This window comes from Isoptericola sp. S6320L, assembly GCF_023015685.1.
GTDB lineage: Bacteria > Actinomycetota > Actinomycetes > Actinomycetales > Cellulomonadaceae > Isoptericola > Isoptericola halotolerans_A.
Map to the genome: position 1 here is coordinate 1 of NZ_JALKAT010000006.1, position 113332 is coordinate 113332.

Genomic DNA, 113332 nt, shown 5'->3' on the forward strand with positions numbered 1-113332 from the left:
GGCGTGTCGTGCACCCACAGCGAGGAGGGGGTGGGCGGGATCAGACCCAGCCCTTGGCGCGCGCCACCCGTTCGGCACTTTGCGCTCCGTTCGGCAGCTTGAACTGCCGAACGGAACCGAAACTGCCGAACGCCGCATCTTTCGCACGCCATGCGCACGCCAGACAGGATGCACAGCATGGATCACGACCCCGGCGCGGAGCTCGTCGCGCTGTACGACGACGGTCGTCCGGTCGGCGTCGCGCCACGCCACCGCGTGCGAGCCCGGAACCTCCCGCACGCGGCGACAGCCGTCGTCGTGCGGAACACGGCGGGCGACGTCTACGTGCACCGGCGCACCAACGGCAAGGACGTCTACCCCGGTCGCTACGACTTCTGCGCGGGCGGTGTGGTCCGCGCCGGGGAACTGCCCGCAGACTCCGCCGCACGCGAGGTCGCCGAGGAGCTCGGCGTGACCGGCGTCCAGTTGCTGTCGTTGGGCGAGTCCGACTACGCCGATGTCAGCGCCCGCTACCACGCCTTCCTGTTCACCTGCACCTACGACGGCACCATCACGTGGCAACCGGACGAGGTCGCCTGGGGAGCATGGGTCGCACCTCGCCGGCTCGCGACCATGATCGACGAGCTCGACTTCGTCCCCGACTCGGTCGCACTGCTGCATCGCTGGCTCGACGCCCTGCGCGCGTAGCCCCTGGTGCCCGCACGCTGCCGAGCCGCGGGATCAGACCCAGCCCTTGGCGCGCGCCACCCGGACCGCCTCGTGCCGGTTGGTCACGCCGAGCTTCGCCACGGCGGAGGACAGGTAGTTGCGCACGGTGCCGGGCGCGAGCGCGGCGCGGTCGGCGATCTCCTCCACCGGTGCGCCGTCGGCGGCCAGCTCCAGCACGTCCGCCTCGCGCGCCGTGAGCGGCGAGTCGCCCGCGGCGATGGCGTCCGCCGCCAGCTCCGGGTCGACGTACCGTCCGCCGGACGCGACCTGCCGGATCGCGGCGGCCAGCACCGTGGCCGACACGGTCTTGGGCAGGAACCCCCGCACCCCGGCCCCGAGCGCCTTCTTGAGGTGCCCGGGTCGCCCGTGCCCCGTGACGATGACGATGCCGCAGTCCGGCACCTCCGTCCGGACGGCCTCGGCCACCTCGATCCCGTCGGCGCCCGGCATCTGCAGGTCGAGCACCGCGACGTCCGGCCGGAGGTGCCGCACGACGGCGACGGCCTCGGTCCCAGAACCCGCCACGGCGATCACGTCCAGGTCGTCCTCCAGGTCCAGGAGCTGGGCGACGGCGTCGCGGATGAGAGTCTCGTCGTCGGCGAGGACGATGCGGATCATGCGGCAGCTCCGGGAGCGTTCGGGACGCGCGCCACCACGGTGAACCGATCACCGTGGGCCGCCACGTCGAGGGTGCCGCCCGCGGCGGCCAGTCGTTCGCGCAGGCCGGCCAGCCCGGTCCCGCCGGGCACACGGGGCTCACCGAGTCCCGCGGCGTCGGGCCCGCCGGACACGACGCCGTCGTTGACGATGCGCAGCTCGGTCGTCGCGCCGTCGTCGTCGAGCTCCAGCCGGCACTCGGTCGCCCGCGAGTGCCGCACCACGTTGGTCACGGCCTCGCGCACCACCCAGGCCAGGGCCTCCTGCTGCGGCGTGCCCAGCGGCGGCACCGCACCGATGACGCGGACCGCGATCCCGGCGGCCCGCAGCACGGACCGCGCCCCGGCCAGCTCGGTGGCCAGGTCGGTCGAGCGATACCCGGCGACGACGCCGCGCACCTCGCGCAGCGACTCCTGCGCGAGGGTGCGGACCTCGTCCATCTCCTCGGCGGCACGGGGGTCGCCGCGCCGGGCCAGCGCGGCGGACAGGTCGCTCTTGACGGCGACGGCGGACAGCGCGCGCCCGACGACGTCGTGCATGTCGCGGGAGATCCGCAGCCGCTCCTCGGCGACGGCGAGCCGGCCGGCCACCTCGCGCGACGCCTCGAGCTCGCGCACCACCTCGACGATCCACATCGAGATGCGCACGGTTCCCGTCCAGAACAGCACCAGGGCGTAGAGGAACACGGCACCCACGACCGCGCCGCCGCTGAACGAGCCGTCGAGGACCCAGGTGACCAGGACGACCACCGGCACCCACAGCGCGACCACGGTCAGCGTCCGCATCGCGAACCCGGTCGCCAACGCTCCGCAGGTCGCGGCGCCGCAGACCGCGATCGTCAGGGCCCGCGCGTCGCGGCCCAGGGCGTCGTCCGGCGCCCCGGGCAGCACCACCAGCGCGAGGACGACGACGGCGGCGGTCGCGACGAGCAGGGCGATCACGACCGGGTGCAGCCTGCCGCCCGCGACCAACGGCCGGTCGAAGCCGACGTGCACCGTCGCGAACGCCGTCCCGATGTGGACCAGGGCGGCGACGGCGAGCGCTCCGAGCGCGACGGCCGACGGCAGCGGGTCGTGCTCCGCCAGCGCGACGACCGCGTACAGGTAGAAGAAACCCTCCAGCGGCACGAACAGGTACAGGCTGATCCGCGTGTAGATCTCCACGCCCCGGGCACCACCGGCCAGCGAGGCGGCCGGCCGGTGCGACGCCGTGCGAGGTGCGGTGGTGGGCTCGGAGGTCACGTCGTCAGCCTGCCACGTCTCGGGTGCCGTGGGGGTCAACGTCGCGGCGCCCAACGCATCCCACGCCGTGCGGCCAGGATCCCGAGGGCCGTCCACCCGACGAGCACCGCCGTCGGCAGGGCTGCCGCGCCGAACGTCTCGACGAACGACAGCGTCCGCCCGGCGGCGTCGGTCCCGTTCAGTCCGAGCAGGACGAGCTCGGAGACGGGGTGCAGCGGCGTGAACCGCGCGACGGTGCTGAGCGGGCCGATGTCCGGGGTCGGGAACATCCCGGCGAAGGGCAGCACGAGGACGATGACCGGCAGCGTCGTGAGCTGGACCGACTCCACCGTCCGGGAGAATCCGGCGGTCGCGGCGGCGAGCGCCCCGAGCACCGCCGCCCCGCCCAGCACGGCGACGAGCAGCAGCACCGGGTTGGTCATGCCCGGCGGCCCGATCACCACGGCCACCGCCACGTACCCGAGCACGAGCTGGGCGAGGGTGACGACGACGGCGGGCAGCGCGGGTGCGAGCAGCGCCTCGACGCGGGTGGTCGAGCCGGTGAGGAGCCGTTGGAGCACCCGGTCCTCCCGGCGCGCCACGTACGCGGTGGTGAGGTTGTAGTAGACGACGAAGATCAGCGCGACGACGAGCAGCATGACGAGCACCGCCGCCGCGACGTCGGCACCGGAGGCCCCGTCGCCGCCCACCCCGCCGAGCAGGCCGAACAGGCCGACGAACCCCACGGGGAGCAGCAGCGCGTTGGTGAGTGCAGCACGGTTGCGGACCAGGAGCAGGGTCTCGGCACGGGCGAGGGCCAGCAGCCGTCGGGTGCGCGACGCCGTGGGTCGCGGGGTCCGGCCACCCGCGGTCAGGGTGGTGCTGGTGGTGGTCATGCCGCGACCTCCTCGTCGACGTCGGCGCTCTGCGCCAGGGACAGGAAGGCCTGCTCGAGGGAGGCCGACCGCGCCTCGAGCTCCTCCAGCCGCAGGCCGCGCTCGCGGGCCCAGGCCAGCAGGACCTCCAGGTCCCCCTGCAGGCTGGTGGTCCGCAACCGGACCCGGCCCCGCTCGACGTCGGCGGCCACCAGACCCGGGAGCACCGGCAGGTCCGTCGTCGCGAGGGTCAGCGCGGCACCCGGGCCGTCGTGCGGGAGGAACTCGATCCGTGCCGGTTCGGCGGAGACGGCCTCGGCCACGGTGCCCTCGCGTACCACCCGACCGGCACGCATGATCGCGACGCGGTCGGCGAGCTCCTCCGCCTCCTCGAGGTAGTGCGTGGTCAGCAGGACGGTGACCCCGTCCTCCAGCAGCCCGCGCACGAGCCGCCACACCGCACGGCGGCTCTCGGGGTCCAGGCCGGTGGTGGGCTCGTCGAGCACCAGCAGCTCCGGGCGGCCGAGGATCGCGAGCGCCAGGTCGAGCCGCCGGCGTTCACCGCCGGAGAGGCTGCCCACCCGCACGTCGGTGCGGGAGGTGAGCGCCAGGTCGTCGAGCACCTCCTCCACGGGGCGTGGGCGGGCGAGAGTGCCGGCCCACAGGCGCATCGTCTCGACGGTGGTCAGGTCGGAGGAGAAGCCGGCCTCCTGGAGCATCACACCCAGGCCGCCGACGATCCGCGCGCGCTCGCGGTACGGGTCGTGCCCGAGCACCCGGATCTCGCCGGCGTCGGCGGGGGCCAGACCCTCGACCAGCTCGACCAGCGACGTCTTGCCGGCGCCGTTGGTGCCGAGCAGGGCCAGCAGCTCGCCGCGCCGGACGTCGAGGTCGACGCCGCGCACGGCCTCGAACAGGCCGTACCGACGCCGGGCCCCGCGGACGGAGACGATCGGTTCGTAGGTCATGCCTCGAGCCTGCCGCCCCGACGTCACCGCAGGTAGTGCCCCGTCTCACCGGTGGCGATGAAGTTCCCACCGGACAGGCATGACATCTGTCAGGCGGGTACCTCGCCGCCCGGCACCGACGGCGCGGGCGGGCTCAGCGTGCGGCGCCGATCCCGGTGGCGCGGAGCAACGCCGTCGGGCCGAACGACACGTTCTGGTCGACGGCCACCTCGACCCGGCGCCCCTCGCCGTCCCCGCCGAAGGTCAGGCGGACGTCGAGGGCGAACGGCGTGCCTCGACCCAGCAGGCGGCACGTCAGCTCGTCCGGGGCGGTCCAGGCGGCGGCGCCGGCGCCGGGCAGGTCCTCCCCGTCGATCTCTGCCCTGCCGAGCACCCACCGGCCGACGCCGCAGCGCACCACGTGCTGCTCGGCGCGGTCCTCGACGGTCCAGGACAGCACGATCTCGTCGCCGTCCCGGTCGACGGCGACGGTGCGCCACCGCAGGAACGACGCCGCGTGGTCCGACGGCGATCCCGGCGCCGGACCGTCCGCCGCGGCCGGGGCTGCGTCGTCGGGCGGGCCGAGCGTGAAGGCGGAGCCGCGCACGAAGTCCTCGAGCGGCACGTGCGACGCTCCGCGGGGCAACGCGACGGTCCGGTCGCCGAGCGAGTGCGGCGCGCCGTCGTCGTCGGGTCGTGAGGCGCCGGCCGGGGCGCCGTCCGGGGCGCTGCCGGCGGTCTCGCGCAAGCACTCGAGGACCGCCTCGAGCTCGGTGGCGGTCGCGGTCGTGCCGGACGTCAGCACCGCCACGGCGTCGCGCTCGGGCCACACCACGCAGAACTGCCCGAACGCGCCGTCGGCACGGTACGCGCCACCGCGGCAGCGCCAGAACTGGTAGCCATAGCCCTGCTCCCAGTCGGCGTTCTGGTCGGGGCCGTTGGGCACCTGGGCGGCTGTCATCTCGTCGACCCACGCGGCCGGGACGAGCTGTTCGCCGCGCCAGGTGCCCCGTTGCAGCAGCAGCTGGCCGAACACGGCGAGGTCCTCGGTGGTCAGCCGCAGGCCGTAGCCGCCGACGTCGATCCCCTGCGGGCACTGCTCCCAGGTGGCGCCCGCGATGCCCAGCGGGGCGAGCAGGCGCGGCGTGAGGTAGTCGAGCAGCCGCTCGCCGGTGAGCCGGTGCAGGATCGCCGAGAGGAGGTACGTGGCGCCCGTGTTGTAGACGAAGCGCGTCCCCGGCTCGTGGGTCACCGGCGCGGCGAGGATCGCCTGCGCCCAGCTCGGCCCGGGGACGTGCAGGTTCGTCAGGGTGAAGTTCATCGTGTCGGTGCCGTGGCCGGACGTCATCGTCAGCAGGTCACGGACAGTCATGGCGGCCAGGTTGTCGCCCGGGTCTGCGGGGGCGTCGTCGGGCAGCAGGTCGATCACGCGGTCGTCGGTGCGGAGCAGGCCCTCGTCGACGGCGAGGCCCACGGCGGTGGCCGTGAACGACTTGGACACCGAGAACATCGTGTGCGGCTCGTCGGGGGCGTAGGGGTGCCACCACTCCTCGGCGACGACGACGCCGTGGCGCAGCACCATGAGGCTGTGCACGTCACGGATGCCGTCGAGCGTCTCGGCGAGCCGCGCCAGCGCGGCGCGGTCCACCCCCTGCGACTCGGGGGTGGCGCGGGGCAGTCGGGCTGTGGTCGGTGTCGTCGTCGGCACGGGCCCAGTGTGCCGCACGGCTGCGGCGAGCGTCAGGTGCGGGCGTGGGCGAGCAGGTCGACCGAGAGCGCCGCGACCGGGTGCGTGGTGACGGGGTCGGCGGGGTCCACCCAGACGAGCTCGGCCAGCTCGGCGCGAGGCTCGGGCTCGAACCCGGCCGGGAGCTCGACGGCGAACGCGTCGGCGACGACGACGTGGTCCGGCTCGTTCGCGGCCGACGCGCTGAAGCTGCCCAGCGGGACGGCGGCGTCCGGGTCGACGACGAGGCCGATCTCCTCGGCGCACTCGCGCACGAGCGCCTGCACCGGCGACTCACCGGGCTCCGGTTTGCCGCCCACCTGCATGAAAGCGCTGGTGCCCCGCTTGCGGACCAGCAGGAACCGGCCGTCGCGCACGATCACCGCGGCCACGACGTGGATGGTCCTCACGGCTGGTCCGCGACCTCCTCCAGGATCGTGCCGTCGAGCGCCTTCACGACGAGCGGCACCCCGACCAACCCCGTCGCCGCGATGTCGGGGTCGTCGTCGGAGGCGTCGTCGTACCCGCTCGGTGCGGACGGCGGCGGGGCGGTCTGCTCCCGCGCCCGGGAGGCTGCCGCGGCCTGCTCGGCCGCCTGGCGCGGCGTCTGCGCGGGGGCCGACGGCGGCACGTCGGGGCGCTGCGGCGCCACGGTGGGAGGTGCCCCGGCGCCCGGGGCGGGCGTGGCGGCCGACGCACCGTCCGAGGGCGACGCCGACGACCCGGCGAGCCAGGCGGCGTCGGCGGCGTCGGCCGCCGACTGCACGCTCTGGGCCGACTGGGCCGACTGCACGCTCTGGGCCGACTGGGGTTCGTCGGCCGGCAGCTCCCGGGGAGGTGGATCGTCCGCGCGTTCGGCGACGGAGACCCCGCCACGCGGGGAGCCGGCTGGCGCGACGGCGGCTCCTCGGGAGCCGCCGTCCTGTTCCTCGTCGGCCGCGCTCGGCCGCGGCGGGGTCGGCGGCTGGGCAGGTCCGGGCGCGCCGACGGTGGTCTCGAGGCGGACCTGCACCCCGAGGGTCTGGAACACGGCGTCGACCACCGCATCGACGTGGCGCGGCTGGGCCGAGAACGTGCGCGCCATGCCCTCGGCGTCGAAGGCGATCCGGAGCACGCCCCCGGACAGCGAGGCCACCTGCGCGTTGGGGCCCACCAGGGCGCGGGTGACCGGGCTGGACAGGTTCGCGACCACCTCGTCCCACCGACGGCGGACGAGCTCGGCCGTCACCTCGGGCGTACCCGGGGACGGCTCCGCCGCCGCTGCGGGGGTGTGCACCGCCGCGGTGTCGGGCTCCGGCTCGGCCGCGGGCGTGGCCGGCGGCTCGTCCTGCGGCGCAGGCGCTGGCGCTGCAGCCTGGACCTCGGCGACCGGCTCGGCGGCCGACCCAACGACCGCCTCGTCGGCCGACCCAGCGACCGCCTCGTCGGCCGAGGGCTCGTCGGCGACGGGTTCCCCCGCCGGCTCGTCGACGTCCGGTGCCGAAGGTTCGCCCAGCGGGCCGGCATCGGCGGTGGCGTCCTCGGCCGGCGGGTCGGCGGCGACATCCTCGGTCGGCGCCTCGCCGGCCGATGCGGACGCTGCGTCGTCGGCCTCCGGTGCGGGGGCAGCCTCGGGTGCGGAAGCAGCCTCCGGTGCTGGTGCCGACTCCGGTGCCGGTGCGGGCTCGGCCGGCGCCGCCGGAGCAGCCGAAGCAGCAGGCGCCGCCGAGGCGGCCGACCCGGCGTCCCGGGCCACGGGTCGCCGGCTCTGCTGCAGCGCAGCCCGCGCGGCCGCCGCGCCGGACAGGCCTGCCGTGGCGACGCCCTGCGCAGCACCGGCGGACGTCCCCGCCGGCTCTGGCTCCGCGCCGGACATGCCTGCCGTGCCGACGTCCTGCCCGGCACCGGCGGCGACGGGGACGCCCGTGGGCGCGGCGACGATCGCTCCCCGCTCCAGCCGGTCGATGCGCGCGGCGAGGCCGTCGGCACCGTCGTCCGCGCCGGGCAGCAGCAGCCGGGCGCAGAGCAGCTCGAGGTGCAGGCGCGGCGACGTGGCGCCGGTCATCTCGGTGAGGGCGGAGTTGACCAGGTCGGCCGCGCGCGAGAGCTCGGCCAGGCCGAGGTGCGACGCCTGCTCGGTCATCCGCTCGAGCTGGTCCGAGGGCAGGTCGCGCAGCACCGCGCCGGCGGCGTCCCCCGAGACGGCGATCACGACCAGGTCCCGCAGCCGCTCCAGGACGTCCTCGACGAACCGGCGCGGCTCGTGCCCCGTCGCGATGATCTGGTCGACCACGCGGAAGATCGAGGCGCCGTCGCGCGCCGCGAGCGCGTCCACGACGTCGTCCAGCAGGGTCGCGTGCGTGAAGCCGAGCAGGCCGACGGCCGTGTCGTACTCGACCGAACCACCGGTCGCGCCGGCGATGAGCTGGTCCATGACCGACAGCGAGTCGCGCACGGACCCCCCGCCCGCGCGGGTCACCAGCGGCACCACCCCCGCGCCGATCTGGACGCCCTCGGCGGCGCACAGCTGGTCCAGGTACGGGCCCAGGACGTCCGGCGGCACGAGCCGGAACGGGTAGTGGTGGGTGCGCGAGCGGATGGTGCCGATCACCTTGTCGGGCTCCGTCGTCGCGAACACGAACTTGATGTGCGGCGGTGGCTCCTCGACGATCTTCAGCAGCGCGTTGAAGCCCTGCTGGGTGACCATGTGGGCCTCGTCGAGGATGAAGATCTTGTACCGGTCGCGTGCGGGGGCGAACGTCGCCCGCTCGCGCAGGTCGCGGGCGTCGTCCACGCCGTTGTGCGACGCCGCGTCGATCTCGACGACGTCGAGCGACCCCGAGCCGCCGCGGGCCAGCTCCACGCACGAGGGGCACTCCCCGCAGGGGGTGTCGAGCGGCTTCTCGGGGGTGTTGCGCGCGCAGTTGAGCGTGCGCGCGAGGATGCGTGCCGACGTCGTCTTGCCGCAGCCGCGAGGCCCGGAGAAGAGGTAGGCGTGGTTGACGCGCCCGCTGCGCAGCGCCTGCATGAGCGGCGCGGTGACGTGCTCCTGGCCGATCACCTCGGCGAAGGTCTCGGGCCGGTAGCGGCGGTACAGAGCGGTGGACACGCACGCAACGATAGACGCCGGGGCCGACACGGACACCTCCCGGCCTCCCGCCGCTCGCCACCACGAATGTTAGTGACTAACATTGTGTCGTGGCCACCCTCACCCCACGGTCCCTGCGCACCCGGGCACGCATCCTCGACGCCGCCCTGGACCTGTTCGAGCGCCAGGGCTACGACGCGACGACGGTCGCCCAGGTCGCGGCGGCGGCCGGCGTCACGCAGATGACGTTCTTCCGCCACTTCCCGACCAAGGACTCCGTCCTCGTCTCCGACCCCTACGACCCGCTGCTCGCCCGCGCCGTCGCCGCCCAGCCCCGCGACCTCGGCCCCGTCGAGCGCGTCCGGCGCGGCCTGCTCGCCGCCCTCGGCACCATCGAGCCGGTCGAGGACGCCACGGCCGAGCGTCGCGTCCGGCTCGTCGCCGCGCACCCGGCCCTGCGCGCCGCCGTCGCGGCGGCCACCGCCGACACCGAGCGGGCGATCACCGACGCCCTCGTCGCCGACGGCGTCCCCCGCTTCGACGCCGCCGTCGCCGCCGCGGCCTGCCTCGGCGCCTGCACCGCCGCCCTCCTCGCCATGCCGGACCTGCTCGACCGGCCCGACCCGACCGACCGAGGAGCCGACCCGACCGACGGCGGACGCCACCTCGGCGCGGTCGTCACCCGCGCGCTCGCGCTCCTCGGGGAGTCCTCATGACCGTGCTCGCCCTGCACGACCTGCACCACCGGTTCGGCGAGCGCACGGCGCTCGCCGGCCTGTCCGTCGCCGTCGGCCCCGGGGAGGTCGTCGCGTTGGTCGGCCTCAACGGCGCCGGCAAGACGACGGCGCTGCGTGTCCTGACCGGCCGGCTCCGCCCGGCGGGGGGCACCGCACGGGTGCTCAGCGCGGACCCCGCCACGCTGGGCCCGACGGCGGCACGCCGGTTCGGCCACGTCGTCGGCGCCGCGCTGGTCTCGCCGGACCTCACGGTCACCGAGAACGTCCGCACCGCGGCGCTGCTGCACGGCGTCCCGCGAGCGGAGGTCGCGACCGTGGGCTCCGCCGTCGTGCAGCGCCTGGACCTGGAGGTGTGGGCCCACGCCCGGGCCCGCACGTTGTCCGCCGGCAACGCTCAGCGTCTCGGGATCGCCTGTGCGGTGGTGCACGGCCCGTCGGCGCTGGTGCTCGACGAACCGACCTCCGCCCTGGACCCGCGGGGCGTGGTCCTCGTGCGCGAGCTGGTGCGCTCCCTGGCCGACGCCGGCGCCGGCGTGCTGGTCTCCAGCCACCACCTGGACGAGGTGGCGCGCGTGGCGGACCGCGTCGTCGTCGTGCACGGCGGTCGCGACGTCGGGGAGCTCGCGCCCGGACCCGAGATGGAACGACGGTTCTTCGCTCGCGTGCTCGAGGCGGACGCCGCCGTGCCCGCGCCCGGTGGTGCGGCATGACCGGGCTCGGCACCGCGGTGCGGGTGGAGACGCTCGCGTGGCGCCGTTCGGCGGTGCAGCGGATCGCGACGCCGCTGCTGGTCCTCCTGGTCCCGGTCGCCGCGGTGGGCCTGGTGGCGCTGGCCCGGTCGGGCGCCGTCGTGGGTGCCGGGGCGGCCAAGCTGGCGCCGTACGCGACGGGCGACGCGGCGACCACGCAGCTGGTGGCGGCCGGGCAGGTGCTCTCGGTCGCGGCCCTCCTCGCGACCGGCTTCGCCGCGGCGGCGGCGTTCGCCCAGCCGTTGGCCGACGGCCGCGCCGGGGCGTACTTCGGGCTGGCGACGCCGCGCTCGACGGTGGCGCTGGCCCGCTGCCTGGTGCTGCTCGGCTGGGCCGCGGCGTGTGCGGCAGGGGCGGTCCTGCTGGCGGTGGCGGCGTCCGCCGTGGCATCGGCCGGGCTGGGCGCCGAGGCGTGGGCCGCGGGGGGCCGGGCCCTGGTGGCCGGCCTGCTCGCCGCGGGGCTCGCGCTGCCCTTCGGCGCGGTGGCGACGGCGACCCGGAGCCCGCTGGCGACGGTGGGCGCGCTGATCGGCGTCGTGGCGGTGACCCAGATGGTGGTGCTGGTGGGCGGCGGCGCCTGGTTCCCGTACGCGGTGCCGTCGCTGTGGACGGGCATGGGCGGTCCGGCCGCCGCGTCCGCCGTCGGGCCGGTCGGGCTGTTGCTGGCGGCGGCGGCGGTGCCGGTCGGCCTCGCTGTCGTCGCCTGGCAGTGGCGCCGGCTCACCGACGTCTGAGCGTTGACGCAGCGGCCCCTCACGCCTAGTGTTTAATCGATTCAACCCGCCACCCGGAGGACCGATGACGATCCACCTCGCGGGCGACTCCACCGTCGCCCCCACCGACCACGGCGCCACCTCGGGCCACCCGGAGGTCCCGCTGCTGGGCTGGGGGGACGAGCTCGCCGCGCTGCTGGACGACGACGTCCGGAACCTGGCGATCGGCGGCGCCACCACCAGGTCGTTCCGCGACGAGGGCCACTGGGATCGCGTGACCGAGGCGTTGCGGCCGGGCGACACCGTGATCATCCAGTTCGGTCACAACGACCAGAAGGACCCGGCCGAGCTGGCCGCCGAGGGCGGGTACCGCCGTCGGCTCACGGAGTTCGTCACCGAGGTGCGCGACGCCGGAGCCCGCCCCGTCCTGGCCACCAGCGTCGAGCGCCGCTGGTTCGCCGACGACGGGTCGCTGCGCTGGTCGCACGGGTCCTACCCCGCCACCGTGCGCGCCCTGGGCAAGGAGCTCGACGTCCCGGTCGTCGACCTGACCGTCTTCACCCGGTGGCTGTACGCCTGGCTCGGTGAGGCGGCGTCGGCCGCGCTGTTCCCGCACGGCGCCGCCGCGCAGGCGGGGCTGGCCGTCGACGACGCCCTGGCGAGCGACAACACCCACTTCACCACCGCGGGCGCCCGGTACGTGGCCCGGTACGTCGCCGAGGCGCTCGTCTCGATCGACGGCGTGCACGACGGCACGGAGCCGATGGGCGCGGCGATCATGGCGGCGCAGCAGGGCTGACCGCGGCCGGTCCGCCCGCGTCACCCACCAGGTCCACGAACGCCAGGGCGGCCGGGCTCGGGTTCAGGTCGCTCCACGCGAGGTGCTGCACCCGCGACGGGCCGCGCGACACCCGCAGCACGACCACGCCCTCGGCGCCGGCGACCACCCGTTCGGGCAGCATGACCACCGCGAGACCTTCCCGGACGAGCCCCAGCAGCAGGTCCGTCGTCGGCGCCTCGAAGGCGACCTCGCGCCGCAGCCCGGCCGCGGTGAAGGCGCGGTCGCTCTGCGCCCTGCCCGGCGACCCGGCCGGGAAGTCGGCGAACGTCTCGTCCGCGAGCGCCGCGAGATCGACGCGCACCCTCCCGGCCAGCGCGTGCCCGGCACCGACCACGGCCACCAGCCGCTCCCGCGCCAGCTCCCGGTGCCGGACGCCCGACGGCGGCACGTCGGCCGGCAGCCCGAGCACCGCGACGTCGAGCTCCCCCGCGCGCACCGCCGTCACGAGCGCGTCGCTGGCCGCGACGCGCAGCGACACCGCGACCTGGGGGTGCGCGGACCGGAACGCACGGAGCGTGGCCGGCAAGTCGAGGGCCGTCACCGTCGGGATGACGCCGAGCCGGAGGGTCCCGCGCACCTGACCGGCGGCGGCGGCCGCGTCCACCGCGGCGCGCTCGGCGGCGCCCAGCGCGAGCCGCGCCGAGGCCAGGAACGCCTCCCCTGCGGCCGTGATCTCGACCCGCCGGCTCGTGCGGGCGAACAGCCGGACCCCCAGCTCCCGCTCGAGCGCCGCCACCTGGTGGCTGAGCGCCGACTGCACGACGTAGCACCGCTCGGCGGCCCGGGTGAAGCTCCCCGTCTCCGCGACCGCGACGACGTACCGCAGCTGCTGCAGCTCCATCCATCTATCGTCTCTCACGATCGAAGCAGTGACAAGCATGTGTTGGACTCATGGCTGGTGCCGGGAGCACGGTGGGTCCATGACCACCACCACCTCGCCGTCGGGCACGGCCGCTCCCCTCCCGGCGCCGGCATCGCCTGCCGCGGCGCGCCTCGGCACCACGGCGCTCACCGCCCTCACGCCGGTCGTGTGGGGCACCACCTACCTCGTCACCACCGAGCTGCTCCCCGCGGGCCACCCGCTGTTCGCCGCCGCGGCGCGCGCGCTGCCCGCCGGGCTGCTCGCCCTGGCGCTGACGCGGGTGCTGCCCCGCGGTGCGTGGTGGTGGCGGGCCGCGGTCCTCGGGGTGCTCAACATCGGCGCGTTCTTCCCGCTGCTCTTCGTGGCCGCGCAACGGCTGCCCGGCGGCGTGGCGGCCACCATGGGGGCCGCCACCCCGTTCGTCGTCGCGGTCCTCTCCGTCGTCGTGCTCGGGGAACGGTGGTCGCGGTGGCGACTCGCCTGGGGCGGGGTCGGCGTCGTCGGCGTCGGGTTCGTCGTGCTCGGCCCCGACGCCGGCCTCGACGTGGTCGGGGTCCTCGCCGGCCTGGGCGGTGCCGCCGTCATGGCGCTCGGCGTCACGCTCACCAAGAGGTGGGGTCGCCCGCCGGGCGTCGGCCCGATGGCGTTCGCGGGGTGGCTGCTCACCGCGGGCGGGCTCGCCCTGCTCCCGCTCGCGCTGCTCGACGGTGTCCCCGCGCAGGTCGACGCCCCGGCGCTGGGCGGCTACCTGTGGCTCGGGATCGTCGGCGGGCTCGTGGCCTACACCCTCTGGTTCGCCGGCATCCGTCGGCTGTCCGTGACCGCGGTGGCGTTCCTCGGCCTGCTGTCGCCCCTGACGGCGGCCGCCCTGGGGGCCGTGGTGCTCGGGCAGTCGCTGGACCCGCTGCAGGTCCACGGGTTCGCCCTGGCGCTGCTGGCGATGGCCGCGGGGCAGGTCGTGCCGCGGCGGCGGGCCAGGGCGTCGGTCACCCGCGCGGACGAGCCGTGCCGGCTCACTCCCGGGCGCGCAGCCTGACGGTCGGCAGGGGTGGGGCGGGCAGCGCTGGCGGCTGGTCCGGTGGGAAGGGCCCGAACAGTGCCGGCGCTCCCGCGTCCCGAGGGTCGGCGGGCTCGAACCCGAGCTCCGCCTGGTAGCGGCGGCGGAACTCGACGATCTCGTCGTGATCACGCCCGACGAAGTTCCACCACATCACGATCTGCTCGTCCAGCGGCACACCGCCCAGGAGGACGACCCGCCCACCCGCGGCTCCCGCGGCGATGGTCAACGACTCCGACCCCGGTGGGACGTACGCCAGGGACCGGTGCTCGACGGTGGTCGAGTCCACCACGACGTCGTCGCTCTCGGCGAGCACGGCGTGCTCGAGGTCGGCGCGGACGTCCAGCCGCACGGAGGCGCCGGGATCGAGCACCAGCTCGGCGCCGAGCAGGTCAGGTGTGCGGGTCTCGACCGGCGACACCGAGCCCAGGAGCTCACCGAGGAACACCCGTGCCGTCGCCCCGGGCAGCGCGACGGGCTCCGGGGTGTAGCGCACGAACGCGTTCTCGCCGTGACGGGTCTCCTCGGGCAGGGCGTACCAGAGCTGCACGCCGTGCAGCACGCTGGTCCCCGGGTCGCTGATCTCCTGGTGGGTGATGCCGCGCCCCGCGATCATCAGGTTGAGCGAGCCCGGGACGATCGACGCCGCGTTCCCGCCGGAGTCCAGATGGTTCACGCTCCCCGTGAACAGCCAGGACACCGTGGCCAGCCCGGTGTGCGGGTGTCGTGGCACCAGCATGCCGCCGGTGTCCGCGACGTCGTCAGGACCGAAGTGGTCCAGGAAGCACCACGCCCCCACCAACGACCGCTTCCGCTGGGGCAGCGTGCGGTACACGTTCATCGCGCGGGGTCCGCCGAGGGCCACGGGGCGGGCCTCGAGGACCTGGACGGCGGCGTGCGATCCGCCGGGACCGAGGAGCTCCAGCTCGGGGCGGCTGTCGAGGTTGGTCATCGGACGAGCGCTCCCTCGTGGTCGCGCGGCCGCACCGGGTGCCCGCTGAGGACGGAGATCGTGTTGAACGCGTTGATCGCGACGGCCACCCACTCGGCGGCCGCGAACGTCGCGTCGCCGAGGACGGCCCGGGCACCGGACAGCTCGGCAGCGGCCCCGTCGTCGAGCGGGAGGACCGTCGCGGCCTCGGCCACGGCGAGCACGGCCCGTTCGCGGTCGCCGAGCACGCCCGTCTCTCGCCAGGCCGGCAGGAGGTCGAGCTGCTGCTGCGGGACGCCGGCCTCCCTCGCTTCCCGTGAGTGGAGGTCCAGGCAGAACGAGCAGCCGTTGAGCTGCGACGCACGCACCTTGATGAGCTCGGACTCCTGCGCGAGGAGCCCTCGCTCCTCGGCTGCCGCACGGACAACCGCCGAGAAGGCCACCACGGCGCGCCACGCCTCGGGCACGGCTTTGTCCAGGAACGGGCGCCTGGACGGTTCGGCGAGCTCACTCATGGCACGACTCAAGACCGTGTTCCCGGCACAGGGTCAAGCCCGCGCCTCGCAGTGGCGCACCCGTCCGTTGGTAACGTCTGACTGAGCCCCCGTGCTCGGCATCGGTGGGGACGGCGTCACCGTCCCTCGGGCAGCCCGCCCGATGCCGCATGACCGAGGAGAAGAACCGGTGCACCTCGTCGGAAGAACGTCGGAGCTCGAGACGGTCGAGCAGGTCCTGGGCGAGGCTCTCTCCGGGCGGAGCCGAGCGCTCGTCGTCCTGGGAGAGGCGGGCATCGGCAAGACGGCCCTGCTCGACCATGCCGCCGACGTGGCCGCACCGGCCGGGTTCACCGTGGTGCGCGTCGTCGGGCACGAGTCCGAGCAGCAGCTCGCGTTCGCAGGGCTCCACCAGCTGTGCGCGCCGCTGATGGAGCATGCGCACGTCCTGCCCGCCCCCCAGCGGACCGCCCTGGACGTCGCGCTGGGCAGAGGGTCGGGCCCGCCCCCGGACCTCTTCCTCGTCGGGCTCGCCACGCTCTCGCTGCTCGCCGAGAGCGCCGAGCACGGGCCGCTGCTCTGTCTCGTGGACGACGGGTCGCTGCTCGACGTCGCCTCGGCGCAGGTCATCGCGTTCGTCGCACGGCGGCTCGCCGCCGAGAGACTGGCACTGATCATCGCCACCCGACAGCTCACCGACGAGCGGGGATCGCACTTCGCAGGTCTCCGTTCCCACACGATCCACCCCCTCGGAGACTCCGACGCCCGAGCCCTGCTGGCATCGACCGTCCGCACGCCGATCGGCGACGTCCTGAGAGACCGGGTGGTCGCCGAGGCTCGGGGCAACCCGCTCGCGCTGCTCGAGCTGCCCCGGACCGCCAGAGCGAGTCAGCTGGCGAGCGAGCTGGCGGTGCCCGTGCCCCTGACGGCGCCTCGCCGTGTCGAGGAGGCCTATCGCCAGCGTGCTGCAGCGCTACCGCAGGACACCCGACGACTGCTGCTCGTCGCCACGGCGGAGCCGACGGGCGACCCGGTGGTGCTCTGGGCGGCCGCCGCGCACCTCGGCATCCGGCCCGACGCCGCCGCTGCGGCGGAGGATGCCGGCCTGCTCGAGATCGGGTCCAGGGTGAGCTTTCCGCACCCCCTCGCTCGGTCAGCCGTCTACGGCGGGGCCCACCCGGCCGACCGCCGCCAGGCGCACGACGCGCTCGCGCACGCCGTCGACACCCGGACCGACCCCGATCGTCGCGCCTGGCATCGCGCGAACGCGATCCTCGGGACCGACGAGACGGTCGCGGCCGAGTCGGTCGCCGCGGCCGAACGAGCGATCGCCCGCGGCGGTTTCGCGGACGCGGCGGCGCTGCTGGAGAGGGCCACGGAGCTCACCCCCGACCCCGGCGTGCGGGCAGGGCGGGCGATCCTCGCCGCGCAGGCCATGCACGAGGCAGGCGCGCCGGACCAGGCGCTGCGCCTGCTGGCCGTCGCGGAGGAAGGCTCGCTGGACGACCTCGATCGCGCGCGGGTCTCCCTGTACCGGGCGATGATCGACTTCGACACGACGTCCGGGGACGGGGCACCCGCTCGTCTCCTGGAGGCGGCCGAGACGCTCGCACCTCTCGACCCCGCCCGGTCGCGGGAGGCCTACCTGCTCGCCCTGAACAGCGCAGTCGTCGTCGGTGGCGCGCCCGGCCACGTCAGCGCCGAGGACGTCGCCGCGGCCGCGAGGCACGCCCCGGCCCCGCTCAGCCCGCCCGAGCCGGCCGACCTCCTCCTCGACGCGCTGGTCAGCGCCTACACGAACGGTCTCGCGGACGCCGTCACCGAGATCGGCCACGCGTTGTCGGCGTTCGAGCCGTACGACCCGGCCGGCGAGGGCCCGCTGCACGAACGCACCGGCCGGTGGCTCGTGCTCGCGGCCCGCACCGCCGGCGCGGTGCTCGACGACCAGACGACCCATCGCCTCCTGCGCCGCAACGTCGAACGGGTCCGTGGCGCCGGCTCCCTGACGGCCCTTCCCCCGGCGCTCATCCATCTCGCGTGCGTGCTGGTCCTCAGGGGCGACTTCGCGAAGGCCGCGGACCTCGCCGCCGAGAGCAGGGCCGTCGCCCGGGCCACCGGCGTCGTCCCCCTCGCCTCCGCGGACCTGCTCCTCGCCGCGTGGCGCGGGCGTGAGGACGACGCGAGCCGGCTCTCGGCGACGTCCGTCGCCGACGACGCCGGCGCGGCCGGCGGTGTCGCGCAGTACGCCCTGGCCGTGTCCCGCAACGCGAGCGGTGACTACGCCGGAGCCGCCGACGCCGCGGTGCGCGCGAGCCGGTCGCCCGAGCTCTTCGTCCGCAGCCTCGCGCTCCACGAGCTGGCCGAAGGGGCCGTCCGTGGGGCGCGACGCGACGACGCCCTCCCTGCGTTGCACGAGCTCACCGTCCTGTCCTCCGCGTGCGGGACGCCCATGGCACGTGGCCTCGCCGCCCTGGCTCGGGCGCTCCTCGTCGACGACAGCGCTGCCGACGCCGGCACTGCCGAGGACCACTACCGCGAGGCGATCGACCAACTCGGCGCCACCCGCATGGCCGCGCACCTCGCCCGCGCTCACCTCCTGCACGGCGAGTGGCTGCGCCGCCGCGGCCAGCGCCAGGCTGCGCGCAAGGAGCTCCGCATCGCGCACGAGTCCTTCGTCGCCATGGGAGCCGCGGTGTTCGCCGAGCGAGCTGCGCGTGAGCTCCGGGCGACCGGGGAGCACCCGCGAGCACACGGCGCAGGGCCGTCCACGGCGCTGACGGACCACGAACGTCATATCGCACGGCTCGTGGCGGCCGGAGCGACCTCCCGAGAGGTCGCCGCCGAGCTCTTCCTGAGCCCTCGCACGATCGAGGCCCACCTGCGCAACATCTACCGCAAGCTCGGCATCACCTCGCGTCGCCAGCTCCGTGAGCTGCTCTGAGGCGGCGCCCGGCCCTCGACCGACGCCCCGGCCTTGACCCTGTGGTCGGCACACACCGTTGGCTGGGGTGTGAGGTGCACCACACCCCCGGTGCGCCGCGGACCGAAGGAGCATCGTGCCCACACCGACCGTCGTGCTGGTCCACGGAGCGTTCGCCGACTCGTCGAGCTGGAACGAGGTCATCGCCCGGCTGGACGAGGACGACGTGCCGGTCGTCGCCGTGGCGAACCCGTTGCGTGGCCTCGCCGACGACGCGCGCTACCTCTCGGACGTCCTGGACGCGGTTCCCGGAGAGGTCGTCCTCGTCGGGCACTGCTACGGCGGGATGGTGATCACCGAGGCGGGATCGCGCGACGCCGTCGCCGCGCTGGTCTACGTCTCGGCCTTCGCTCCCGACCACGGCGAGAGCGCCGACGAGCTCGCGCGCCGGTTTCCGGGGAGCACGCTCCACGACGTGGTCTCGGGATACCCGGTCGCCGCGAGCGGGAGGGAGCTCGTCGTCCGGCGCGAGGCGTTCGCCGACCAGCTCGCGGCCGACGTGCCGGAGGTGCTCGCCGCCGCGATGAGCGCCACGCAGCGCCCGGTGGCGGAGGGCGCGCTGACGGACGTCGTCGTGAGCGCGGTCCCCGCCTGGCGGACACGTCCGAGCTGGTTCGTCTACGGCGACGCGGACCGGAACATCCCCACGGCCGCGCTGCGATTCATGGCCGACCGGGCCGGCGCCGTCGTGCGCCGGGTGATCTGGGACGGGTCGCACGCGCTGGAGGTCTCGCGGCCGGACTCCGTCGCGGACGTCATCCTCGACGCCGTGGCCGCCGTCGCGCGCAGGCCGTTGTAGCGTCACGACCATGCACACCGTCGAGAAGGCCGAAGCGCTGAAGGCGCTCCACGAAGCCCCCGAGATCCTCCGCGTCGTGAACGTCTGGGACGCGATCAGCACCCGGACGGTCGCCGACCTGCCCGGGACGCGCGCGATCGCCACCGCCGGGCACTCCATCGCCGCGAGCCACGGTTTCGCGGACGGGGAGATCCCCTTCGACGTCGCGCTGTCCGCCGTGGCGCGGATCGTGGCGGCGACCGACCTGCCGGTGACCGCCGACCTCGACGCGGGGTTCGGCGACCCCAGCGAGTCGGTCCGTCGCGCGATCGGCGTCGGCGTCGTCGGCGCGAACGTCGAGGACCGCCTCGTGCCGCTGACCGAGGCGGTGGCGAACGTCGAGGCCATCGTGCGCGTCGCCGAGCAGGAGGGCGTCCCGTTCCAGCTCAACGCACGCACCGACGCGCTGGTGCGTGGTGGCGACCGTCCGCTGTCCGCAAGCCTGGACGACGCCGTCGAACGGGGTCGGGCGTTCCTCGACGCCGGCGCGAGCCTCGTCTTCGTGCCGGGCGTCCTGGACCGCGAGTCGACCCAGCGCCTCGTCGCCGGGCTCGGCGAACGCAGGCTCAGCGTCATCGGCCTGCCCGGAGCGCTGACCGCGGCCGAGTACGAGTCGCTGGGCGTCGCCCGCGTCTCCTACGGCCCGCTCACGCAGCGCGTCGCCCTGCGTGCGCTGCGAGACCTGGCCACGGACCTCTACGGCGACGGCGTCATCCCGGAGGACACGCCCGCGCTCAACTGAGGCGTCCCGCACCTGATGGCCGAGGGCGCGGTCAGCGCGGCAGCGCGGCGGTGGCGGCGACGACGCTGTTGACGACGACCGCGGTGACAGTGCGGGTGACCGCCTGGGCGGAGGCCTCCGCTCCCCAGCTGCCCTCCTGGAGCTCCTCGGCGCGCGCGATCACCGGCGAGGTCCACGGGATGTCGCGGTCGAGCTGGGGCATGGTGCCGCTGCCGTAGAGCAGGGCTGCGAGCGCGGCGGTGCGCGGGGACGGTTCGACCCGGTCGACGAGCACCGCGCGCACCTCCCCGAGCACCCGCGCCCTGCGGCCGCTGTCGCCCTCCTCGAGGACCCACGACGTGAACAGGCCGAGCGTCTTGCGGGTGCGCCGACGCAGGTCGCCCCGGTCGACGAGCCTGTCCAGCAGCGGCTGGCGCAGCGACGGGCCCGTGGCCGCCAGGACGGTCTGCACCCCGCGGGGCTTGCTCTCGACGTACTCCCAGCTCGTCCGCAGGAGCGGGTCCGCGGGCGGCCGGTCGCCGACGGCTCCGACGACCAGCGACCCCACCCGGCCCGTCGAGGTCTGCACCTGCTCGCTGAGGCTCAGGTCGGCGAGGACCGCGCCGGCCAGGACGTAGTACAGGGTCCCCTCGCCGGCGATGGTGCCCGAGCCGGGTTGGAACAGCAGCAGCAGGAGGTCTTCCGCCAGGGTCGGCTCGCCGGGGGCGCTCGCGCCGTCGGTGGTCCGCGGTGCGGTCTCCGGCGCGGGCCGCGCGTCGTCCGGATGGTCAGTCGTCATGTGGTGTCCTTCACCTCGTGCTCGGGCCGTCGTGCCCGCGACAGGCGGGACCGGCGGTGGAGGGCAGCCGGCGGGCCACCCTCCACCGGGTGGCGTCAGGCGCCCAGAAAGGACTTCAGGGCGTCGTTGACCTGGTCGCCGTGCGTCCAGAGCAGCCCGTGCGGGGCGCCCTCGACCTCCACGTAGGTGGCGTCCGGCAGCGCCTGACGGAACCGACGCGCGGTGGCGTCGATCGGCAGGATGTTGTCCTTCGTGCCGTGCAGGATCATCGTCGGCTTGCCGGCGGCGCGCACGGCCTCGACGTCGGTCCGGAAGTCCTCGATCCAGGCCGGGACGACGGCGTAGGCAGCGACCGGGGCACTGCGGACGGCGACGCCCCAGCTGGCCTGGACGGCCTCGGGGCTGATGAGCGAGCCGAGCGTCTCGTCGAGGTTGTAGAAGTTCTTGAAGAACTCGGTGTACCAGGCGTAGCGGTCGCCCCGGGCGGCCTCGGCGATGCCGTCGAAGACGGACTGCGGCACACCCTCGGGGTTGTCGTCACGCTGGACGAGGAACGGCTCGAGCGAGGCGAGGAACGCGAGCTTCGCGACGCGCTCGTGCCCGTGGTTGCGCACGTAGCGGGCCAGCTCGCCGGTACCCATCGAGAAGCCCACGAGCACGACGTCACGCAGGTCGAGGGTCTCGAGCACGGTGTTCAGGTCGGCGGCGAAGGTGTCGTAGTCGTAGCCGTGGTGCACCTTCGAGGACTGGCCGAAGCCGCGCCGGTCATAGGTGATCACCCGGTAGCCCTGGTCCAGCAGCTCCCGGGTCTGACGCTCCCAGCTGTGCCCGTTGAGGGGATAGCCGTGGATCAGCACCACCGGCTGCCCGGCGCCCTGGTCCTCGTAGTACAGCTCGACGGGCGTGCTGTTCTCGTTCCCTACGGTGATGTAGCCCATGCTCCTGGTCCTTTCGGTTCCGGGCCGGCGGGGGAGACGGCCGCTGCTCCCCAGTAGACGCTGTGTGGTGAGAACACGGTCAACGCCTGGGGCCGACCGGGTGGCGCGCTCACCAGGCTCGCTCGGCGGCGCGCACCTCTCCGCTCCCGACGACGGCGACCAGCTCGGCGTGATCGGTGTGCGTCTGGATCTCGCCGACGGTGTCCACGACCGTCAGCCGACCGCCCTCGCCCGGGTCCGGGTCGGGGACGATCCCCTCCGGGTCGACGAGGTAGACCTCGCGTCCCTCCAACGTCAGGCGGCGGACGACCTCGAGCAGCATCCGGCGCGACACGTCGTCGATGGAGTACACCGCGGAGACGTCGATGACGACCCGCGGTTCGGCCGGCGGCCGGTCCGTGACCTCCCGGACGACCCGTTCGGCCCCGGCGAACCGGATCCCGCCCTGCAGCCGGAGGACCCGGACCGCGCCCTCCGCGTCGCCGTGGACGCGGTTGGACCGCACGACCGCACGCGCGGCGGGCGGCACCTCCATGACGTGCAGCCCCATGTCGGAGGAGAACCGCTCGAACAACGACACGCCACGGACGCTGTTGCCGTGGGCGTCCAACCGGGGGGAGAAGGTCGCGATGCCGAGCTGACCCGGGAGAGCGCCGATGAGCCCACCGGCGACCCCGCTCTTGGCGGGGATGCCGACCTGCGTCGCCCAGTCCCCCGCGGCGTCGTACATCCCGCAGGTGGCCATGACGCTCAGCACCTGCCGCACCACCCGCTCGCCGACCACACGCTCACCGGAGAGCGGGTTGACACCGCGGTTGGCCAGCGTGGCAGCCATCAGGGCCAGGTCCCGCGCGGTGACGAGCACCGAGCACTGGCGGAGGTAGCCCTCCACCACGCCCCGGGGGGTCCTCCGTGAGGATCTCGTGGCTGCGCAGCATGTGCGCGATCGCCAGGTTGCGGTGCGCATGCTCCATCTCGGAGGCGCACGTCGCCTCGTCGACCCGCAGCCGACGGCCCGCGAACGCCGAGAGACCGTCGATCACGCGTTCCACCCGCGCGGCAGGACCGGATCCCTCCGGGCCGGTGAGCGCGTGGGCGGTCATGGCGCCGGCGTTGATCATGGGGTTGAGCGGGCGTCCGGTCCTGTCCTCGAGGGAGATCTCGTTGAACGCCTCGCCGGACGGTTCGACCCCGACCTTGGCGAGGACGGGCTCGAAACCACGGTCGAGCAGTGCCAGCGCGTACGCGAACGGCTTCGAGATCGACTGGATGGTGAACTCCACCTCGACGTCGCCGGCGCCGTAGACCTGGCCGTCGACCGTGGCGAAGACGGCGCCGAGGCGGTCGGGGTCCGCAGCCGCGAGCTCGGGGATGTAGCGAGCGGTCTCCCCGGAGTCGTCCGCCGCGACGTCGGACAGCGCCCCGTCCAGGTAGTCGGGGATCATCGACCGCACGTGCTCTCCTCCCCGGCTGCGCGATCCCGCGCGACGTCCGAGCTCACGCCGTGCCGCGGCACGGCGTCTCGCAGAGCAGGGAGCCGCTCACGGCCGGTGCCTGACGGCGAGGGTCACCGCGGACAGGTCCGCGCGCGTCGGGGTGCGGAACGCACCGCCCGCGGCGACGAACTCGTCACCGTGCCGGGCGAGGTGGCGACCGAACAGCGGGCAGACGGGCACGATCGTGATGCCGCGACGGATGCTGTCCGCGAGTGCTTCCTCCAGCAGGATCTTGGCCAGACCGCGTCCGGAGAAGTCCTGGTCCACCTCGGTGTGGAAGATGATGCGCTCATCCTCCGTCTTGGGATGGTCGATGAACTCCGCTCTGCCGACGACAGGTCCGTCGTCGACCGTGATCGTGTAGGAGCTGACCGGGTCGGCCCGTTCGACCCCGACGGCGACCCGGGCGCCGGTCCTGTCCGTCACTGCGTCAGTCATACGACAACCTCTCCTTGGCGTGCTCCGCCGGGGGCATGCCCGGCGCGGCCCTGGTGCCGCACCGTGCGAGCATCACCGCCGACCGTCGCCCCCAGTGGACACCGTGTGGCCGGAACACGGTCAACCGGGCCTGGAGACCTCCGCCTCCCGCGTCCGGTCCTCGTCGACCGTCGCGGCGGGCACCGGGCCGGTGGTGAGGGCGCGCAGGTCTCCGGCGTCGACGTTCGCCCCGAAGGCAGGGGCGCCTGGTTCGAGCCGGGCACCTGCCGCGAGGTCGCCGATGGCCAGCGGGTCGAACCCGAGGGCGTCGACCAGCTCCGACACCACGGCGACGTCCGCCGGTGCGTCACCGGCGACGGCGATCGCCTTGCGTCCCGGCCCTGCGGGTCGGGCCCCGTCCTCCAGGTCGTGGTAGCCCATGTGGTTGAACGCCTTGACCACCCGCGCGCCCGTCAGGAACTGCTGGACGAGCTCGCTGGAGGAGAGCCCGGGCGGGACGACCGCCTCGCGGGGACCGTCGATCTCCCACCAGTGGTTCATCGCGTCGACGACCAGCTTGCCCTCCAGCTCCCGGACAGGGAGGTGGCGGTGCTTGCTGAGCGGCAGCGCGAGGACGACCAGGTCCGCGGCCGCCGCCGCCTCGGCGGACCGGACCGGCCGGGCGCCCGGGGTGAGGACCTCGGTGGTCAGGGCGATCTTCTCGGGGTCGCCAGATCCTGATATCAGGACCTGGAAGCCCGCGGCCACGGCCAGCCGGGCCAGGACGGTACCGACCTTTCCCGCCCCGAGGATCGCGATCGTCGTGGTGGCGGGGCTCATCGCGCGGCTCCCGCCACGACCGCCGGGGTCTCGGCCAGGAGCTCGCGGACCCGCGGGATGACCTGGGTGCCGTAGAGCTCGACCGAGCGCATCCGCGCGGTGGCGGAGACGGTGCCGGCGGCAGAGTAGATCATGTCGAACCGGCCCGCGCCCAGCACCCGGATGGCGTGGGCGATCTTGGCCGCGACCGTCTCGACCGAACCCACGTACAGCGACCCGCCGTCCACCTCGGCGTCGAACTCCGCCCTGCGCAGCGGCGCCCATCCGCGCAGCGCACCGATCCGGTCGCGGATCTCCCGGTAGCCGGGGTAGAACAGCGCCTTGGCCTCCTCGTCGGTCTCGGCGACGAAGCCCGGGGAGTGCATCCCGACCGGCTGCGGGCTCGTGCCGAGCTGCTCGTGGGCTCGCCGGTACAGGTCCACGTAGGGCGCGAAGCGGTCCGGGGCCCCACCGATGATCGCGAGCATGAGCCGGAACCCGTAGGTGGCGGTGCGCAGCACCGACTGGGGTGTCCCGCCGACGCCCACCCACGTCTCGAGCCGACCCGACTCGGTCTTCGGGAACACGTCGGCCTCGTGCAGCGGCGCGCGGGTCGTGCCCTCCCAGGTGACCGGCCGCTCGTCCAGGAGCTGGCGGAAGAGGTTGATCTTCTCCTCGAACAAGAGGTCGTAGTCCTTGAGGTCGTACCCGAACAGCGGGAAGGACTCGGTGAAGGACCCACGCCCGAGGATCACCTCAGCACGACCGTGGGACAGCGCGTCCACCGTGGCGAACCGCTGGAACACGCGCACCGGGTCGTCCGACGACAGCACCGTGACCCCGGAGGCGAGCCGGATGCGCTGGGTGGCGGTCGCGATGCCGGCCAGCACGGTCTCCGGGCTGGAGATCGCGTACTCCGGCCGGTGGTGCTCACCGAGAGCGACCACGTCGATGCCCGCCTGGTCGGCGAGCACGGCCTCGGCCACCGCCGCACGGATCGCCTCGGCGTGCGAGACGATCTCGCCCCGGTCGTCCCGCGGCCGGTCCCCGAAGCTGTCGATGCCGAACTCGATCTGCGAGACGTCCATGGTCTGCCACTCCTTCTCGGTGAGGTCGCGCCGGGGGCGCGTGTGATTCACATGTCAACAACCGAGGAGGGGCCGTGGATCATCCCGGGCACCGGCAGGTCCCTCCAGCCGCTCAGAGCTCCTCGGGTGACGCCATCCGGTAGACGAACGGGCCGAGGCCCGACTGCATGATCGAGAACAGGGGGCCGGCCAAGGCCTCCTGCGTGGCGGCCATACCGAGGTCACCCAGCCGGACGGCCTCGTAGCCGGCGTCGAGACTGAGCCGCTCGACGACCTCGGCGGCGTCGTCGTCGCCCGCCCACAGGTTGCTCGGCCGAGCGCGCGCGCCGGCGACGCGCTCGAACAGCGAGGCGAAGTTGGTGCTGAACGCCTTGGCCGTCGGCCCGCCCGTCACCGACCGGACGAACTCGGCGTTGGAGGACGCCCCCTGCGGCGGCCGGCTGCCACCGTAGAGGTTCGTCGCATCGAGCACCGTCCTGCCCTCGAGGCCGGCGACCGACGACAACGCGTCCGCCACGACGCCGCCCGGCACGGCCAGGAGCACCGCGTCGGCGTCCCCGACGTCCCCGCCCCCTCGACCCAGCCGCGTCACCTGGTGCCCTGCCTGCTCCCACAGGTCTCCGAGCCCGCCGCCGATACCGCCCCGACCGATCACCGTGATGTCCATGCCTGCCCCTCGATCCGCGGAAGCCCGGCGAGCCGCCGGTCTCGTCGTCCGGGACCGGGTCGGCCGCGCTCGAGGCCGACACTACGCCCGCCGCTCGGCGCAGCCCGGCCTCAACCAGCTCCGGAATAGTTGAAGATTCAAGCAGGTTGTCGCGGTCATGAGCACACGACCACTCCTTGCGGCGGACACGGCCATGGGCGCCGTCACCCTCAACGTCGCCGACCTGGACGCCATGACCGCCTACTACCGCGACGGGGTGGGCTTGACCGTGCTGGAGCAGGCCGGGCCCGTGGTGACGCTCGGCCGGGCCGGCCGCGCCGTCGTCGTCCTGGCGCACACCCCAGAGCTCCGGCACGCCTCTCCCCACCAGGCCGGGCTGTTCCACACCGCGATCCTCTTCGACACGGAGGCGGCGCTCGCCGCCTCGGTCAGCTCGGTCGCGCGACGGCTCCCCGGCTCCTTCACCGGGTCGGCCGACCACCTGGTCAGCAAGGCGTTCTACTTCGACGACCCCGAGGGCAACGGCGTCGAGCTCTACTGGGACCGCGACCGCACGCAGTGGAGCTGGACGCACGGGCAGGTCGAGATGGGCGTGATAGGCCTGGACCCGAGCGCGTACCTGCGCGAGCACCTCGACGAGCGCGGGCTCGCCGGCGAGCCGGTCGGCAGCGCCCGGGTGGGACACATCCACCTGTCGGTCGGCGACGTGGCGACGGCCCGCGACTTCTACGCCACGCGCCTGGGGTTCGACGTCACGATGACACTGGGCGACCAGGCCGTGTTCGTGAGCGCGGGCGGCTACCACCACCACATGGCGATGAACGTGTGGAGGAGCCGCGGCGCGGGCCCGCGCCAGCAGACCCTCGGGCTCGGCCGGGTGGACATCGAGGTGCCCACGGCCGACGACGTCGCCGAGCTGGTCGACCGCATGCAGCACCACCGCGTCCCGGTCCGCGACGACGGCCGGACGGTCAGCGTCGAGGACCCCTGGGCGAACGCGGTCAGCATCACCGCCACCCAGGGCCGGGAATAGCGGCAGAACTTGAGCGTTCAACTCACTATCGATCACTCTCGAGAGGAATCCCCATCATGACCGAACAACCGGTCGGCAACAGCTACCGCTTCGACCTGGGACCCCTGAAGGTGCGGTTCACCTTCGACTCGTCGTCCCAGGGCACCTTCGTCGTCGAGGAGGGGGGCGGCCTCGCCCCCGACGGTCACACCGAGACCGTCACGCTCGACCTGCGCAAGATCCGCGACGGCCTCTACCTGAACTCCTGGACCGAGGCGAGCGGTGCCACCGTCACTCACGTCGAGGACTTCGCCAACGCGACGCTGTACTCCCACGTCACCGTCGACAGCACCCTGTACACCTTCACCGGAACCATCACGGAGGCATGACCATGAGCACGAGCACCACCACCGAGCACGCCACTACCGCGCACACCACGACCCCGGACGCCGGGGCCGAGCACCACCAGGCCGCGCGCAACACCGAGATCGTCCTCACGGCGATGCGGGAGCTCTTCGTCGACAAGGACCTCACCGCCCTGGACCGCTACTGGGCCGAGCCGTACGTGCAGCACAGCCCACAGATGCCGAACGGCCTCGACACGCTCCGCGCCGCGGTCCCGGGCCTCCAGGGGTTCTCCTGGGAACCTCAGCGCACCGCAGCCCAGGGCGACCTCGTCTTCACCCACAGCATCGTGACCGGATGGGCTCCCGGCCCGGTGGTGATCGTCGACGTCTTCCGGCTGGAGGAGGGCCGGATCGTCGAGCACTGGGACGTCGTGCAGGAGCTGACCCCGCAGGAGTCCACCGCCCACGGCAACCCCATGGTGTGAGGATGGGAGCGTGACACGACCACGGGACGCCGAGCACGACACGCACGCGCGGGTGGATCCTGACGACGACCTCGGCAGGGCATCGGTGTGGCAGGACCTCGTCCTCGCCACCCACCTCCTCGAGACCGCGCTGGACCGGCAGTCACAGCGGGACGGCGGGGTCTCGCACGGCCACTTCAAGATCCTGGTGCTCCTCCACGCCGCCGAGAGTCACACCCTGGGGCTCAAGAGCCTTGCCGAGACGCTGCGCTTCTCCCCGAGCCGTATCAGCCATGCCGTGACCGCCCTGGAGCACCAGGGGCTCGTCGTGCGCCGCCCGGCGACGGGGGGACGCCGGGCCTACGACGCCGTCCTGACCGCCGACGGACGCCGCGTGGTCGGCCGGGTGCTCCGCTCCCAGCGCCGCGAGATCCGCGACCCGCTCCTGGAGGAGCTCGGCGGGCTCGGCACCGCCGCGCTCGGCGACCTCAGCGCACGCATCATCGGTCTCCTCGACGGCGGCGCCCGCCCGCCGCAGGGGTGACGTCCACCAGGTCGAGGATCACGCCCCGCACGCTCAGGTGCCGATCGGCGCGCCGATCAGTGGGTCGTGATCGGGCGCAGGTACAGCCCGGGGGCGCAGCCCAGCTCGCCCGGCTCGAGCTGGATCCGGTCGAAGGCCGAGTACCGCCAGGCGGGCTCGCCGTCGGGCCGGACGCCGACGACGCAGTCGCGGGAGCGCATGACGCCGACCGCGGCGACCAGCTCGTCGTCCTCGCGCTCGGCCCGCACGTCGACGAACTCGGGGAAGGCGCTGCGCAAGGACGACTCCGCGTCGGCCGGGGTCGCGTCCGGCGGCAGCTCGTCCAGGGCGGCGAGGACCGTCGCCTCCGCGTCCGGGCCCAGGGACGGCAACGGGGTGGGGTCGGGCGCGGGCGCCCGGTCCAGGTCGTCCGGGCAGCCGATCTCCTCGTACGTCGCTGCACCGTCGTGCTCCCCTGCGTGCACCGTGAACCGCCAGCAGGTCAGCGATCTCCCGGCCGTGCTCCCGGCGTCGAACCACCCGCTCTGCGAGCCCTCGACCTGCGCCCGGATCGCCACCTCCACGACCGCCCCCTCGTCAGTCCCGGAGCTGCCCTCCCAGCCGAGCACCGTGACACCACTCGCGGACTCGTCGACGACGCGCTGCGCCAGGTTCTCCGCGTCGAGAGGCTCGGCGTATCCCGGTTCCAGGTCGGCGGCGAGCTCCTGCACCGTCTGACGGCCCACGTCGGCGGCACGGCGGTCGCCGTCGTCGGGCGTGAGCACGTCGTGCACCGCCAGGACGACCAGCAGCACGAGCAGTCCGAGCACCATCAGCAGCACGAGTCCCACGGCTCGCAGGCCGTCGGTCATGGACGATCCTGTCGAGGGCATGCGGTGACAGTGCCAGCACCCCCGCCCAGGATCAAGCACCATGCGCCCGTCAGCGCCGCAGTGCGCGCCTCGCGAGCGAGTTCCCCAGCCACTGCACGAGCTGGACGATCACGATGATGATCACCACGACGATCGCCGTCACGGCCCAGTCGTACTGCCGGTAACCGTTGACGATGGCGAAGTCGCCCAGTCCGCCGCCGCCCAGGTAGCCCGCGATCGCGGACATGTCGAGCACGCCCACGAACAGGAACGTGTAGCCGAGGATCAGGGGCGACAGGGCCTCGGGCACGACGACGGTGCGCACGATCCGCAGCGGCGAGGCACCCATCGCGCGGGCCGCCTCGATGACACCGGGGTCGATGGACACCAGGTTCTGCTCCACGAGCCGGGCGAACACGAACGCCGCCATGATGCACATCGCGAACGTGAACGCCTCGATGCCGATCGTCGTCCCCACGGCCGCCCGCGTCAGCGGACCGATGGCGACCAGGAAGATGAGGAACGGCACGGGCCGCACGATGTTGACGGCCACGTTGAGCACGGCGAACACCGGGCGGTTCGCCAGCAGGTTGCCGGGGCGGGTGAGGTACAGGCCGAGCCCGAGCACCAGTCCGCAGAACCCGCCGACGGCCAGCGTGATCAGGACCATGTACAGGGTCTCGCCGAACGCCTCCCACAGCAGGGGCACCAGGTCGGGTCTCATCGGTCGCTCCCTTCCGCGACGGGCAGGGCCGCGGTGCCGTGGTCGACGACGGAGGTCACCGCGCGCAGGCCGGCGAGCGCGGCGTGCACCGCGGCGTCGTCCCCGGAGAGCTCGAGGGTGAGCGAGCCGTAGGGGCGCTCGGCCACCTCGGTGATGCCGCCGTAGACGATGGTGCCGTGCACGCCGCGGTCCGCCAGGACCTCCATGACCTGCGCGGAGGAGCCGGAGACCTCGTCGATGCGGACGGTCACGATGCGGCCGGAGTGCCGTTCGCGGAGGCGGTCGAGGACGGCCGCCGAGGGCTGGTCGCGCAGCGCGGAGGCCACGAACCGCCGGGTCACGGGCTGCTGCGGCGCGCTGAACACCCGGTAGGCGTCGCCGAGCTCCACGACGCGGCCGCGCTCCATGACCGCGACACGGTGGCAGATCGAGCGGACCACCTCCATCTCGTGGGTGATGACCACCACGGTGATGCCGAGCTCACGGTTGACGCGCTGCAGCAGGGCGAGCACGTCCGCCGTCGTCTCCGGGTCCAGCGCGCTCGTCGCCTCGTCCGCCAGCAGGATCTTCGGGTTCGTGGCGAGCGCCCGGGCGATCCCGACGCGCTGCTTCTGCCCACCGGACAGCGCCGAGGGGTAGGCCGCGGCCTTGTCGGCGATGCCGACGAACGCGAGCAGCTCGGCGACGCGGGCGTCCCGGTCGGTCCGCGACCAGCCGGCGACCTCCAGCGGGTAGGCCACGTTCCCGGCGACCGTGCGCGACCGCAGCAGGTTGAACTGCTGGAAGATCATGCCGATCCCGGCGCGCACCGGGCGCAGGCGTGCCTCGCTCAACCCCGTCAGGTCGGTGCCGTCCACGACGACGGAACCGGCCGTCGTCGTCTCCAACGCGTTGACGAGCCGCACGAGCGTGGACTTGCCGGCGCCGGAGTAGCCGATCACGCCGAAGATCTCTCCGGCGGCGATGTCGAGGGTGACGCCGTCGACGGCGCGGACGGCGGGAGCCGAGCGGCGGGCGCGACGGCGTCCTCCGAGGCCCGGGAACTCCTTGACCGCGTCGCGGAAGCTGATGATGGGCTGGCTCACGGCTCTCCTTCCAGAACCTCGTGCCGAGGTAGTAGCGCTCACCGCGAGGTAGTAGCGCTCGCCGCGAGGTAGTAGCGCTCGCCGCGAGGTAGTAGCGCTCGCCGCGAGGTAGTAGCGGCCCGGCCGAGGTAGCACCGCTACCTCGCGGCGAGCGCTACTACCTCGGCAAGCGGGGCACTACCTCGGCGACGGCGGCACTACCTCGGCGAGCGGGGCACTACTTCGCGGCGAGGTTGGTCTCGATCTCGGTGAGGATGGCCGCCAGGTCCGCGGCGTCGTTGTCCTTGATGACGCCCGTCCCGCCGGAGGCGTCGATGACGCCCTGCTCGATCTCCTCGGTGTGGAAGATGTCGACGAGCCGGTTCAGCGTCTCGTCGTCGGCGTCCTCGGCGCGCGACACCCACACGTTGATGTACGGCTCGGCGGCCGAGGCGTCGGGGTCGTCGGAGTAGATGGCGTCCTCGGCGGTCAGGCCGGCGTCGCCCACGAAGTCGTTGTTGACGATCGAGGCGTCGACGTCCTGCAGGGCGAGCGCCGTCTGGGCGGCGTCGACCGGGGTGACGGTCACGCGGGACTCGTCCGGCAGGACGTCGGCGGGCGTCGAGAACGAGCTGCCGCCGTCGCGCAGGGCGATCAGGCCCGCCTCCTGCAGCACGAGGAGCGCGCGGGCCTGGTTGGTGTCGTCGTTGGGGATGGCGACCTCGCCGCCGGCCGGGATCTCCTCGACGCTCGCGTGCGCCGTCGAGTACAGGCCCAGGGGGTAGACGGCGGTCGCGCCGATCGGCGTGAGTTCTTCCCCGCGCGCGTCGTTGTAGCCCGCGAGGAACTGGATGTGCTGGAACTGGTTGAGGTCCAGGTCGCCGTCGCTCAGACCCTGGTTGGGGAGCTGGTAGTCGGAGAAGTTCACGATCTCGACCGTGATGCCATCCTCCGCGGCGGCGTCGGCGAACGTGTCCCAGTAGGCCTCGCCGGAGGAGACGACGCCGATGCGGATCGGGTCCTCGGCGGTGCCGGCCGAGACGGCGGCCTCGGCACCGCCGGAGCAGGCGGCGAGAGCGAGGACGGAGGCGGCGGCACCGGCCGCGAGCAGGGTGGAGCGCACAGACATGGGTGGGTCCTTCCACGGGCACGACGGCAGGGGGCGCCGTCGGCGGTTCATGAACAGAGGAGAAGCAGGCAGGCCGCGGCCATCAGCGCGCGGCGGGCGCAGGAAGAGGGGGTGCCGTCACGGCCGGACGGCGGTGCGGGGCGCTGTCAGCGCACGCACATTCGGGTGCTCCGCATCGCGGCACGGCACATCTGCCCGCGCGGCGAGGTGCGCGCGGTGCGGGGTGCGGTGACGTGGGAGCGGTGCATGGCTCAACCTGAACACCGCAGGGGCCACTTCTCCAACTCGGAAGGCCGAAAATCCCGCTCTGCGGACATCGACCGTCTCACTGAATGAGAACTCGCTGGTCAGCGGGACGCAAAGGACCCCTCGCGCACCCACCAGAGCTCACGTACCCTTGCTGCCTTCCGGCCCTGGGGGAGTTCGGCGAGATGGTGCCGCACGAGGGGTCTGCCCCCAGCCTAGCGGAGGGGAGCGCCGGATCCGAAACCGGATCCAGGCCCCCGCACCGACCGAGACGAGGGTCACCCGGGCGCGATTCGGAGAAGACCGCACCCGTCCGCTATTCTGCTGGGGTTGCCTGCGCCGTCGTGCGTGGGTGGCACCAGAGGAGGATTCGCCTAGCGGCCTATGGCGCACGCTTGGAAAGCGTGTTGGGTTCACGCCCTCGGGGGTTCGAATCCCCCATCCTCCGCCGGACCCGAGGGCCCGTCACCGTCACGGTGACGGGCCCTCGTCCGTTCCTGGACCGCACTGCACAGCCCCTGCGTCGACACGTGATTAGATCGGTTCATGCCTCGCTTCGACATCGGTGACCAGGACTTTCTCCTCGACGGCCGGCCCCACCAGATCGTCAGCGGCGCCCTGCACTTCTTCCGCGTCCACCCCGACCAGTGGGCCGACCGGATCCACAAGGCCCGGCTCATGGGCCTGAACACGATCGAGACCTACGTCGCCTGGAACCTCCACTTCCCCGACCGCGGCGAGTTCCGCACCGACGGCCGCCGCGACCTCGGCCGGTTCCTCGACCTGGTCGCCGCCGAGGGCCTGCACGCCATCGTGCGGCCCGGCCCGTACATCTGCGCCGAGTGGACCGGGGGCGGGCTGCCGGGCTGGCTGTTCACCGACCCCTCCGTGGGCGTGCGCCGCGCCGAGCCGCAGTTCCTGGCCGCGATCGACGAGTACTACGCCGCCGTCGCCGAGGTCGTCGCCCCGCGGCAGGTCACCGCCGGCGGCCCCGTGCTCATGGTGCAGGTCGAGAACGAGTACGGCGCCTACGGCACCGACCCCGAGGACGAGCGCCGCCACTACCTGCGCACCCTCGCCGCGATGCTGCGCGGCCACGGCATCGAGGTCCCCCTCTTCACCAGCGACCAGGCGAACGACGAGCACCTCGCCCGGGGCGGTCTGCCCGAGCTGCTCCGGACGGCGAACTTCGGCTCCCGGAGCACCGAGCGCCTCGCGACGCTGCGGCGCCACCAGCCCACGGGCCCGCTGATGTGCACGGAGTTCTGGGACGGCTGGTTCGACTCCTGGGGACTGCACCACCACGTCACCGCCCCGGAGGCCAACGCCGGCGACCTCGACGATCTGCTCGCCGCCGGAGCGTCGGTCAACCTCTACATGTTCCACGGCGGGACCAACTTCGGGTTCACCGCCGGAGCCAACGACAAGGGCACCTACCGCCCCCTCACCACGTCCTACGACTACGACGCCCCGCTGGCCGAGCACGGCGCCCCGACGGCGACGTTCCGCGCGCTGCGCGCGGTGATCGCCCGGCATCGTCCCGTCCCCGACGAGATGCCGGCCGAGGCACCACCCGCCCCCGAGCACACCGTCGCGCTGGATCGCCAGGTCCCGCTGGCCGACCTGGTCGACGCGCTCGGCGAGACCCACCGCTCCGAGCACCCGCCCACGCACGACGACGTCGCCGCCTGGGACGGGTTCGTCCGGTACAGCACGCGGATCGCCGCCGACGACGCGGTCCTGGTGGTGGGCGAGGTCCGGGACCGCGCGCTCGTCGCTCTCGACGGCGAGCCGCTCGGCCTGCTGGACCGCACGACGCACACCACCAGCCTCCCGCTGCCCGCCCGCACGGGCGAGCTGACCCTGCTCGTCGAGGACCAGGGCCGCGTCAACTACGGCCCGCGCATCGGCGAGCCGAAGGGCCTGATCGGCCCGGTGCGCACCGCGGCGCGCGAGCTCACCGGTTGGGACGTCACCCCGCTCCGGTTCGCCGACGACGGCGGCAGCCTGCGCCGGGAGGTCACGGACGCGCTGCGTACCGCCTCCCCGACAGGCACGGACGTGCCGCTCGCCGGACCGGTGCTGGCGCGCGGGACCTTTGCCAGCACGGCCGGCGCCGACCACTTCCTGCGGCTGGACGGCTGGACCAAGGGCGTGGTGTGGGTCAACGGGTTCTGCCTCGGCCGCTACTGGAGCGCGGGCCCGACGCGCACGCTGTACGTGCCGGGCCCGCTCGTGCGCGCCACGGGCAACGAGGTCGTGGTGCTCGAGCTGCACGGCGCGCGGGTGCGCACCGTGCAGCTCGTCGCCCGCCCCGATCTCGGGGGCACCGAGGAGTGACGGTCTGGGCCGCTGCTCCTACGGCGCGGTCAGCGCGGGGTCGGCGAGGGCGATCAGCTCGTCCGCCTGCTCCACGAACCACGCGCCGGCCGGCGGGTCGACCATGCCCCGCTCCGGGTCGAGCGGTCCGCCAGTGCCCCGGTAGCACTGCCCGTCCGACTCGCCGGGCACCTTGATCCACAGGTAGGCGTCGATCAGCGGGTCCGCGACGTCCAGGGTCGGCCGCTCGCCGAGACCGCGCCCGGGCGGGTTGCACCAGTCCTCCGGGTCGGCGTAGGTGTTCGACGACGTCGCCGGGTCCCACGGTCCCTGACCGTTGCGCGAGGTGTCGATCACGAAGTGGGTGCTCGGCTCGGTGTCACCGAGTGCCGCCGCGTAGCGGGAGTCGATCCCGATGGTGTTCTGCTCGAGCGGGACCTCGTCGAGCGGGCCGGACGACCACTCGGTGAAGGGTGTCAGCTCGGCGCCGGCCCAGTCGGTGGCCGGACCGCCGTTCCAGTACTGGTTGCCGCAGTCGCCCGGCGCGGCACCCAGCTCGGTGACCATCGTGAGGCACGAGCTGATCCACCGCCCGTACGCCTCGAGGTTGGTCGTGTACTGGTAGTTCGAGGCGTTGAGGTAGAACCCGTCGGCGCGCTCCACGCCGGCCTGCAGGAGCCGGTCGGTGTTGTCCCCGACGTTGAGCCACCCGCTGTGCCCGGCGTCGAGGTAGACGCGCGTGCCGGGGAGCTCGCCGAGGGCGTCCACGGCGTAGTTCAGCATCGCGAACCGTTCGGCCGCGGCCGTGGCGGGATCGGCCTCCGCGGGCTGGCACCACTCCTGCGTGCCCTCGAAGGTCGTGTACCAGGGGATGATGCCGAGCCCGTCCGGCTCGAGGACGACGACGGCCTGCTTGTTGCCGATGCCACGGGCGAAGCCGTCGATCCAGGCCTCGTACTCGGCGACGGAGGTGGCACCGCCGGCGGAGTACTGGGCGCAGTCGCGGAACGGCAGGTTGTAGGCGACGAGCACCGGCACCTGGCGGGCCGCGTGCGCGTGGACCACCACCTTCTTGACGTCCTGCTTCACCGACCGCGGCGACCCCGCGGTGAACCAGGTGGCGGTGGGGATCTCGGCGAGGAGCTCGGCGTCGGCCAGGGCGTCGCCGGTGAGCCCCAGCTCGGCGATGTGGCCCCGCGTCGAGCTGTGCGGGTCGACCCACAGCTCCGGGTCGGCGGGGCGCGGCGGGTGCGCGCCGGCCGGGCCGGCCCCGACCAGGGCGGTGAGGCAGAGGGCGGCTGCTGCCGTGGCAGCGGCCAGGCGTACGCGGTGGGACATGGAGATCTCCTTCGATCCGATGTCGGTCCGAGCCGGCATGGAAGCGCTACCACACCGGGCGACAGGGTCCACCATCTCGTGTGATCCCCATCACGTCAATGCCGGTTGCCCGGACGAACCGAGCCGGAGGGCACAGGAATCCCGGGCTTCGGCCCGATCGTGACGGTATCGTGACGAACCATTGCCTGGAGCATGATTCAAAGACGAGGTGCCGCCCCTACGATGGCTGCCATGATCTTCAAATCCGTGGGCGATGGGCGTCCGTACCCCGACCACGGGCGCGAGAGCACCAACGACTGGTCGGACGTCCCGCCGCGCCAGGTCCGTCTGGACGAGCTCGTGACCACCAAGCGCACGCTCGACCTCGACGCCCTCCTCGCCGACGACTCGACGTTCTTCGGCGACCTCTTCGCCCACGTGGTGGAGTACCAAGGCACCCTGTACCTCGAGGACGGCCTGCACCGCGCCGTCCGGGCGGCGCTCCAGCAGCGACCGATCCTCCACGCTCGCGTCCTCGCCGTGGGATGACCACTCCCGGACCCGGAATCTCAGGTAGTTTCTTCGCGTGACGTCACCAGCCCAGGACCCGGCGAGGGTCGCCCGCCGCCGGCGCAAGCACGAGCGCCAGGCGGTCGTCTTCGGGCTCATCATCGCCTTCCTCGTGGTCCTCGGTCTCGGCGCGCTCGCCATCTACACCGACACCATCGACTCGCCGATCGCGGAGCCGATCTTCACCCCGAGCGCCGACGTGACGAACATGGCACCGGCGTGCCTGCCAGAGGACGAGGACTCCCCCGACGGGGTCCTGCCGATGCGGTACGACAAGGTCGGTGTGCGGGTCTTCAACGCCGCCGACCCGCGGTTCGCCCTCGCCGGAGCGGCCGAGGAGGTCCTGTCGGACCGCGGGTTCGACGTCCGCGACACGGGCGACTTCCCGGACCTGGTCGAGGGGCCCTCCGAGATCCGCTACGGCGCGGAGGGCATCGTGCAGGCCTACACCCTGGCCGCGCAGTTCGCGGACGTCGAGCTGGTCATGGACGACCGGGGCGGCAAGGTCGTCGACCTCCTCATCGGCGTCGGCTGGTCCGAGCCGCTGCCCGCCGAGGAGATCCCCCTCGCCGCCGACGAGCCGCTCGAGAACATGCCGGGTTGCGTCCCTGCGTCCGAGCTCGACCCGGTCGAGCGCGAGTACGGGCGCGGCCGGGCCCCCGACGAGGCCTGAGCGCGACGAGGCCCGAACCGCGGCGAGGCCGAAGCCCGCGCCGCTACGCCGCGCGCGCGAGCAGCCAGGCCAGCAGCCGCGACCGCGTCGACCCGTCGTCGATCCGCTCGTCCGGCAGGTCCCGGGCGACGTCGAGCGCCGACGCCGCGTCCTGCGGCCCGAGGAGCGCGGCGTACATCAGGAGCTGGTCGCCGAACAGGACGTCCCAGGTCGCGGGGTCCGCCCAGAGGTCGTCCGTGCCCAAGGCCTCCTCGAGGTTGGCCCGCACACGGGCCGGGTCCTCGCCGAGATAGGTCGAGACCTCGGTCACGGGCAGCACCACGATGCCGAGCGCGGCGCTCGGCTCGGCCGAGAACCACGTGGCTCGTTCCCGCTTGCCGTCCCACACGAGCGACGTCACGGACGCCTCCAGCCCCGCGGCCGCCGGGTCCGTGGTGTCGAAGTCCGTCCAGTAGGCGCGGGCCGACGCCGCCTCGAGCGCGAGCATCCAGCGCGCCTGCTCGCCCATCCCGGCGTCGTCCAGCCCGGCCGCCTCGCGGGCCGCGGCCCACAACGCCAGCCCGTGCCACGCCGCGACCGCCTCGGACGCCGACTCCTGGTTGTTCCCGTCGGCAAAGGGAGACTGTCCGGACGCCCACGAGTGCCCCATGACGACGTCCAGCACGCGCAGTCCGGGCACGGGGGCGCCGTCACTCACCGGCACGTCGGCACCGGCCGCGACGTCGGCCGCGAGCAGGTCCAGCACCGGCGCCAGGTCCGCGGCCAGCGCGCCGTCGTCCGCCGCCAGGACGCCCGCCGCGTACAGGAAGTAGCCGTAGTGGAAGTGGTGGTCGTTGCCCTCCTCGGAACCGAACGAGGTCGCCTGCCCGACGACGGTGCGCAGGGTCGGTTCCCACGTGAAGCACCGCTCGGGCCGGTCGGCGCAGCCGTCCGGCTCCGTCCAGGTGCGCAGGTCGGCCACGACGCTCGCCCGCAGGTCCGCGGCCACGCCGTCGAGCCCGAGGTCGCGCGCGAGCACCCACAGGTCGGCGTCGCGGGCCAGCCCCTTGCCGCCGAAGTACGTGTCCGCCGGCCGCACCTCGGCCAGCACCGTCGCGGCGTCGGCCCGCACCTGCTCGGCGAGCTCGTCGCGCGCGGCTCCGTCGAGGCCCGAGACGTCGGGGCCGGCCGCGGGCTCGCGTGCCGGCGAGCGCCAGGCCGACGTGGTGGCGAGGCACGTCTCGACGGTCCCCCGCACCGTGGCGTAGGTGCCCAGCCCGCAGGTGGTCTCAGCGTCGCCCGTGCTGTCCGGCCCGGCCACGGCGTCCTGCTGGTGCGGCCAGCGCACGACGACGGCGGGGCCCCCGCCGGCGGTCTCGTACGTCACCGACGTGGTCACCTGCTCGGCGCCGGTCTCGTAGCCGACCACGGTGCCGCGGACCGGGTCGCGCACCGCCTCGACGAGGTCCGCGAGCGCCCCCAGCTGCTCGCCCGCGTCGGGGGCGACGAGCCAGGACACCGAGGCGCCCTCGTCCAGGGCCAGGGTGGTGCCGGTCCCGTCCAGGGCGGCCGCCACGTCCAGGTCGCCCGCGCCGACGAGCACGTGCGCGCGGCCGTCCACGTCCGCGGCGGCGACGTCGTCGGGCAGGCCGTCCCCGCCGGCGGCGAACGGGACGCCGAGCCCGAGCTGCTGGTCGCCCGCCGCCGTGTACCGCAGCACCGGTGAGCCGCGGGTGAGGTGCAGGGTGCCGAGCACCCTCGCGTCGCCCGCCACCAGGTCGACGCTCACCGTCGCGGCGTCGTAGTCCGTGACGATCCCCGTGACCGGCTCGCGCAGGTCCATCTGCACCTGCGGGTCGTACGGCCCCGCCAGCACGGCGCCCTCCGCCCGCGCGGTGGGCAGCCCGTACGCGAACCCGGACGCCGTCAGGCCGACGGCGAGCGGCAGCGGGAACACCGGCTGCGGCGCCTCGCCGAACACCAGGCCGGAGAACCACCGGTTGGTCGGGGGTGCCAGCCCGTCGGCGAGGCGCATCGGTACCTCGCCGCGGTCCACCGCCGGCAGCACCGTCGGGTCCACCGCCGGCGGCGCGGCGCTCGCCACGCCGGTGCCGGACGACGGCGCCGCGGCCGGTGCGGACACCGGTGCGGACGCCGCCGTGCACCCGGAGGCCACCAGGCCCGCCGCGACGCAGACCGCGAGCGCGACGCCGCGGCGGGTCACAGCCCGATCCTCTGCAGGAACCGCTGGAAGGCGAGGTCGACGCCCGAGAACGGGCCGTCGTCGTGCAGCTCGACGCTCGCGACCACGGGCGTGCCGGGCTGCACCAGCCCGGCACCCGCCTGCTGCGAGAGCGTGGTGCTGCCGACCACGATCGTCGCCTCCGCACGGTTGCGCGTGTTGCTCACGGCGATCGAGGAGACCTCGCCCGGGACCTCGCTCTGGTCCGGCAGCGTGATGCGCACGTACGCACCGGGTCGGACCCGCGCGAAGTCGGCGGGGTCGAGCAGCAGCCGGGCGTCGACGGCGGTCGACCCGTCCCGGTACAGCGTGGCCACCACCTCCCCCGACTGCACGAAGCCGCCCGGGGTGCCCGCGATCTCCGAGACCACGCCGTCGACGGGCGCCACGACCGTCATCTCGCCGTCGCCGCTGACCTCGTAGGAGGCCGCCTTGCGGGAGACGACGCCGACGGCGAGGTCGTGCGCCAGCAGCAGGCTGCGCATCGTGAACAACGGGTCGCCCTGGGCGACCTCGTCCCCCGGCTCCACGTGCGCCGACACGACGGTCCCGGCGTAGTCGGCCCCGACGGCGACCTCCTCCGCCACGATCGTCGCCTGCGCCGACGTGGCCTGGCTCATCCGGCGGTTGAGGACCAGGGTCAGGGTGGCGCACAGCGCGAGCACGACGACGACGCCGACCGCCAGCTTCAGGCGCGTGGCCCACGTCATGCGGCACCGCCCGCGACGACGGCCCGGTGCTCGCGCACGGCCGTGAGCAGGAACCCGCCCAGGATGACGGTGTTCGTGACGTTCCAGGCCACGGACAGGTTCGGCAGCAGGTCGTCGCGGTACTGCCACACCCCGACCACGGAGGTCACCAGGAGGAACACGAAGCACAGCGTCTGCGGGACGATCACCTCGAACGGACTCGTCCCACGGCCTACCCGGCCGGTGACCGCCCAGGCCTGCTGCTTGCCCGTCAGGGCGTTCCAGAACGCCTTGACGTAGATGGGCCAGGACACCGCGGCGAGCAGCAGCACCTCCCAGCGGAACGAGCCGAGGGTAAAGAACGCGATCGCGATCTGCAGGCCGTAGAAGCCCAGGTAGTACAGGGCCCAGGTGCCCACCGACACGTCGAGGCGCATCGGCGCCAGGCCGAGGTAGATCTGCAGCGGCGGCACGAGCAGGAGCAGCAGCGGCGCGATCCCCGACAGGTAGTGCGTCGAGGTCACGAAGTACTGCAGGCGCTGGTCCAGGGTGAGGTTGCGCCGCGGCGACAGCGGGTTGTGCTGGAGCAGGATCTCGAACCCGCCCGTCGCCCAGCGCAGCTGCTGCTTGGCGTAGGCCACGATGGTCTCCGGCGTGTCCCCCACGGCCAGGGTCTGCGGGATGTACACCGACCGCCACCCCCGCTCGTGCAGGTGCAGCGACGTCCAGACGTCCTCCGACTTCGAGTCGGTGCACATGCCGCCGATGTCGTCCACGGCCGCGCGGCGGAACACCACGTTGGTCCCCACGCAGAACGCCGCGTTGAACCGGTTGCGGCCCGGCTGGACGAACCGGTAGAAGACCGCCTGCATGTAGCCGGCGCCCCGCGAGATGAGGGAGTTCATGTTGCCGTACGTCTGCGGCGACTGGACGAACGCGACGTCGTCGCGCACGAAGAACGGCACCGTCTCGACCAGCAGCTCGGGGCGCGGCACGAAGTCCGCGTCGAGGATGACGAACAGGTCGCCCTTGGCGATGCTCAGCGCGTGGTTGACGTTGCCGGCCTTCTGCCCGCCGCTGGACAGGCGCCGGATGTACCGGGCCCCCAGCGTGGCGGCGAGGTCGCGCACCCCGTCCGAGCGGCCGTCGTCGAGCACCCACGTGCGGTGCTCGCCGTGGACGGCGACGGCGGCCCGGACGGTCCGGGCGATCGTGTCGAGGTCCTCGCCGCAGGTCGTGACGAAGACGTCGACGGTGACGGGACGGTCGTGCAGGAACAGGCGCCAGCGGGTCGGGTCGTCGGTGGCGCGGTCCCGCAGCACCTCGGGCGCGTCGAAGAGCCGTTCGCGCGCCTGGTGGTAGGCGAAGTCGCGGGGGTCGTAGCCGGAGGAGAGCACGGTCCACATCGCCAGCAGCGCGAGCGCCAGCAGGATGGACTCGGCGACGATCACCAGCGTGTAGGGCAGCCAGTCGCCGCGGTGGTCCGGGTCGAGCAGGAACACGGCGTAGGCGACCGCCCCGATCGTCGCCAGCATCATCACGAGCATGAGCGACGGCGAGTGGGCGGCGGCGTTCGCGTCGCGACGCCGGGCGGCGGACTGCGGGTCGCCCGGGACGGTGGTGCCGGCCGCGGGCTGCGCCGGTCCGACCGGAGGCGGTAGCTCCGGCGCACGGGGGTGGAGGGTGGAGGTCATCGGGCGGTCCCCTTCGCGAAGCACGGCGGTGGGTCGAGCATGGTGTCGGTACTGCGCGGATTGCCCCCTGACGACAAGAGGTGGATCCCCCTCGTCGGGGAACCCACCTCGTCGTCCGCTCGTCACGCTAGGACCGGTGCCGACGACCTGTCACGGGTGAAAGCGCTCGCTCCGCAGATCTCCACCGACCGGCAACACGGCCGTTCGCGGCCCGCAACGCGCCGTTCTCATTCCCGCGGCTCCGGTGCCGTGCCGCCCGCGTCAGCTGGCCAGGTTGTCGAGCCACGAGGAGCGCAGGCGCAGCGCCCGCTCCACGCTGCCGAGGACGGCCGCGAGCCCCACGGCGACGCCGCCCCACACCGGGAGGTCGACGGGCGACTCGAAGACGCCGACGGACTCCGCGATCAGCGGGATCTGCGAGATCGGCTCGATGATCGCCGGGATGGCCACGCACAGCCCGACGAGCACGGCCACCGTCGACAACGCTCCGACGACCCGGCTCGCCCGCGGGTGGTCACGTGCCAGTCGCGCGCGCCGACCCTCGGCCGACCGGGGGTCGGGGGCCAGCAGCCGCTCCGCGCCGTCGGCGGTGACGAAGTGGCAGCGCTTCATGCCGAAGGCGCTCGTGGCGACCTCGATCACGCCGCCCGGCACCGGGAACCGGGCGGGCAGCCTGGACACGAGGTGGAGCGCCCCGTCGACGTAGAGGCGCGCGCGCACCTCGCCGTCGGACCCGTCGCCCAGGTGGCGGACGTCCACCGCGTAGGAGGACGTCCCTCCGGCCGGCGCCCCGGCCGGGGCCGGGAGGTCGAGGGCGAAGAGCGAGCGGGACAGCACGTGCCACCACCGGTAACGCGGCAGCGGTCGTCCGTCGCCGGGCTTGACCCGCTTGGTCAGTTGTCGGTCGCGCCAGCGCTTGATCATGCGAGGGCCTCCCTCGAGCGCGCTCTATCACGCTGTACTAGTGGATGAGCCGCTACGCTATCACGGTGTACTAGTCGAGGGTGGAACGGGGGAACGATGGCGACGTCGGACAACGACGGGCACAGCACGCGCGACAAGATCCTCATCGCGGCGGCGACCATGATCGGCGAGGACCCGACGGCGCGGCTCTCCGTCCGTGCGGTCGCGGCGCGGGCCGGGGTGAGCACCGGCTCGCTGCGGCACTTCTTCCCGACGCAGCAGAACCTGCTCGACACCGTCGTCGCCGGGATGTACGACGTCGCGTTCCCGGGTGACCCCCTCCGCGACCGCGACCGGCCCGCGGTCGACCGTCTCGTCGCCTGCCTGCAGCAGATCCTCGCCCTGTTCGGGACCGGCGACAAGGCCCGGGCGGTGTGGCGGTCCACCTTCCAGGCCTATGTAGCAACGCAGCCGTCGGACGGCGCGGTCGCGACCTACCTGGCCCTCGAGCGCGACGGACGACGACGCATCGAGCAGTGGCTGGCCGTCCTCACCGACGAGGGCGCGATCCCGGCCGGGGACGACGACCGGCGCGCACGGTTCCTGGGCACCGTGGTCAACGGGCTCGCGATCGAGCGTGCGCTGCCGGCCGACGGCCCGCGGCTCGCCTTCGAGGAGGACACCCTGCGGAGGGCCGTCCTCGGCGTCGTCCACGACGACGCCCCGGACCCGGCCGGGTAGAAAGGGCTCCCGTCCCCGGTCAGAGCTGCGGGGCGACCTCGCGGGCGATGAGGTCCAGGTGGTCCAGGTCCTGCTGGTCCAGGACCTGCAGGTACACGCGCTCGACGCCCTGGTCGCGCAGCGACGCGAGCCGGTCCACCGCCTCCGTCACGGTGCCGGCGATGCCGTGCTCGCGCAGCTCGGCCGGCTCCCGGCCGATGGCCGCCGCGCGGCGGGTGAACTCGGCCTCGTCGGCGCCCACGGCGAGCACCAGCGCCACCGACTGCGTCAACGACTCCGGCGAGCGGCCGGCCGCGGTCAGCGCCTGGTTGATCACGCCGATGCGTGGACCGATCGTGTCGAGCTCCGGGAACGCCTGGTTGTACTCGGAGGCGAACCGGGCGGCGAGCGCCGGGGTCCGCCGCGGGCCACCGCCGCCCACGATCACCGGGATCTGCTCCTGCGTCGGCTTCGGCAGCGCCGGGGAGTCCGTCAGGGTGTAGTGCGTGCCGGAGAAGTCGAACGTCTCGCCGACCGGCGTGCCCCACAGCCCGGTGAGGATCTCGAGCTGTTCCTCGAGCATCCCGAACCGCTTGTCCGGGAACGGGATGCCGTAGGCCGCGTGCTCGGCGCCGAACCAGCCGGTGCCCAGACCGAGCTCGACCCGGCCGCCGGACATCTGGTCCACCTGGGCGACCTGGATCGCCAGCACGCCGGGGTGGCGGAACGTCGCGGAGGACACGAGCGTCCCCAGCCGCACCGTCGTCGTCTCCCGGGCGATGCCCGCGAGCGTGGTCCACGAGTCGGTGGGGCCCGGCAGGCCGTCACCACCCATCGCCAGGTAGTGGTCGGAACGGAAGAACGCGCTGAACCCGAGCCGCTCGGTCGCCTGGGCGACGGCGAGCTGGGTGTCGTACGAGGCGCCCTGCTGGGGCTCGGTGAAGATGCGCAGGTCGAGAGTCATGCGGTCGGTGGTCTCCTCAGTCGTGCACGGGGCGCTCGGTGCGCGACCGCTTGAGCTCGAAGAAGTGCGGGTTGTCGGCGAGCGTGACGGCGGCGTCGAACAGCCGGGCCGCGTCGTCCCCGCGCGGCACCCGGGTCAGGACCGGGCCGAAGAAGGCGACGCCGTCGACGTGGATCGTCGGGGTGCCGACCTCGTCGCCGACGGGGTCCATGCCGGCGTGGTGCGAGGCGTCCAACGCCTCGTCGTACGCGTCGGAGGTGGCGGCGTCGGCCAGCTCGGCGGGCAGGCCGGCCTCCGCGAGCGACTCGCGGATGACGACGTCGACGTCCTTGACGCCCTGGTCGTGCCAGCGCGTGCCGAACGCCGTGTAGTAGGCGGACAGCGCCTCGGGGCCGTGCTCCGTCTGGACGGCCGCGGCGACGCGGCCCTGCCCACGGCCGGCCTCGACGCGCTCGCGGTAGTCGGCGGGGATGTCCTTGTCGCGGTTGAGCAGGTAGAGGCTCATCAGGCGGAAGGTCAGCTCGACGTCGCGGTGCTGGGCGACCTCGAGGGCCCAGCGGGAGGTCACCCAGGCGAAGGGGCAGGTGGGATCGATGTAGACGTCGACGACGGGAGCGGTGGTGTCGGTGGAAGTCACGTCCAGCACCCTACTCTCGGGCCCGAACCGGTTCGAGCGCTCGCCCGGCCGATACGCTCGGGGCGTGCTCCAGACTCTGCGAGACATCCGCTGGGCCAGCGTCCTGACCGTCGTGGTCGCCGGTGCCTTCACCCTGGTCACGCTCGGCGCCGCGCTGCGCGGGCGGGTGTGGGCCTGGGTCCCGTTCGCGCTCTCGGCCGCGATCCTCGTGCGGGAGATCCGCTACCTGCAGCGCGCCCGACGTCGTCCCGCGGGTTTCGACGAGCCGGACCGGCGCGCGGGGCGCGAGTAGCGCTGCTACCTCGACGCCGGCGCTGCTACCTCGGCGAGAGCGGTACTACCTCGGGGCGTTCGGCACTACCTCGGCGGGAGTCGCACTACCTCGGGCCGGGGCGAGGCCGCGGGCCACGCCCGCCCGCGCCAGCCGGCCGGCGAGGAACAGGCCCAGCCACGTGCACGCCAGGAAGCTGCCCAGCATCAGCACCATGAACGTGACCAGGACGGCCGGGGCCATCGACCCCATGTCGAACGCCACCCAGCCCGAGGCGATGTACGCCGCGCCGAACACGAGCGCGTCGACGTAGTACAGCCACGGCCGCCAGACCCGGTAGCGGGTCACCAGGAACGCCAGCTCGACGGCGGCGCCCGCCATCAGGCAGGTGACGATCGAGTACACGCCCACCGGCGAGGCGGACGAGACGACCCCGGCCACGAACGTGGTCAGGACCGCCGCCCCCGGCCGGCGCAGCAGCGCCAGGGCCAGCACCGGCCCGATGATCCACAGGCCCACCATCGGCGCGTAGGCCATGGGCGCCGCGGCGGCGAGCGGCGCACTGACGAAGTTGGCCGGGATGAGCAGCACCCCCAGGGCGGCGCCGATGGCGGCGCACGTCATGAGGTAGCGGGTGGTGACGGACGTCATGGGGACTCCAAGCAGGTGGGTCAGGCGGGGGTGAGGGTCGCGGCCAGGACGGCGCACGCCGCGCCCCCGGCCCAGAACGAGAGGAGCAGCACGACGTCGCGCGCCCCGAACGGGACGACGGTGCGCTCGGTGCGGGTGGGGTGGGCACCGAACCCGCGGGCGTCCATCGACAGGGAGACCCGCTCGGCGTGGCGGATCCCGCCGGCGAGCAGCGGCACCACGTACCCGGCCCGCCGGCGCACGGCCACCACCGGACCCCGGCCGGGAGCGACGCCCCGCACCCGGTGGGCGCCGCGGATGACCTCGAGCTCGTGGCCGAACCGAGGCACGAACCGCAGCGCGGCGAGCGCCGCGTACCCGACGCGGTAGGGCAGGTGGAGCTGCTGGGTCATGGCCCGCACGACGTCGGCGCCCGACGTCGTGAGGCCGCCGAGCAGGACGAGCATCATCAGCGCCACGGTGCGCACCGCCGTCGCCAGCCCGGTCGCCAGGGCGCCGGACCGCACCTCGAACCCGCCGACGGTGGCGAGCACCGTCGTGTCCGCCACGAGCGCGGGGTCGGTGAGCAGGCCGAACGAGAACGTCATGACGACGGTCAGGGCCGCTGCTCCCCCGGCGATCGCGGCGAGCACCCGCGGGCTCTGCCGCCCCGCGACGGCGAGCACCGCGAACGCGCCGAGCGCGACCAGGGCGGGGGTCAGCACGTCGCGGGTGGTCACGACGTAGACCATGACGGGGACCGGCCCGAGGACCTTGACCAGCGGGTTGTACGTGCGCAGGTCGCCCAGGCCGTTCACGCGTCCGCCCCCGCCAGGTGCACCGCGGGCAGACGCGCCGCGGGCAGGTCGGCCAGCCGCGTCACGGCGTGCCACGCCGGGTCGCGCAGCGCCCCGGTGGCGCGGGCGAGCGGCGGCGTGCGCAGGCGGGCGGCAGCCAGCACGGCGTCGTCCCGCAGCACGACGCCGGGGCTCCCGTCCGCCACGACACGCCCGCCGGCCAGGGCCACCACGCGCGTGGCGTGCTCGGCGACCAGCTGCATGTCGTGGCTGACGACCACCACGGTGGTGCCGTCGTCGTGCAGGGTGGTGAGCAGGTCGAGGAGCTCGACGGCGCGCTCGCGGTCCTGGCCGTACGTGGGTTCGTCGAGGACGAGCACGTCGGGGCGGCAGACGATCGCCGTGCCGACGGACAGGCGGCGCTTCTGCCCGCCGGAGAGCCAGAACGGGTGGCGGTCGCGCAGGGCGCCCAGCCCGAACCGGTCCAGGACGTCGTCCACCCGCGCCGCGACCTCGCCGTCGGGCACCCCGCGCAGCCGCAGGCCGTGGGCGAGCTCGTCGTCGACGCGGCCGGTGACGAACTGGTGCTCCGGGTTCTGGAAGACGAAGCCGACGGCGGCGGTGAGGTCGCGGACGTCCGCCCGCCACGGGTCGAGCCCGCCCACGCGCACGGACCCGGCGACGGCGCGGCGCCGGGGCCGCAGCACGCCCGCGACGAGCTGGGCGAGGGTCGTCTTGCCCGCACCGTTGGCGCCGACCAGCGCGAGCAGGTCCCCGCGGGCGACGTCCAGGCTCACGTCGTCGAGCACGGTGCGTCCACCGCGGCGGACGGTGAGGTGGTCGACGCTGATGACGGCGTCCCGGCGGTCCACCGGCGGCACGTCCGGCTCCTGCACCGCCACGGGGGCCGGGAGGCTGACGGCGTCGAGGGCGCCGGTCAGCTCGGCCGGGGTGAGCGGCAGCGGGTCGATCGGCACGCCCGCCACGCGCAACCGCAGCGCGGCGAGGGTGGTGGTGGGCAGCCAGACCCCGAGCTCGGCGAGCTCCTCGGCCCGGCCGGCGAGGACCTCGCGGACCGGACCGCTGGTGGCGACGCGGCCGGCGCCGTCGAGGACCACGACGCGGTCGGCGGCCTCGACGGCGGCGTCCAGGTCGTGCTCGACGAGCAGCACGCCCCGCTCGCCCGACGCCGTGACCGACCGCAGCGTGGCGTAGAACTGCTCGACGCCGTCGGGGTCGAGGTTCGCGGTGGGCTCGTCGAGGACGAGCAGCCGGGCGCCCACCGCGAGGGCGCAGGCGAGCGCGAGGCGTTGGCGGCCGCCGCCGGAGAGCAGGGCCGGGTCGTCGCCGCGGCGCTCCCACAGGCCGACCTGGCGCAGCGCGTCCTCGGCACGGGCGAGCACCTCGGCGGGCGGGCGGCACAGGTTCTCGGGCGCGAAGCAGACCTCGTCGAGCACGGAGCCGGTGACCACCTGCGCGTCCGGGTCCTGGAAGACCATGGCGACGTCGGCGGCGAGCAGCGGCGGGCGGGTGCCGGCGACGTCGTGCCCGCCCGCGGTGACCGTGCCGGTGACGTCGGCGTCCACCACGTGCGGGACCAGACCGTTGGTCGCCAGCGCCAGCGTGGACTTGCCGCACCCCGACGGACCGAGCAGCAGCACGACCTCGCCCGGCCGCACGACGAGGTCGACACCGTCGGGTGCCGGGTCGCCGAGCCGGTGGCCGCCGTCGTCGAGCGGCAGGTGGTGCCGCACGCGCAGGCCGCGCAGCTCCAGGAGGGGTGAGGCCACCGGGTCAGGATAGGCAAACCTCACCCCTCCTGGCGAGGGGCGTCCGACGACCGGGCGCCCCGGTCGCGGCGCCGGTCCGGCTACTGCTGCGCCATCGCGACCCGCAACCGCTCCGCCGGCGAGATGTAGTGGTCGTGGTCGTCCTTGCCCACGTCGAGCTGGACCCAGGCGATGCGTCCCGTGAACCGGCTCGTGCGGGCGTCGTAGGCGTCGGACACGCAGGTGCCCGACTCCCGCCCGACATCGGTGGTCTCGTCCGCGGAGAAGACCAGCGGCTGCGTGGCCTCCACACGCCCGTGCCCCACCGCCGCACCGTCGTGGAACAGCGTGACGTCGCCACCCTTGCCCAGCCCGCCGCCGTCGTAGGCGAGCTCGGCACGCAGCTGGTGCGTGCCGGCCGGGACCGGTTCGTCCGCGACCACGTCGTACCGGTGGATGCCGAGAACGTTGTAGGTGAACGTCAGCCGGCCACCCGTGGCGTGCACGGACCAGCCGCCGAACCGCCCGCCCTGCGCGATGAGGACCCCGCCGGCTCCGGCGGCGGGCACCTCGACCTCTGCCGTCACCGAGAACGACTTGTTCTTCACGCTCACGACGCTGTTCTCCGACAGCCGGCCCATCCCGGGGAAGAACAGCTGGGAGTCACCGTGGATCAGGGTGGGACGCCCGGCGATCTCCGGCACGAGCCGTTCGGCGGTGCGGTCGTCCAGCGGGAGCACGCCGTACCGGGCCGCCTCGATCAACCACAGGCGCTGCAGTCCGGCGAGCATCTCGGGGTGCTCCGCCGCCAGGTCGCGGGCCTGGCTGAAGTCCGCCGCGCCGTCGTAGAGCTCCCACGTGTCGTCGTCGAACGCCACCAGGTCACCGCCGACCATGTCCCACGGCGTGCGGTGCTTGGTGACGGCGCTCCACCCCCGGTGGTAGATGCCGCGGTTGCCGAACATCTCGAAGTACTGCAGGTCGTGCCGCTCGGGTGCCTCCGCGTCGTCGAACGCGTACAGCATCGACGTGCCCTCGACGGGCGACTGGAGCACACCGTTGACCATCGTGGGCTCGGGGATCCCCGCCGCCTCGAGCACGGTCGGTGCGACGTCGACGACGTGGCTGAACTGCGACCGCAGGCCGCCGCCGTCGGTGATCCTGCGCGGCCAGTGCACCACCGTGCCGTTGCGCGTCCCGCCCCAGTGCGACGCCACCTGCTTGGTCCACTGCAGGGGCGAGTTCATGGCCCAGGCCCACCCGACCGCGTAGTGGTTGTACGAGTCTGGCGAGCCGAAGTCGTCCAGCTTGGACCGCATGAACTCCGGGGTCTCCAGCGCCGCCATGCCGTTGAAGTTCGCCATCTCGTTGAACGCGCCGTTCACCGTGCCCTCCGCCGACGCCCCGTTGTCGCCGACGATGTAGAAGACGAGCGTGTCCTCGAGCACCCCGAGGTCCTCCAGCGTGTCGACGAACCGCCCCACGTGGTGGTCGGTGTGCTCGAGGAACGCTGCGTACACCTCCATCTGGCGTGCCAGCACAGGCTTGAGGTCGTCCGGCATGTCGTCCCACGCAGGGATCTCGTCGTGGCGGGCGGGCAGCTCCGCGTCGACCGGGATCACCCCGAGCTCCTTCTGCCGGCGGAACGTCCGCTCACGCTGCGCGTCCCACCCGTCGTCGAACTGCCCCCGGTACCTCTCGATCCACTCGGCGGGCACGTGGTGCGGTGCGTGCGTCGCGCCCGGCGCGAGGTACACGAAGAACGGCTTGTCCGGCATGAGCGCCTTCTGCTGGCGCACCCACGCCGACGCGTGGTCCACGAGGTCCTCGGTGAGGTGGTAGCCCTCCTCGGCGGTCGCCGGCGGCTCCACCGGCGTCGTCCCGTCGTACAGCGCCGGGTCCCACTGGTTGTTCTCACCGCCGATGAAGCCGTAGAACGTCTCGAAGCCGCCCCCGCCCGAGGGCCAGGCGTCGAAGGGCCCCATCGGCGACGACTGCCACACCGGCACCTCGTGGCACTTGCCGAACTGCGCCGTCGAGTAGCCGTTGAGCCGCAGGGTCAGCGCCAGGGGCGCCTTCGTGTTGGGTCGCAGCGAGCTGTTCCCGGGGGCCGACGTCGCGGTCTCGGTGATGCTTCCCATGCCGACCGAGTGGTGGTTGCGGCCCGTGAGCAGCGCCTGCCGCGTCGGGGCGCACAGGGCCGTGGTGTGGAACCGGTTGAACCGCAGGCCGCCACCGGCCAGCCGCTCCACGGTCGGGGTGCGGCACGGACCACCGAAGGTGCTCGAGGCGCCGAACCCGACGTCGTCCAGCAGGATCACCACCACGTTCGGAGCCCCCTCCGGCGGCAGCAGCGGCTCGATCGGCCGGAACGCCGTGTCCGGGTCCCGCGCGTCATAGGTCGTGGGCCCGGGTGGCGTGCGGTCCGGGATGGGCAGCATCGTGCGGGCGTGCTGGTCAGGACGCATCGGTGGGCTCCGCTCGGTCCGGTCATGACGAAGGACGCGCTCACGGTACGGATCCCCACCCTGGAGGCACATCACCCAGACCGCGTGAGAATCCGGCGCAGGGCAGGCCCGTCGACGTTCGCACGATCTGCGCGATGCCAGTCGCGGGCAGCAGGCATAGCGTGGCCGGAGCGCGACACGACGGGCCTTCCCCGGCCTGGTCCGAGCCACCGAGGAGACAGGATGCGTACGGCACACGGGCGGATGGTCGCGATCCCGCCGGGCACCTTCCTCATGGGCAGCGACGACCACTATCCCGACGAGCGCCCCGCTCACGAGCACCCGGTCCAGGCATTCTGGATCGACCGGTTCGCGGTCACCAACGCCGACTTCGCCCGCTTCGTGGCGGACACGGCGTACGTGACCGTGGCGGAGCGTCCGCTGGACCAGGCCGAACTGCCGGGCAGCTCCAGCGCAGCGCGCAGCCCGGGAGCCCTCGTGTTCACTCCCACGCGGGTCCCCGTCGACCTGCGGGACTGGCGGCAGTGGTGGCGCTGGCAGCACGGTGCTCAGTGGCGGCACCCGGAGGGTCCGGGCACGTCGATCGAGCACCGGATGGACCATCCCGTGGTCCAGGTGGCGTACGAGGACGCCCAGGCCTACGCGCGGTGGGCGGGTGCCCGGCTGCCCACGGAGGCGGAGCACGAGTACGCCGCTCGCGGCGGGCGGGCCGGTCAGGAGCCCTACGCGTGGGGCGCCGACCCGTACCCCGGCGGGACGCTGCAGGCGAACACGTGGCTCGGACGGTTCCCGTACGAGCACCGAGGACCGCACGGCGCGACGACGACGCCCGTGGGCACCTTCCCGCCGAACGGGTTCGGGCTCTCGGACATGATCGGCAACGTGTGGGAGTGGACCGGCTCGGTCTACACCGCGCTGCACCGCGTCCCCGGTGCGGCGCGCATCGGTCCCGAGCACCGCCCCGGTCTGCTCGCGGCCCAGGAGAGCCCGGCCGCGTCGGCGACGCGCCGCGTGCTGAAGGGCGGCTCGTACCTGTGCTCACCGGACTACTGCCTGCGGTTCCGCCCCGCAGCCCGGTCGGCCCAGACCGAGGACACTTCGGCCACGCACATCGGCTTCCGCTGCGCGCTCAGCGCCTGAGCGTCCGCGGCCTCACCCGTCCTCCGGGTCGGCCATGCCACCGAGGGCAGCATCCCGGCATCCACCACTGAGCGGCACTCCCGCGCGGCGCGGTCTCGTCCCGGAGTAGCCTCCTGCACATGACTGCCGTTCGGACGCACACCCACGCCCAGGCCGTCGACGCCGCCATCGACCTGTTCTCCCGCCAGGGCTTCGAGCAGACGACGGTCGAGGAGATCGCCGACGCCGCGCAGGTCAGCCGCGCCACGTTCTTCCGCCGCTTCCGGTCCAAGGAGGACGTGATCTTCGCCGACCACGAGCTCCTCCTGGAGGAGGTGGTGGTCATGCTCGCCGCCACCCGGCCGGAGGCGCGCGAGACCGACGAACCCGGTGGCCGCGAGTCCCCGTGGAACCCCGCCGTCGACCCCTACCTGGAGGTGTGCCGCGCCGCCCGCCTCGTGTTCGACCACCACGTGGGCCAGCGCGAGACCTCGCTCGCCCGCCACCGGCTCCTGCAGCAGGTGCCCGCGCTGCGGGACCGCGAGCTCGTGACGACGCACCGGTACGAGCGCGCGTTCACCGCCTACCTGCGCGACACCCTGCCGCCGGACCGGTCGAGCACCACCATGTCGATCGCGTTCGCGGCCTCCGTCGTGGCCGTGCACAACGCGGTGCTGCGCCGCTGGCTGCGCAACCCGTACCTCGACCTGCGCCCGGACCTGGAGGAGGCGTTCGCCGAGCTGCGGCGCGCAGCCTGGGCACCGGGGGCCGACGGCGCCGCCCCGGCCGGGTCGTCGGCCACGGGTACGCCCGAGCCGGCCGTCCCCACGAACCGTCGTGTCGTGGTGGCCGTCCTGGACCAGGACGCCGACGCCGACGACATCGCGCGGGCCGTGCGCGACGTCCTGGCCTGAGGAGCGAGATGATCGACTGGCTGTTCTCCGCCACCTTCACCGTCGGCGGCGAGCAGATCCTGTGGCGCGAGGTGATCGGCAACGCGTTCGGCCTGGCCTCGGCGCTGGGCGGCATGCGCCGCAAGGTGTGGGCGTGGCCGGTGGGCATCGTCGGCAACGTGCTGCTGTTCACCGTGTTCCTCGGGTCGCTGTTCGGCGACGCGGGCCGCGTGGACATGCTGGGCCAGGCGGGCCGGCAGGTCATGTTCATCGCCGTGTCGGTGTACGGGTGGGTGCGCTGGCGCGAGACCCGCCGCCAGGACCTGGAGGTCCGCGCGGACGGCAAGGTGCCGTCGTCGGGCGGGGCGGGCGTGCACCCGCAGTGGGCGCGATGGTGGGAGCGCCTCCTGCTGGTCGTCGCACTGGTCGGCGGCACGCTGCTGCTCACGCCGCTGTTCCGGGCGCTCGGGTCCTACGAGCCGGTGTGGGCGGACGCCTGGATCTTCATGGGCTCCCTGCTGGCGACGTACGGCATGGCGCGCGGCTGGGTCGAGTTCTGGTTGATCTGGGTGGCGGTCGACGTCGTGGGCGTGCCGCTGCTGTGGAGCGCCGGTTACTACGCGACGTCGTTCATGTACATCTTCTACGGGGCGTTCACCCTGGTCGGGTTCTTCGTGTGGTGGCGGGTCAACCGTCGCGAGCAGGCGACGGCCGGCGCCTGACCCGCCCGGCCGGCGCCTGACCTCCCCGTCCGCCGCCCGGCCGCCGCGTCAGAGGGTGGCGTTCATCGCGTCGGCGAACCCGCGGGCGGTGAGCGTCCCGGTGAACACCCGGTGCAGGTTGTCCAGCAGCGGCCCGGCCTGGTCGGCGGGGATCGCCTGGTCCCAGGAGAGCTGGAAGTGCGGTGCCGACGCGACCATGTCGTAGACGTACTCGAGGTAGTCGGCGTCGCCCCGGCCCGCGAGCTCCTTGCCGAGGCCGCGCACGGGAGGCACGGTCCGCACCACGAGGAACCGCTCGACGGCCAGGTCGGAGTACACCTGCTCGTTGAGGAAGTCGATCGCGGCCTGCTGCTCCTCCGGGCTGGCGGCGGCGGAGACGGACCAGAAGTTGGCCGGGTTGCCCACCACGTTGCCGGGGTCGCCGGTGCCACCCTCGACGGTGGGGAACGGCGTGAAGCCGAGCCCGTCGTCGGCGATCAGCGTCGGCGCCTCGGTGAGGAAGTCCGGGTAGACCCAGGCACCCTGCAGCACGAAGGCCGCGTTCCCCGTGGCCACGAGCGACACGTCTCCGGACTGGTCGGCGAGCGTCTCGGTGAAGTAGTCCCCGAACGCCCCGGCGTCGACGAGCTCGCCGATCCTGCGGAGCGCCTCGAGGATGGCCGGGTCGGACCAGGCGCCGGGCTCGCCGTCGACCACGCGCTGGAACACCTCGGGGCCGCCGATGCGGTCGGTGAGGTACTGGATGTACATCAGCTCGGGCCACCGGCTGCCGCCGGCGAGCGCGATGGGCAGCACCCCGGCGTCACGCAGGACGGGGACGGCGGCGAGCAGGTCGTCGAACGTCTCGGGCGGCTCCAGCCCGGCGCTGTCCAGCACCTCGGCGTTGTAGTAGAGGACCACGGGCTGGGTCTGGTTGTTGGGCACGGCGTACGTCCGCCCGTCCACCTCGCCGTTGGCGGCGACGGCGGGTAGCACCTTGTCCTGCACGGGGCCGACGGCGTCGGTGAGGTCGACGACGGAGCCTTCGGCGACCATCCGGTCGAGGTCGCCGCCCGCCCAGCCGAAGATGAGGGTCGGTGGCTCCCCGGCGTCCAGGGCCTCCTGGATCCCGGCCTTGTAGGCGTCGTTCTCCATCCACGTCACGGCGATCTCGTCACCGGGGTGCTCCCGGTCCCACTGCTCGAAGGTGCGGGCGAGCACCACGTCGCTGCCGCCGGAGAGCGCCCAGGCCGTGGTGCCGTCGACCGGCACCTCGGCCTGCGCCGTCACCGGCTCCGGGCTGTCGGCGCAGGCGGCGAGCAGCAGGCTCACCGCCGCCGCTCCCGCCAGGACCTGTCCGCACCGTCGCCTCATCGCCTGCACCCTCCACGCCGTCGTCTGGGGTCGTCGCCGGTCGGTCGCGTCGCTGAAACCGTTTTCGAACCGGGCAGGGAGCACACTAGGCCAGCGACCGGCATGCCGGTCAAGGCCCCGCGGAGTTTCGACAACAGGCGGCGCCCGGGTTTCAAGAACCGGCACGGCGCGGCGCTCGAAATTTTCTCGGCGCTCCGCCCGACGGGTGGGCAGCGGCGGTCCCCCCTACCGTGAGGCCGTGACGTCGGCGCCCTCCACCTCCAGCCCCGCCGCGACCTGGCGTACCGCCTGGCGCGCCGAACCGGGCCGCCCCTGGTGGGGCATCGCCCTGGGCGACCTGCTCCGGGTCGCCGCGCTGGTCAGCGTGGTGCTGGCCGGCATCCTGTTCGGCGGGACGGCGACCGCCCTGTTCCTCTTCGTGCTCGGCGGCACCATGCTCCCCCGGGCCATCGGCACCCCCGCGGCCCTGGACATCAGCTACTGCGCCGCGTTGCTCGCCGCGGCCTGGTGCGCCCAGCTGGAGGTCTACCAGCGCGTGGACTGGCTCGACCTGGTGGTGCACGCCGCGACGACGGGCGCGATCGCCGCCGTCGCCCACCAGGCCTTCGCGCGCGCCGGCCTCATCGCGCCGGCCCGGCGGGCGCGCGCCTCCGCCGCCCTGCAGATCGTGGGCCTCGGCTCGGTGGTGGCGGTCGTCTGGGAGCTCCTGGAGTGGGCCGGGTACACGTTCGTCGACGACACGATCTTCGTCACGTACCCCGACACGTTGGGCGACCTCGCCGCGGGACTCGTCGGCAGCGCCGTCGCGGCAGCGCTCGTCGCACGCGGCGTGCGGGGCGTCGCATGAGCGGCGGCGCGAGGCCGACCGTGTCGGTCGTGATCCCCGCCCGGGACGACGCGCACGAGCTCGACCGGTGCCTGGCCCTGCTGGCCGGCCAGTCGGTGTCCCCGCTGGAGGTCGTGGTCGTCGACAACGCCTCGCGCGACACGACGGCGCAGGTCGCCCGCCGGTGGGGCGCCGTCGTCGTGCCCGAGCCGCGCCGCGGCATCCCGGCCGCCGCGGCCGCCGGGTACGACGCCGCGCGGGGCGACGTGATCGGCCGGCTGGACGCGGACTCCCGGCCCGGCCCGCACTGGGTCCGCTCGGTCGCCGACGCGATGGGCGACCCGACGCTCGACGCGGTGACGGGCACCGGCACCTTCGTCGACCTGCGGCACGGCGGCCGCCTCGCCTGCCGGCTGTACCTCGGCCTCTACTACGCCTGCAGCCGGATGGCGCTCGGGCACACGGCGCTCTGGGGATCGAGCATGGCGGTCCGCCGCACCACGTGGTGGGCCGTGCGCGACGTCGTGGAGCGCCACGACCCCGAGGTGCACGACGACATGGACCTCGCCTTCGCCCTGGGGCCGCGTCGGCGCGTGGTGCACGACCGCCGCCTGCACGTCGGGGTCTCGGCCCGTTCGCTGCGCGCGGGACGACGACGTCGCCTCCTGCGGGCGTGGAACACGCTGCGGTCCAACTGGGCCGCGGCGCCGCCGTGGGACCGTTGGTGGGACCGCTGGTGGCACCGGCTGCGCGGGACCAGGCCCCGCGGGTACTGAGCCGCGCGGTGCTGCGGGCGCCGTGCGGCCAGGCGCGGGCGGTGCCACGGTAGGGCATGCGCATCGTCGTCGTAGGCCAGTCCGGCAACGTCGGGACCGCCGTGCTGCGGGCCCTGCAGGCAGCCCCGGAGGTGGACTCCGTGCTGGGGGTCGCACGCCGGCTGCCCGACCGGACCGTGGCCCCCTACCGGGACGCCGAGTGGGCGGCCGTGGACCTGTCGGTCCCCGACGAGGAGAGCGTGGTCGACCGGCTCGCCACGCTGTTCCGCGGGGCGGACGCCGTCGTGCACCTGGCCTGGCTGATCCAGCCCAACCGCGACCGTGACCTGCTGCGCCGCACCAACGTGGAGGGCACCCGGCGGGTGGCCGAGGCGGTGGTCCGCGCCGGGGTGCCGCACCTCGTCGCGGCCTCGTCCGTGGGCGCCTACGCCGCCGTCGACGACGACGCCCCCCGCCGCGAGGGCTGGCCGGCGACGGGCATCCCGACGTCCCACTACAGCGTGGACAAGGCGGCGCAGGAACGGGTGCTCGACGAGCTCGAGCACGATCACCCGCAGGTGGCCGTCGCCCGGCTGCGCACCGCGCTGGTGTTCCAGGGCGACGCCGGGCACGAGATCACGCGCTACTTCGTCGGCGGTCTCCTGCCCGTGAGCCTGCTGCGCGACCACCGGCTGCCGGTGCTCCCGCTGCCCGCGGGGCTCCGCGTCCAGGCGGTGCACGCCGACGACGCGGCCGACGCCTACCTCCGCGTCGTGCGGGAGCGTGCCACCGGAGCGTTCAACGTCGCCGCCCACGACGTGCTGCGCGCCCCGGACCTGGCCGCGATCGCGGACCACAGGCGCTTCGTGGAGCTGCCGCCGCAGACGGTGCGCACCGCGGTGTCGCTCGCCTACGCGGCGCACGCGGTCCCGGCGGACCCCGGCTGGATCGACATGGCCCTCGGCGTTCCCGTCATGGACACCACGCGCGCGACGACGGAGCTGGGCTGGGAGCCCCGCCGCACCGCCGCGCAGGCGGTCGACGAGGTGCTGCGCGGCATGGCCGAGGGCCACGGGCTCGGTTCCGCACCGATGCGCCCGAGCCCGCGCGCCGCCGTCGGCCCGCCCGTGCTGCCCCCGAAAGAGCGGGACGCCACAATCCCGCCGCAGATCGACCGCCACCTGTTCGGCCTCTACCTGTCGGAGCACCTGACCGGCTCCACCGCCGGGCTGGACCGCATCGAGCGGATGGCCGACAGCTACCGCGACACGCCGTTCCACGCCGACCTGGCCGAGCTGACCGAGCAGATCCGCAGCGAACGACGGCTCTACCGCACGCTTCTCGCGACCCTGGGCATCCGCCGCCGCCGGTATCGCCAGGTGCTCGCAGCGGCCGCGGAGCGGGTCGGGCGCCTCAAGCTCAACGGGCGGGTCCTCGAACGGTCTCCCCTGACCGTGCTGCTCGAGGTGGAGCTGATGCGCTCGGCGCTGCTGGGCAAGCTGGGCGGCTGGCGGACGCTCCAGGAGTACGCCGACGACGTGGGCCTGGACCCGGACCGCTTCGGTGCGCTGGCCGAGCTGGCGAACCGCCAGCTCGCGCTGCTCGACCGGCTGCACGAGCACGCCCGCGAGCGCGCGTTCCGCCGGACCGACTGAGCCGCCGGTCGCCGGGGGGCCGGACGCCCGGGGGCCGAGGGCACCGGGCCCCGAGAAGGTCCGGGGACGACGAAGCGCCGCCCCGGACCTTCCCGGGACGGCGCTCGCCGCTGGTGCACCGCCACGCCGGCTGGTGGACGGCGGCGGTGATGCACACGACCGGCGTCGACCCACGCCGGGAGCTGGTCGCTCCGCAGACGCGGAGCAGGTGCTGCGGTGCCCGCTACGCGAACGCGGAGGTGCCCGTGATGTCGCGGCCCACGATCAGCGCGTTCATGGACTCGGTGCCCTCGTAGGTGTGCAGGGCCTCGATGTCGGCGAAGTGCCGCGCGACCCGGTTGGCGAGCAGGATGCCGTTGCCGCCGAGCATGTCGCGCGCGACCGACGCCACCTCGCGCGCTCCCCGGGTGCAGCTGTACTTGGCCAGGGAGGCCTGCTCCCCGGTGAGCCGGCCGGCGTCGGCGAGCTCGGTCAGGCGGCCCACCAAGAGCTGCAGCTGCGTGACGGTCGAGAGCATCCGGGTCAGGCGCTCCTGGACCATCTGCTTGGCGGCGAGCGGCTTGCCGAACTGGACGCGCTGCGTGGAGTACTGCACGGCCGCCTCGTAGCAGGCGACCGCGTGCCCGACGGCGGACCACGCCACGGCGAGGCGCGTGGCGAAGAGGACGGCGGCGGTCGCCTTGAACGAGGTGGCGCCGGGCAGGGCGGCGTCAGCCGGGACGAACACGTCGTCGAGCTGGATGTGGGCCTGCCAGATCGCGCGGAGCGCCATCTTGCCCTCGATGGTGGTGCCGGTGTAACCGGGAGCGTCCTGCGGCACGACGAAGCCGTGCACCTGGCCGTGGCGCTCCCCGGCGTCCGGGTCGTCGAGCCGGGCCCACACCACGGTGATGTCGCCGCAGGAGCCGAACCCGATCCACTTCTTCTCGCCGTCGATGACGTAGCCCTCGACGCCGTCGCGCACGGTGGGCCGCGCCGTCGTCTCGAGGGACACGGAGTCCGAGCCGTGGGTGGGCTCGGTGAGCGCGAACGCGCCGAGGATCTCCCCGCGCGCCATGGGCTCGGCGTACCGCTCGACCTGCTCGGGCGAGCCGTGCATGACGATGGAGCGCAGCGCGAGGCCGCCCTGGACGCCGCAGATCGTGGCGACGGAGCCGTCGCCGCGGGACATCTCCATGCTGGCCAGGCCCTCGGCCATGAAGCTGATGCGCGGGCGGCCGGGCACGTCGACGCCGTCGCGCAGGAAGTCGTGCTCGGCGAGCTTCTTGACCAGGTCGAAGGGGACCTCGGCCCGCTCCCAGTAGCCGTCGATGACGGGAAGCACCTCGTCCTGGACGAACTGCCGCACGGCGAGCTGGTGCGCGCGCTCGGCGGGTGCGACGTCGGCGAACGCGGCCGCGTAGTCGACGTCCAGGGGCTGGGAGACGTCGTACTCCGGCGCGGTGACGCCGGGCAGGACGGGTGCGGTGCGGGGCATGCGGGTCTCACTTTCCACGGAGGCGACCGCGCCGCCGCAGAGGCTGGTGACGACGGCGTCGGTCTGCCTCCATAGTGCGACGCGACGGAGTCTCAGTCAAGCGATACGGCGTATCAACCGGTGACCGTGAGCCAGAGCAGCGTCACGTTGAGCCCCACGATCACGGCCGCGACCAGCCACGCGACCGCCTGCGTGGCTCGCGCGTTGCGAAACTCGCCCAGCAGCCCCGCGTCCCGCGTGACGCGCACCAGCGGGATCATCGCGAACGGGATGCCGAAGCTCAGCACCACCTGGCTGAGCACCAGCAGGTAGGTGGGCGAGACGTCCGTGGCCAGCAGCAGCAGCGCCGGCACCAGCGTCACCAACCGGCGCGTCAGCAGCGGCACCCGCACGCGCAGCAGCCCGGCCATGATCTCCGAGCCCGCGTAGGCCCCCACGGCCGTCGACGCCAGCCCCGAGGTCAGCAGCCCGACGCCGAACAGCACCGCGACGATCGGCCCCAACGACTCCGAGATCGCCGCGTACGCCCCCTCGATGCTGTCCGTGCCCGTGCGGCCCGGCAGGTTGGCCGCGGCGAGCAGGAGCATCGCGATGTTCACGCCGCCCGCGATGAGCAGCGCGGCGACCACGTCCCAGCGGGTCGCGCGCAGCAGCCGGCGCACGGCCGTGGGGTCGCCCTGGACGGTGCGCGACGGCGGCACCCCGGCCACCGCGGCACGTCGCTCCGCGTCGTGGCGCACCCGGTCGCGGGCCAGCGAGCTGTGCAGGTAGATCGCGTGCGGCATGACGGTGGCACCGAGCATCGACGCGGCCAGGAGCACCGAGTCCGCTCCGTCGAACCGCGGCACCAGTCCGCCCAGGACAGCGCCGGCGTCGGGAGGAGCGACGAGGAGGCCGGCGCAGAAGCCGACGGCGATGACGCCGAGCATGGTCACCACCACCGTCTCGAAGATGCGCTGGCCCCGGCGCTGCTGGATCGCGAGGACCACCATCGAGACCGCACCGGTGATGAGGCCACCGGCCACGAGCGGGACGCCGAACAGCAGGTTCAGGGCGATGGCCCCGCCGATCACCTCGGCCAGGTCGGTGGCCATGGCGACCGCCTCCGCCTGCAGCCAGTAGGCGATCCGGCCCCGGCGCGGCATCCGGTCGGCGAGCACCTCGGGCAGCGACCTGCCGGTGACGACGCCCAGCTTGGCCGACAGGTACTGCACCAGGACCGCCATCGCGTTGGCCATGACGAGCACCCACACCAGCAGGTAGCCGAACTCGGCGCCGGCGGTGAGGTTCGCGGCGACGTTGCCCGGGTCCACGTAGGCGATGGCGGCCACGAAGGCCGGTCCGAGCAGGGCGAGCGCACGCAGGCGACGCAGTCCGGGTGGTGCGGTCCGAGTGCTCACAGGTCTCCTTCGAGGACGGCAGCAGGGGCAAAGTTTCGGATACCCGAAACCTTAGACGCTGCGAGCCGCATCCGAAACCCCGACCGATCCGCACGGCGGCCGGGACGGGTCTGGCACGATGTGCCCCGTGCCCGACGACGCGGACCGCCGCCTGCCCGCCCCGCCCCGCGACCGCGGCGGCAGCCTCCTGCAGTCCCCCTGGCTGCTGGCCCTCGCGTTCGTCGTGGTGCACGCGCGCCTGGTCCACGAGGCGATCACGTGGCAGAACACGATCTTCGGCGACGTCACCCTGTACGAGTGGTGGGCCCGCTACGGCCTCGACACCGGCCAGTGGCCCGTCCTGGACTACGACTGGGTCTACCCCGCCGGAGCGCTCGCCCCCGTGGTGGCACCCTCCCTGGTCACCGACGGCGTGCTGGGCTACGAGATCGTGTGGACGGCGATGATCGTGGCGCTGAACGCCGTCGCGACGGTCCTGCTCGTCCGGTCCACCCCGCGCGGCGTCCTCGGCGCCTGGTGGTGGCTGCTGTTCCTGCTCGCGCTCGGCCCGATCTTCCTCGGCCGGCTCGACGGCGTCATCGCCCCGATGATCCTCGTCGCCCTCGTCCTGGCCCGGCGGCACCCCCGGGTCGCCACCGCGGTCGCCACGGCCGGCGCCTGGATCAAGATCGCACCGGGCGCCGTCGTCGTCGCCCTCGCCGCGACCCGCCGCGACCTGCGCGACCTGCTGCGCGCCGTCGTCGTCCCCGGGGCGATCGTGTCCGCCGTCGTGGTCGGGCTCGCGCTGCTCGGCGGAGCCGGGACGCGGGCGCTCAGCGTGTTCGGCGAGCAGGGCGCACGCACCCTGCAGGCCGAGTCCGTGGCCGGCACCTGGTTCTCCGTCGCGCGGCTGTGGGACCCGGCCGTGGCGATCGCCTACAACGACGAGATCTTCACCTACGAGTTCCAGGGCACCGAGGCCCGCAGCGTGGCCGACGCGCTCGACTGGCTCCTGCCGCTCGTGGTGGTCGCCCTCGCCGGTCTGACGTGGTGGGCCGCGCGCCGCCACCCGGAGCGCGCCTACGAGATCGTGCTGCTCTCCGCCGCCGCGCAGCTCGTGGCCCTCATCGTGTTCAACAAGGTCGGCTCGCCGCAGTTCGTGGCGTGGATCGGTCCGCCCGTGGCCGTCGCCCTGGCCACCCTGCCCGCCGGGCGGGCGCTGCGGGCCTGGTGGCCGCCCGCGCTGGGCATCGTGCTCGTCGCGTACGGGACCTACCTCGTGTACCCCGTCGCGTACGGCCCGTTCCTGGCGGGCGAGCCCTGGATGATCACGGTCGAGGCGCTGCGCAACGCGGCCCTGGTGGTACTCATGCTCGGCGCGACCTGGCGCATCGTCCGGCTCGGCGCCGTCCGCAACGCGTAGTTCCGCGCCAACGTTTGCCGGGCGTTCGGCGGCCCGACGACGACACGTCGCCCGCGTCACCCCTGCAGGTCATCCGGGGCCACGACAGTTCGAGTCGTGAGGGTAGCGATCGTCGCAGAGTCCTTCCTCCCGCAGGTCAACGGGGTCACGAACTCCGTGCTGCGGGTCCTCGACCATCTCCGCCGGTGCGGGCACGAGGCCCTGGTCCTCGCCCCCGACACCGACGAGGGAGACGTCCCCCCGTTCGTGCACGGCGCACCCGTGGTCGAGATCCCCTCCGTGGGCCTGCCCGGCTACCCCGACGTGCGCGTCGTCGTCGGGCAGCGGGCCCGCATCGAGCGCACGCTCGCGGCGTTCGGGCCCGACGTCGTCCACCTGGCCTCGCCGTTCACCCTCGGCTGGCGCGGGATGCAGGCCGCCGAGGCGCTCGGCGTGCCGACCGTCGCCGTCTACCAGACCGAGGTGCCCAGCTACGCCGCGCGGTACGGCATGCGGCACCTGGAGCCGCTGCTGTGGCGGCGGGTGCGGAACCTGCACGAGCGCGCCACCGTCACCCTGGCGCCGTCCACCCCGACGATCGACCACCTGCGCGCCCGCGGCGTGCCCCGCCTGCACCGCTGGGGCCGCGGCGTCGACACCGTCCAGTTCCGGCCCGAGGCGCGCGACGCCGCCTGGCGCCGGGCCGTGGGGGCGGGGCGGCCGTTGCTCGTCGGGTACGTCGGCCGCCTCGCCGCGGAGAAGCAGGTGGAGTCGCTGCGCGTGCTGTCGGGGCGCGACGACGTCCGCCTCGTCATCGTCGGCGAGGGCCCCGAGCGGGCGCTGCTCGAGGGACTGCTCCCCGACGCCCACTTCACCGGCCTGCTGCGCGGTGAGGACCTGGCACGGGCCATGGCGAGCCTCGACGTGTTCGTGCACCCCGGCGAGCTGGAGACGTTCGGCCAGACGCTGCAGGAGGCGAACGCCTCCGGGGTCCCCGTCGTCGCGCCGGCCGCCGGCGGGCCGATCGACGTGGTCGCGCACTCGCACACCGGCTGGCTCTACCCGCCGGGCGACCACGCCGCGCTGCGCTCCCACGTGGACGATCTGCTCGGCGACGACCGCAAGCGCCGCGCCTTCGGGGCCGCCGCCCGCGAGAGAGCGCTCGGGCGCACCTGGGCGAAGGTGTGCCACGAGCTGATGGAGCACTACGCGGCCGCGGTCAGCGTCACCGCGGAGGTGTGAGCCCGTGCGGATCGTCCACGTCGCCAACGCCTACGCGCCGCGGTCGGGCGGCATCCGCACCGCGATGCACGCCCTGGCCCGCGAGTACCTCGCCCGCGGTCACGACCCGGTCCTCGTCGTCCCGGGCCCGACGGCGGCCGAGCGGCACGACGGCGACCTGCACGTCGTACAGGTGGCCGCGCCGCGGGTGCCCGGTGTGCCGGGCTACCGGGCCGTGGTGAAGCCCGGCACCGTGCGGTCCGTGCTGGACGCCCTGGCGCCGGACCGGGTCGAGGTCTCCGACCGCGCCACCCTCACCGGCGTCGGCCTGTGGGCGCGCGAGGCCGAGGTGCCGTCGCTGCTGATGCTGCACGAGCGCCTGGACGGCGTACTCTCCGCGTTCTGGCCCGGCGCGGGCAGCGGCGCGCGGCCCGGGCCCGTCGGCCGGCGGCTCGCGCCCGTCGTCGCCGACCGCTGGAACCTCGCGACCCTCGGCCGGTTCGACCGGCTCGTCGCCACCACCGCGTTCGCTGCCGGGGAGGTGGAGCGCCTGGCCGGGCGGCGGCCCGGGCTCGCGCTGCCTCCGCTGCACCGGGTCGCCCTGGGTGTCGACCTCGAGCGGTTCACGCCCGACCGGTTCGACGCGGACCTGCGGCGGCGCACCGCCGCCCGGGGCGAGGCGGTCGTGCTGGTGATGAGCCGGCTGTCGCGCGAGAAACGGGTGGACCTGGCCGTCGAGGCGGTCGGCAGGCTCGTGGCCGACGGCGTGCCGGTGCGGCTCGTCGTGGCGGGCAGCGGGCCGCGGTTCACGGAGCTGCGGGCACGGGCCGAGCAGCTCGGCATCCGGCACCGGTTCCTCGGGTTCGTGCCCGACCGCGCCCAGGTGGCCGCGCTGCTCGCGAGCGCCGACGTCGTCGTCGCCCCCGGGCCGATCGAGACGTTCGGGCTGGCCGCGCTCGAGGCGCTGGCCTCCGGGACGCCGGTGGTGTGCTCGGCGACCAGCGCACTGCCCGAGGTGATCGGCCCGGCCGGGGCGAGCGCCGATCCCGAACCCGAGGCGCTGGCCGTGGCCGTGCGCGAGGTGCTCTCCCGGGACCCCGGCGCGCGGCGGGCGGCGGCGCGCGCCCGGGCCGAGCTGTTCCCCTGGTCGGCGACGGGCGCGGCGATGCTGGCGCTCCACGGCATCGGCTCGGTGCCCGCGGGTGCCCGATGAGCGGGCCGACCGTCGTCGCGCTCGGTGACTCCATCACCGCGGGCGTCGGGGACGCCGTCGGGCCCGACGCCGCACACGGGCCCGGCTGGGCGGCACACCTCGCCCTGCTCGCCGACACGGCGCGGTTCGAGAACCTGGCCCGCAACGGCGCGCGGACGCAGACCGTCGTCACCGAGCAGCTCGACCTCGCCCTCGCCTCCGGGGCGGACCTCGCCACGCTCGTCATCGGGGGCAACGACGCGCTGCGGAGCGACTTCTCCCCCGCCGACGTCGCCCGCCGGCTGACCACCTGCGTCGGGGCGCTGCGCGGCCGGGGCGCCGCCGTCGTCCTCGCGACCCTGCCGCCCATCGGGCTGTTCGAGCTGTGCGGCGGCCGAGTCAGGTCCGTGATGCGGGCGCGGATCGACGCGGTCAACGCCGCCGTGCGCGCCGTGGCGGCACGGCACGCGGACGGATCGGGGTGCGCGCCGGGCGTGGTGGTGTTCGACGTCGCCGAGGCCATCCGGCCCGCCGGGCTCGGCGCCTGGTACGTCGACCGCGTGCATCCCTCTCCCCTGGGCCACCGGTACCTCGCGGTGACGGCCGGCCGCGCCCTGCACGTCGCGCTGCCCGAGCTGTCGCGGCTGCCCGCTCCGCCGCCCCCGCCGCTTGCGTGGGAGCGCGCTGCCTGGCTCGCGTTCGCCGGCGTGCCCTGGGCGCTGCGCCGCGGCCGCGACTTCCTGCCCGGCTTGGTGCGCGCCGTCGTCGACGACCTGCGGGGCGACGGCGTCGGGCGGCTCGACCTGGAGCTGTCGCAGGTCGACACCGAGTCGCTGGCGCGGGCCACGTAGCCCGAGAGGTCGCTGCGGGGCAGCACCTTCCCAACAACAGTAAATGGCATTACCGTAAACGTCGTTACTATTGTTCTGACGGAGGGCCTCGACCGTGCCGACCATCCCCCGCCCTGCCGATCTGTTCGACAGAACTGTCGAGTGGAGCGATCTGACGAACCTCGCCAGGGCAGACACCTCCGGGCTGAGGATCGGCATCGTCACGGGGCGACGACGGCATGGGAAGAGCTACGTGCTGCGCCGCGTCGCCCACGCCGTCGACGGCCTCTACCACCAGGCCCGCGAGCTCGAGCGGCGCCCCGCCCTGGACCAGTTCGCACTCGACGTCGCCGACCACCTCGATCTCGATCCGGACTCGCTGCGGTTCGATAACTGGGAGGCCGCGCTCCGCGTCGCACTGGGGATGCGGCGTGGAGCGCGCACCACACGCCGCCGCGGCGGAACACGCCTGTTGGTCATCGACGAGCTGCCGTACCTGCTCGCTCACTCTCCGGAGATCCCGTCCGTGCTGCAGCTGCTGTACGACGAGGCGCAGAGCGACCCTGACGTCCCACCGACCGTCGTGATCCTCTGCGGGTCTTCGCTGTCGGTCATGCGAGACCTGCTCACGGGCAGCAAGCCGCTCCGCGGGCGCGCCCAGCTCGAGCTCACGATGCCGCCGTTCGACTACCGCCAGTCGCGCCAGTACTGGGGCATCGACGATCCCGCTGTCGCCTTTCACGTCGACGCGATCCTCGGCGGCACCCCCGGTTACAAGCAGCTCGTCACCGCGCCGCCGCCGGCCACGGTGGACGGGCTGCAGGCGTGGCTCGGCAGCCAAGTGCTCAGCCCGGCGGCTGCGCTCTTCAACGAGAAGTCGTTCCTGCTGCGCGAGGACCCACGCAACCTCGACAAGGCCGTCTACCACAGCGTCCTCCAGGCCGTCGCCGACGGGCACCGCTCGCCCACCGCCATCGGATCAGCGATCGGGCGCGAGTACAACACGCTGAAGCACCCGCTCGGCATCCTGGAAGCCGCGGGCTTCCTGCTCCGCCTCGACGACGTGCTCACCCGCAGGCGCCCGCTCTACTACCTGGCCGACCCTGTCATCCGGTTCGCCCAGGTCGTCATCGACCCGTACCGAGCGCTCCTCGAGGAGCGCGACGTGGCGGCCGCCTGGCACGCGGCGGACGCCAGCTACTCCGCGCAGGTGCTCGGCCCGCACTTCGAGCACCTCGCCCGCGTCTGGACCGCACGGTTCTCCGGCGACCGGTGGGGAACACCCGTCGGCGAGGTCGGCCCGGCCGTCGTCAACGACAGCAAGGGGCGCTCGCAGCACGAGCTGGACGTCGTCGCGCTCCCGCGCGGGCGACGGCGTCACGACGACAGAGCGCCGATCGTCATGCTGGGCGAGGCGAAGTCGACAACCAAGCGGCGCACACGCGCCGACCTGCGTCGGCTCCAACACATCCGCGACGTGCTCCACAGCTCCGGCCGTGATGTGCGGCGAGCCCACCTCGCCCTGTTCAGCAGGGCCGGGTTCGACGACAGTCTGGTCGCCGAAGCCGCCGACCACGACGACGTGCACCTGGTCACTCTCGAGGACCTCTACTCTTCCTGATAGGGCTGCCCCGCAGAGCCCCGATGACGGGAGATGCCATGCGCGCACACGAAGCTCGGCTCGCGAGGCCCGCACGGGGCGGTGCGCTCGTCGCCCTGGCAGCCTTCCTCTCGACGACGGCGTGCGCGCCGGAGTCGGCCAGCTCCTCGGACGCTGCCTGTGCCGCGCCCGTCGTGGAGGTGTCGGTCTCGTCTGTCCAGCCCGGGGACGAGCTGACCGTGTCGGGCGGCGGCTTCACGGGTGGGTGCGCCGACGCCTCGACCGTGGAGAGCGGCGCGATCCTGCCGACGGAGGACGTGACCACGTCGAGCGGCATCACGGTGCGTTGGGTCCAGCCCGGTGCGGCGACCGTCGATCTGGCGACCGTCGACGCCGACGCCTCCGGGGCGTGGACGGTCACCGTGACCGTCCCGCCGGATGCTGTCGAGGGCGAGGCGGCGGTCCGCGCGGATCCCGCCGAGGACGCCGTGATGACGGTGGTGCACCCCTAGGGTGTGGCAGATGGCGACGGAGCGGGCGGTCAAGGACGGGGTGCAGGGCGTCGACGCCCCGTTGACGGACGAGGCCCGCAGGGCCGAGCGCAGCGTCCTCGTGGCGGCGGCGGTCGGCTTGGGCGTCGGCGTGGTGGTGCCGATGCTCTGGGCCGTCTACCCGTGGGTCGATCTGGAGAGAAGCTCGTGGCCCCTCCCGTTCATCCTGTTCACTCCGACCCTGGCGGCGTTGACCGGCGCTTTCCTCGCGCGCTCCTTCCGTCGTGGACCGCTGTTCTGGCTCACCATCGTGCTGGACGTGGCCATCCTGGCCCTGTCGCTGCTCAGCTTCCTGTGGGGTGGAGGGCCCGGCGCGACGGCGGCCGCGCTCCTGATCGTCGCGGGGCTCGTGCTGCTCGTCGGCCATCCGCACCGGTGGCGCGTGGTCGGCCTCGGCCTCCTCACCCTGTGCCTGTCGCTGGCCGGGACCATGGGCCTCGTCACGCACCTGCTGGACGGGATGTGGGCCTTCACTCTCACCGCCAGCCTCCTCAACCTCGCCGCCGTGGCCATCCTCGTCCGCCGGGTCGTGGCGCTGCGCCCGCGGACGACGGGCTGACCGGCACGATGGGCCCGCTGCTGGTCGCGGGGCGGGATGCTCGCGTGGCTGGCATGACGCCGTCGTGAGCTCCGGTGCGAGCTCCCGGGCCCGCTTGTAGCGTCCGAGACATACCCCGAATCCTGTGCCGACGGAAGGGACGAGGCCATGTCGACGGAGAAGCAGCACGACGACGGCGCTCAGCACGCCGAGGCCCAGCGCTCGGACGACCAGCACCACGGCGGCTCCGGCGCCCACCAGATGAAGGGCATGTACTTGCGGTTCGCCGCGATGATCCTGACGGCCATGGTCGTCATGTACTGGGTGATGTTCGTCGGGTCCTGGGAGTGGAGCCACGTCCGCTTCAGCCAGAGCCGGGTCTTCATGGCGATCACCATGGGCGGCACCATGGGCCTGATCATGCTCGCCTGGATGCTGAACATGTACAAGAACACCAAGGCGAACGTGGCGATCGTCGTCGCGAGCCTGGTGCTCCTGTTCGGTGGCGCGGCCCTGGACCGGAGTCAGGTGACGGTCGACGACACGGCGTTCATGAGCGCGATGATCCCCCACCACTCCCTGGCCATCACGCGGTCCGAGCGCGCGCAGATCTCCGACGTCCGGGTGTGCCAGCTCGCGGTCGAGATCATCGAGGCGCAGAACCGGGAGATCGCCGAGATGGACTGGCTCATCGAGGACATCGAGCGCAACGGCCTGGCGCTGACGCCCGAGGAGGCCGAGGCACGCGCCGTGCCGACGTTCCCCGGCACCGCGCTCCGCGACTGTCCCACCGGCTGACCGTCAGCGCACGACGCGATAGCGCAGGGCAGTGCGGACGCCGATCTGCTCGACGCTCACCTTCTCCAGGGTCGCCGTCGGTCCACCCGCGAACAGGCGCACGCCGTCGCCGAGGAGCACCGGCATGACGTCGACGGACAGCTCGTCGACGAGCCCCGCCGCCAGGAGCTGGCCGAAGACGTCGGCGCCGCCGATGAACGTCACGTTGCGGTCCCCGGCGGCCTCGAGCGCTTGCTGCGCGGCGGACTCGACGCCGTCCGTGACGAACGTGACCGACAACCGCCCGTTGCTCCGCGGCGTGACCGGCGGCGGTTCGTGCGTGACGACGAACATCGGCACCTGGAACTCGTAGTTGTCGGCGTAGTCGTCGGGGTCCTCAGCCATGTCGAACGTGCGCCGGCCCATGATGACCGCACCGGTCTCGTCCTGCACCGCCTGCATGTACCCGCTCGCCGTCAGCTCGTCGAAGTCCGCGTACAACGCCGCGGAGCTGCCGTCGGCGTCCTCGACGAACCCGTCCAGCGACACGGTCGCCCCCGCGATCAGCTTGGCCATGGTGCTTCTCCTGCTTCGTCGCACGAACGTTCGGTCGAGGGGTAGACCCGGCTCGGGTGCCGGAGTCATCGGGGCGGCCCGGCGCGCGAGGTGCCGCGGCCGTGGATAGCGTCGATCCGGTCGACCACGGAGGGGTGCAGGATGACGCTGGAAGGCAAGGTCGCGCTGGTCACCGGCGCAGGATCGGGCATCGGACGTGCCACGGCGGTACGCCTGGCACGCGAGGGCGCCACGGTGGTGCCGCTCGGGCACCGGCAGGAGAGCGCGGACGACGTCGCGGCGGAGATCCGGCGCGACGGCGGCACGGCGTTGCCGGTGGCGGCGAACGTCGAGGACGCCGCCATGGTGCGCGACGTGCTCGACCGGGTCGAGCAGGAGCTCGGCCGGCTCGACGTCGTCGTCGCGAACGCCGGCGTCAACGGCGTCTGGGCCCCGCTCGAGGAGCTCGAGCCCGAGGACTGGGCGAGCACGATCGACACGAACCTCACCGGGACGTTCCACACGGTGCGGTACGCGGTGCCCCTGCTCGTGCGGCAGGGCGGCGCCGTCGTCGTCGTCTCGTCGATCAACGGGACGCGCACGTTCAGCAACTCCGGCGCGTCGGCCTACGCGACGAGCAAGGCGGGCCAGGTCGCGTTCGCGCGTATGGCGGCCGTCGAGCTGGGTCCGCGCGGCGTGCGGGTCAACTCCGTGTGCCCGGGCGCGATCGACACCGAGATCGACGACAACACCGAGCAGCGCCACACCGACGACCTCGGTGTCGAGGCAGAGTACCCGGAGGGTCAGATCCCGCTGACCGGGGAGGAGTCCGGTGAGGCCGCGCAGGTCGCCGACGCCATCGCCTACCTGGTCTCGGACGCGGCGAGCCATGTGACCGGCACCGAGGTGTTCGTCGACGGCGGGCAGTCGCTCATCGCCTGACGGCTGCTGCCGGCGCGCTTGACCGTGTCCGGACCACATGGTTTCTCCTGCCGTCATGTACACAACGTCCAGCACGACGGCCCTGCGCGTCCGACCTCGGGTCTGGCTGGGCCTCGGTCTCTTCGTGGCCTACCTGGCGGTCTTCTACGCCATCTGGATCGTCAACGGCATCGACTACGCCCGCGTCGGGGAGAGCGAAGAGACGCTGCTGCGTTGGTACGTGGCACCCCTCGGCGGTGGCCTCGTGGTGATCCTGGTCGGCCTCTCGGTCCTCGGGTGGTGGCGGCCGTCTCTGCGCGACACGAAGCGGCTCCCGAGAAGTGGCGTCGTCGTCCCGGTGATCATGGCCGTCGTCGCGGTCCTCAACCTGGTGTTCGGTGAGTTCTCCAGGGTGACGATGACGATGTGGATCCTCCTCGTGATCGGCAGCATCCTGGTGGGGTTCAACGAGGAGGTCGTCGCGCGCGGTCAGCTCTTCGTCGCGCTGCGCAGCCGGTTCGGCGAGTTGGGCGTCTGGTTCCTCTCCACCGCCCTGTTCTCGCTGCTGCACCTGCCGAACTTCTTCTTCGGCATCGGATCGCTCGCGTTCCTCCAGGTCGTCATCCAGTTCGGACTCGGATCCGTGTACTACCTGGCGTTCCGCTCGACGGGGTCGCTGGTCCCCGCCATGCTCCTTCACGGCCTGTGGGACTTCTCGACGTTCTCGTCGAGCCTCCCCTACGCCGGACTCGCCGCTCCGTTCCTCGGGATCGCGGGCGTCGTCGTGGCCGTCGTCCTTCTGGTGAAGGAACGACGGCGGGACGCGGACGCGAGGAGTCAGCCGATCCGCTGATCGGGCGCTCAGCGATCGGGCCGGGTCAGCGGACGACGAGGCGCACGAGCGTCTCGACCCGCTCCTCCTGGTGCGCGGCCGGGAAGCGTCCTGCGCGCCGGAGGGCGACGATGCCGTGGACGGCGCCCCAGAACACCTCCGCCGTCGTGGGGACGTCGGCGGGCGGGTCGTCGAGTCGGCGCAACGTGTCCGCGATCGCCTCGAACCCGGCTCGCACGATCGCCGGCGTCTCGTCCGAGGCGAACGGGACGAGGACGGGCAGCAGGAACATCGCGTCGTAGGTCGCCGGGTGGCGCTCGGCGAAGTCGAGATAAGCGGTCACGAGCGCCCGGACGCGCTCGGCGTCGCTCGCTGCGGGGACGTCCGCCGACGGCGCGAGCGCGGACGCCAGCTCCTCGAAACCTTCCAGCGCGACGGCGGTGACGATCTCCGTCCGGCCCTGCGGAAAGTGCCCGTAGAGCACCGGCTGGCTGTACTCGATCGCGTCGGCGAGCCGACGAGTCGTCACGGCGTCCCACCCCTCTGTCTCAGCGAGGGTGCGGGCCGCACCGACGATCTGCGACCGCCGTTCCTCGAGCTGACGGGCTCGGCGTGCTGCGGCGGGAGTCGTCATGCACCAGACTCTAGCACTGCTAGACAATCGCTGCTACGTTCACTAGCACCGCTAGATGTAGCGGTGCTAGCCGAGAATGGAGCGCATCATGGAGTCGTTGTCGATCATCGCCGTGGTTGTCATCGGACTGATGGTGGGGGTGGAGCTGTCGGTCGCGTTCGTCATGAACCCGATCTTCGACCGGCTGCCCCGGGACGCCGGGATCGCAGCACGCTCCGACGGGGCACGCATGCTCGGACGCGTCATGCCGTTCTGGTACATCGGCTCGGTCCTCCTGGTCGCCGGCACGGCGCTGACAGAGCCCACCACCGCGGGGCCCGCCTGGGCGGCGGTCGCCCTGCTGCTCGTCAGCGTGGTCATGTCCGTTGCGCTGCTCGTCCCGATCAACAACCGGTCGAAGGCATGGACTCCCGAGACCGCTCCGGCCGACTGGCGCGACCAGCGAAGCCGATGGGACCGCCTGCACCTGGTGCGCCTGGCCCTGATCATCACCGCGTTCGTCCTCGTGACCGTCGCCGCCACGCGATGACCACGGAGCGGACGGCGGCACGCCCGCACGTCGGAGTCGTCCGCGTCGTCGTCGGCCACCCGCCCGAGGTGCCGCTGCCGGACGGCGTCGATGCTCGACCGTGAGAGCGGGTGGCGACCGATGAGATCAGTGGGGCGCGGCGGTCTAAGGATGGACACCTGTCGACCAACCCGGAGGACTCCCGTGACAGACACGAGCACCACACTCGACCACGAGTTCACCGCGCCGATCGGCGTCGACGTGAAGGGCGAGACCTGGCCCTGCGTCGAGCTCACCGGTGCCGCCGAGCTGCTGGGGACGGGACGCTCGGTGCGGGTCGACGCCACCGTCGACGACGTCCCGGTCGAGAACGTCGGGCTCATGCCGACCGGACGCGGCGAGCTGATGCTGTCTCTCAACGCGAAGCTGCGCAAGAGGCTCGGCAAGGACGTGGGCGACGTCGTCACCGTGCACCTGACGAAGCGTCTGAGCTGACCTGCTGGAAAGTCCGACGACGGCGTGTTCGGGGTACGGAGTACGCCGAACGAGACAGCCGTGCCGGGAGCCGGGAGGTGCCAGGATTCCTCCACCGCGTGTCGCTTCCACAATGAGGCTCACTCCGGCCGCCTCGTCAGTATGATTCCGCAACCCATCAGGAGGTCAGCGGCATGACGAGCACGATAAGACGGTCACGCTGGCTCCCACGGCGCCGCCTGCTAGTCACCGCCTCCGTGGCCATGGCACTCCTCTGTGTAGCCGCTGGATGGATGGGATACCGGGCGATCGGTTCCTCAGTGGTTGCGGGGGACGGCGCACGGACACCATCCGGTGTGGGTTGCATGCCTTGGCAAGGACCGCTTCAGGTGGTCGACGCCCCCGTGCTGGCGAACCGGACCGGTCACACGGTCCATGTACGTGGCGTCCAGTTGGGCGCCTCGCACGGAGTCCGGATCCACGAGGTGCGCGCAGTTCCGGTGTCATCGGAGATCGTCTATGGCCAGGCCTACGATCCGGCCCATCCTGCCTGGGCCGACACCTCTGTCATCGGCCCAGACGGAATCACGCTGCAGCCCGGCGCCGTCGTCCACCTCGCATACGTTCTGGATGTGGACCGCACCGGCGGCTCCTTTCCGTACAGCGTCGTCACCTATACGGTCGGCCCGCTTGGCTATCGCGCGACGTACCCGGGCGCGAACGCCGTGCTACCTGCGGGCGAGGCCGATTGCTCGGGGGGCGTCATGGAACAGCTCGCCGCGCATTCAATCCCGTGAACTGCGAAGCGCTCGGCAGACGGGACAGCGATTCGCCCGACGTCGGACCTTCCGGCGGCTTGGCTGCTCGTCCACGACCACGACGTGCGCATCATCAACGCCGCCACCGGCGAGACCCTGCGCGAGCTCACCATCGACCTCACCCGCGACTACCAGCCACGCGGCACCACCACCGACACATGACAAAGGCCCGAACCCACATTCGCGGGTCCGGGCCTTGCCGATGTCCTGAGACATCACAATGGCGGCAGCGGTGGGCTTTGCTGGCGTCTTCGGATGCGGTAGCCCTCACGACCACGAAACCCCGCCTGACCTGCAGGTTCATGCCGGGGCTGGTCGGACGGTATTGCACGTGATGGGCCGGATCTCCACCGCAAACCGGAGGGAATCTGGTGACCTCCGTCGGGCTGGCGCCGTGATCTCCTCAACTACCGGAGCGGACCTCGCGGCGCAGCGTGGGTACGCCAAACATCTCGATCGTCTCCAAGAAGTCGCTGCACGTCGCATCCTCGTCGTGACCATCCGCAGAGAGGTTCCACCAGTAGCCACCTCCACCAGCTGTGCGGCGGATTCGCTCCCGGAAGCGCCCGGGGTACAGAGAGGCGGTGTTCGGCGTCGGCTTTGCGCCAAGATTCGGACGCTCCTCAACGGTCCGCACCCATACTGCTCGACTGACGACACTCAAGTTGACCGTGAACATGATCTTCTCGCGGTCACTGAACGCGCTGCGCTGGATGCCGAGCTGCGCCCAGCAAGTCTCGGACGGAAGCGTGTAGATCTGGCCCGACCCGCGCAGCCCCATCGAGCGCAACGCAGGTGCGAGCCGATCGCGAACGACGACGCGGAAGCGCTCCTGAGCAGTGATCACGTCGGGACCATACAAGGGGCCCATCCAGGGCCGTCGGGCGTCCCGACTACGCGACCAAGGCGTTCGGCGGGGGGACACTCGGAGGCGCCGTGCCGATAGCGGAGCACTGGAGGTCGGCGGAGGTCCGGGTCAAGGGTGGCCGCAGGTCATCGCGCAGCGACGCCGCAGGCGCCCTTGACGCGGGCCGGAGCCGGCCGGATGCTCGGCTGTCGGTGCGGGGCCGGAACGCGAGAGAGCAGCGCTACCCGACGACGGCGGCTCCCGCCTGCACGCACCCCTGTCGCCACCCCGCCGTAGGGTGGCGACCGCTCAAGTCCTGGCGATCAGAAAGGCACCAACGACGATGCTCATCGCGCGGCCGTTCACCTCGGCGGCCATCAAGCTCTATCCGTTCGACTGCGGAGAGCCGGAGCTCAACGAATGGCTCGCCCGCTACGCCAGCCAGAGCGAGAAGAAGGACAACGTCCGCACCACCTTGCTGCTCGACGAGGAGGCGCAGCGCGTCGCTGGTTACTTCTCGATGCGCACGTTCGAGCTGTCAGCGGCCGATGGTGAGTCAGCGATGGGACGCAGACGCCGCTATCCCGTGCCGGCGATGCTCCTTGCGCGGCTCGCTGTCGACAACGACTACAAGGGTCAGGGTGTCAGGAAGCTGCTGCTTCGACGCCCTCCAACGGTTGCTGGCAGCGGCCGACAACATCGGCTTCGAGATCATCGTCGTGCACGCGCTCCACGAGGACGCCGCCTGCTTCTACCTCAAGCACGGCTTCCGCCGGTTCCTCGACCACGAGCTCAGCCTGTTCCTCACGACGAAGGAGCTCCACGCGACCTTCGCTTCAGCAGAACCAGGTTGAGCCGTACGCACCACGTGCGTACAGTGGACGTACGTCGGTGGCACAGCGACCCACCGCAGACCACCTCGTGCAGGGAGTAGTCATGCCTACCGCAAACGTGCGGTCCGAACGCCTCAACATGCGTGTTTCGCCGGAAGCCCTCGCAACGATCCGCGAGGCAGCCGCAGCACAGCAGCAGGACCTTTCCGCGTTCGTTCTTGGCGCGGCGATGGAGCACGCCCGTGAGGTATTGCTCCGTGACCGCGTCATCCATTTGACGCCGCGAGAGCTCGACCAGGTCGACGCCGCGCTGGATGCCGAGCCTCGCGTAGTCCCGGAACTAGCGGCGTTGATCGCTGCGGTCCGAGGAGACACTTCGCAACGTGGCAAGACGGAGCTGACGTCGCACTGAGCGACCAGTCCGAGCGTGCAACAGAGGGCGGCCCCGGAACTGACTCCGGGGCCGCCCTTCGTCATCTCGGGACGGGATGTCGGGTGGGGTGCGCGCAGCGAGCGGAGCGAGCGAAGCGCGGGCCCCCGCCCGGCGTGCCGGCCAGCACGGCGGAGCCGGGCCTTGAGTCAGTAAGGAAAGTTCTCACGCCATAGCGTCTTTGAATGGTGCGGATCCCGCCGGGGTGACAACGCGACACCCAGGCCCTCGGGCTCCGGTCAGAGCTCAATCTGGTATCGCCGTTCGAAGTCCGACTTGAGCCGATCCGCACACTCCGCCATCACAGCCTGGCGCCGTCCGTCCTCGAAAGACTCCGCCTCTTTTACTTGCGCCATCAGTTTATGGAACGCCGTTGGATCCATCCGCCGAGACATCTGCACGCCTAGAGTAGAGGGAAAGATGTTCGCGAACGAACGCCGAACGTCAATGGCATTGGGAGCAAAAGCAAAGAAGTTGAGCAGGAAGTCCGGGCGCATCATGTACCGTGCACAATCGTACTTATTCTCCAACTCTCGTGAATGTCTCAGAATCTGGGTCTCATTGGTAAACCACCAAGTGCGATAGCCAAACTCTGACGCCTCCGCTGTTTCTCGACGCTTCGTACGACGCCCGTATACAGCGCTCGCGAGAAGCGCATCGTTCCCAGCAAGTTCGCTACTTGACTTCGTCAAGAGCAACTTACTAGTCAAGTTCGCGACATCCTTATCGTCGCTAAGGTCTTCCAACTCGACGCGCTTCCGATACTCCATCGAGAAGGTAGCTTGAAGGTAGTTTCGCAACTGCGAAACAGCAGCCGGGCTGTGGAGATCGTCGAAACTGCAAAACTGCTGAACAAAGCCAGGCCAATTGGTCGGACCGTGAGGCTCGTCTCGGTTGTAAAGGTACGCGCGGACAAGGATCTTCGGAACCTCCCGCATCATGTCGTGGGTAAGACGGTGCTCCACCGATTCGATGTGATTCTGGAACTCGCGGTCCGATGCGCGGAGGTTGTTTATAACTTCTTCTAGCACTGGTTCTGCAAGAATCAGCCGCACGCCACCTCGGGCCGCCATAAAGAGCACGTTCCTGACGAGTTGCGATGATTCCGGTAGATATCTTTCACTCAGCGCCCGTACAAGTAGGTCGCTGCCCACATACAGATAGAAATCTGCCGCCATCTGCTCGAAGTACTCGACCAACCGCGGCTCATTGCTCAATGTGAATAGGAGAGAGTAGGTCCGTGCCAACCGCCCTAGGTACTCAAGTTCGTCTTCACTGCTGTGATACAAGCAAGCGCGCGTTACCGCGAGACACTGGGCGGCAACTTCCATAGATCCGGGGCCGCTTACCGACATTTCCTCGACCGCAGAACGGACCGCGTCTCCGATCTGCGGAAACTCCACCGCATCTTCTCGCGAGAGAAAGTGAGAAAACTCCAAGCCTTCCTGCTCAAACGCGAACTGAATCGCGCGCAACGACACCTCAGCCACGCGCATCGATTGACCCTCGGAAAGATCCGGAAACTCCGCCCTAGCCCGCTCTTTGAGGCCGCGTAGTATGCGAATCCGGAGCGCTTCATCGGCTTCGTTCTGAGACGCAATCTGTTGGCGCGTCGAGTAAGGTATAACAAACACGTCGTCGTTCTTGTGCCAGTTTACTTGTCGCCCGCCCGGGTAGTTCTTCTTCGACATCGCGACTAGGCGCTTGTGGACGCGACCTCGAATCAACGTATCCGCAGAAGGTACGGTTTCGTTGATCTTATTCATGACATCTGTGGAGGACATGAACTTGCCCTCGTCGGGGTCGGTGCCTTCAAGGGCCCACAGCGCAAGCCCATCCGTCACAGAGTTGGTGAGCGAAAGGTCGCCGTCGAGCTTGTCCACTGCCTGCCTAAGGTATACGAACACGGCGGGACTCTGGACATGCCGCGACTCTGCAATGAGCGGAGCGGAGCCTATCGATGCAAGGAATGATGTCTCAGGACGTAGGAATTTCTCGAATGCCGCGACGGTCGTCGAACTGTAGTTGACATGCGCCCGTATGTACCCCGCATCCTTGATCCGCACGACCACGCCTAGTTCTTCTCCAAGGTCGTCTTCCAAGACGTCGATCGTTGGGACAGTTCGCGAGGTTAGATATGTAAGAGATCTGGGCTCGCGGCCGAACTCTCGAAGGCGCTTGAGAGTAGATTTGATTTTTGCTTTGGAATCAACCTGGACACTGGCTTGGTAAAACACTCCAGCTCGCCCATTGCGCTCGTATACAGTGTCGCCTCCGAAGGCATCCGCGCCACCATCATGCATACCTCCGAGCGGCGAGAACTGCGCACCAATTATCGCCGGGAAGAACATGTTCGAAAATTTCTCGAACTGTGTTCCTGCAATTCTACTCAGGGCGATGTCAACAAGATCGGGATCAATGGCCACGAGCGCTCCTCAGCGTTGTATGCTGCAACTCTATGCGAGGCGAGCGGACTGCGACCGCATGAGAGCTGTTCGACTCTGGGCAGTACGATACGGGCATCGGGCTGATTGCGCCCGCTGTCGCCGCCGAACTTCCTGCTGATTTGAGGGCTTCTGCCGCGATTCTCTCAGCCGCCCCGTACAAGGCGAGCTGTGAACCCGTCGTCTACGAGCCGTTGGTAGGCTTCAACTACGTCGTCCCCGATTGGCTGTCGTACCGCAAAGCCCCTTTCGGAGTAGATCCAGATTCGTTGCGTGTCGCCGACGAGCATGTTGAGCACGCGTTCGATGTCACCGATCGAGTCCACGTAGTCGCTGAACTCTTGTGTACGCGCGGAACAGACCACATCGAGTTCGGGCCAGAGCTTGCTGGCACTCGCGTAGGCGCGGCGCTGCTGGTACGGCCTGCTGATGATTGTGGCGGACGCGGGATGGACCCCGAGGTCGTCGAGCAGCTCGTGGGTGAAGATGAAGTTCTCGCCAGTGTTGGTGGCTCGCGTCTCGGTCAGGATCGCGTCGGCCGGCACGCCGAGCTCCTGAGCGCGCTCGGCATAGTGCACCGCCTCGCCGCGGGGGAAGACGTCGATCGTCGTCGGCGCGTTCGCCCCGGTGAAGACGATCAGAGGGAACCGGCCCTCGTGCCACAGTTCAGCGGCATGATCCGCGACGCCGATGTCGTGGCTTCCGAGCCCGATGGCGATGTCGGTGTTCTTGGGCTCGTGGTGCAGCTGGTGGTAGTCCCAGAGGATCTGGGCGTCGTCCATCACGCTCATGGGGTGTCCGTTCGTCAGTCGGGCATGTCGAAGGTGTAGGTCCACGCGAACCGGGAAGCAGCGTGCACGCCCTCGGCGTACTCGACCACTCTGCCTTCCTTCGTCCGCGTGGTGCGCTGCAGCACCATGACCGGCTCGCCGCCGGGCAGTTCGAGCATCGCGGCCTCGTCCGGCCTCGGCATCCGGGCCGTCAGCGTCTCGGTGATCTGGTCAGGCTCCAATCTCTGCAGCGTGAGCACGGCAAATCCGCCTCCACGCCCGGCCGGTCCCGGCGTGGGGTCGACCAGAGGCGTGCCGTCAACGTCCTCCACGCGGTAGTAGCTCGTGAGCGTGTGGGTTGGGGTGCCGTCCTGACGCACTGTTCTCGCCCGGGCGTACACCTCGGCGTCGGGCTCGATGCTCAGCGCCTGCGCGACGTGGCTCGGAGCGGGAATGCGCTCGACAGTCTGGGTCTGGTCCGTCGGCGTCCACGACTGCCCGCTGGCCTCACGATCGGCAGCGAAGGCGACCCGGTCGCCATACTTCCAGTTGCTCTTGGCGTACCGCTCGATGCCGAGCCGGCGCATCGGTGGGCGCGACCGCACGACCGTCCCGCGACGTCGGACCGGGGTGACGAGGCCTTCGGACTCGAGCAGGGCGACGGCGTTGCGCACCGTCTTGATGTTGACCCCGTACTCCGCGGCCAGGTCGGCCTGCTTGGGCAGCGTCGTGTCCGGCGAGTAGTCACCGCGCTGGATGCCCTCGCGCAGGACTGCCGCCAACTCCCTGTACCCGTGCGTCATGGCCCGCGTCATTGATGGTTCGATGCGATTTCACCGGCTCAAGGCTGACGCTGACCGGGACGACAGCCGCCCCGGCTCGCGAGTACGCCCAGCAGACGGCGCAAGGGCACATGGGTAGAGCAACCCGCTAGGCCGTCCTTGTTGCCAGCGACCACACGATGGTCATCGCCAGCATGGCCATGGTGACCACTCGAACCGGGTGCCACCGGCGCAGTGCCAAGACGACGAACTGCATCGCGAATATCCCGAAGAAGACCAGGAGCGTCACAGCGCTCCGCACCAACGGACCCGTGACGGGAGCTACCAGCCTCCCGTCGAGTTGCGCCAGCCAGTCCGACAGGAAGAAGAACGCGACGACGGACTGCGCCAGGAAGGCGGCACCCATGATCGCGTTCCTGGCAGCGCCAGGTCCCGGCGGGTCGGAAGGCTTCCCCGGCGGCGCGCTCAGCTCATCGGTTCGACGGGCCGCGTCCATGCGTTCGCCTCCTGGATCGGTAATGAGCCTGACCCTATCGACTATCTCACCGGACGACTCAGACCAGATCAGCAGCCACACCACAACGACGTAGGAGGACCACGATGAGCAATCAGACCGCACCGTCCATCACCGGCCGTCGGCGCCTGATGCCGCCGGACTACCCGGGAGTTGATCCTGCGCTGCGTTGGACGACATTGCACGCGATCTGCCGGAACCTCAACGCAGTACGTAGGGGATCCGAGGCGCATCAAGGTCGCTGGCTCGCGTCCGCGTTGACCCTCGTGCGCACGCAACAGTATCTTCGGCGGCTACAGCGTACGACCGGAGGGGACAGCGCTTCGCGTGAGGAACTCAAAGCCGAGATCCGCGGCACTGAGCCTCGGACTGAGATCGCTACTTGCCGTGGTCGTCGCGGCGGCGTACGTCATCGCGATTGGGTATCTCAACATCCACGCCAAGACCATCGTCACCGGTGCAGCACTCGACTGGAGGGCCTCCGTCGTGTCGGTGACTTCGCCAGCGCCGCCACTGCTGCCCGCGGCGGGCGTAGCGCTTCTCACGGCGGGGGTGTTCGTCCTCGCATGGCGTTCCCGGGTCGCAGCGAGGGGTTCGCGACAACTATTGCCAGTCTGGTTAGCGACCGTCACGTTGATCGTCCTCTCGAGCTACGCCATGGCCTCCACCGCCTTCCCCTTCAGCGCGCTCGCCTCAACCTTTGGCTCTGACGTTGACCCCATGCCCGGATGGGCCAGCCCCGAGCCCGTGGCCCTTGCTCTGGGCCGCGAGGGAGCGTTGAGCCCAGCGACGCACGCACTCACGGGCGTCATGGTCGTTCTCTCGCTCATGCGATCCAACCTTCTGACAAGAAGATCAGGCGGAGAGCGCGGTAGCCCTCACGACGCTGCATCAGCGGGCGACTCGCGAGGAAATGCCGCGGCGGACACACCGTCAGCGTGAGAATGCGGGACCGCAGCTCGCCCACGACCACGACGTGCGCATCATCAACGCCGCCACCGGCGAGATCCTGCGCGAGCTCACCATCGACCTCAGCCGCGACTACCAGCCACCCGGCACCACCACCGACACATGACAAAGGCCCGAACCCACATCGGTGGGTCCGGGCCTTGCCGATGTCCTGAGACATCACAGTGGCGGTAGCGGTGGGATTTGAACCCACGGTGGCTTTGACACCACACAGCATTTCGAGTGCTGCACCTTCGGCCGCTCGGACACGCTACCTCGCCGGACGAACCGGCCCACCGAGGATACCGAACCAGGCGGCATCCACGAAATCCGCTGCGCTGCGACCTCGGTCACCACGCACCAGGCCTTGACGGACGCGCACACAGTGCCACGCGAGGCACCGAGACTCGCACCCCAGCGGCGAGTTCCGGGGCCAGTACACGCAGGCGTCCACAGGACTGGAACCTCGACGACGCCCAGCTCGACCGAGCCCGCCGCTGACGCTACGTGCCGCCGTCGGGCACGACGACGGGCGCCGAAGCGAACCCCGCGGGGTTACTACCTCGGCACCCGTCGCACTACCTCGGCGCAAGCGCCCCTCCCTCGGCGGGGGTTGGTGCGCTCAGGCGCAAGGCGCTCCCGCGTCCCACGCCCCGGTGACGGACGCGCCCGGCACCTCGCCGCGAGTCCACCACATCGCCGTGTGGTTCACGCCGGCCCGCGAGACGACGTCGCCGGACGTATAGGTGGCTGAGGAATCGAACGCCTCGGCGCACTCCTCGGCCGCCCCGGGGTTGTCCCCGTGCACCCCGACCTCACGCCACGGGTCGCGCTTCGCATCGGCACCCGGCTCCTGGTTCCGCGTCCACCACTTCGCCTCGTACTCGACGCCGTTGTGCGACACCACGTCGCCGGCGGTGTACACCCCGGAGGCGTACCAGGGCGCGACCCCGTCACCGGCCACGAGCGGTCCCGGCGCCGCAGCCCGGAAGGTGTCGGCGAGCGCGCCGCCGAGCTCGTTGCGGTAGTCCCCGGCGATGTCCCAGAAGTACGCGCCACCGAACCCGTTCTCGGCGAGCCACTCGGCCTTGGCCGTCACCGATCGCGGCGTGTCGAGGCTCCACCACTGGTCGCCGTCCCACCGGTAGGCGGCCACGGCCTCGGCGTCGTAGTACTCCTCGCCGACGGTGCGCAGCTCGGAGTAGTTCTTCACGCCGATCGCCCCGCTCGCAGGCGCGCCCGGCGTCGGGTCCTCCACGCCTTCCCAGCCTTGCCCGTAGGCGGCGAGGCCGAGCACGATCTGTTCGTCGCGGTACCCGGCGGCCCGGTAGGCGCCGAGCAGCCCGTCGGCCGCGAGCCCCCAGTTCGCGTCCTGGTCCGGCGCGTCCGGCCAGGAGTACGGGTGCAGGTTGCCCTGGTGCCCGGTCCGGTCCGCCACCCAGGTGCCGTGGTAGTCGTAGCCCTGGATGTTGAGGAAGTCGACGACGGCGGCGAGCCGGGGGTCCACCCAGCCTCCGTTGGTGCGCGGGGCCCAGCCGGCCGGCGCGAACCCGGTCAGCAGGTAGTCCTCGCCGTCGACGGCGGAGCGCTCGTCGAGCTCGGCGCGGAACAGCTCCATGAGGGCCAGGAAGTTCTCCTGGTCCACCTCGGGGTTCGGCGACGGGTGCTCTCCGGTGGCGGCCGGCCACTCCCAGTCGACGTCGAACCCGTCGAAGATCCCGGCGGCCACGCCTTCGCCGCCCTGGTCGGCGTAGATGGGCAGGTTGCCGTCGAGGTAGATGTCCAGGCAGGACTCGACCAGCCGCTCGCGGCCCTCGGCCGTCTTCGCGGCCTCGGAGAAGTTGTCGGACCAGGTCCACCCGCCCAGCGAGACCATGATCTTGAGGTCGGGGTACAGCTCCTTGAGCTTGCGGAGCTGGTTGAAGTTCCCGGCGAGCGCCTGCCCCTCGACGTCGGCCACGCCGTCGACGGCGTCCTCCGCGCCGACGAGGCGCAGGTAGTCGTTCTCCGGGTCGCCCTCAGGCTGGCCGGGGTCGACGCCGTCGGCGGGGACGACGTCGTCGCTGATGTCGCAGACGAGGTCGCTGGTGACGTTGCCGAACGCGTACGTGAGGTGGGTGAGGTCGGCGGCGGCACCGGTCCGCACGAGGTCGGCGACCTCGTAGTCGTGGGCGCTGCCGGGCGCCCAGCCCGGGAAGTAGCCGAGCGTGGTGTAGCCGTTGACGCCGTCGGCGTCATGGGTGGATCCGGCGTCGGGCGTGGGGGCCGGCTTCGCTGCGGCGGCGGGCGCGGCGAGCGCTCCGGCGGCGAGCGCGGTGACGGCGGCGGCGGTGGTCAGGGTGGTCAGGACGGACGTGCGCTGTTTCATCGGGAGCCTCGCTGCTTCCTCGGGGTGCGACCCGGAACCGGGTTTGTTCGGTCCCCTGCACATTAGCGGCGCGCGGTCGCGGGCGCTAGAGGCCCGTGAACCGCAGCGCTCGCCAGGGTCGCGTGAGGGCTTCGTGAAAGGGGGCCGCTCAAGACGCTCCGCACCACGGCTCTCGGTAACGTCCAGAACTCCGAGGGGGCGATCTGTTGCACGACCCGGCGGCGCCGGCCGCTACACAGGAGGAATCGATGAAAGCAGGACCACCGACGAAAGCGCTCGAGAACAGCATCGCGATGGGCGATCGCACGCCCGCCGGCCGTTACGCCGTCGAGCTCGCCACCGAGGAGTGGTGGTGGTCGGACGACACGTATCGCATCCACGGCTTCGAACCCGGCGAGGTCAGACCGACCACCGCACTGGTCCTGGCCCACAAGCACCCGGACGACCGGCACCGCGTGGTCGGCCTGTTCGACGACGCCCAGCGCACCGGTGAGCCCTTCTCCACCGTGCACCGCATCGTCGACGCGCACGGTGCGCCCCGCGTGGTCTCGGTCGTCGGCGAGGCCCGGCACGACGCCCACGGGGCGATGACCAAGCTCGCCGGCTACGTGCTCGATCTGACGGGGAGCGTCGACCGGTTGGCCGCCGAACGGGCCGACTCCTCGATCCGAGCAGCGGCCCGCAGCCGTCGAGACATCGAGCAGGCCAAGCTGCTCGTCACGCTCGCTCTCGAGGTGGACGACGACGAAGCCTTCAGCGTCCTGCGCCACCACTCCAACACCACGAACGTGCCACTGCGCGCCTTGTCGCAGCGGCTGGTGCGCGAGGTCGTGTCGGCGCCCGACCGGCCGTTCGAGGCCTCCCGGGTGCTCGCCGTGCTCGAGGCGCCGACGCCGGCCCTGCACTGACGCCTCGCAGGGCCGTTCGTGGCACGAGCGCCCGGCGTCACGCACCGACGCTGTCGGTGAGCTCGGCGCCGGTGCTGACCCGTGCGCAGTGGCTGCAGCAGAACGTCTCGTCGTCGACGGCGTGCTAGCCCGGCCTCCAGCCGGCTCCCAGCCGCCCCAGCAAGACGCCAGGCCCGTCCCAGGTCCGGCCGGAGATCGCGGTGTCCACTGGGTGTCCGCCACACCCACGGACCGCACCGGTCCCCGACCCGGGAGCCCTGATGACACCCGCCCTCCTCTACGGCATCGACCTCGTCGCCGTCACGATCCTGACGTTCGCGATCTACTTCCCCCGCCACCGGCGCCGCGACCTCGTCGTCGCCTACCTCGGCGTCAACGTGGGGGTGCTCGCGGTGTCGGCGGTCCTCGCCTCGAGCTCCGTCGCCGCCGGCCTGGGCCTGGGCCTGTTCGGCGTGCTGTCGATCATCAGGCTCCGCTCCGACGAGCTCTCCCAGCGTGAGGTCGCCTACTACTTCGCGGCGCTGGCGCTCGGGCTCCTGGGCGGGCTCGGCGAGGCGGTCGGCTGGCTGAGCATCGCCGGGTCGGCCCTCGTGCTGGTCGTCATGGCGGTCGCGGACCACCCGCGGCTGCTGTCCCGTCACCGCAGCCAGACGGTCGTGCTGGACCGGGCCGTGACCGAGCCCGACGCGCTCACCGCCACCCTCGAGCAGCTCCTCGGCGGCACGGTCCACACCGCCACCGTCCAGCGCCTCGACCTCGCCGACGACACCACCCTGGTCGACGTCCGGTACGAGCTCCCCCGCCGCCCCCGCAGGACCCGGTCCGACGGCGACGCCCCGGCCGGCCGCACCGCCGTCGGCCCCCGGCCCGGCACCGTCCCCGAGCCGGCGGTGGCCCGGTGAGCGGGCCGGTGAGCGGGCCGGTGAACGGGCTGCGTGTGGAGCAGCACGTGGCGAGCTGGCCCGGGGTCTGCCTCGCCGAGCTCGACGACGTCGCCGCCCTCCAGACGCGCGTGGACCGCAAGTACGTGCTCAGCCCCGCCGAGGCCACCGCGCTCCTGGACGGCCTGCGCGCCGACCGCCCGCGCGTGCTGGAGATCGACGGCCGCCGCACGTTCGCCTACGCCTCCAACTACCTGGACACCCCCGACCTGACGACGTTCCACCAGGCCGCGCGGCGGCGCCGGCGGCGGTTCAAGGTCCGCACCCGCACGTACGTCGACACCGGCGGCACCTTCCTGGAGGTCAAGACCCGTGCCGCCCGCGGCGTCACCGTCAAGGAGCGCCGGCCCGCGGACCCCGTGACGCTGACGCTGCGCGACGACGACGCCGCGTTCGTCGACGACCGGCTCGCCGCCGCCCGGCTCGCCGCACCGCCGTCGTCGGCCGACCTGGTCCCCGTGCTCGTCTCGCGCTACCGCCGCACCACCCTCCTGCTGCCGGACGCGCGCCTCACCCTCGACACCGCGCTCACGTGGAGCCTCGCTGCGCGGCCCGACGGCGGCACGCACCCCGTGGCCGACGTCGGCGACCTCGTCGTGGTCGAGACCAAGGCGGGGACCGCGCCGTCGTCGGCGGACCGTCTGCTGTGGCGGGCCGGGCACCGCCCCGACCGCATCTCCAAGTACGCGACCGGGCTGACGCTTCTCCGCCCGGAGCTTCCCGACCATCCCTGGCGCCGGCTCCGCCGCGAGCGCCTCGCCGCCTGACCACCCGGAAGGAACCCCTCATGAACCGCAGCTCCCTGCCCCGCTGGGCCCGCACGGCCCGTATCCGCTCCCTCGCCCTCCTCGCCTCCGGCGCGCTCGCCCTCGGCGCGCTCGGCGCCTGCAGCACCCCGACCGGCGAGGCGGCGACCGACTCCGACGGCGCGGCGTCCCCGAACGCCGCCGCCGACCAGGTGGTCACCACCTCCAGCTCCGGGCTCACCGCGGCCGAGGTGCTCGCCGAGAACCTCGACGCCTCGCAGACCGTCGCGCTCGCCGACACGGCGTGGGACACCGGTGACGAGGTCGCCGTCGACCTGGACGCGCCCACCGCGACCGACGGCGTGGAGGTGGACGGCGAGACCGTCACCCTCACGGCGCCCGGCACCTACCGCCTCTCGGGGACGCTCGCCGGGCAGGTCGTCGTCTCCGCCGAGGCCGACGGCGTGGTGCGGCTCGTGCTCGACGGCGCCGACATCACCTCGGCCACCGGCGCCGCGATCGACGTGCAGGACGCCGACCAGGTCTCCGTGGTCCTCGCGGACGGCTCCACGAACCGGCTGGAGGACGCCACCGAGTACGCCGACACCACCAGCGAGAACGCGGCGAACGCCACGCTCTACTCCACCGCGGACCTGGCGATCTCCGGCTCCGGCGCGCTGGAGGTGGTGGGCCACGCGAACGACGGCATCACCGGCAAGGACGGGCTCGTGATCACCGCGGGCGACCTCACCGTGGACGCCGCCGACGACGCCGTCCGCGGCAAGGACTACCTGGTGGTCACCGGCGGCACGCTCGACCTGACCGCGGGTGGCGACGGGCTCCGGTCCGACGACGACTCCGACGCCACCGCCGGGTACGTCGCGCTGCTCGGCGGCGACGTGACCGTGGCCGCGGGATCGGACGGGGTCCAGGGCTTCACCGACGTCGCGGTCTCCGGCGGCAGCCTGACCGTCACCGGCTCCGAGGAGGGCATCGAGGCAGCGGTGATCGCGATCTCGGGCGGCACGGTGGACGTCACCGCCACCGACGACGCCGTCAACGCGACCGTCAAGGAGGCCGGGACCGACTCCGAGGAGTCGACCGGGGGCGACGCCGCCGGTGCGGAGGGGTCGGCCACGGAGGGGTCGGCCACGGAGGGGTCGGCCGAGCAGGCCGGTCCGGGCGGCGGGGGCGGTGAGGCCGTCCAGGCCGGGGCGTCGCTGACCGTCACCGGCGGCGTGCTGACCGCGTCCGGCGGCGGTGACGGGCTCGACTCCAACGGGGTCATCGACGTCTCCGGCGGCACGATCGCCGTCGCCACGTCGGCCGCCGGCGGCGGCGAGAGCGCGGTGGACGCCAACGGCACGGTGACCAGCACCGGCGGCTGGCTGACGCTCGACGCCGCGGCCGACGCCGGTTCCACGATCACGGTGCTGGCCGACGACGGCACGCAGGTGGCGTCCGTCGACACCACCGCCGCGCTGCCCTCGCTGACCCTCACCGCGGACGGCATCACCGCGGGCGAGAGCTACACCGTCGCCGTGGACGGCGAGGAGGTGGGCACCGCGACCGCCGAGGAGTCCCCGGCCAGCGCCATGGGTGGCAGGGGTGGCATGGGTGGCGGCCGGCCGCCCGCCGACGGCGAGCTGCCCGACGGCGAGCTGCCCGACGGGGCCGAGCCGCCGCCGGGCGCCGCCGCCTGACGCCTATGGGTGCGGAGCGGCCGACGTCGGCCGCTCCGCACCCCGGGTGGCTCAGCCGATCCCGAGCAGGCGCCGGAGCCAGTCGAGCAGGCGGTCGGCGACGTCGCCGAGCCAGCCGCCGTGGCCGCCGTCGTTCCCTCCGCCGTGGCCCTTGTCCTCGATCGTCACCGGTTCCGAGACCGCCACGACCGGGTCGGCGCCCGCGGCGACGGCCGTGACCTCGACGGTCAGCTCGTGGCCCACGTCCGCCCGCTTGACGCGGTAGGTCGCCTCGGCGCCCTTCCGTCCGATCGGCTCGCCGTCCCGCAGCCACCGGTAGGAGTACCCCGCCGGGACGGACCACTCGCCCGGGTCGGCGACCAGGCGCGCACCCTTGACCGCGTCGCCGGTGATCGAAGGCGCCACCGTGTTCTCCAGCGTCGCCTGGACCTCCGGGAGCAGCTCGATCTCGGTGGGGTCGGGGTTCGCCACGAGGCGCGCCCCGGTGTCCGACGGCGCCACGTCCGTCAGCTCGTACAGCCCGTGCATCTCGATCGAGCCGTCGGCGGCGATCTCGGGCCGCACCGCGGTGGAGTCGGTCGTGACGAACCAGTCCTCGCCCACCTCGGCCGGACGCCCGTCGGAGGTGTCCGCCGTCGTGCCGTCGAAGTAGTTCGACGGGTCCGTCAGCAGCGACGTGTCGTCCTGGGCGAGCGCCAGCACGTCCGCCGCCGCGGACCGCCACGACAGCACCCCGGTGGCCTCGTACGCCGTCGAGCTCGCGTTGGTCTCCAGCCGGACGCCCCGCTCGTTGTCGACGGAGGTGACGCCGTCGAGCCGGATGTCCGGGCCCGAGTTGGACGTCACGCCCGTGGCGAGGTTGCCGAAGCTGACCGCGTTGCGCAGCAGGTGGTCGCCCGGCATGGACTCGCCGCCGAGCTTGAACCCGTTGCCCTCGCCGGTCCGTGCCGGGTCGGCCTCGAGCCAGCCGTTGTCGTACGCGACCGAGTCCTCGACCACCACGGTGCCGATCGGACCGGTCGTGGACTTGGCGAACAGGTCCCAGCCGTCGTCGATGTTGTGGTGGGCGATGTTGTCGCGGAACACGTTGCCCTCGCCGACGGTGAGCTTGGCCGCGAACCCGTCCGCGTCGTTGCCGCCGTCGTCGGCGTTGTTGTGCGACACCGAGGACACCACGAGGTTGTGCGAGGGCCACATCGACGGCGGCTCCGTGGACCGGCCCGAGATCTGGATGCCGGTGTCCCGGTTGTGGTGCGACTCGACGCGCTCGACCACGTTGTGGTGCCCCTCGACGAGCATCGGCTTCTGCTTGTCCGCGGACCCGGTGATCTCGAGGCCGTACACGTGCCACCAGTCGCCGCGGATCATGAGGCCGCCGTCCGGCGACGCCGACAGGTCGAGCACCGCGCGGGTGCCCGGCTCCGACATGATCGTGATCGGCGCGTCCTCGGTGCCGTTGCGGCCGCGCTCGGCCACGACCGCCCGCTGCGGCGTGTAGGTGCCGTCCGCCAGCACGACCTGCTGCCCCGGCTGGGCGAAGCCGACGGCGGTGTGGAGGTCGAGCGGGTCGGCCTGCGTGCCCGCGCCGTCGGGCGACCCGTCGGGCGCCACCCGGATCGACTCGCCCGGCTCACCGTAGGAGCGCACCGTGAACGTCAGCGGGACGTCGACCGGGTCGGTGGACTCGATCCGCTCGTACTCCCCGAGCTGCGGCTGGTCGGCGTCGGGCAGCAGCCGCGCGGTGAAGGTGTTCTCCCCCGGCTCGAGGTCCACGGTGACGAGCTCCCGCTCGCCCGGCGCCAGGTCCACGCCGTCGACGACCACGTCGCCGTCGGCGTCGAGGATCTGCCCCTCGCCGTGCATCGTGGACACCAGCGGCACCTCGATCTCCCGCAGCGGCGTCGTGGACGTGACGTCGACCTGGAGGTCGGCCGGCACGTACTCGATCGGACGCTCCTGCGCGGGCTCGTCGTCGTCCGGGTGGATCGTCGTGAACTCCCAGTCGGTGACCGTCACCTGGATCTTGCGGGCGGCAGCCATGCCCACGTAGAAGGCGTCGGGGTCCTGCTGGAGCAGCATCTCCGGGTCGTACTGGATGACCTCGATGTCCTCGCCGTTCTCCCCGGCGCCGTTCCAGACGGCGTGGAACCCGGTGTTCGACCTGCGCAGCGTCAGCTCGTAGACGTCGCCGTCGCCGAACTTCGGGCCCGTGATCTCCGGCCGGTAGTCCGGGTCGAACACCACCGAGTCGCTCTGGTCGCGGGAGCCGGCCGTGTTGTCGTCCGTGGCGCCGGTGTAGCCGTGCACGAACCGGGCGCCCGGCATGCCGTTCACCACGTCCTCGGTGCCGTCGCCGAACCGGGTGAGCAGCGCGCCCGCCGAGTTGAAGTAGCGGTGGGGCGAGGACTCGGCCACCAGGTCGTCGATCGCCACGACGCCGAACCCGGACTGGTTGTCCTTGGCCGCCGAGTCGTCCACGCGGAACGTGGCGGTCAGCGTGAAGTTCTCCGTCGCCGGGTCGATCTTCGTGAAGTAGTACTGGAACCCGTCCTCGGAGGTGGCCAGCTTGGTGGAGCTGTCCCGCGCGTCGAAGGTGATGGTCCCGTCGCCGTTGTCCGTCACGGAGCCGCCGGATCCCGCGTTGGAGCCGACGTCCGCGATCTGCCAGCGCTCGACCGCGTCGGCCACGGTCACCTCGAAGGGTGCCCCGGCGGCCTCGTCGGTGCCGCGCTGCGCGACGACGCGCACCTGGTACGTCTGGCCCACCGTCAGGCCGGAGACCTCCGCGCCCGTGCCGGTCACGCCGTCGACCGCGGTGGTGAAGGTGGTGCCGTCGGTGCTGGTCTGCACGGCGTAGGTCTCGGCCTCCGGGGTGGCGCCCCACTCGACGGAGACGGTCCCCTGCCCGCCGGAGACGGCGGTGGTCAGCGCGCCGGTGACCTCGGGTCCGACCAGGGGCAGCGAGAACGCGCCGGTGGACACCCGCTCCGAGACGAGCGCCTCGGCCTCGCCGGAGCGGGTCAGCCGCACCTCGACCTCGTACGTGCCGGAGGCCGGCGGGGTCAGCGAGATCGTGCCGGACGGCCCCTGCGCGGCGGTGAAGTCGCGGTCGACGAGCTGCCCCGCGCCGTCGAACAGCAGGGCGTGGGCGATGTCGGCGCCGTCGGTGCCGACCAGGCCGCTGTAGGCGACGTCCAGCAGGGCCGGGTCCTCCGGGTCGACGGTGACGCCGTCGACCACGGGTGCCGCGACGTCCGCCCACGGGGCGCGCGCCACGTCGTCGTCGGCGCCGAGCTGGGCGGCGTAGACGTTCACGCCCGAGGAGGGCGAGGACAGCCAGTAGGTCCCGGCCGCGGGGACCTCGAGGACCTCGGTCGCGACGGGGACGCCGGAGTCGTCGGCGAGGGCGGGCACGGAGTCGACGACGGTCCAGGACTCGTCGAAGAGCGCGAGCGCACGGTCGCTGCTGCCGCTGCCGGAGCGCGCGTGGACGACCACCTCGGTGGGGGCGTCGGCGGTGAACTGCAGCGACCGGTGCTCGGCCGTGCCGGAGCCGTTGAGCTTGAGCCGCTGGGTGAACTCGTCGCCGCGGTCGGAGGTGCGGCTGCTGCCGTCGACGTCGACGTCCTTGCCCTCGGCGGCCTTGACGGTGAAGTCGCCGGCGACGACGTCGCTCGTGTACTCGCCGGCGGCGAGGTCGTCCGCGCGGAAGGCCGTCTCCGGGCCGGCGGCGACCGCCGCGACCGCGGAGCTGACGGTGAGGGCCGCTGCGGCGACCACCGCCCACGACGCACGGAACCTGGTGGCTGTCGGTGTCATGGCTCTCCTCGTCGAGATGCGCATCGCTCGGCGTCGAGCGTGCGAGAAACCGGTTTCCCATACGGTAATCGCATTCCCGGCTCGCGGTCAAGGGGCCACCGGCCGCGAGGCGCGCTTCAGCGAGCCGTGACCGCCACCTTGGCCTTCGACGGCCGCAGGTGCGCCACCGGCGACCCGGGGTACTTCACGATCCAGGTACCCGACGCCCTCACCACGAAGGACCGCCGGAACCGCCCGTCCGCACCCACGGTGTCGGTCCCCTTGAACACCGGGCCGCGCGAGCCCTTCGGGTCGAAGTAGAACTTCACCTTCTCCCCCGCGGCACCGCGCCAGCCGCCCAGGTTCCACCGGTCCAGCTGCGACGGCTTGCGCAGCGTGCCGGACACGGCGACCCGCTCACCCTTGCGGACCGACGCGTCGCTCACCCGCACGTTCGTCCGCGTCGCCTTGCTGACCCGGAAGCTCCCGGTCCACCAGGTCGGGAAGTAGGTGAGCGACGTCCCCGACGACGTCCGGACCTCCGGGTCCGCCCACACCTCGACGTCGTAGATCCCGGCAGGTTCGTCCGGCCCGAGGTACAGGTGTGCGTACACCTTGTTCGCACCGTCCTTGCGCACCTCCGAGCAGCTCCCCTCGTAGCTGCCGAGCCGGCTCTCCACACAGACGTCCGTCGTCCGGTGATCCAGCCGACCGGGTCCGGAGGCGGACCACTCGACGTCGACACGGGTCTTCGTCGACGACCCCTTGACGACCACGTCCCGCGTGCGGACCTTCATCGTCACCTTGGTGCCGTCCGTCGTCCGGCTGCGCGTGAACCGGTGGTCGACGGCCGGTTCCTTCGCCCCCGTCGGCCGTGCCCACGACGGCGCCTGCTTCGCGCTCCCCCGGTAGGAGGCGATCCACCGCCCCTTGCCGCGGTCCCGGAGGACCTTGCGGAACCGGCCGTCGCCGTCGGTGCGGACGGTCGCCACGTACCGAGCCCCGGCCTTGCCCTGCGGGTCGAACAACAGCCGCACCGTGGCCTCCGCGACGGGTCGTCGAGCGATCGCCGTCCGGTACTCCACGTCCTGCCAGCGCGTCACCTGCCCGGTGACGACGGCCTTCCCGCCCGACCGCTTCGCCGTCGCCGACGCCTGGGTGGCTCGTCGCACCTGGAACGACACGGCGTTCTCGCGAACGATCTGGTAGGTCTGGCCGTCCACCGTCGTCCGCAGCTCCACGATGGCGACGTAGGTCCCGGGCCGGTCCTCGGCGGACATCACGAAGTCGGCGTAGGCGCGCCGCTCCGACGTCTTGACGAGGTAGACGGCCCCGAGCGAGCTGGAGCCAGGTCCCTGGGCGGACACCACGCTCGTGCCGTCGCCGTCGAGCGACAGGCGCTCGCGTGGGTGGTCGAACGTGAACCACATCCGGGCCACCCTCGGCGACGGCCCCACGACGACGTCCGCCATCGACACGGTGACCTGGAGGTCGACCTCCCTGTCCGTGAACGTGCCGGTCCCCCGGGGCGCGGCCGCCTCGGCCGGCACCAGCCCGACGAGGAGGAGCGAGAGGGCGGCGAGGACGACGGTGACCACACGGGACGCTCGATGCACGTCCAGACGATCCCAGCCCGCGCCCCGCATGTACACCAACCGCAGGTGAACTTTCCGGGGCAGCCGTCCGCCCGCCGTCCGCCCCGCGTCCGTCGTACGCTCGAACAGTGCAACCCGCCGCCCGTCCGCTCGCCCCCACGTACCAGGAACGCCGCTGGGAGCTGCCGCCGGACGCGGTGATCCACCACGGCACGGTGGACGACGCCGCCCGCCTTCTCGAGGGCCGCACCCTCACCGCCCTGACCGGCGCCGGGATCTCCACCGACTCCGGCATCCCCGACTACCGCAGCCCCGACTCCCCGCCGCGCAACCCGATGACGTTCCAGCAGTTCGTGGGCGACGACGCGTTCCGCCGGCACTACTGGGCCCGCAACCACGTGGGCTGGCAGCACGTGCGCCGCACGCACCCCAACGCCGGCCACCGCGTGCTGGCCGAGCTGGAGGAGCGCGGCATCGTGCGCGGCGTCATCACCCAGAACGTCGACCTGCTCCACGAGGACGCGGGCTCGCGCACCGTCATCGACCTGCACGGGCGCTACGACCGCGTGATCTGCCTGCAGTGCGGGCGCACCATCTCCCGCGCCCACCTGGCTGAGCGCCTCGACGCCCTCAACCCGGGCTTCGTCGAGTCCGTGCTCGACGGCGGCACCACGGTCGCGGACATCGAGGTCGCCCCGGACGCGGACGCGGTCATCGCCAAGACCTCGCACTTCCGCCCGGCGGACTGCGAGTTCTGCGGCGGGGTGCTCAAGCCGGAGATCGTCTACTTCGGCGAGAACGTGCCCCGCGCCCGGGTGGACGAGGCCTACGCGCTGGTCGAGTCCGCCGACGCCCTGCTCGTCGCGGGCACGAGCCTGACCGTCATGAGCGGGCTGCGGTTCGTGCGCCGGGCCGCCAAGGCGGGGCAGCCGGTCGTCATCGTCAACCGGGGCGAGACCCGCGGCGACCCCCTCGCCACGGTCAAGGTGGACGCCGGCGTGAGCGAAACCCTCGTCGCCCTGGGTGAGATGCTCTGACGCGTGCCAGCACCGTCCTCCCCGCGGACCGACATCCAGGGCCTGCGCGCCCTCGCCGTCGCCGCCGTCCTCGGCTTCCACCTGTGGCCCGCGTCCGTCACCGGTGGCTACGTCGGCGTGGACGTGTTCTTCGTGGTCTCCGGGTTCCTCATCACGAGCCACCTGCTGCGCCGCCCGATCCGCAGCGGTCGTGACCTGCTCGGCTTCTGGGCCCGACGGGTGCGCCGGCTCATCCCGGCCGCCAGCCTGGTGCTGCTGGTCACCCTGGTCGCGTCGGCGGTCTGGCTGCCCACCACCACGCTGGTGCAGGTCGGGCGAGAGGTCCTCGCCTCCGCGCTCTACGTCGAGAACTGGGCCCTGGCGAGCGCCGAGACGGACTACCTGGCCGCCGACCAGCTCCACTCGCCCGTGCAGCACTACTGGTCGCTGTCCATCGAGGAGCAGTTCTACCTCGTGTGGCCGCTGCTGCTCGCCGCGGTCGCGTGGGCCGGCCTGCGCGCGCGGCGCCGGCGCCGCGACCCGGAGCGCACGACGGCGGCACTGGCGGTCGCGCTGACCGGTGCGGTCCTGGTCGCCTCGCTCGGCTGGTCGGTGTGGATGACGTGGGCGGAGCCCGCCGCCGCGTACTTCGTGTCCACCACGCGGTTCTGGGAGCTGGCCCTCGGCGGGCTGCTGGCGGCCGTGCTGGCGCGGCGGGCCGTCCGGGCGCCGGTCCCGGCGGGACACGTGGGCCAGGCGGGACAGGTGGGCCAGGCGGGACAGGTGGGCGCCGAGCCCGGCACGCCGCGCTCGGCCGGCGTGCTGCGCGTGACCGCCGCGTGGGCCGGCCTGGCCATGATCGCCGTCGCCGTGCTGACCTTCGACGCCGCCACCCCGTTCCCCGGGTACACCGCGCTGCTGCCCACCGTCGGTGCGCTGCTGGTCATCCTCGCGGACGCCGACCGCCTGCGCGGCGGGCCCGGCGGTGCCCTGCGGTGGCGGCCCGTGCAGTGGCTGGGCGACACGTCCTACTCGGTGTACCTGTGGCACTGGCCGCTGATCGTCGTCGTCCCGTTCGCCCTCGGGCGCGACCTCGGCACCGTCGACCTCCTCGCGATCCTCGTCGCGACCCTGCTGCTGGCCTGGTTCTCCCAGCGGCACGTCGAGGACCGTCTGCGGTTCCACCCGGCGCTCACCCGCCGCCTCGGCGCGACCTTCGCCCTGCTCGGGGGGTGCGTCGTGGTCGTCGGAGGCGCCGCCGTCGGCGTCTGGGTGACCGCGAGCGCCGCGGAGCGGGACGCCCTGGCCGAGGCGCGGACCGCCGTCGCGCAGGCAGCGCCGTGCGTCGGTGCGGAGGTGGTGCGCGACGACGACTGCGCGGACCCCGGCCTGCTGCTCGGGCCGACGGCGGCCGCGCAGGACAAGCCCGTCGTGTACGCCGACGGCTGCTGGAACAACGCCCCGTTCACCACGCGGAACACCTGCACCTACGGCCCCGGGACGACAGGCGACACCGAGGGCACCGAGGGCCCGACGGCGCGCCTCGCCCTGGTGGGCAACTCGCACGCCGGGCACTGGGTGCCGGCGCTGGAGGACGCGATCGCCACCGACGGCTGGCAGCTCGACACGTACCTGCAGTCCGTCTGCTACACCGTGGACGCGCCGATCGAGTTCCCGGGCGAGGGCGTCTCGGAGGCGTGCCGGGCCACGAACCGGTGGGCCGTCGGCAGCATCGTGGCGGGCGGCTACGACCTGGCGATCATGTCCGACCGCACCGACCAGCACCTGGCGGGCGTCCCCCGGGAGCAGCAGGACGCCGCGGCGGAGGACGCCTACCGCGAGACGCTGGCGACGTTCACGGACGCCGGCATCCCCGTGCTGGTGCTGCGCGACACCCCCGCGATGCCCGAGAACGTCCCCGACTGCCTCGCCCAGCACGCCGGCGACCCGGACGCGTGCGGCGCCCCGCCCGCGCAGGCGCTCGAGCCCGACCCGCTCGCGGCAGCAGCACGCGCCGACACCACCGGCCTGGTCTCCGTGACCAGCGTGGACCACCTGATGTGCGACGAGATCTGCCACCCGGTGGTCGGCGGCATCACCGCGTACTTCGACCACGGTCACCTCACCGCGACCTTCGCCCGGACGCTGGCGCCCGAGGTGACGGGCGCTGTCCGCGCGGCGCTCGAGGGCCCGCCGTAGGCTGCAGAGATGCTGGACGCCGTGGTGGTGGGGTCGGGCCCGAACGGGCTCACGGCCGCCGTCACGCTCGCTCGCGCAGGCCTGGACGTCACGGTCCTGGAGGCGCAGCCCACCGTCGGCGGCGGGTCCCGCACGCTCGACCTCGGCCTGGCCGACGGGATCGTGCACGACGTCTGCTCCGCCGTCCACCCCATGGCGTGGGCCTCGCCCGTCCTGCGCGCGTTCGACCTGCCGGCCCACGGCGTCGAGCTGCTGACCCCCGAGATCTCCTACGCCCAGCCGCTGTCCGGGGGGCGGGCCGGCCTCGCGTACCGCGACCTCGGGCGCACCGTCGAGCACCTCGGGGCCGACGGCGCCGCGTGGCGCTCGCTGCTCGGCCCGCTCACGGAGCACTGGCAGGCCGTGGTCGCGCTCGGGATGAGCGACAAGCGCTCCTGGCCCCACGGCCTCTCGGCCGGCGGCGGCGCGGTGGCGGCCGCGCGCTTCGGCCTGGCGGTGGCCGAGCAGGGCACCGGGATGTGGGGTCGGCGGTTCCGCACCGAGGAGGCGGCCGCACTCCTGACCGGGGTCGCGGCGCACGCCATCGCACCGCTGCCGTCGATGGGCGCCGCCGGGACGGCGCTGCTGCTCGGCACGCTCGCCCACGTGGGCCACGGCTGGGCCGTCCCGCGTGGTGGGTCGGGCACGATCACCGCAGCCCTGCAGGCGGAGCTCGAGCTCCGTGGCGGCACCGTGGTCACCGACCACCCGGTGCGGTCGCGCGCCGACCTGCCGCACGCCGCGACCTACCTGTTCGACACCTCGCCCGGCACCCTGCTCGACGTGCTCGGCGAGGACCTGCCACCGTCCCGGCGGCAGGGGCTGGCACGGCTGGGACGCGGCGACGCCGCCGCGAAGGTCGACCTGGTCCTGTCCGGCCCGGTGCCGTGGACCGAGCCGGAGGTCGGCCGGGCGGGCACCGTGCACGTGGGCGGCACCCGCGCCGAGATGGCCCGGGCCGAGGCAGCCGTCGCGGCCGGCGACCACGCCGAGCGGCCGATGTGCCTCGTCAGCGACCCGACCGTCGTCGACCCCTCCCGGGCGGCCGGGGGCCTGCGCCCGCTGTGGACGTACGCGCACGTGCCCGCCGGCTCGACCCGCGACGTGACGGACGACGTGCTCGACCAGCTCGAACGCTTCGCGCCCGGCGTGCGGGACGTCGTCGTCGCCTCCCGGTGCACCCCGGCCGCCCGGCTGGCCGAGCACAACGCCAACCTGGCCGACGGCGACATCGCCGGCGGGCGCGTCACCCTGTGGCGGATGATCGCCCGGCCGACCGCCCACCCCAACCCCTACCGGCAGGGCGTCGGCGTCTACCTGTGCTCGGCGTCGGTGCCCCCGGGGCCCGGCGTGCACGGGATGGGCGGCTGGCACGCCGCCCGGCACGCGCTACGGGAGGTCTACGACCTCCACCCGGCGGCACTCTGAGCCGGGCGGTGCGGGCTCACGGACCGAGGTAGGCCACGTCACCGTTCGAGCTGCGGACCTCGACCGTGCGGGTGGCGGACGGGTCCGTGTCCCCCTCGACGGTCTCGCTGCCGTTCGACGTGCCGATCGTCAGCGCCACGGGCTCCCCGTCACCGATCACGGTGACCGAGCCGTTGCTCGAGCGGGCCACGACGTCCCCGCCGACCGCGGACACGTCCACGGACCCGTTGCTCGTCCGGGCCAGGACCCCCTCCCCGACGTCGAAGACCTCGACGTCCCCGTTGCTCGAGACCGCCGAGACGCGGCCCTCGACCCGCTCGACCTCGACCTCGCCGTTCGCGGATCGGGCGTCGACGTCGCCGCCGATCTCGTGGAGCGACAGGTCCCCGTTCGCCGAGCGGGCCTCGAGGTCTCCCCCGATGGCACCGGCGACCACCTCGCCGTTGGCCGAGCGCAGCTCGGTGTCGGCGTCGAGCCCGGACGCCCAGACGTCCCCGTTGCCGGTGCGGGCCTGCACCGCCGTCGCGGGCGGCACCACGGCGTGCAGCTCGCCGGAGCACACCCAGGAGAACCAGGCCCACGCCGGGCACTCGTTGGTCAGCACCAGACGGTCGCCCACCTGCTCGACCGCGTACCGCGGGGAGACGAGGCCGCCGCGGGCGACGACCTCCACCTCGATCCCGGTGATCGCGTCGTCGGCGCGGACCTCGACGTCGCCGCCGGCCACCAGGTCCAGGGCGGCCGTGGCGTCGTAGTCCTCGCGGGTGGTGGTCGTCGAGGACAGCCCCCAGTCGACGAGGTGCAGCGCGGCCCAGGCGACCAGCAGGCCGCCCAGCGCCAGCCCGACGGTGAGCAGCACGCGCCCCCGCGGGCCGCCCCGCGGGGCGGGCGGTGAGCCCCCCGGTGCGGGCTCGGCCGGTGCGAGGTCGGGGGTCGAGGTGGTCATCGCAGGTCTCCGTTCAGGTCGAGCCAGCGCAGGACCGCGAGGACGCGCCGGTGCGCGTCGGCGTCGGGCGGCAGGCCGAGCTTGCTGAGGATGTTGGTCACGTGCTTCTCGACGGCGGCCGGTCCGACCACGAGCCGGTCGGCGATCGCCGCGTTGGACCGGCCCTCGGCCATGAGGGCGAGCACCTCGCGCTCGCGGGGCGTGAGGTCGGCCAGGTCGTGGCGCGAGCGGGCGAGCACCTGGGAGACGACGTCGGGGTCGAGGACGGTGCCGCCGCCCTCCACGCGCTCGACGGCGTCCAGGAACTCGTCGACGTCGGCCACCCGGTCCTTGAGCACGTAGCCCAGGCCGCGGGTGCCGCGCGCGAACAGCTCGGCGGCGTAGCGCTGCTCCACGTACTGCGAGAGCACCAGGACCGGCAGGTCCGGGTGCAGGCTGCGCAGGTGCACGGCCGCCCGCAGGCCCTCGTCCGTGTGGGACGGCGGCATGCGCACGTCGGTGACGAGCAGGTCGGGCAGGGCGGCGCCCGGGGCCGTCAGGGCGGCGACCATCTCCTCCGCGGTGCGGTGGCCCGCCACGGTGTGCCCCTCGGCCTGCAGCAGCCGGGTGAGGCCGTCGAGCAGGAGGACGGAGTCCTCGGCGATCACGATGCGCACGGGAGCTCCACGGTCAGTCGGGTGCCGGCGTCGGCCGGGCTGGTCAGGTCGAAGGTGCCGTCGAGGGCGGCGACGCGCCCCCGCAGGCCCGCGAGCCCGCCCCCGGGCGCGGTCCCGGCGCCGCCGCGGCCGTCGTCGGTCACCTCGACGCGCAGGGTCGGCCCCGCGGCCGCGGGGTCGTCGGAGGCCTCCGGGACGACGACGTCCGCCCGCACGTGGGCACGTGACGCGCCGGCGTGCTTGGCGACGTTCGTCAACGCCTCCGCGACGACGAAGTAGGCGGCGGCCTGCGCCGTCGTCCCCGCCGCCTCGAGGCCGGACGTCTCGACCCGGACCGGAACCGGGCTGCGGGCCGCGAGCGCCGAGAGCGCGGCGTCCAGGCCGCGGTCGGAGAGCACGGCCGGGTGGATGCCGCGGACCAGGTCGCGCAGCTCGGCGAGCGTCTCCTTCACCTCGCCGTGCGCGTGCTCCAGCGCGGCGACGGCGGCGGCCGGGTCCCGTTCCGCCGCCCGCCGCGCGGTGCCCAGCGTGACGCCCAGGGCCACGAGGCGCTGCTGGGCGCCGTCGTGCAGGTCCCGCTCGATGCGGCGCCGCTCGGTGTCCGCGGCTTCCAGGGCGGCGGCGCGGGTCTCGGTGAGGACGTCCGCGCGGCGGGCGGCCGCGGCGGCGGCCGACTCGGCCACGCGCGCCTCGGACTCGGCGACGGCCTGGGCGGCCCGCGCCTCCGCGGCGGCGGACGGGCCGAGCAGCGCCTGCGCGAGGCGCAGCGTGGTCAGCGTGCCGGCCTGGGCGCAGAACGCGGCGAACCAGGGGGCCGCCACGACGGCGAGCGCGCCGAGCAGGAGCAGCAGGGCTCCGGCCGTGGAGGCGTCGCCGGTGCCGCCGTCCAGGAGGAACCGGACGGCCAGCACCACGCCCCCGACGGCGCCGGCGGCGAGCGCCACGACGAACGCGAGGTAGACGCTGGTCAGCACCAGCACCACGGCGGCGTAGGCCGTGGCCCGCCAGCCGACAGGATCGGTCGAGGCCGCCCACAGCCGGGCGGTCCAGCGCCGCTGGGCGGGACGTCGTCGGGCGGGGGCGGGGACGACGACGCCGGTCTGCGCGGCGAGGCGGGCCCGCTCGACGTCGCCGTACGCCCGGGCGAGGGCGAGCGTGGCCGGCAGCAGGACGAGCCCGAGGCCGAGCACCGGGACCATGGCCGCCGCGGTGACGACCACGATGACCACGAGGAGGCCGGCCGTCAGGGCCCAGGTCCAGCCGACGGCGAGCTGCGCGACACCGCGGTACGTCGCGGCGGCGAACGGGGCGCGGAAGAACCCGGGGTGGGTCGTCAGCGCCGGCGCGACCCGGTGGGCTACCGGCTCCGTGGTGGTCATGCCATCGACCCTACGGAGGTGGGGACCCGAGCGGAATGCGGTGCACCCACGGGTCGGGCTCGGGTTGTCCCTACCCTCGGCGGGAGTCGAAGAACGCGCGCAGCACGGCGGCGCACTCCGCGGCGCGCACGTCCGCCACGACCTCGACCGCGTGCAGCGCGCGCTGGTCGCGCACCATGTCCCAGACGGACCCCGTGGCGCCGGCCTTCGGGTCCCACGCGCCGAGCACCAGCCGGTCGACCCGCGCCGCGACCAGCGCACCCGCGCACATCACGCACGGCTCCAGCGTGACCACCAGCGTGCAGCCCTCCAGCCGCCATCCGCCACGGGCCGACGCCGCTGCCCGCAGCGCCAGCACCTCCGCGTGGGCCGTGGGGTCGCCCGTCTCCTCGCGACGGTTGCGCCCGGTGCCGAGCACCCGTCCGTCCGGGCCGACGACGACGGCGCCCACCGGCACGTCGCCCGTGGCCGTCGCGTGCGTCGCCTCGGCCAGCGCCGCCCCCATGAGCTCGTCCCACACGGCGCGGCGGGCACCGAGGGAGAGCGGCGGGAAGGCGTCGTCGCCGTCCGGGGCTGGCCGGTCGGCCGGGAGCTGCTGCACACCGCCAGGTTACCGAGCGCGGTCTGTTGCCCAGGACAATTTCACCCAGGTCGGATCTTTCACCCAGGGTAGACATGATGCTCTAATAGCATGCGTCCCCGTTTCCTGCCCGCTGAGCGCCTCGGTCCGCGCTCGCGCCCACCCGCCGAAGGGATCACACAGCCGTGAAGAGAATGCTCGCGAGCGCCGCCACGGCCGCGCTCGCACTGGGAGGGCTCGTCGCGACCGCGATGCCCGCCTCCGCCCATACGCCGAACGTCGACGCGAACTGCACGAGCCTCTCGCTCGACCTCAAGTGGTACCAGGAGGGCGGTGACGGCAAGACCAACACGGTGACGGTCACCGTCAACGGCGAGACGGTGCTCCAGGAGTCGTTCGGGGACGGGCACAGCACGTCGGTCCCGCTCGACCCGACCCGGGACAACAAGTGGGTCGTCCAGGTCGACGCCTGGGACGGCGACACCGGCACCGAGTACGACGCGACGCGGGACGGCACCACCACGGCCTGCCAGGAGCCCGAGCCCGAGCCCGAGAAGCTCGAGACCGCGTTCTACGTGTACCCGAAGCTGCGCGCGAACGAGCCCGCGGCCTGGGACAACTCGGGCTTCCAGACGCTGATCACGACGCGCGACGGCGAGGAGTTCTGGGAGACCCTGCCGGAGGAGTACCCCGGCGACCACTTCAACATCGAGGACCTTCCGGCGGACGCGTGCGAGTCCTGGGGCGTCCAGCAGGACGTCGTCCGGACGCAGGGGGACTTCGCGTGGTCGGAGTTCATCCACATCACGTACCCCGACGGTCCGCTCTTCGACTGGCGTCTCAAGGCCGACCGCCACACCGACCTGAGCAACTTCCTGCCCGAGTGCAGCGACGAGCCGACCGAGACGCCGGAGGAGCCCGAGAAGCCGGAGGAGCCCGAGCTCCCCGAGACGCCCGAGGCCTCTGAGCCGCCGGCGGCCCCCGAGCCCGTCACCCTGCCGGCGCCCTCGTCGGTGGAGGACTGCGAGGTCGGCAACTCGGTCGACCTGCCGGAGACCGATCACGCCACGTACACCGAGAAGTGGAACGACGACCACACCGAGGTGACGGTCACCGCCACGCCGGCCGAGGGCGTCCAGCTCGCCGACGGCGCCGAGACCGAGTGGACCTTCACCTTCACCGGTGAGATCTGCGCGAGCGAGCCCGTGGTCGTGACGCCGGAGCTGCCCACCGTCGTCGACCTGTGCGGCACCGAGAGCGACGACATCCGCGTCCCGGAGAGCTCGGACGAGGTCACCTACGAGAAGACCTCCGAGGGCATCGTCGCCACCGCCGCCGAGGGCTTCGCCTTCGACGAGCTGCCGGCCGGGTACAGCGCGGTCGACACCACCTCGGCGCTGTACACCGTCTCCGAGAGCACCTTCACCGACGAGATGTGCGAGCTCGTCCCCGGGGACATCGGCGCCGTGTGCGACGCCGAGACGCCCTACCTCGTCTACGGCGTGACCCTGCCGGAGGGGGCCCCGGCCCCGGGCGAGAACCCGCTGACCGTCACGTTCATCAACCCGGGCGGCGGGAACGACCACGTCACCACCGACCTCCCGCTCGAGGGTCGTCTGCTGTGGCCGGGTGCCTCCGCCGAGGAGCCGCTGCAGTGGCCGGGCTGGGAGCGTCTCGAGGACGGCTCGTACGTCGAGACGGACGGCAACTTCGCCTGGACCCGCGACGGCGTCCAGGTCCGGTTCGAGGTCAACCCGGACTACTCGACCGTGGTCGAGTACCCGCCGGCCTCCGAGGAGTGCGCCGACGCGCCCGCGAACATCCGTGAGGCCGCCGCGCAGACCGTCGTCGACGTCCCCGAGGACGCGCCGGAGGTCGCCGCCGAGGAGGACGAGCTCGCCCTGACGGGCGCGACCGTCGGCGTCGCCGCCGCGGTGGCGCTCCTGCTGGTCGCCGGGGGTGCCGCACTGTTCGTCGTGCGTCGCCGGCTCCACCAGGGCTGACCCGCTCCCTGAGCACTGACGACGAGGGGCCCGACCGGTGATCCGGTCGGGCCCCTCGTCGTACGGGCGGCCGCGCCGCAGTACGCCCCGGTGCGCCCCGGTACGGTGTGACCATGCGCCTGCACGTCACCGACCACCCGCTGGTCGCCCACAAGCTCAGCGTCCTGCGGGACGAGTCGACGCCCTCCCCCATCTTCCGGCTGCTGGTCGACGAGCTCGTCACCCTGCTCGCGTACGAGGCGACCCGGGACGTGCGGACGGAGCCCAAGGAGATCAGGACCCCGGTCACCACGACCACGGGGGTCAAGCTGAGCGACCCGAGCCCGATCGTCATCCCCATCCTGCGCGCGGGCCTGGGGATGCTGGACGGCATGACCCGCCTGCTGCCGACCGCCGAGGTGGGGTTCCTCGGCCTGCAGCGGGACGAGGAGACGTTCGAGGCGGTGACGTACGCCAACCGGCTGCCCGACGACCTCACCGACCGCCAGGTGTTCCTGCTCGACCCGATGCTGGCCACCGGCGGCACCCTCGTCGCGGCGATCGACTACGTGCTCGAACGTGGCGCCCACGACGTCACGGCCGTGTGCCTCCTCGCCGCGCCGGAGGGCCTGCAGGTGGTCCAGGACGCGATCGGCGACCGCGTGGACGTGCAGGTCGTCGTCGCCGCCGTCGACGAACGGCTCAACGACAAGAAGTACATCGTGCCGGGCCTCGGCGACGCCGGGGACCGCCTCTACGGCGTCGTCTGACCGTCAGCGGTACTCGCAGAGGCCGATCTTCTCCCACTGCCTCCACTGCCCCATCCACACGCCGTCCCACTGCCCGGACTCGTACCAGCGCTTGCCGTTGCCGTCGCCATGGCCGTTGCCGTTGCCGTTCCCGCCGCGCTCCCCGCCGGGCGGCGTGCCGTCCCAGCCGAGGTAGCGGTAGGCGTTCCCGTTCCACGACCGGACGTCGCCGGGGGCGTACGTCGAACCCCAGGCGACGCGCGCCGGGCACCAGCCGGCCTCCGCGGCGGTGAACGTCTCGACACCGAGCTGGGTCGACCAGTCGCCGGCGGACACCGTCCAGGTCGCTCCGCGTCGCCCGTCGACGCGTCGGCTCTCGACCGTCCCCGTCTCGCCGGCCGCCACGACGACCTCCTCGTCCAGGCCGTGCGGGCCCACCACGTGGAACGTGGTGCGCACGTTCGAGCGGGTGTTGTCGAGGATCACGCCGGCCTCGCGCCACGACGTCGCGTAGTCGCCGTACCGGTCCATCTGGACGTCACCCTGGTCGAGACGCGCGTCGGGGTCACGGACCACGCAGCGGGCCGAGTCGTGCGACGCCTCGCGGTCCGCGGTGAACTGGTTCCCCTCGATGGTGCGCTCCAGGTGCACGGTCACGGTCCCGGGCTCGACGCTCAGCGACCCGGTGTCGACCACGAACCGGGTGGAGCCGTGCGGCGCGAGGTCCTGCGTCCCGACCGCCTCCTCGTGGCGCAGGAGCGTCGCCGCCCAGGACCGACCGTCGTCGCCGGCGACGTCCACGACGACCTGTGCCGTCCCGGCGTCGCACTGCGCGGTGGCGGACACGTCGACGGTGGCCGGCCACCCCGGGGCCTCGGCACAGCTGCCGAAGCCGACGTCGATCCCGCGCAGCTCGCCGCCGTCGGTGGACACCGTGCCGGAGCTCGTGCCCCAGGGCACCCGGAGCTCGAGGGTGCCCTTCGCCCCCGCGGCGAGGCGGACCTCGTCGACCCTCCCGCCGGCCCGCGCCGTGAAGACCACCGGCAGCGTCGAGCCCGAGTTGTCCACCGGGACGGTGAAGGTCCGCCAGGACGTCTCGCTCCCGGCGTCGTAGGTGCAGGTGCCCGCCGGCTCGGCCTGGCCGGCCGCCGGCGCGATGCGGGCGCCGTCGTGGGCCGCCGTCGGCGCGACGGCCGGGACGACGCCGGAGGTCGGCTGATCGCCGTCGGAGTCGGTCACCCAGCGGTACAGCTGGAACGTCGCGGTGCCCCCGGCGAGGTCGGTGCCACCGGTCGTGCGGCCGAGCGTGACCGTGTCGCCCGCGCCGAGGCGCACCGCGTCGGTCGTCCCGCCCGCGGCGGTCATCGAGGCCTGCATCGGCTCGCTCGTGCGGTTGGTGATCGTGCCCTCGACCCGGACCTTCCCGCCGTCGTTGAGCACGGTCGCGGCGGTCTGCACGTTCCAGCTCGGGTCGTAGCACTCCGCGGCACCGTGCGACCCGGCCGAGACCGTCCGGCTGTACGTGGCGCCCCCCACCGACGTGGACAGCGTCCACGTCCCTCCCCCGGAGGGGACCCGCAGCCCGTCGGGTGCCGTGAGCGTGACCGACTCGCCGGGCGCGAGGCTGGACGACGTCGAGACCGTGGTGCCTGCGGCCTCGAAGGTGGCGGAGATCGTGCGGCCGGTGAGGTTCGTGTAGGTCCCGACGACGACGGCGTCCGCCGTGGCCAGCCCGCCGGTGGCACGGCACGACGCGCGGATGGACGCCGCCCCGGCGTTGGCCCCCTCCCACGCCCGGGCAGCGGAGACGACGGCGACCGAGCGCACCGTCGGGCCGTCACCGGGCAGCTCGGGGACGATCTTGACGTCGTAGCTGCCCTGGGCCGTCGTGCCGTCCGCGACCACCGTCGCGCTGCCCGAGGCCGACTCGCCGGGAGCGAGCTCGTCACCCGTGCACAGCCAGACCGTGGCGTCGGTCCCGTCTCCCTCCCCGGCACTGCACCCGAGCTTCCCGCCGACCCCCTGCGGCACGAGCCCGGCGGGGACCCGCACCTTCGCCGTCCACCCGGCGGCGACCGGCCGGTCGCCGCTGTTGCGCACCGCGAAGGGGATCTGCGCGAGCCCGGGGTTGGCGACCGAGACGCTGCCGGTGGCCTCCGCGGTGAGCTCCGGACCGAAGTACTCGACCTGCACGGGCGCCAGCGCGGCGCTGCGCGTCTCCACCCCGTCGGCCCAGGTCTGCGCGGTGACGGTGTACGAGCCGCCGTCGCGGACGACGAGCGGGACGGTGACCGTCCGCGTCTCGCCCGGCGCGAGCGTGCCGAGGGTGCAGAGGGCGTCCTGCGGCGCCGACGTGGGGGTGCAGGCGAGCGACTCCGACGTCAGCCGGATCCCCGCGGAGGCCCCGGACGGCGACGACGCCGACGCGTACTGCACACCGGCGGGCAGCGTGAGGAGCACATGGGAGCCGGCTGCCTCCGTCTCGCCGGGGTTGCTGACCCGCAGCGCCAGCTGGTTGGTGGCTCGCGGCGTCAGCGCGGCGTCCGGCTGGGCGACGGCGACGACCACCTCGGCGGGCGTGGGGACGACGACGTCGTCCATGACCAGGTCGGCGTCCGTCAGGAAGGGGAAGTTCACGGGGTCGGTCGGGTCGTCGCTCGGCTCCGGCGTCGGCTCGTCGCTCGGCTCCGGCGTCGGCTCGCCCGTGGGCCACGGTTCGCTCTCGGCCACGTGCAGCGGCGGGTCCGGGACCGCCGGCACCTCGTCGGAGCCGATCGCCCCGAGCACGCTGACCACGCCGGCGGTCGCGACGGCGACCGCGCCGGTGGACGCCGCGACCGTCGCTCCCGAGACACCGGCGGTGGTCGCGGCGACGGCGGTGGTCGCGGTCGTGGTGGTCACTGTGGTGGCTCCGGCCGCCGTGGCGGTGGCGGCCGTCGCAGCGCCTCCGGTCGCCGCGCTCCCGGTCGCCGCACCGGCGGTCGCCGCTCCGGCGGTGGTGGCACCAGCGGTCGTGGCACCAGCGGTCGTGGCACCAGCGGTCGTGGCGCCGGCGGTCGTGGCACCAGCAGTGGTGCTGCCGGCGGCCGCGCCGACCCCGGCCGAAGTACCCGTGGTGGCTCCCGCGGTCGCGCCGCCCGCCGAACCCGTGAGGCCGACGCCGACGCCGCCGGCAGCGCCGCTCGCAGTCCCGGCAGCAGCGCCGGCACCGAGGGCTCCCCCGGTGACCAGGCCGAGGGGCAGCGCGCCCAGCACGGCCATCCCCGCCACGCCGACGACCAGCGGTCCGATGACGCCGCGCATGCCGTGCGCGACGTCGGCGAGCTCGAGCGCCAGCGTCCGGCAGTCACCGCACACCTCGAGGTGGGCGTCGACCTGCGCGACCTCGCGGGAGGCGAGGCTCCCCCGGACGTACCCCCCGAGCAGCGCGTTGACCTTGCGGCACGAGTCCGCGGGCTCGGTGGTGAGGTGCTCCTGCAGGTAGCCGACCCGCAGACCCTCGCGCGCGCGATAGGCGAGCGCCGAGACGCCGTTGGGGGTGAGGCCCAGGATCGGCGCCACCTGTGCCGGGGTGAGCTGCTCGATCTCGGTGTACCAGAGGACCGCCTGCCACCGCTCCGGCAGGCCCTGGTAGGCGCGGGCGACGACGGTATTCTCGAACCCGGCCAGCGCGGGGTCCTCGGGCGAGGCCGACGGGCCCAGCGCCGACTCGAAGGTCCCGTCGTCCGCCGTCGGACGGGTGCGGCGCGCACGGCGGGCGAGGTCCGCGGCGAGCCGCCGCACGACGGTGAAGAGGTAGGCCCGGAAGTGCGTGTCCGGACCGTCGCCCTGCTGCAGGACACCGAGCACGCGGTGGAACGCCTCGGCGACGACGTCGTCGGCGTCGCTCACCGTCCTGACGTACTGACGGGCGAGGACCTGGGCCGCGGAGGCGTGCCGCTCGTAGAGGGCACCGTAGGCGTCGAGGCTGCCGCCGCGCACCTCAAGGATCAGCTCACCATCGCTGGGAGCTGTTCCGTCCGAACCCACGTAGACGTCGGCCACGTCGCAACCCGCTTCTTCGTCTCTCCCCCGAGCGTGCCCGTACCCGGCAGGGCACGGACGGCGTCACTCTACGCCGGATAGCCGCCGGCGGGGCGGTCGCGGGCGGGTGAATCGCCCGTGGCGCGATTCACCCGCTCCTCCGGGCCAGAACTGCGTCATGATGGAGTCCTATGAAGGTCCCTCCATCATGAGCCTCCCCTCCAGCGGCGCACCCGCCGCCGACACCCGTGAGCGCTGGCGCGCGGCCAGCCTCACGGAAGTATGGCTGCGGCCCGGCGACTGGTACCACCCTGCCGTGGACGCGCTGGTCGAGGCGGTCGAGGCGGGGCGTTCCCCCGAGGCGGCGGCACACCGCCTGGGCACCGCGCGCAGCGCCGCCGGCATCGGTCTCGACGAGACGCTGGACGACGTCGCCTGCCTGTACCGGGCCGTCGGTGCACCGCTCGACGTCGACGCCGTGCGCGGCGCCGCGCAGGGATGGGTGCTGGTGCGCGAGCGGGACCCGGCACCCAGCGGCGTCCGGGACCCGGCGACCGGGCTCCCGACGTCCGACTACCTCGGAGAACGGCTGCGGGAGACCTACGGGCGCGCCGCGGGCAACGAGCAGAGCGTCCCCGACTCGCACTGCCTCGTGGTGCTCGACGTGGCGGTGGACCAGCTGGGGGCCTGGCAGCGGATGGCCCGGGCCGCCTCGGTGGGTCGGACGCTGGACCAGGTGTTCGGCGACGGCCACCCGATGGCGTCGCTGAGCGACGGCGTCTTCGCGGTGCTCTGCGAACGGAGCCCCGAGACCGCGCGGCTGGCGCAGTCGGTCCGCAAGATCGTGGAGCGCAACGCCGAGGTGCTGGGCGTCTCCGGGAGCATGCGCCGCCCCGTGCGCGTCTGGGTGGAGGGGCTGCCGGAGTCCCACCAGCGCGCCCTCGAGCTCATCCGGCACCTGCGCCGCTGATCCGTCCCTGAGCCGCGACGAGGGCCCCGGACAGTGGAGTCCGGGGCCCTCGTCGCGTCCCGACCGGTCAGGTCGTGGCGAACGTGAGGCAGTCCGCGTGGCTCGGGTCCTGCGGTCCGGCACCGACGCGGATGGCGCTGGCGGCGCACTCGAGGTCCTCGTTGTGGACGCAGTCCGTGCGCTGGCAGGCACCGACGTGCGCGACGACCTTCTCGAGCCCGCCCTTGGTGCTGAGCGGGATGAACGTGGCGCAGGAGGCGTCGCCCGGCACGCCCGCGATCGTCACGGCCCCTGCATGACAGTCGTGGTCATGGTTGTAGCTGCAGCCGTCCACGGTGCAGCTGGTGACCTCGGGCATCTCCATCAGGGTGCTCATGATTCCGCTCCTCGTGTCAGGTCTCGTCGTCGCCGATATCTCGATCATAGGCGCGAATTCGAATCCTGCACAGGTAGCGGCGACATTCTCTCGACAGTAAGGAAAGCCTTACCAGAGAAGAATTCATTAACGAAAGAATGTCATGCCGGAAAGCATGCCCTCAGTCCCGGTGCGGCGTCGGGCGCCAGAGGACCAGCGCACCGCCCTGCTCGCGGCGCGACTCGACGTACAGCTCCGTGCGCCGCACGCGCTGCCCCCGCTGCACCGCCACGACGTCGCCGCCCGTGCCGGCGGCGAACACGCGCCCCTCCGCACGCTCGCGCTCCGCCAGGAGGCTCGCCAGCTCGTGGAGCCGGTGCTCCAGCACCGCGACGTGCTGCTCGAGGTCGAGGATCCGCTTGACCCCGGCAAGGTTGATCCCCTCGTCCTGCGCGAGGTGCTGCACCTCGAGCAGCCGGGCGACGTCGCGGCGGGAGTAGCGCCGTCCGCGGCCGCGCGTGCGCCGCGGCGTGACCAGCCCGAGCCGGTCGTACTGGCGCAGGGTCTGCGGGTGCATGCCCGTGAGCTGCGCGGCCTGCGAGACCGTCAGCACGGGTGCGTCGTCGGTGACCATCTGGACCTCCTTCGCTCCCGTCGTGGTCCGGCGGACCCGACCTTACTGGGCGGCCTTGGCCGCGAGCTCGGCGCGGACGTCCTCGCCGTCGGCCTCCGCGGCGAAGTCCTCCAGCGCCTTCCTCGCCGCCCGGCTCAGCTTCTGCGGCACCACGACCTGCACGGTGACGAGCAGGTCGCCGGTGCGCTTGGTCGTCGCCACGCCACGGCCCTTGACGCGCAGCACCCGGCCCGACGGCGTCCCCGACGGCACCTTGAGCCGCACCGTCTCGCCCGACATCGTCGGCACCTCCACGGTGGTGCCCAGCGCGGCCTCCGCGAAGGTGACCGGCAGGGTCATGCGCAGGTTCGCGCCGTCGATCGAGAACACGGGGTGCTCGGTCACGTGCACCACGATGAGCAGGTCGCCCGCCGGACCGCCGGCCGATCCCGGACGACCCTTGCCGCGCAGCCGGATCTTCTGCCCGTCGTGCACGCCGGCCGGGATGCGCGCCGTGATCTTCTTGCCGTCCACGGTCAGCTCGACCGTGGTGCCCTCCACGGCGGCACGGAACGGGAGCGTGGCGCGCGTCTCGACGTCGGCCCCCTTGCGCTGCTGCGGCCCGCCGAACCCGGCCGGGCGTCCGCCGCCCATGCTGCCGCCGAACATGGAGCCGAGGATGTCCTCGAACCCCGCCCCGCCGGACTGGTACTGCTGGTACTGGGGCCGGGCTCCGGGGCGCGCGCCGCCGGCGCCGCCGAACATCGAGCTGAAGACGTCCTCGAACCCGCCGGACGCGCCGCCGGGACCGGCGTTGAAGCGTGCGCCGCCGCCCGCCATCGACCGCACGGCGTCGTACTGCTGGCGCTGCTCGCTGTCGGACAGCACCGAGTAGGCCTCGCCGATCTCCTTGAACCGGGACTCGGCGGAGGCGTCGCCCGGGTTCTGGTCCGGGTGGTACTGGCGCGCCAGCTTGCGGTACGCCTTCTTGATGGCCGCCTGGTCGGCGTCCTTGGGGACGCCGAGCGCGGCGTAGAAGTCCTTCTCGATCCAGTCCTGACCGGTCACGACGTCCCTTCCTGGTCTGATCGGACGCGGTGGGCGCGACCCTCGGCGAGGCCGAGGGCCGCGCCCACCGTCGTCACTCGGGTCCGACGACGCCCACGCGGGCGGCCCGGACCACCTTGTCACCGATGCGGTAGCCGGGCTCGACCACCAGGTTGATCGTGGTGGCCTCGGCCTCGGCGTCCGTGTTGTGCATCAGCGCCTCGTGCAGCGTGGGGTCGAACTCCTCGCCCACGCGGCCGAACCGCTCGATGCCGAACTTCACCAGCGACGCGTCGAGCTTCTCCGCGATGGCCGCCATCGGGCCCGACAGCTCGGCGTGCTGCTTGGCACGCTCGATGTCGTCGAGCACCGGCAGCAGCGCCGCCAGCACGTCCTGCGTGCCCTGGGTGCGCGCGGCCTCCTGGTCGCGCAGCGCCCGGTTGCGGTAGTTCGTGAAGCTCGCGCGCTCCCGCTGCAGGGCGTCGAGGTTCTCCGCCGCCTGGGCCTTGGCCCGCAGCAGCTCGGAGTCCTCGACCGCCTCGCCCGAGGGCTCGAAGTCGAGCGCCTCCAGCGGGTCGCCGGCGTCGGCCGCCCCGCCCGCGGCGTCGGACGCGTCCGACGGCGTGGCCTCCGGACGCTTCTCGCCCGAGGTGGGGTCGACCTTGCGCTTGTCCCGGAAATGGAAGGGGGTGTCCCCCGAGCGGCCGTCCTCCGGCTGCTCGGGGGTGCCCTGCGTGTCGTCAGACGTCACTTGGCGTCCTTCTTGTCGTCCTCGTCGTCCACGATCTCGGCGTCGACGACGTCCTCGTCGGAGCTCTCGGGCTCCGGCGTGGTGCCGTCGGCCGCGGCGCCCTCCGCACCGGCACCGGCGCCCGCGGTCTGCTCGGCCGAGTAGAGCGCCTCGCCGATCTTCTGCGAGGAGGCACCGAGCTTCTCGTAGGCCGACTTCACGGCGTCGGCGTCCTCGCCCTCCAGGGCGGTCTTGACGCCGGCGATGTCCGCCTCGACCTCGGTGACGACGTCGGCGGGGAGCTTGTCACGGTTGTCCGCGACCTGCTTCTCCATCGAGTAGGCGAAGGACTCCGCCTGGTTGCGGGTCTCGGCCTCCTCGCGACGCTTCTTGTCCTCCTCGGCGTGCTCCTCGGCCTCCTTGACCATCCGGTCGATGTCCTCCTGCGGGAGGGCCGACCCACCGGTGATCTTCATCGACTGCTCGGTGCCCGTGCCGCGGTCCGTGGCGGACACGTGCACGATGCCGTTCGCGTCGATGTCGAAGGTGACCTCGATCTGCGGGACGCCGCGCGGCGCCGGCGCGATGCCG

The 113332-nt window shown here is 73.0% G+C and carries 105 protein-coding genes, 2 tRNA genes and 1 other RNA gene (1 of these 108 cut by a window edge); 50 read left to right on the forward strand and 58 right to left on the reverse strand.

What is annotated here, in order from left to right:
• Positions 1 to 177 precede the first annotated feature (177 nt).
• Positions 178 to 687 carry an NUDIX hydrolase gene (locus MWU57_RS05125; RefSeq protein WP_246907704.1) on the forward strand — a complete coding sequence of 170 codons (510 nt, stop codon included), beginning with the start codon at positions 178 to 180 and terminating at the stop codon, positions 685 to 687.
• Positions 688 to 720: 33 nt separating this feature from the next.
• On the opposite strand, the gene MWU57_RS05130 is transcribed toward MWU57_RS05125, so the two are convergent.
• The 7 genes from MWU57_RS05130 to MWU57_RS05160 all read right to left on the reverse strand — a co-directional run bounded on the left by MWU57_RS05130 (position 721) and on the right by MWU57_RS05160 (position 9221).
• On the reverse strand, positions 721 to 1326 hold the full coding sequence (locus MWU57_RS05130) for a DNA-binding response regulator (protein WP_106266308.1): 606 nt from the start codon (positions 1324 to 1326) through the stop codon (positions 721 to 723).
• Positions 1323 to 2606, reverse strand: a complete 1284-nt coding sequence (locus MWU57_RS18335) for a sensor histidine kinase (RefSeq protein ID WP_246907707.1) — start codon at positions 2604 to 2606, stop codon at positions 1323 to 1325. The genes MWU57_RS05130 and MWU57_RS18335 overlap by 4 nt, the downstream gene beginning before the upstream one ends.
• A gap of 35 nt (positions 2607 to 2641) precedes the next feature.
• Positions 2642 to 3481: an ABC transporter permease gene (locus MWU57_RS05140; RefSeq protein ID WP_246907710.1), complete on the reverse strand. Its 840-nt coding sequence runs from the start codon at positions 3479 to 3481 to the stop codon at positions 2642 to 2644.
• Positions 3478 to 4428 carry an ABC transporter ATP-binding protein gene (locus MWU57_RS05145; RefSeq protein WP_246907711.1) on the reverse strand — a complete coding sequence of 317 codons (951 nt, stop codon included), beginning with the start codon at positions 4426 to 4428 and terminating at the stop codon, positions 3478 to 3480. The genes MWU57_RS05140 and MWU57_RS05145 overlap by 4 nt, the downstream gene beginning before the upstream one ends.
• Before the next feature lie 133 nt (positions 4429 to 4561).
• Positions 4562 to 6115 carry a serine hydrolase gene (locus MWU57_RS05150; RefSeq protein WP_246907713.1) on the reverse strand — a complete coding sequence of 518 codons (1554 nt, stop codon included), beginning with the start codon at positions 6113 to 6115 and terminating at the stop codon, positions 4562 to 4564.
• Positions 6116 to 6147: 32 nt separating this feature from the next.
• Complete coding sequence (locus tag MWU57_RS05155) at positions 6148 to 6543, reverse strand: NUDIX domain-containing protein (RefSeq protein ID WP_106266318.1); 396 nt, start codon at positions 6541 to 6543, stop codon at positions 6148 to 6150.
• A complete protein-coding gene (locus tag MWU57_RS05160; RefSeq protein WP_246907714.1) occupies positions 6540 to 9221 on the reverse strand; it encodes a DNA polymerase III subunit gamma and tau in 2682 nt (893 codons plus the stop codon). The genes MWU57_RS05155 and MWU57_RS05160 overlap by 4 nt, the downstream gene beginning before the upstream one ends.
• 89 nt (positions 9222 to 9310) lie before the next feature.
• Here MWU57_RS05160 and MWU57_RS05165 point away from each other — a divergent pair, with 89 nt between their 5' ends.
• From MWU57_RS05165 to MWU57_RS05180, 4 genes are all read left to right on the forward strand, one after another.
• A complete protein-coding gene (locus MWU57_RS05165) occupies positions 9311 to 9916 on the forward strand; it encodes a TetR/AcrR family transcriptional regulator (RefSeq protein WP_246907715.1) in 606 nt (201 codons plus the stop codon).
• A complete protein-coding gene (locus MWU57_RS05170; RefSeq protein WP_246907717.1) occupies positions 9913 to 10647 on the forward strand; it encodes an ABC transporter ATP-binding protein in 735 nt (244 codons plus the stop codon). Before MWU57_RS05165 ends, MWU57_RS05170 begins: the two co-directional genes overlap by 4 nt.
• Positions 10644 to 11420 (forward strand): ABC transporter permease, encoded by a 777-nt coding sequence (locus MWU57_RS05175; protein WP_246907718.1) that lies wholly within the window; start codon positions 10644 to 10646, stop codon positions 11418 to 11420. Before MWU57_RS05170 ends, MWU57_RS05175 begins: the two co-directional genes overlap by 4 nt.
• Positions 11421 to 11484: 64 nt before the next feature.
• Positions 11485 to 12198, forward strand: a complete 714-nt coding sequence (locus MWU57_RS05180) for a rhamnogalacturonan acetylesterase (protein ID WP_246907722.1) — start codon at positions 11485 to 11487, stop codon at positions 12196 to 12198.
• On the opposite strand, the gene MWU57_RS05185 is transcribed toward MWU57_RS05180, so the two are convergent.
• Entirely contained in the window at positions 12176 to 13081 is a 906-nt protein-coding gene (locus tag MWU57_RS05185) for a LysR family transcriptional regulator (protein ID WP_246907725.1), read from the reverse strand. The genes MWU57_RS05180 and MWU57_RS05185 overlap by 23 nt on opposite strands.
• A gap of 79 nt (positions 13082 to 13160) precedes the next feature.
• Here MWU57_RS05185 and MWU57_RS05190 point away from each other — a divergent pair, with 79 nt between their 5' ends.
• The gene (locus MWU57_RS05190) at positions 13161 to 14138 is read left to right on the forward strand and encodes an EamA family transporter (RefSeq protein ID WP_246907726.1); all 978 of its coding nucleotides are present in this window, start codon (positions 13161 to 13163) and stop codon (positions 14136 to 14138) included.
• Here MWU57_RS05190 and MWU57_RS05195 read toward each other — a convergent pair.
• Positions 14116 to 15111 (reverse strand): pirin family protein, encoded by a 996-nt coding sequence (locus tag MWU57_RS05195; protein WP_246907728.1) that lies wholly within the window; start codon positions 15109 to 15111, stop codon positions 14116 to 14118. The two genes, MWU57_RS05190 and MWU57_RS05195, sit on opposite strands and share 23 nt — an antisense overlap.
• Positions 15108 to 15605, reverse strand: a complete 498-nt coding sequence (locus MWU57_RS05200; protein WP_106266336.1) for a carboxymuconolactone decarboxylase family protein — start codon at positions 15603 to 15605, stop codon at positions 15108 to 15110. The genes MWU57_RS05195 and MWU57_RS05200 overlap by 4 nt, the downstream gene beginning before the upstream one ends.
• 169 nt (positions 15606 to 15774) lie before the next feature.
• Here MWU57_RS05200 and MWU57_RS05205 point away from each other — a divergent pair, with 169 nt between their 5' ends.
• The 3 genes from MWU57_RS05205 (at position 15775) to MWU57_RS05215 (ending at position 20144) form a co-directional block, all read left to right on the forward strand.
• Entirely contained in the window at positions 15775 to 18525 is a 2751-nt protein-coding gene (locus MWU57_RS05205; protein WP_246907730.1) for a LuxR C-terminal-related transcriptional regulator, read from the forward strand.
• A gap of 115 nt (positions 18526 to 18640) precedes the next feature.
• A complete protein-coding gene (locus tag MWU57_RS05210) occupies positions 18641 to 19363 on the forward strand; it encodes an alpha/beta fold hydrolase (RefSeq protein WP_246907731.1) in 723 nt (240 codons plus the stop codon).
• Between the two features lie 10 nt (positions 19364 to 19373).
• Positions 19374 to 20144, forward strand: a complete 771-nt coding sequence (locus MWU57_RS05215) for an isocitrate lyase/phosphoenolpyruvate mutase family protein (RefSeq protein ID WP_246907733.1) — start codon at positions 19374 to 19376, stop codon at positions 20142 to 20144.
• A 31-nt stretch (positions 20145 to 20175) separates the two neighbouring features.
• On the opposite strand, the gene MWU57_RS05220 is transcribed toward MWU57_RS05215, so the two are convergent.
• The 8 genes from MWU57_RS05220 to MWU57_RS05250 all read right to left on the reverse strand — a co-directional run bounded on the left by MWU57_RS05220 (position 20176) and on the right by MWU57_RS05250 (position 26347).
• A complete protein-coding gene (locus tag MWU57_RS05220) occupies positions 20176 to 20922 on the reverse strand; it encodes a GPP34 family phosphoprotein (RefSeq protein WP_246907736.1) in 747 nt (248 codons plus the stop codon).
• 95 nt (positions 20923 to 21017) lie between these two features.
• Entirely contained in the window at positions 21018 to 21860 is an 843-nt protein-coding gene (locus MWU57_RS05225) for an alpha/beta fold hydrolase (RefSeq protein ID WP_106266342.1), read from the reverse strand.
• 109 nt (positions 21861 to 21969) lie between these two features.
• Positions 21970 to 22755, reverse strand: a complete 786-nt coding sequence (locus tag MWU57_RS18340; protein WP_308221139.1) for a glutaminase — start codon at positions 22753 to 22755, stop codon at positions 21970 to 21972.
• Positions 22649 to 23305: a glutaminase gene (locus MWU57_RS18345; RefSeq protein WP_308221142.1), complete on the reverse strand. Its 657-nt coding sequence runs from the start codon at positions 23303 to 23305 to the stop codon at positions 22649 to 22651. The genes MWU57_RS18340 and MWU57_RS18345 overlap by 107 nt, the downstream gene beginning before the upstream one ends.
• Before the next feature lie 96 nt (positions 23306 to 23401).
• Positions 23402 to 23794, reverse strand: a complete 393-nt coding sequence (locus MWU57_RS05235; protein ID WP_246907738.1) for a GNAT family N-acetyltransferase — start codon at positions 23792 to 23794, stop codon at positions 23402 to 23404.
• 120 nt (positions 23795 to 23914) lie between these two features.
• Positions 23915 to 24613 (reverse strand): NADPH-dependent F420 reductase, encoded by a 699-nt coding sequence (locus tag MWU57_RS05240; protein WP_246907741.1) that lies wholly within the window; start codon positions 24611 to 24613, stop codon positions 23915 to 23917.
• Positions 24610 to 25680, reverse strand: a complete 1071-nt coding sequence (locus MWU57_RS05245; RefSeq protein ID WP_246907742.1) for an LLM class flavin-dependent oxidoreductase — start codon at positions 25678 to 25680, stop codon at positions 24610 to 24612. Before MWU57_RS05245 ends, MWU57_RS05240 begins: the two co-directional genes overlap by 4 nt.
• Positions 25681 to 25792: 112 nt before the next feature.
• Positions 25793 to 26347: a hypothetical protein gene (locus MWU57_RS05250; RefSeq protein WP_246907744.1), complete on the reverse strand. Its 555-nt coding sequence runs from the start codon at positions 26345 to 26347 to the stop codon at positions 25793 to 25795.
• A gap of 157 nt (positions 26348 to 26504) precedes the next feature.
• On the opposite strand from MWU57_RS05250, the gene MWU57_RS05255 reads away from it, so the two are divergent.
• Genes MWU57_RS05255 through MWU57_RS05270 form a run of 4 tightly spaced genes read left to right on the forward strand, consistent with a single transcriptional unit; the run spans position 26505 to position 28714 of the window.
• Entirely contained in the window at positions 26505 to 27380 is an 876-nt protein-coding gene (locus MWU57_RS05255; protein WP_246907746.1) for a VOC family protein, read from the forward strand.
• Between the two features lie 56 nt (positions 27381 to 27436).
• Positions 27437 to 27748, forward strand: a complete 312-nt coding sequence (locus MWU57_RS05260; protein WP_246907748.1) for a hypothetical protein — start codon at positions 27437 to 27439, stop codon at positions 27746 to 27748.
• 2 nt (positions 27749 to 27750) lie between these two features.
• On the forward strand, positions 27751 to 28191 hold the full coding sequence (locus MWU57_RS05265) for a nuclear transport factor 2 family protein (protein WP_246907751.1): 441 nt from the start codon (positions 27751 to 27753) through the stop codon (positions 28189 to 28191).
• A gap of 10 nt (positions 28192 to 28201) precedes the next feature.
• A complete protein-coding gene (locus tag MWU57_RS05270) occupies positions 28202 to 28714 on the forward strand; it encodes a MarR family transcriptional regulator (protein WP_246907754.1) in 513 nt (170 codons plus the stop codon).
• A gap of 56 nt (positions 28715 to 28770) precedes the next feature.
• Here MWU57_RS05270 and MWU57_RS05275 read toward each other — a convergent pair whose 3' ends face one another.
• From MWU57_RS05275 to ffs, 5 genes are all read right to left on the reverse strand, one after another.
• Positions 28771 to 29586, reverse strand: a complete 816-nt coding sequence (locus MWU57_RS05275; RefSeq protein WP_246907756.1) for a hypothetical protein — start codon at positions 29584 to 29586, stop codon at positions 28771 to 28773.
• A gap of 49 nt (positions 29587 to 29635) precedes the next feature.
• Positions 29636 to 30289: a methionine ABC transporter permease gene (locus MWU57_RS05280; RefSeq protein ID WP_246907757.1), complete on the reverse strand. Its 654-nt coding sequence runs from the start codon at positions 30287 to 30289 to the stop codon at positions 29636 to 29638.
• The gene (locus MWU57_RS05285) at positions 30286 to 31374 is read right to left on the reverse strand and encodes a methionine ABC transporter ATP-binding protein (protein WP_246907759.1); all 1089 of its coding nucleotides are present in this window, start codon (positions 31372 to 31374) and stop codon (positions 30286 to 30288) included. Before MWU57_RS05285 ends, MWU57_RS05280 begins: the two co-directional genes overlap by 4 nt.
• A 217-nt stretch (positions 31375 to 31591) precedes the next feature.
• Positions 31592 to 32482 carry a MetQ/NlpA family ABC transporter substrate-binding protein gene (locus MWU57_RS05290; protein WP_246907760.1) on the reverse strand — a complete coding sequence of 297 codons (891 nt, stop codon included), beginning with the start codon at positions 32480 to 32482 and terminating at the stop codon, positions 31592 to 31594.
• A gap of 357 nt (positions 32483 to 32839) precedes the next feature.
• Positions 32840 to 32936, reverse strand: an RNA gene (gene ffs, locus MWU57_RS05295) — signal recognition particle sRNA small type.
• A gap of 155 nt (positions 32937 to 33091) precedes the next feature.
• Here ffs and MWU57_RS05300 point away from each other — a divergent pair.
• Positions 33092 to 33176 (forward strand) — tRNA-Ser (locus MWU57_RS05300).
• Between the two features lie 98 nt (positions 33177 to 33274).
• Positions 33275 to 35068 (forward strand): beta-galactosidase family protein, encoded by a 1794-nt coding sequence (locus MWU57_RS05305; protein WP_246907761.1) that lies wholly within the window; start codon positions 33275 to 33277, stop codon positions 35066 to 35068.
• 18 nt (positions 35069 to 35086) lie between these two features.
• On the opposite strand, the gene MWU57_RS05310 is transcribed toward MWU57_RS05305, so the two are convergent.
• Positions 35087 to 36385 (reverse strand): glycoside hydrolase family 6 protein, encoded by a 1299-nt coding sequence (locus tag MWU57_RS05310; protein WP_106266369.1) that lies wholly within the window; start codon positions 36383 to 36385, stop codon positions 35087 to 35089.
• Between the two features lie 231 nt (positions 36386 to 36616).
• On the opposite strand from MWU57_RS05310, the gene MWU57_RS05315 reads away from it, so the two are divergent.
• Both MWU57_RS05315 and MWU57_RS18350 read left to right on the forward strand, forming a co-directional pair.
• Positions 36617 to 36913 carry a type II toxin-antitoxin system VapB family antitoxin gene (locus MWU57_RS05315; protein ID WP_106266371.1) on the forward strand — a complete coding sequence of 99 codons (297 nt, stop codon included), beginning with the start codon at positions 36617 to 36619 and terminating at the stop codon, positions 36911 to 36913.
• 37 nt (positions 36914 to 36950) lie between these two features.
• Positions 36951 to 37607 carry a LytR C-terminal domain-containing protein gene (locus MWU57_RS18350; protein ID WP_106266373.1) on the forward strand — a complete coding sequence of 219 codons (657 nt, stop codon included), beginning with the start codon at positions 36951 to 36953 and terminating at the stop codon, positions 37605 to 37607.
• Between the two features lie 43 nt (positions 37608 to 37650).
• Here MWU57_RS18350 and MWU57_RS05325 read toward each other — a convergent pair whose 3' ends face one another.
• The 4 genes from MWU57_RS05325 to MWU57_RS05340 all read right to left on the reverse strand — a co-directional run bounded on the left by MWU57_RS05325 (position 37651) and on the right by MWU57_RS05340 (position 43135).
• Positions 37651 to 39810, reverse strand: coding sequence for a glycosyl hydrolase (locus MWU57_RS05325; RefSeq protein WP_246907763.1), 2160 nt, complete (start codon positions 39808 to 39810; stop codon positions 37651 to 37653).
• Positions 39807 to 40538 carry an HlyD family secretion protein gene (locus MWU57_RS05330; RefSeq protein ID WP_246907765.1) on the reverse strand — a complete coding sequence of 244 codons (732 nt, stop codon included), beginning with the start codon at positions 40536 to 40538 and terminating at the stop codon, positions 39807 to 39809. The genes MWU57_RS05325 and MWU57_RS05330 overlap by 4 nt, the downstream gene beginning before the upstream one ends.
• Positions 40535 to 42211, reverse strand: a complete 1677-nt coding sequence (locus tag MWU57_RS05335) for a glycosyltransferase (RefSeq protein ID WP_106266379.1) — start codon at positions 42209 to 42211, stop codon at positions 40535 to 40537. Before MWU57_RS05335 ends, MWU57_RS05330 begins: the two co-directional genes overlap by 4 nt.
• A gap of 261 nt (positions 42212 to 42472) precedes the next feature.
• Entirely contained in the window at positions 42473 to 43135 is a 663-nt protein-coding gene (locus tag MWU57_RS05340) for a hypothetical protein (protein WP_106266381.1), read from the reverse strand.
• Between the two features lie 96 nt (positions 43136 to 43231).
• On the opposite strand from MWU57_RS05340, the gene MWU57_RS05345 reads away from it, so the two are divergent.
• Positions 43232 to 43855, forward strand: a complete 624-nt coding sequence (locus MWU57_RS05345; RefSeq protein ID WP_246907766.1) for a TetR/AcrR family transcriptional regulator — start codon at positions 43232 to 43234, stop codon at positions 43853 to 43855.
• Between the two features lie 19 nt (positions 43856 to 43874).
• Here MWU57_RS05345 and MWU57_RS05350 read toward each other — a convergent pair whose 3' ends face one another.
• Both MWU57_RS05350 and MWU57_RS05355 read right to left on the reverse strand, forming a co-directional pair.
• Complete coding sequence (locus tag MWU57_RS05350; RefSeq protein WP_246907768.1) at positions 43875 to 44798, reverse strand: LLM class F420-dependent oxidoreductase; 924 nt, start codon at positions 44796 to 44798, stop codon at positions 43875 to 43877.
• 16 nt (positions 44799 to 44814) lie between these two features.
• A complete protein-coding gene (locus tag MWU57_RS05355; protein WP_246907770.1) occupies positions 44815 to 45435 on the reverse strand; it encodes a DsbA family protein in 621 nt (206 codons plus the stop codon).
• Positions 45436 to 45499: 64 nt separating this feature from the next.
• Between MWU57_RS05355 and MWU57_RS05360 the strand changes: the two genes are divergently transcribed.
• Positions 45500 to 45727 (forward strand): hypothetical protein, encoded by a 228-nt coding sequence (locus MWU57_RS05360; RefSeq protein WP_246907772.1) that lies wholly within the window; start codon positions 45500 to 45502, stop codon positions 45725 to 45727.
• A 45-nt stretch (positions 45728 to 45772) separates the two neighbouring features.
• On the opposite strand, the gene MWU57_RS05365 is transcribed toward MWU57_RS05360, so the two are convergent.
• From MWU57_RS05365 to MWU57_RS05380, 4 genes are all read right to left on the reverse strand, one after another.
• Positions 45773 to 46357 carry an ECF transporter S component gene (locus tag MWU57_RS05365; RefSeq protein WP_246907774.1) on the reverse strand — a complete coding sequence of 195 codons (585 nt, stop codon included), beginning with the start codon at positions 46355 to 46357 and terminating at the stop codon, positions 45773 to 45775.
• A 20-nt stretch (positions 46358 to 46377) separates the two neighbouring features.
• Entirely contained in the window at positions 46378 to 47154 is a 777-nt protein-coding gene (locus MWU57_RS05370; RefSeq protein ID WP_246907775.1) for an energy-coupling factor transporter transmembrane protein EcfT, read from the reverse strand.
• Positions 47151 to 48923 (reverse strand): ABC transporter ATP-binding protein, encoded by a 1773-nt coding sequence (locus tag MWU57_RS05375; RefSeq protein WP_246907777.1) that lies wholly within the window; start codon positions 48921 to 48923, stop codon positions 47151 to 47153. The genes MWU57_RS05370 and MWU57_RS05375 overlap by 4 nt, the downstream gene beginning before the upstream one ends.
• 80 nt (positions 48924 to 49003) lie before the next feature.
• Positions 49004 to 51370, reverse strand: coding sequence for an arylsulfatase (locus tag MWU57_RS05380; protein WP_281495304.1), 2367 nt, complete (start codon positions 51368 to 51370; stop codon positions 49004 to 49006).
• Between the two features lie 222 nt (positions 51371 to 51592).
• On the opposite strand from MWU57_RS05380, the gene MWU57_RS05385 reads away from it, so the two are divergent.
• The 3 genes from MWU57_RS05385 (at position 51593) to pnuC (ending at position 54104) form a co-directional block, all read left to right on the forward strand.
• Positions 51593 to 52510 (forward strand): formylglycine-generating enzyme family protein, encoded by a 918-nt coding sequence (locus MWU57_RS05385; protein ID WP_246907779.1) that lies wholly within the window; start codon positions 51593 to 51595, stop codon positions 52508 to 52510.
• A gap of 119 nt (positions 52511 to 52629) precedes the next feature.
• Entirely contained in the window at positions 52630 to 53403 is a 774-nt protein-coding gene (locus MWU57_RS05390) for a TetR/AcrR family transcriptional regulator (RefSeq protein WP_106266391.1), read from the forward strand.
• Between the two features lie 8 nt (positions 53404 to 53411).
• Positions 53412 to 54104 (forward strand): nicotinamide riboside transporter PnuC, encoded by a 693-nt coding sequence (gene pnuC, locus MWU57_RS05395; RefSeq protein WP_246907781.1) that lies wholly within the window; start codon positions 53412 to 53414, stop codon positions 54102 to 54104.
• A 48-nt stretch (positions 54105 to 54152) separates the two neighbouring features.
• Here the strand turns inward: pnuC and MWU57_RS05400 are convergent, their stop codons facing one another.
• Positions 54153 to 55457, reverse strand: coding sequence for an extracellular solute-binding protein (locus MWU57_RS05400; protein WP_246907783.1), 1305 nt, complete (start codon positions 55455 to 55457; stop codon positions 54153 to 54155).
• Between the two features lie 238 nt (positions 55458 to 55695).
• Here MWU57_RS05400 and MWU57_RS05405 point away from each other — a divergent pair, with 238 nt between their 5' ends.
• The 3 genes from MWU57_RS05405 to MWU57_RS05415 are packed head-to-tail and all read left to right on the forward strand — an operon-like array spanning position 55696 to position 58693.
• A complete protein-coding gene (locus tag MWU57_RS05405; protein WP_243400845.1) occupies positions 55696 to 56304 on the forward strand; it encodes a hypothetical protein in 609 nt (202 codons plus the stop codon).
• Entirely contained in the window at positions 56301 to 57059 is a 759-nt protein-coding gene (locus tag MWU57_RS05410) for a glycosyltransferase family 2 protein (protein ID WP_281495305.1), read from the forward strand. The genes MWU57_RS05405 and MWU57_RS05410 overlap by 4 nt, the downstream gene beginning before the upstream one ends.
• Before the next feature lie 56 nt (positions 57060 to 57115).
• Positions 57116 to 58693 (forward strand): NAD-dependent epimerase/dehydratase family protein, encoded by a 1578-nt coding sequence (locus MWU57_RS05415; RefSeq protein ID WP_246907787.1) that lies wholly within the window; start codon positions 57116 to 57118, stop codon positions 58691 to 58693.
• Positions 58694 to 58916: 223 nt separating this feature from the next.
• Here MWU57_RS05415 and MWU57_RS05420 read toward each other — a convergent pair whose 3' ends face one another.
• Together MWU57_RS05420 and MWU57_RS05425 are read right to left on the reverse strand one after the other, a co-directional pair.
• Complete coding sequence (locus tag MWU57_RS05420; RefSeq protein WP_246907790.1) at positions 58917 to 60170, reverse strand: acyl-CoA dehydrogenase family protein; 1254 nt, start codon at positions 60168 to 60170, stop codon at positions 58917 to 58919.
• 113 nt (positions 60171 to 60283) lie between these two features.
• Positions 60284 to 61570, reverse strand: coding sequence for an Nramp family divalent metal transporter (locus tag MWU57_RS05425; RefSeq protein ID WP_246907792.1), 1287 nt, complete (start codon positions 61568 to 61570; stop codon positions 60284 to 60286).
• Positions 61571 to 61688: 118 nt separating this feature from the next.
• On the opposite strand from MWU57_RS05425, the gene MWU57_RS05430 reads away from it, so the two are divergent.
• From MWU57_RS05430 to MWU57_RS05465, 8 genes are all read left to right on the forward strand, one after another.
• Positions 61689 to 62972: a glycosyltransferase 87 family protein gene (locus MWU57_RS05430; RefSeq protein ID WP_374108525.1), complete on the forward strand. Its 1284-nt coding sequence runs from the start codon at positions 61689 to 61691 to the stop codon at positions 62970 to 62972.
• A gap of 96 nt (positions 62973 to 63068) precedes the next feature.
• The gene (locus tag MWU57_RS05435; RefSeq protein WP_246907796.1) at positions 63069 to 64193 is read left to right on the forward strand and encodes a glycosyltransferase family 1 protein; all 1125 of its coding nucleotides are present in this window, start codon (positions 63069 to 63071) and stop codon (positions 64191 to 64193) included.
• A gap of 4 nt (positions 64194 to 64197) precedes the next feature.
• Complete coding sequence (locus MWU57_RS18355) at positions 64198 to 65385, forward strand: glycosyltransferase (protein ID WP_246907798.1); 1188 nt, start codon at positions 64198 to 64200, stop codon at positions 65383 to 65385.
• A complete protein-coding gene (locus MWU57_RS05445) occupies positions 65382 to 66215 on the forward strand; it encodes an SGNH/GDSL hydrolase family protein (RefSeq protein ID WP_246907800.1) in 834 nt (277 codons plus the stop codon). The genes MWU57_RS18355 and MWU57_RS05445 overlap by 4 nt, the downstream gene beginning before the upstream one ends.
• A 94-nt stretch (positions 66216 to 66309) precedes the next feature.
• Positions 66310 to 67815 carry an ATP-binding protein gene (locus tag MWU57_RS05450; RefSeq protein WP_246907803.1) on the forward strand — a complete coding sequence of 502 codons (1506 nt, stop codon included), beginning with the start codon at positions 66310 to 66312 and terminating at the stop codon, positions 67813 to 67815.
• A gap of 38 nt (positions 67816 to 67853) precedes the next feature.
• Positions 67854 to 68306 (forward strand): hypothetical protein, encoded by a 453-nt coding sequence (locus tag MWU57_RS05455; protein WP_246907806.1) that lies wholly within the window; start codon positions 67854 to 67856, stop codon positions 68304 to 68306.
• A gap of 10 nt (positions 68307 to 68316) precedes the next feature.
• Positions 68317 to 68904: a hypothetical protein gene (locus MWU57_RS05460; protein WP_246907809.1), complete on the forward strand. Its 588-nt coding sequence runs from the start codon at positions 68317 to 68319 to the stop codon at positions 68902 to 68904.
• Between the two features lie 147 nt (positions 68905 to 69051).
• Positions 69052 to 69681, forward strand: coding sequence for a DUF305 domain-containing protein (locus MWU57_RS05465; protein ID WP_246907812.1), 630 nt, complete (start codon positions 69052 to 69054; stop codon positions 69679 to 69681).
• A 3-nt stretch (positions 69682 to 69684) separates the two neighbouring features.
• Here MWU57_RS05465 and MWU57_RS05470 read toward each other — a convergent pair whose 3' ends face one another.
• Positions 69685 to 70236 carry a dihydrofolate reductase family protein gene (locus MWU57_RS05470; protein WP_246907814.1) on the reverse strand — a complete coding sequence of 184 codons (552 nt, stop codon included), beginning with the start codon at positions 70234 to 70236 and terminating at the stop codon, positions 69685 to 69687.
• A gap of 141 nt (positions 70237 to 70377) precedes the next feature.
• Between MWU57_RS05470 and MWU57_RS05475 the strand changes: the two genes are divergently transcribed.
• A complete protein-coding gene (locus tag MWU57_RS05475; RefSeq protein ID WP_246907817.1) occupies positions 70378 to 71157 on the forward strand; it encodes an SDR family NAD(P)-dependent oxidoreductase in 780 nt (259 codons plus the stop codon).
• A gap of 55 nt (positions 71158 to 71212) precedes the next feature.
• Positions 71213 to 71989, forward strand: coding sequence for a CPBP family intramembrane glutamic endopeptidase (locus tag MWU57_RS05480; RefSeq protein ID WP_246907820.1), 777 nt, complete (start codon positions 71213 to 71215; stop codon positions 71987 to 71989).
• Positions 71990 to 72014: 25 nt separating this feature from the next.
• On the opposite strand, the gene MWU57_RS05485 is transcribed toward MWU57_RS05480, so the two are convergent.
• Positions 72015 to 72602 (reverse strand): TetR/AcrR family transcriptional regulator, encoded by a 588-nt coding sequence (locus MWU57_RS05485; protein WP_246907823.1) that lies wholly within the window; start codon positions 72600 to 72602, stop codon positions 72015 to 72017.
• An 88-nt stretch (positions 72603 to 72690) separates the two neighbouring features.
• On the opposite strand from MWU57_RS05485, the gene MWU57_RS05490 reads away from it, so the two are divergent.
• From MWU57_RS05490 to MWU57_RS05500, 3 genes are all read left to right on the forward strand, one after another.
• Positions 72691 to 73131, forward strand: a complete 441-nt coding sequence (locus MWU57_RS05490) for a DUF1772 domain-containing protein (protein WP_246907827.1) — start codon at positions 72691 to 72693, stop codon at positions 73129 to 73131.
• Between the two features lie 183 nt (positions 73132 to 73314).
• Complete coding sequence (locus MWU57_RS05495; protein ID WP_246907830.1) at positions 73315 to 73605, forward strand: DUF1905 domain-containing protein; 291 nt, start codon at positions 73315 to 73317, stop codon at positions 73603 to 73605.
• Positions 73606 to 73973: 368 nt separating this feature from the next.
• Positions 73974 to 74381: a hypothetical protein gene (locus MWU57_RS05500; protein ID WP_246907833.1), complete on the forward strand. Its 408-nt coding sequence runs from the start codon at positions 73974 to 73976 to the stop codon at positions 74379 to 74381.
• 424 nt (positions 74382 to 74805) lie between these two features.
• On the opposite strand, the gene MWU57_RS05505 is transcribed toward MWU57_RS05500, so the two are convergent.
• A complete protein-coding gene (locus MWU57_RS05505; RefSeq protein WP_246907836.1) occupies positions 74806 to 75249 on the reverse strand; it encodes a DUF4304 domain-containing protein in 444 nt (147 codons plus the stop codon).
• Positions 75250 to 75890: 641 nt separating this feature from the next.
• Between MWU57_RS05505 and MWU57_RS05510 the strand changes: the two genes are divergently transcribed.
• Together MWU57_RS05510 and MWU57_RS05515 are read left to right on the forward strand one after the other, a co-directional pair.
• Positions 75891 to 76103, forward strand: coding sequence for a hypothetical protein (locus tag MWU57_RS05510; RefSeq protein WP_246907839.1), 213 nt, complete (start codon positions 75891 to 75893; stop codon positions 76101 to 76103).
• An 82-nt stretch (positions 76104 to 76185) separates the two neighbouring features.
• A complete protein-coding gene (locus MWU57_RS05515) occupies positions 76186 to 76494 on the forward strand; it encodes a DUF1778 domain-containing protein (RefSeq protein WP_246907843.1) in 309 nt (102 codons plus the stop codon).
• 257 nt (positions 76495 to 76751) lie between these two features.
• Here the strand turns inward: MWU57_RS05515 and MWU57_RS05520 are convergent, their stop codons facing one another.
• The 6 genes from MWU57_RS05520 to MWU57_RS05545 all read right to left on the reverse strand — a co-directional run bounded on the left by MWU57_RS05520 (position 76752) and on the right by MWU57_RS05545 (position 84338).
• A complete protein-coding gene (locus MWU57_RS05520) occupies positions 76752 to 78938 on the reverse strand; it encodes a hypothetical protein (protein ID WP_246907847.1) in 2187 nt (728 codons plus the stop codon).
• Positions 78939 to 79102: 164 nt separating this feature from the next.
• Entirely contained in the window at positions 79103 to 79747 is a 645-nt protein-coding gene (locus MWU57_RS05525; RefSeq protein WP_246907849.1) for a YdcF family protein, read from the reverse strand.
• A 14-nt stretch (positions 79748 to 79761) separates the two neighbouring features.
• The gene (locus MWU57_RS05530) at positions 79762 to 80529 is read right to left on the reverse strand and encodes a GntR family transcriptional regulator (RefSeq protein ID WP_246907852.1); all 768 of its coding nucleotides are present in this window, start codon (positions 80527 to 80529) and stop codon (positions 79762 to 79764) included.
• A gap of 127 nt (positions 80530 to 80656) precedes the next feature.
• Entirely contained in the window at positions 80657 to 81004 is a 348-nt protein-coding gene (locus MWU57_RS05535) for a hypothetical protein (RefSeq protein WP_246907855.1), read from the reverse strand.
• 1152 nt (positions 81005 to 82156) lie between these two features.
• Positions 82157 to 82246: transfer RNA gene (locus MWU57_RS05540), tRNA-Ser, on the reverse strand.
• 346 nt (positions 82247 to 82592) lie between these two features.
• Positions 82593 to 84338, reverse strand: a complete 1746-nt coding sequence (locus tag MWU57_RS05545; RefSeq protein WP_246907858.1) for a glycosyl hydrolase family 18 protein — start codon at positions 84336 to 84338, stop codon at positions 82593 to 82595.
• 248 nt (positions 84339 to 84586) lie between these two features.
• Here MWU57_RS05545 and MWU57_RS05550 point away from each other — a divergent pair, with 248 nt between their 5' ends.
• The 4 genes from MWU57_RS05550 to MWU57_RS05565 all read left to right on the forward strand — a co-directional run bounded on the left by MWU57_RS05550 (position 84587) and on the right by MWU57_RS05565 (position 88636).
• On the forward strand, positions 84587 to 85246 hold the full coding sequence (locus MWU57_RS05550; protein WP_243401133.1) for a PAS and ANTAR domain-containing protein: 660 nt from the start codon (positions 84587 to 84589) through the stop codon (positions 85244 to 85246).
• 260 nt (positions 85247 to 85506) lie between these two features.
• A complete protein-coding gene (locus MWU57_RS05555; protein WP_246907862.1) occupies positions 85507 to 86148 on the forward strand; it encodes a DUF4956 domain-containing protein in 642 nt (213 codons plus the stop codon).
• A complete protein-coding gene (locus tag MWU57_RS05560; protein WP_246907864.1) occupies positions 86145 to 86954 on the forward strand; it encodes a polyphosphate polymerase domain-containing protein in 810 nt (269 codons plus the stop codon). Before MWU57_RS05555 ends, MWU57_RS05560 begins: the two co-directional genes overlap by 4 nt.
• 20 nt (positions 86955 to 86974) lie before the next feature.
• The gene (locus MWU57_RS05565) at positions 86975 to 88636 is read left to right on the forward strand and encodes a carbohydrate-binding domain-containing protein (protein WP_246907866.1); all 1662 of its coding nucleotides are present in this window, start codon (positions 86975 to 86977) and stop codon (positions 88634 to 88636) included.
• 51 nt (positions 88637 to 88687) lie between these two features.
• Here MWU57_RS05565 and MWU57_RS05570 read toward each other — a convergent pair whose 3' ends face one another.
• A complete protein-coding gene (locus MWU57_RS05570; protein ID WP_246907868.1) occupies positions 88688 to 92455 on the reverse strand; it encodes a right-handed parallel beta-helix repeat-containing protein in 3768 nt (1255 codons plus the stop codon).
• Positions 92456 to 92571: 116 nt separating this feature from the next.
• Complete coding sequence (locus tag MWU57_RS05575) at positions 92572 to 94050, reverse strand: hypothetical protein (protein WP_246907869.1); 1479 nt, start codon at positions 94048 to 94050, stop codon at positions 92572 to 92574.
• Positions 94051 to 94157: 107 nt separating this feature from the next.
• On the opposite strand from MWU57_RS05575, the gene MWU57_RS05580 reads away from it, so the two are divergent.
• Genes MWU57_RS05580 through MWU57_RS05590 form a run of 3 tightly spaced genes read left to right on the forward strand, consistent with a single transcriptional unit; the run spans position 94158 to position 98711 of the window.
• Positions 94158 to 95066 (forward strand): Sir2 family NAD-dependent protein deacetylase, encoded by a 909-nt coding sequence (locus tag MWU57_RS05580; protein ID WP_374108526.1) that lies wholly within the window; start codon positions 94158 to 94160, stop codon positions 95064 to 95066.
• 3 nt (positions 95067 to 95069) lie between these two features.
• Positions 95070 to 97244 carry an acyltransferase family protein gene (locus MWU57_RS18360; RefSeq protein ID WP_246907871.1) on the forward strand — a complete coding sequence of 725 codons (2175 nt, stop codon included), beginning with the start codon at positions 95070 to 95072 and terminating at the stop codon, positions 97242 to 97244.
• A gap of 9 nt (positions 97245 to 97253) precedes the next feature.
• A complete protein-coding gene (locus tag MWU57_RS05590) occupies positions 97254 to 98711 on the forward strand; it encodes an NAD(P)/FAD-dependent oxidoreductase (protein WP_246907872.1) in 1458 nt (485 codons plus the stop codon).
• Positions 98712 to 98727: 16 nt separating this feature from the next.
• On the opposite strand, the gene MWU57_RS05595 is transcribed toward MWU57_RS05590, so the two are convergent.
• From MWU57_RS05595 to MWU57_RS05610, 4 genes are all read right to left on the reverse strand, one after another.
• Complete coding sequence (locus tag MWU57_RS05595; RefSeq protein ID WP_246907874.1) at positions 98728 to 99657, reverse strand: hypothetical protein; 930 nt, start codon at positions 99655 to 99657, stop codon at positions 98728 to 98730.
• The gene (locus MWU57_RS05600; RefSeq protein ID WP_246907876.1) at positions 99654 to 100313 is read right to left on the reverse strand and encodes a response regulator transcription factor; all 660 of its coding nucleotides are present in this window, start codon (positions 100311 to 100313) and stop codon (positions 99654 to 99656) included. Before MWU57_RS05600 ends, MWU57_RS05595 begins: the two co-directional genes overlap by 4 nt.
• Positions 100301 to 101692 (reverse strand): histidine kinase, encoded by a 1392-nt coding sequence (locus MWU57_RS05605; protein ID WP_246907878.1) that lies wholly within the window; start codon positions 101690 to 101692, stop codon positions 100301 to 100303. Before MWU57_RS05605 ends, MWU57_RS05600 begins: the two co-directional genes overlap by 13 nt.
• Before the next feature lie 70 nt (positions 101693 to 101762).
• The gene (locus MWU57_RS05610) at positions 101763 to 102197 is read right to left on the reverse strand and encodes a nucleoside deaminase (RefSeq protein ID WP_246907965.1); all 435 of its coding nucleotides are present in this window, start codon (positions 102195 to 102197) and stop codon (positions 101763 to 101765) included.
• A 260-nt stretch (positions 102198 to 102457) separates the two neighbouring features.
• Between MWU57_RS05610 and MWU57_RS05615 the strand changes: the two genes are divergently transcribed.
• Positions 102458 to 104275: a hypothetical protein gene (locus MWU57_RS05615; RefSeq protein ID WP_246907879.1), complete on the forward strand. Its 1818-nt coding sequence runs from the start codon at positions 102458 to 102460 to the stop codon at positions 104273 to 104275.
• A gap of 113 nt (positions 104276 to 104388) precedes the next feature.
• Entirely contained in the window at positions 104389 to 105024 is a 636-nt protein-coding gene (upp, locus tag MWU57_RS05620; protein WP_106269639.1) for a uracil phosphoribosyltransferase, read from the forward strand.
• Positions 105025 to 105027: 3 nt separating this feature from the next.
• Here the strand turns inward: upp and MWU57_RS05625 are convergent, their stop codons facing one another.
• The gene (locus MWU57_RS05625; RefSeq protein WP_246907882.1) at positions 105028 to 109047 is read right to left on the reverse strand and encodes a sigma-70 family RNA polymerase sigma factor; all 4020 of its coding nucleotides are present in this window, start codon (positions 109045 to 109047) and stop codon (positions 105028 to 105030) included.
• A 187-nt stretch (positions 109048 to 109234) separates the two neighbouring features.
• Between MWU57_RS05625 and MWU57_RS05630 the strand changes: the two genes are divergently transcribed.
• A complete protein-coding gene (locus tag MWU57_RS05630) occupies positions 109235 to 109996 on the forward strand; it encodes a hypothetical protein (protein ID WP_246907885.1) in 762 nt (253 codons plus the stop codon).
• Between the two features lie 67 nt (positions 109997 to 110063).
• On the opposite strand, the gene MWU57_RS05635 is transcribed toward MWU57_RS05630, so the two are convergent.
• The 5 genes from MWU57_RS05635 to dnaK all read right to left on the reverse strand — a co-directional run.
• Entirely contained in the window at positions 110064 to 110372 is a 309-nt protein-coding gene (locus tag MWU57_RS05635) for a DUF1540 domain-containing protein (protein ID WP_106269641.1), read from the reverse strand.
• Between the two features lie 160 nt (positions 110373 to 110532).
• Positions 110533 to 110985, reverse strand: coding sequence for a heat shock protein transcriptional repressor HspR (locus MWU57_RS05640; protein ID WP_106269642.1), 453 nt, complete (start codon positions 110983 to 110985; stop codon positions 110533 to 110535).
• A gap of 42 nt (positions 110986 to 111027) precedes the next feature.
• Positions 111028 to 112032: a DnaJ C-terminal domain-containing protein gene (locus tag MWU57_RS05645; RefSeq protein ID WP_246907887.1), complete on the reverse strand. Its 1005-nt coding sequence runs from the start codon at positions 112030 to 112032 to the stop codon at positions 111028 to 111030.
• A gap of 73 nt (positions 112033 to 112105) precedes the next feature.
• On the reverse strand, positions 112106 to 112762 hold the full coding sequence (gene grpE / locus MWU57_RS05650; RefSeq protein ID WP_246907890.1) for a nucleotide exchange factor GrpE: 657 nt from the start codon (positions 112760 to 112762) through the stop codon (positions 112106 to 112108).
• A protein-coding gene (gene dnaK / locus MWU57_RS05655; protein WP_246907894.1) for a molecular chaperone DnaK crosses the window boundary here: on the reverse strand, positions 112759 to 113332 show its 3' end. Its footprint extends 1313 nt past the window's final position; the window shows 574 of its 1887 coding nt (coding positions 1314–1887); its start codon lies off the right edge, out of view — the gene reads right to left on this strand; the stop codon is at positions 112759 to 112761. The genes grpE and dnaK overlap by 4 nt, the downstream gene beginning before the upstream one ends.

Excerpts from the sequence above, each read along its gene's own strand:
- MWU57_RS05125 (WP_246907704.1), top strand. The coding sequence starts at position 178 with ATGGATCACGACCCCGGCGCGGAGCTCGTCGCGCTGTACGACGACGGT.
- MWU57_RS05130 (WP_106266308.1), bottom strand. The coding sequence starts at position 1,326 with ATGATCCGCATCGTCCTCGCCGACGACGAGACTCTCATCCGCGACGCC.
- MWU57_RS05140 (WP_246907710.1), bottom strand. The coding sequence starts at position 3,481 with ATGACCACCACCAGCACCACCCTGACCGCGGGTGGCCGGACCCCGCGA.
- MWU57_RS05145 (WP_246907711.1), bottom strand. The coding sequence starts at position 4,428 with ATGACCTACGAACCGATCGTCTCCGTCCGCGGGGCCCGGCGTCGGTAC.
- MWU57_RS05170 (WP_246907717.1), top strand. The coding sequence starts at position 9,913 with ATGACCGTGCTCGCCCTGCACGACCTGCACCACCGGTTCGGCGAGCGC.
- MWU57_RS05175 (WP_246907718.1), top strand. The coding sequence starts at position 10,644 with ATGACCGGGCTCGGCACCGCGGTGCGGGTGGAGACGCTCGCGTGGCGC.
- MWU57_RS05180 (WP_246907722.1), top strand. The coding sequence starts at position 11,485 with ATGACGATCCACCTCGCGGGCGACTCCACCGTCGCCCCCACCGACCAC.
- MWU57_RS05185 (WP_246907725.1), bottom strand. The coding sequence starts at position 13,081 with ATGGAGCTGCAGCAGCTGCGGTACGTCGTCGCGGTCGCGGAGACGGGG.
- MWU57_RS05190 (WP_246907726.1), top strand. The coding sequence starts at position 13,161 with ATGACCACCACCACCTCGCCGTCGGGCACGGCCGCTCCCCTCCCGGCG.
- MWU57_RS05195 (WP_246907728.1), bottom strand. The coding sequence starts at position 15,111 with ATGACCAACCTCGACAGCCGCCCCGAGCTGGAGCTCCTCGGTCCCGGC.
- MWU57_RS05200 (WP_106266336.1), bottom strand. The coding sequence starts at position 15,605 with ATGAGTGAGCTCGCCGAACCGTCCAGGCGCCCGTTCCTGGACAAAGCC.
- MWU57_RS05215 (WP_246907733.1), top strand. The coding sequence starts at position 19,374 with ATGCACACCGTCGAGAAGGCCGAAGCGCTGAAGGCGCTCCACGAAGCC.
- MWU57_RS05220 (WP_246907736.1), bottom strand. The coding sequence starts at position 20,922 with ATGACGACTGACCATCCGGACGACGCGCGGCCCGCGCCGGAGACCGCA.
- MWU57_RS05225 (WP_106266342.1), bottom strand. The coding sequence starts at position 21,860 with ATGGGCTACATCACCGTAGGGAACGAGAACAGCACGCCCGTCGAGCTG.
- MWU57_RS18345 (WP_308221142.1), bottom strand. The coding sequence starts at position 23,305 with ATGATCCCCGACTACCTGGACGGGGCGCTGTCCGACGTCGCGGCGGAC.
- MWU57_RS05235 (WP_246907738.1), bottom strand. The coding sequence starts at position 23,794 with ATGACTGACGCAGTGACGGACAGGACCGGCGCCCGGGTCGCCGTCGGG.
- MWU57_RS05240 (WP_246907741.1), bottom strand. The coding sequence starts at position 24,613 with ATGAGCCCCGCCACCACGACGATCGCGATCCTCGGGGCGGGAAAGGTC.
- MWU57_RS05245 (WP_246907742.1), bottom strand. The coding sequence starts at position 25,680 with ATGGACGTCTCGCAGATCGAGTTCGGCATCGACAGCTTCGGGGACCGG.
- MWU57_RS05250 (WP_246907744.1), bottom strand. The coding sequence starts at position 26,347 with ATGGACATCACGGTGATCGGTCGGGGCGGTATCGGCGGCGGGCTCGGA.
- MWU57_RS05255 (WP_246907746.1), top strand. The coding sequence starts at position 26,505 with ATGAGCACACGACCACTCCTTGCGGCGGACACGGCCATGGGCGCCGTC.
- MWU57_RS05260 (WP_246907748.1), top strand. The coding sequence starts at position 27,437 with ATGACCGAACAACCGGTCGGCAACAGCTACCGCTTCGACCTGGGACCC.
- MWU57_RS05265 (WP_246907751.1), top strand. The coding sequence starts at position 27,751 with ATGAGCACGAGCACCACCACCGAGCACGCCACTACCGCGCACACCACG.
- MWU57_RS05275 (WP_246907756.1), bottom strand. The coding sequence starts at position 29,586 with ATGCCCTCGACAGGATCGTCCATGACCGACGGCCTGCGAGCCGTGGGA.
- MWU57_RS05280 (WP_246907757.1), bottom strand. The coding sequence starts at position 30,289 with ATGAGACCCGACCTGGTGCCCCTGCTGTGGGAGGCGTTCGGCGAGACC.
- MWU57_RS05290 (WP_246907760.1), bottom strand. The coding sequence starts at position 32,482 with ATGTCTGTGCGCTCCACCCTGCTCGCGGCCGGTGCCGCCGCCTCCGTC.
- MWU57_RS05305 (WP_246907761.1), top strand. The coding sequence starts at position 33,275 with ATGCCTCGCTTCGACATCGGTGACCAGGACTTTCTCCTCGACGGCCGG.
- MWU57_RS05310 (WP_106266369.1), bottom strand. The coding sequence starts at position 36,385 with ATGTCCCACCGCGTACGCCTGGCCGCTGCCACGGCAGCAGCCGCCCTC.
- MWU57_RS05315 (WP_106266371.1), top strand. The coding sequence starts at position 36,617 with ATGATCTTCAAATCCGTGGGCGATGGGCGTCCGTACCCCGACCACGGG.
- MWU57_RS05330 (WP_246907765.1), bottom strand. The coding sequence starts at position 40,538 with ATGACGTGGGCCACGCGCCTGAAGCTGGCGGTCGGCGTCGTCGTCGTG.
- MWU57_RS05335 (WP_106266379.1), bottom strand. The coding sequence starts at position 42,211 with ATGACCTCCACCCTCCACCCCCGTGCGCCGGAGCTACCGCCTCCGGTC.
- MWU57_RS05340 (WP_106266381.1), bottom strand. The coding sequence starts at position 43,135 with ATGATCAAGCGCTGGCGCGACCGACAACTGACCAAGCGGGTCAAGCCC.
- MWU57_RS05345 (WP_246907766.1), top strand. The coding sequence starts at position 43,232 with ATGGCGACGTCGGACAACGACGGGCACAGCACGCGCGACAAGATCCTC.
- MWU57_RS05350 (WP_246907768.1), bottom strand. The coding sequence starts at position 44,798 with ATGACTCTCGACCTGCGCATCTTCACCGAGCCCCAGCAGGGCGCCTCG.
- MWU57_RS05365 (WP_246907774.1), bottom strand. The coding sequence starts at position 46,357 with ATGACGTCCGTCACCACCCGCTACCTCATGACGTGCGCCGCCATCGGC.
- MWU57_RS05380 (WP_281495304.1), bottom strand. The coding sequence starts at position 51,370 with ATGCGTCCTGACCAGCACGCCCGCACGATGCTGCCCATCCCGGACCGC.
- MWU57_RS05385 (WP_246907779.1), top strand. The coding sequence starts at position 51,593 with ATGCGTACGGCACACGGGCGGATGGTCGCGATCCCGCCGGGCACCTTC.
- MWU57_RS05390 (WP_106266391.1), top strand. The coding sequence starts at position 52,630 with ATGACTGCCGTTCGGACGCACACCCACGCCCAGGCCGTCGACGCCGCC.
- pnuC (WP_246907781.1), top strand. The coding sequence starts at position 53,412 with ATGATCGACTGGCTGTTCTCCGCCACCTTCACCGTCGGCGGCGAGCAG.
- MWU57_RS05400 (WP_246907783.1), bottom strand. The coding sequence starts at position 55,457 with ATGAGGCGACGGTGCGGACAGGTCCTGGCGGGAGCGGCGGCGGTGAGC.
- MWU57_RS05410 (WP_281495305.1), top strand. The coding sequence starts at position 56,301 with ATGAGCGGCGGCGCGAGGCCGACCGTGTCGGTCGTGATCCCCGCCCGG.
- MWU57_RS05415 (WP_246907787.1), top strand. The coding sequence starts at position 57,116 with ATGCGCATCGTCGTCGTAGGCCAGTCCGGCAACGTCGGGACCGCCGTG.
- MWU57_RS05420 (WP_246907790.1), bottom strand. The coding sequence starts at position 60,170 with ATGCCCCGCACCGCACCCGTCCTGCCCGGCGTCACCGCGCCGGAGTAC.
- MWU57_RS05430 (WP_374108525.1), top strand. The coding sequence starts at position 61,689 with ATGTGCCCCGTGCCCGACGACGCGGACCGCCGCCTGCCCGCCCCGCCC.
- MWU57_RS05445 (WP_246907800.1), top strand. The coding sequence starts at position 65,382 with ATGAGCGGGCCGACCGTCGTCGCGCTCGGTGACTCCATCACCGCGGGC.
- MWU57_RS05455 (WP_246907806.1), top strand. The coding sequence starts at position 67,854 with ATGCGCGCACACGAAGCTCGGCTCGCGAGGCCCGCACGGGGCGGTGCG.
- MWU57_RS05460 (WP_246907809.1), top strand. The coding sequence starts at position 68,317 with ATGGCGACGGAGCGGGCGGTCAAGGACGGGGTGCAGGGCGTCGACGCC.
- MWU57_RS05465 (WP_246907812.1), top strand. The coding sequence starts at position 69,052 with ATGTCGACGGAGAAGCAGCACGACGACGGCGCTCAGCACGCCGAGGCC.
- MWU57_RS05470 (WP_246907814.1), bottom strand. The coding sequence starts at position 70,236 with ATGGCCAAGCTGATCGCGGGGGCGACCGTGTCGCTGGACGGGTTCGTC.
- MWU57_RS05475 (WP_246907817.1), top strand. The coding sequence starts at position 70,378 with ATGACGCTGGAAGGCAAGGTCGCGCTGGTCACCGGCGCAGGATCGGGC.
- MWU57_RS05480 (WP_246907820.1), top strand. The coding sequence starts at position 71,213 with ATGTACACAACGTCCAGCACGACGGCCCTGCGCGTCCGACCTCGGGTC.
- MWU57_RS05485 (WP_246907823.1), bottom strand. The coding sequence starts at position 72,602 with ATGACGACTCCCGCCGCAGCACGCCGAGCCCGTCAGCTCGAGGAACGG.
- MWU57_RS05490 (WP_246907827.1), top strand. The coding sequence starts at position 72,691 with ATGGAGTCGTTGTCGATCATCGCCGTGGTTGTCATCGGACTGATGGTG.
- MWU57_RS05515 (WP_246907843.1), top strand. The coding sequence starts at position 76,186 with ATGCCTACCGCAAACGTGCGGTCCGAACGCCTCAACATGCGTGTTTCG.
- MWU57_RS05525 (WP_246907849.1), bottom strand. The coding sequence starts at position 79,747 with ATGAGCGTGATGGACGACGCCCAGATCCTCTGGGACTACCACCAGCTG.
- MWU57_RS05530 (WP_246907852.1), bottom strand. The coding sequence starts at position 80,529 with ATGACGCACGGGTACAGGGAGTTGGCGGCAGTCCTGCGCGAGGGCATC.
- MWU57_RS05535 (WP_246907855.1), bottom strand. The coding sequence starts at position 81,004 with ATGGACGCGGCCCGTCGAACCGATGAGCTGAGCGCGCCGCCGGGGAAG.
- MWU57_RS05545 (WP_246907858.1), bottom strand. The coding sequence starts at position 84,338 with ATGAAACAGCGCACGTCCGTCCTGACCACCCTGACCACCGCCGCCGCC.
- MWU57_RS05550 (WP_243401133.1), top strand. The coding sequence starts at position 84,587 with ATGAAAGCAGGACCACCGACGAAAGCGCTCGAGAACAGCATCGCGATG.
- MWU57_RS05555 (WP_246907862.1), top strand. The coding sequence starts at position 85,507 with ATGACACCCGCCCTCCTCTACGGCATCGACCTCGTCGCCGTCACGATC.
- MWU57_RS05565 (WP_246907866.1), top strand. The coding sequence starts at position 86,975 with ATGAACCGCAGCTCCCTGCCCCGCTGGGCCCGCACGGCCCGTATCCGC.
- MWU57_RS05570 (WP_246907868.1), bottom strand. The coding sequence starts at position 92,455 with ATGACACCGACAGCCACCAGGTTCCGTGCGTCGTGGGCGGTGGTCGCC.
- MWU57_RS05590 (WP_246907872.1), top strand. The coding sequence starts at position 97,254 with ATGCTGGACGCCGTGGTGGTGGGGTCGGGCCCGAACGGGCTCACGGCC.
- MWU57_RS05595 (WP_246907874.1), bottom strand. The coding sequence starts at position 99,657 with ATGACCACCTCGACCCCCGACCTCGCACCGGCCGAGCCCGCACCGGGG.
- MWU57_RS05605 (WP_246907878.1), bottom strand. The coding sequence starts at position 101,692 with ATGACCACCACGGAGCCGGTAGCCCACCGGGTCGCGCCGGCGCTGACG.
- MWU57_RS05610 (WP_246907965.1), bottom strand. The coding sequence starts at position 102,197 with ATGGGGGCGGCGCTGGCCGAGGCGACGCACGCGACGGCCACGGGCGAC.
- upp (WP_106269639.1), top strand. The coding sequence starts at position 104,389 with ATGCGCCTGCACGTCACCGACCACCCGCTGGTCGCCCACAAGCTCAGC.
- MWU57_RS05630 (WP_246907885.1), top strand. The coding sequence starts at position 109,235 with ATGAGCCTCCCCTCCAGCGGCGCACCCGCCGCCGACACCCGTGAGCGC.
- MWU57_RS05635 (WP_106269641.1), bottom strand. The coding sequence starts at position 110,372 with ATGAGCACCCTGATGGAGATGCCCGAGGTCACCAGCTGCACCGTGGAC.
- MWU57_RS05640 (WP_106269642.1), bottom strand. The coding sequence starts at position 110,985 with ATGGTCACCGACGACGCACCCGTGCTGACGGTCTCGCAGGCCGCGCAG.